Origin of the sequence: Kineosporia babensis, assembly GCF_021129305.1 — a bacterium.
Classification (GTDB): domain Bacteria; phylum Actinomycetota; class Actinomycetes; order Actinomycetales; family Kineosporiaceae; genus Kineosporia; species Kineosporia babensis.
In genome coordinates this window covers 115,344-230,006 of the sequence record NZ_JAJOMB010000005.1, presented here as the reverse complement: position 1 = coordinate 230,006, position 114,663 = coordinate 115,344, and the positions used below count along the sequence as shown (strand labels likewise).

Below are 114,663 nucleotides of genomic sequence, written 5' to 3'. Positions count from 1 at the left end.
GGGGTGGCCGGCGCGGACTCGGTGATGACCGGGGTCAGCCTGGAGGACCTGGTCTCCCAGGCCGACCTGGCGATGTTCCAGTCCAAGTCGCTGGGCCGCAGCCGGGTCACCCACTTCGACGCCGAGGTGCTCGCGGTGCGCGGCTCACAGGCCGAGCTGCGGGCCCGCCACCACATGGAACGGCGGCTGCGCTCGGGCATCGTCAACGGCGACCTGCGGCTGCACTACCAGCCGCTGGCCGAGGTGGCCAGCAACCGGATCGTCGGCGCCGAGGCGCTGGCCCGCTGGGCCGACGACGAGCTCGGGCCGGTGGCCCCGATCGACTTCATCAAGATCGCCGAGGAGACCGGCCTGATCGTCGACCTGGGCCGCTGGGCGCTGCGCAGCGCCTGCCGGGAGGCCGCGACCTGGCCGATGTTCGAGTCCTCGGACGGGATCCGGCGCCGGATGAAGGTCACCGTGAACGTCTCGGCGGTGCAGCTCTCGCAGCCCTCGTTCGTCCAGGACGTCTCCAACGCCCTGGTCGAGTCCGGCCTGCTGCCGCGCTGCCTGTGCCTGGAGATCACCGAGACCGCGGTGATCGGCGACATGGAGGCCACCGCCAAGATCCTGCAGGACATCCGCGACCTGGGGGTGACGATCGCGCTGGACGACTTCGGCACCGGCTACTCGTCGCTGACCATGCTGCGCGACCTGCCGGCCGACGTGGTCAAGATCGACAAGTCGTTCATCGACAAGATCGCCGACGAGACCTCCACCGACAGCGTGCTGGCCCGGCTGGTGATCGAGACCGCGCACTCGCTCGGGATGGGGGTCTGCGCCGAGGGCGTGGAGACCAACGAGCAGGCCGAGCGGCTGGCCGACATGGGCTGCGACACCCTGCAGGGCTGGCTGATCTCCAAGCCGCTGCCCGGATCCGATGCTTTCACCCAATGGCTGCCCACCGCCGTGCTGCCCGAGTGCCTGGGACAGCGCTGATGACGATCGCCCTGCCGCCGGTCACCGGCGCCGTTCTGAGTGACATCGCCGAGCCGGCGGTGGCGATGCCCGCGAGCATGCGGGTGCTGGACCTGGACGAGTGGTTCCGGCGCAACCCGCACGCCGCCGGGGTGGTGGTGCACCGGGCCGGCGGGACGGTGGTGATCGACCGGATCTGGTTCGAGCGCTGGCTCACCGGCCGGCTGGGTTTCGGCCGGGCGGTGAACACCCGGCTGACGCTGGGCCGCCTCGGCGAGGTGCCCACCGTGCTGCTGCCGGCCGGTACCAGCATCGCCGAGGCCGCGGCGGTGGTCACCGACGAGTCCGGGCAGACCATGGTCAGCACGGTCGGGGTGCAGCTGCCCGACGGCGAGGTGATGACGGTCGGGGCGACCACGCTGTTCCGGGCGCTCTCGCGGGACTACGCCTTCCAGGCCCGGCACGACGCGCTGACCGGGCTGCCCAACCGGTCCTCGCTGATGGAGTGGGTGGCCCGGCCGGACACCCTGGCTCCCGAGATCACCGTGCTCTACGTGGACCTCGACCGGTTCAAGGACATCAACGACGGTCTCGGTCACGCGGTCGGCGACCAGGTGCTGAAGCAGTTCGCCGACCGGCTGCGGCGGATCGCCCGGCTGGGTGACCGGGTGGTCCGGCTGGGTGGTGACGAGTTCGCCGTGTTGCTGAACGGCCGGCTCACCCCCGGCCAGGCCCGGTCGGTGGCCGAGCGGATCGTTCAGGAGGCGGCCCGGCCGTTCGCCGTGACCGTCGACGAGGCGCAGACCCTGGTGACGATCGGCGCCAGTGTCGGGGTGTCCGACGCCGCGGACGGCCCGCAGCTGCCGCTGGCCGATCTGGTCACCCGGGCCGACCAGGCGATGTTCCAGTCCAAGACGCACGGCCGGGGGCGGGTCACGCACTTCGACGCCGATCTGCTGGCGGCCCAGGCCCGGCTGGCCGAGCTGCGGGCCCGGCGGCACATGGAACGCCGGCTGCGCGCCGCCCTGCAGCACGACGACGGGCTCAGCGTGGCCTACCAGCCGCTGGCCGGGGTGGCCAGCAACCGGATCATCGGGGCCGAGGCGCTGGCCCGCTGGGAGGACGCGGAGCTGGGCCGGGTCTCACCGGCCGACTTCATCACCGTGGCCGAGGAGACCGGGCTGATCCTGGACCTGGGCCGCTGGGTGCTGCGCACGGCCTGCTTCGAGGCCGCCACCTGGCCCGCGGTGCGGCATCCGGACGGCAGCCTGAAACGGCTGAAGGTGACCGTGAACGTCTCACCCGTGCAGATCGCCCAGCCCTCGTTCTTCCGCGAGGTGCTGGCCGCGCTGGAGGACTCCGGCCTGCCGCCGCGCAGCCTGTGCCTGGAGATCACCGAGACCGCGGTGATCGACGACCTGAGCGCCACCGCCGAGCTGCTGCGGGAGATCCGCGCCCTCGGGGTGAGCATCGCGCTGGACGACTTCGGCACCGGCTACTCGTCGCTGACCATGCTGCGCGACCTTCCGGCCGACGTGGTCAAGATCGACAAGTCGTTCATCGACCGGGTCACCGAGTGCTCCACCGACAGCGTGCTGACCAAGCTGGTGATCAGCACCGCCCATTCGCTCGGCATGCGGGTGTGTGCCGAGGGGGTGGAGACGGCGCCCCAGGCCGAGCAGCTCACCGGGATGGGCTGCGACGTGCTGCAGGGCTGGCTGATCTCCCGGCCCTGCCCGGGCTCGGCCGACCTGGTCGGCTGGCTGCGCTCGCGCAGTTAGGTGCTTCGCTCAGAATGAGTGACATGTACGTGATCAAGGAACGCTTCTTCGACATCGGCGACGACTTCGACATCACCGACGAGGACGGCCGGCTGGTGCTGCACGTGGACGGCAAGGTGTTCAGCCCGCGCGGCCGGCTGGTGATCGAGGACCCGTCCGGCCAGGAACTGGCCTCGGTGCACCGGCAGCTGATCGCGCTGCGCGAGACGTACACGATCAAGGTCGGCGACGCCAAGGCCGCCGAGGTGCGCAAGAAGTTCTTCACCCCGTTCGTGGACCGGTTCACCATCGACGTGCCCGGCCCGGACGACCTGGAGATGAAGGGCGACCTGTTCGACCACGAGTACACCGTCTCCCGCGGCGGCCGTGAGGTGGCGAACGTGTCCAAGCGCTGGCTGTCGTTCCGGGACACCTACGCGGTGCGGATCGACGAGGGCGAGGACCACCTGCTGATCCTCGCCTCGGTGCTGGCGCTGGACCTGGCCGCCGCCCGTAAGGACGACGCCAAGGACTAACGCGGGCGCGGGGCGGCGGAGCTGTCCCGGAACACCAGATGGGTGGGTACCAGCACGTTTTCGGGCGTGCTGGTACTCGCGCGCAGCGGCCCGGCGTTCTGCCCGGTGCGGATGCCGTGGATCAGCATGTCCACGCTGCGCCGCCCCACCCCCTCGAAGTTCTGCCGCACGGTGGTCAGCGGCGGCCAGAAGTTGCGCGACTCCTCCATGTCGTCGAAGCCGACCACGCTCACCTCGCCGGGCACCCGGCGTCCCTGCTCGTGCAGGGCTCGCAGCAGGCCCAGCGCCATCTGGTCGTTCGCGGTGAAGACGGCAGTGACTCCGGGCCGGTGGGCCAGCACCAGGCCGGCCTGGTAACCCGAGTCGGAGGACCAGTTGCCGTCGATCACCGGCGGGACCGGGCAGCCGTGCCGCTGCAGCGTCTCCAGCCAGGACTGGCGGCGGCGGTTGGCGGAGTAGGAGTTCGCCGGCCCGGAGACGTGCCAGACCGTCTCGTGGCCCAGCTCCAGCAGGTGCTCGGTGGCCAGCCGGGCGCCTTCGGCCTGGTCGGTGTCCACGATCGGGTGCGGCAGGTCGGCGCCCGCGTCGATCACCACCACCGGCAGGCCGGTCGGCCAGTGCACCTCGGCGGTGTCGATCAGGCTGGTCTCGATCACGATGATCACCCCGTCCACCGCCTGCTCGTTCAGCCGGGCGAAGGCCTTGGTGACGTCGGTCTGCGAGGGCCGGCGCACCGGGATCAGGGTGATCGAGTAGTTGGCGTCGGAGGCCGCCATCGCGATCTCGTCGAGCGTGCGCATGTTGCCGAACGACGAAAGGGTGAACATGATCACGCCGATGTTCCCGAAGCGTCCCAGTCGCAGAGCGCGCGCAGCATTGTTCGGCCGGTAACCGATGCTGCGCATCGCGGCGAGGACGCGACTGCGCGTGCCCTCGTCCACATTGTTATGTCCGTTCACGACCCGGGAAACCGTCTGTCCGGAAACCCCCGCAATTCGGGCAACGTCGGCCATAGAGGGCCCGCGCCGTCGCGGTTTTGCCTGTACAGCGGGGGTTTCGGAGGCGGTCACCGTGTCGTCCGGGTGATTCACCGTCGGCCGCCCGTGGTCATGTTCACGTAAACATGCTAGCTTCCGAAGACCGAAATGTTGACGTAAACATTGCGGGTCTTTCCAGAGAGGTAAAGAGGATGACGATGGCGTCGGCGACCGCCGCTACGGTCCCGCCCACGAGTCCGCCCGTTCGGCGGAAAACGCGTAGGAACTGGCGTGGTTGGATCTTCGTCGGGCCGTTCATGGCGGTCTTCGCCCTGGTCTTCATCGCCCCGCTGGCCTACGCGATCTACCTGAGCCTGTTCCGGCGGCAGTTGATCGGTGGCAACAGCTTCGTCGGCCTGGACAACTACGTACAGCTCTTCCAGGACGCGGCGTTCTGGACCTCGCTCACCCGGGTGCTGCTGTTCCTGGTCATCCAGGTCCCCATCATGCTGATCATCGCGCTGGTCGCGGCCATGATCATCGACGGTGCCCGGATCTACGGGGCGAACCTGTTCCGGATCGCGCTGTTCCTGCCCTACGCGGTGCCCGCGGTCGTGGCCGTGCTGATGTGGGGCTTCATCTACGGTGACCAGTTCGGTCTGGTCGGCCAGCTGAACGACGCGATCGGCACCGGGTTCAACCCGTTCGACCCCAGCTGGATCCTGGTCTCGATCGGTAACATCGTGACCTGGTCGTTCGTCGGCTACAACATGCTGCTCTTCTACACGACGCTGAAGACCATCCCGGCGGAGCTGTACGAGGCGGCCGAGCTGGACGGCGCCAACCAGCTGTGGATCATGCGGGCGATCAAGCTGCCGGCCCTGCGCGGCACCCTGGTGATCGCCACGATCTTCTCGATCATCGGCAGCTTCCAGCTGTTCAACGAGCCGAACATCCTGCGCCCGCTGGTGAAGAGCATCATCACCACGGACTACACCCCGAACATGTACGCCTACAACCTGGCCTTCAGTGGCCAGCAGCAGAACTACTCGGCGACCGTCGCGATCGTGATGGGTCTCGTCACCGCGATCATCGCGTACGTGGTGCAGCTGCGCGGTTCGCGGACGGAGGACCGCTGAGATGAGTTCGTCCACGCTGTCGCGGCCCGATTCGGAAGGCCGCGCCGCGCGCCGCAAGGCGCGCAAGGACCCGGGTCGTCCCGGGGCCCAGAAGTCCATCGCGCTCACCGTTCTGATGGGTGCGTTCCTGATCTACACCGTCCTGCCGCTGTTCTGGCTGGTGGTCAACGCCTCCAAGACCCAGGAGCAGCTGTTCGACTCGTTCGGCCTCTGGTTCGCCGACGGGTTCTCGTTGTTCAGTAACATCAGTGACACGCTGAGCTACCAGGACGGCATCTTCGGCCGCTGGATCCTGAACACCCTGCTGTACGTGGTGATCGGGGCCGGCGGGGCCACGTTGCTGGCCACCCTGGCCGGTTACGGCATGGCCAAGTACCGGTTCCCGGGCCGGGGTGCGGTTTTCGCGATCGTCCTGGGCGCGGTGGCCGTGCCCGGTACCGCGCTGGCCGTCCCGACCTTCCTGATGTTCAGCAAGATGGACCTGACCAACACCATCTGGGCCGTCATCATCCCCTCGCTGATCAGCCCTTTCGGTCTGTACCTGATGTGGGTGTTCGCGATCGAGGCGGTGCCGACCGAGATCCTCGAGGCGGCCCGGATGGACGGTGCCAGCGAGCTGCGCACCTTCTTCACCATCTCCGTCAAGCTGCTCGCACCGGGTATCGTGACGGTGCTGCTGTTCACCACGGTGGCCACCTGGAACAACTACTTCCTGCCGCTGATCATGCTGAGCGATCCGGATCTCTACCCGCTGACCGTGGGTCTGAACCAGTGGAACGCCCAGGCCCAGAGTGCCGGTTCACAGCCGGTGTTCGACCTCGTCCTGACGGGTTCGCTGCTGTCGATCATCCCGATCGTGGTCGCCTTCCTCGTCCTGCAGCGGCAGTGGCAGTCCGGTCTGTCCGCCGGAAGTGTGAAGTAACTCGCCCCACCCAGTTCCGACCCCGGTGCTTCCCCCAGCGCCGGGCTCCCAAAACACAGTGAAGTGAAGGGAAGCAACGCGATGTCCCGCAAGTTCTTCAAGCCCCGGTCCCGGGCCGTTGCCGGCCTGGCCGCAGCGGTCGCCCTCGGTACGGTTCTGGCCGCCTGCGGTGGCGGTTCCGACTCCGACGGTGGCGACACCGCGGCCGCCGGTACCCAGGCCGACCTGGACGCCGCGCTCGAGGCGGGTGGCGAGCTCACCTACTGGAGCTGGACCCCCTCGGCCAAGGACCAGGTCGCCGCGTTCGAGAAGGCCTACCCGAACGTCAAGGTCAACTACGCGAACGTCGGCACCAACGTCGACGAGTACACCAAGCTGACCAACGCGATCGAGGCCGGCTCCGGCGCCCCGGACGTGGCCCAGGTCGAGTACTACGCGATCCCGCAGTACGCGCTGTCCGAGTCGCTCCTGGACCTGAACAGCTACGGCCTCGGCGAGCTGGAGAGCTCGTACACCGCCTCCACCTGGGGCCAGGTCACGGTCGACGGCAAGCTGTTCGGCCTGCCGCAGGACTCGGGACCGATGGCGATGTTCTACAACGAGAAGTCGTTCGAGGCGGCCGGTGTCACCGAGGTGCCGAAGACCTGGGACGAGTACATCGCCGCGGCGAAGAAGGTCAACGAGTACAACCCGGACTGGCACATCACCTCCGACACCGGTGACGGTGGCCAGACCCTGAGCATGATCTGGCAGGCCGGCGGTCACCCGCTGAACGTCGACGGCGACAAGATCAACATCAACTTCGAGGACGAGGGTTCCAAGAAGTACACCGCGATGTGGAACCAGCTCCACGAGGCGGACCTGCTGTCCGACCAGGTCGGCTGGACCGACGAGTGGTTCCGCGCGATGGGCGACGGCTCGCTGGTCACCCTGCTGTCGGGCGCCTGGATGCCGGGCAACATGATCGCCAACGCCGCGGCCGGCTCGGGTGACTGGAAGGTCGCCCCGATGCCGACCTACGACGGTGGCACCCCGGTCACCGCCGAGAGCGGTGGCTCCTCGATGGCCGTCATCAAGCAGAGCGAGAACCCGGCCCTGGCCGCCGCGTTCGTGCGCTGGCTGAACCACGACCCGGAGAGCATCAAGATCTTCATCGAGTCCGGCGGCTTCCCGTCGACCACGGCCGACCTGAGCGACCCGGCCTTCACCGGCGCCGAGTCGGAGTACTTCGGTGGTCAGAAGATCAACGAGGTGCTCGCCGCCGCGGCCGGCACGGTCCAGCCCAACTGGTCCTACCTGCCGATCCAGGCCTACGCCAACACCATCTTCGGTGACACCGCGGGCAAGACGTCGTACAACAACAACAGCGACCTGAACGCCGGGCTCGCGGCCTGGAAGGCCAAGATCGACGAGTACGCCACGCAGCAGGGCTTCACCGTCGAGTAAGACCGAGTTCCACGCGAGAGCGGGCCGGGCTGTTGCGCAGCCCGGCCCGTTCTTTGTCCGAAGAGAGGTGTGAGAAACGATGATTCCGGCAGACCTGCGGGTCCGGCTCGGCGAGACGGTGGCGGACGTTCCGCCGCGGCTGTTCGGCGGTTTCGTCGAGCACATGGGCCGCTGCGTCTACCAGGGCATCTACGAACCGCAGCACCCGAGCGCCGACTCCGAGGGGTTCCGCGCCGACGTCCTGGAGCTCGTCCGTGAGCTCGGGGTGACCGTGGTGCGTTATCCCGGCGGCAATTTCGTCTCCGGCTACCGCTGGGAGGACGGGGTCGGCCCGCGCTCGGAGCGCCCGGTGCGGCTGGACGCGGCCTGGCACCAGACCGAGACCAACCAGGTCGGGCTGCACGAGTTCGCCTCCTGGGCCGCTCAGGCCGGGGTCGAGGTCATGCAGGCGGTGAACCTGGGCACCCGGGGGATCGAGGCGGCCGGCGACCTGCTGGAGTACTCCAACCACCCGGGCGGCACCGCGCTGAGCGACCGGCGCCGGGCCAACGGCGCCGAGGAACCGTTCGGGATCACCCTGTGGTGCCTGGGCAACGAGATGGACGGCCCCTGGCAGATCGGTCACAAGACGGCCGACGAGTACGGCCGGCTGGCCGCCGAGGCCGCCCGCTACATGCGCTTTCTCGACCACCGGGTCGAGCTGGTGGTGGCCGGCAGCTCGAACATGGAGATGCCGACCTTCGGGGAGTGGGAACGCACCGTCCTGCGGCACACCGCCGACCAGGCCGACCACATCTCGGTGCACGCCTACTACGAGGAGTCCGACGGTGACGTGGCGAGCTTCCTCGCCTCCGCCGCCGGGCTGGACCGGTACCTGGACACCGTGGCCGCGATCATCGACGAGGTCCGCGAGGAACTGGGTCTGCAGAAGCAGATCGGGATCAGCGTCGACGAGTGGAACGTCTGGTACCAGCGCGACTGGAACGAGAACCACAAGGACGCGGTGCTTTCCGGCGGCTGGCCCGAGGCCCCGCGGCTGATCGAGGACGAGTACAACGTCACCGACGCGGTGGTGGTCGGCTCGCTGCTGATCTCGCTGCTGCGGCACAGCGACCGGGTCACGATGGCCAACCTGGCCCAGCTGGTGAACGTGATCGCCCCGATCCGCAGCGAACCCGACGGCGCCGCCTGGCGGCAGACCACGTTCTTCCCGTTCGCGCTGACCGCGGCGCGGGCGCGCGGCCGGGTGGTTCCGCTGTCGCTGGACGTGGCCTCCGGGCCCACCGCGAAGTACGGCGATGTCGAACTGGTGGACGCGGTGAGCACCGTTGCCGAGGACGGCTCGGTGTCGCTGTTCGTGGTGAACCGCTCCGTGGACTCGGTGTCGGCCCTTTCGGTCGAACTGGACGGTGCCGAGCTGGTTCTCGAGGACGCGCTGACCCTGACCGTGCCCGAGGGCGGCGACCGCTTCACCACCAACACCCAGAGCTCGCAGCCGGTTGCCCCGGTGGCCCTCGCCGGCGTGACGGTGAGCGCGGCCGATTCGGCCACCCGGCTCTCCCTGACGCTTCCCCCCATCTCCTGGTCGGTGCTCACGCTGCGCCCGGCTGCTGCCCCGAAAGAGAACCCCAGTGCCTGAACTGAAGATCGGTGAGAAGGACTTCCTTCTCGACGGCGAGCCCTTCCAGATCATTTCCGGTGCGCTGCACTACTTCCGGGTGCACCCGGACCAGTGGGCCGACCGGATCCACAAGGCCCGGCTGATGGGCCTGAACACGATCGAGACGTACGTCCCGTGGAACCTGCACGCACCCACCCGGGGCGAGTTCGACACGTCCGCTGGTCTGGACCTTGAGCGGTTCCTGAAACTGGTTGCCGCCGAGGGGATGCACGCGATCGTCCGGCCCGGCCCGTACATCTGCGCGGAGTGGAGCAACGGCGGTCTGCCGCCGTGGCTGCTGCGTATTGAAGGTGTCGAGCTGCGCCGCGCTGAACCGCAGTACCTGTCGGCGCTGACCGAGTACCTGCAGGCGGTCTACCAGATCGTGGCCCCCCTGCAGGTCGACCGCGGCGGGCCGGTCTTCCTGGTCCAGATCGAGAACGAGTACGGCGCCTACGGTTCCGACAAGGAGTACCTGGCCGAGCTGGTCCGGGTGACCCGCGAGGCCGGGATCACCGTGCCGCTGACCACGATCGACCAGCCGGACCCGCAGATGCTCGAGGACGGCCGGCTGGACGGGCTGCACATGACCGCCTCGTTCGGGTCTCGCAGCACCGAGCGGTTCAAGACGCTGCGCGAGTTCCAGCCCACCGGGCCGCTGATGTGCATGGAGTTCTGGGACGGCTGGTTCGACAGCTGGGGTTTCCACCACCACACCACCACGGTGGAGGACTCCGACACCGCGCTGGACGAGATCCTGCGGGTGGGTGGCTCGGTGAACTTCTACATGTTCCACGGCGGCACCAACTTCGGGATGACCAACGGCGCCAACGACAAGGGCGCCTACGTTCCGCTGGTGACGTCGTACGACTACGACGCGCCGCTGGACGAGGCCGGTAACCCCACCGCGAAGTACCACGCGTTCCGCAAGACGATCGCCAAGTACGCGCCGGTGCTGGACGAGCTTCCGGCCGAGGCAACCCCGGCGCCGGTGTTTGACGCGAGCCTCACCCCGCGGGCCTCGCTGCTCGACCTGCTGGGTGAGATCGGCGAGGCGCGCCCGGGCGATCACCCGGCCACCTACGAAGAGCTCGAGCAGGACACGGGTTTCGTGTTCTACCAGGCTCCGGCCGTCGACATCGCCCCGGGCACGCTGCGGATCGGCGAGGAGGTGCGTGACCGGGCCTACGTGTTCCAGGACGGCATCCCGGTCGGGATCATGGCCCGGGACGCGCACGAGCGGGCGCTGGCACTGCCGCTGCTGGCCTCGCCGGTGCAGATCCTGGTGGAGGACCAGGGCCGGGTGAACTACGGACCGCGCCTCGGTGAGGCCAAGGGCCTGATCGGCGAGGTCACCGTGGACGGGATCCCGCTGACCGACTGGACATCCTGGCGCCTGGACGTGGACCGGCTGCCTGAGCTCGACCTGGAGGGCTGCTCCCTCAACCTGGGGCCGCAGGTGCTGGACGGCGAGTTCGAGCTGGCCGAGGCGGCCGACCTGTTCCTCGAGACCAGCGCCTGGGGCAAGGGCCTGGTCTGGGTCAACGGCTTCAACCTGGGCCGGTACTGGCGCAAGGGCCCGACCCAGACGCTCTACGTGCCCGCCCCGGTCACCCGGGCCGGGCGTAACCGGATCGTCGTGCTCGAGCTCGAGGCCATGGCCCACCCGTCCGCGCAGTTCGTGGACGGGCTGCGGCTGGGGCAGATCGAGTTCTGAATCCTCTGGTGGGGCCGGTCTGCGCCGGCCCCACCAGAACCCCTGAACAGTGTCTTTGGACGCTTGTCGAAGACCACGCCAAGTCATGACACATGAACGCGCTGTGCCCGATAGAGTCTGAGAGTGACCACCGAAGCCGCTTCACCTTCGCTCGCCGACGTCATCGCCGTGCTGGAACGGATGTACGACCCGGCCTGGGCGCGCGACTGGGACGCCGTGGGGCTGGTCTGCGGTGACCCGGACGCGCAGGTCCGCCGGATCCTGCTGGCGATCGACCCGGCGCCGGCGGTCGTCGAAGAGGCGCTCACCTGGCGGGCCGATCTGCTGATCACCCACCACCCCCTGCTGCTGCGCGGTGTCCACGGCGTGCCCATCACCACGCCCAAGGGCAAGGTGATCCACCAGTTGATCCGCGGCGGCTGCGCGCTCTACACCGCTCACACCAACGCCGATGCGGCTGCCCCCGGGGTCTCCGACGCGCTGGCCCGGGTGCTCGGCCTGACCGACCTGGTGCCGCTGTCGGCCGACCCCGCCGATCCGGTGGACAAGCTGGTCACCTTCGTCCCGGAGACCGCGGTGGAGAAGGTGCTGGACGCGCTGTCGGCGGCCGGCGCCGGGGAGATCGGCGAGTACGCGCGCTGCGCCTGGACGGCGGTGGGCACGGGAACGTTCGTGCCGGGTTCTTCGGCCACCCCGGCGATCGGTACGCCGGGCGAGCGTGAGGTGGTCGAGGAGCGGCGGATCGAGATGGTCCTGCCCCGCAAGCGCCGGTCCGAGGCGCTGGCCGCGTTGCGCACCGCGCACCCCTACGAAGAACCCGCGATCGACCTTTACGAGCTGTCCACCTGGTCCGGCCCCCGGGGCATCGGCCGGGTCGGCACCCTGGAGCAGCCCACCAGCCTGCGCGAGTTCGCCATGCTGGTCGCCGAGGCCCTGCCCAGCACGTCTCAGGGGGTGCGGGTGGCCGGTGATCCCACGGCCGAGGTCTCCCGGGTGGCGGTCTGCGGCGGTGCCGGCGATTCGTTGTTCGCAGCGGTGCGGGCCTCCCAGGCCGATGTCTACGTCACTGCCGACCTGCGGCACCATCCCGCCTCCGAGGCCCGCGAAGCGGCCGGCGACGGCGCGCCCTACCTGGTCGACGTGGCTCACTGGGCCAGCGAATGGCCTTGGCTGAACGGGGTTTCCAACCGGCTGGAGGGCGCTCTGGCTGATTCCGGCCGGGCGGTCGAGGTGCTGGTCTCGGCCCGCAGCACCGACCCGTGGGTGTTCCGGGTGCCCAGCCCAGGCGGCATGGTTCGCTGAGACCTGCCCTGCCCGGTGGTGATCGCAGGCCCGCCCCGCCCTCTAAGCTGATGCTCCCGCGGGGGACTTTAGCTAGGAGGATGGTTGCTGTGGTAACGGCGGCGGCTCAGGATCAGTGGCGGCTGCTGGACGTGCAGGCGCACGACATCCGGCTCACTCAGATCGCGCACCGGCAGCGCTCGCTGCCCGAGCTCGCGAAGATCGCCGAGCTGGAGAAGAAGCGCCAGGGCATCGACGACGAGCTGGTGGTGGCCCGCACGGCGCTCACCGACGCGGCTCGCGAGCTCACCAAGGCCGAGGCCGACGTGGAGCAGGTGCGCCAGCGGGCGGCTCGTAACCAGGCCCGGCTCGACGCCGGTCAGGGCAGCGCGAAGGACCTGCAGGCGATCCAGCACGAGCTGGAGAACCTGGCCAACCGGCAGAGCGTGCTGGAGGACGCCGAGCTCGAGGTGATGGAGCGCCAGGAGGCGGCCCAGGCCTCGGTCGAGGAGGCCACCACCCGGCGCGAGGCGGTCAGCGCCGAGATCGCCGAGGCGGCCGCGGCCCGCGACAAGCAGCTCGAGACGCTGAGCGGTGAGGCCGAGGGCGAGAAGCGCGACCGCGAGACCGCGGCCGGGGGCATCCCGAAGGAGCTCCTGGCGCTGTACGAGCGCATCCGCGAGAACAGCAACGGGGTCGGCGCGGCCCGGCTGTACCAGCGGCGCTGCGAGGGCTGCCAGCTCACCCTGCCGCCGAACGACCTGAACCGGATCCGCGCCGCGGCCGAGAACCAGGTGCTCCGCTGCGAGGAGTGCAGCCGGATCCTGGTGCGCACGGCCGAGTCCGGCCTCTAGACGGTGGCGGCGCCGGACCTCGGTCAGCCGTTGACGCTGCACCTGGTCCGGCACGCCAGCACCGCGCACACCGGCTCGGTGCCCAGCGGCGGCGACCGGCACGGCCCGGCGCTGAGCGAGCAGGGCGTGGCCGAGGCCGAGGCTCTGGCTCGGGTGCTGGGCCCGGCGGACGCGCTGCTCACCTCGCCCTTGCTGCGCACCTGGCAGACCGCCTGGGCGCTGCGCGCGGCGGTGGGCTGCGAGCCGGTGGCCGATCCGGAACTGGCCGAGCTCCGGCTGGGGGAGTGGGACGGCCTGTCCTACCGGGAGATCGCCGAGCGCTGGCCGAAGGAGTACGCGCAGTGGCGGCACTCCCCGTCGGCCCGGCCTCCGGGTGGCGAGTCGGTTCAGGATCTCGCAGAACGTACGGACGCCTGCTGGCGGCGGTTGCGCTCGTCGTACCCGGGAAAGTCCGTCGTCGTCGTCACCCATACCGGTCTGATCCGCGCAGCCGTCGCGAGCGCCCTGGACGCCGGTCCCGCCGCGTTCTGGCGCCTGCGGATCGACCCGACCGGGATCACCACGGTACGGATGTGGGCCGACGGTGGGATCGAGGTCGCCGGGGTCAACCGGAGCACCCCGGCGTGATCCAGCGTGATCCAGCGCTGCCCCCGAACGGCTGATCGTGGTGAAAGTTACGGGTGATCAGGCAAGCGGACGGGTCCTGCGCTTAAGACTGTCGGGGCGCTGAGGTAGAACTGGTTCATGGCAGAGACCGAGCCGTTGCGTTACAAGCTGCTCACCGGCCCCGACGACCGCAGTTTCTGCGAGCGGGTCAGCGCCGCCCTCGCCGAGGGCTACGTGCTGCACGGTCCGCCCACCCTGACCTTCGACGGCGAGCGGGTGATCGCCGGGCAGGCCGTAGTGCTGCCCGAACCACCCGGTCGTCCCAGCCCGAACCGCCCGCACATCCAGGAGGCCTGAGCCGTGCCGTACGCCGGAGATCTTTCCCCCGAACAGGCCTGGGAACTGGTGCAGTCCAACCCGGGCGCCGTCCTGGTGGACGTGCGCACCCGGGCCGAGTGGTCCTACGTCGGGGTGCCCGACCTGACCGCGCTGGCCAAGGACGTGGCCCTGATCGAGTGGACCTCGTTCCCCGACGGCGCCCGCAACCCCGCCTTCCTGGACGAGGTCGGTGCCGTCTCGGCCGACAAGTCCGCGCCGGTGGTGTTCCTGTGCCGTTCCGGGGTGCGCTCGGTCGCCGCGGCCGAGGCCGCCACCGCAGCCGGGTACACCGCTGCGTTCAACATTCTGGAGGGCTTCGAGGGCCCGCCCGACGAGCAGAGCCACCGTGGCCGCAAGGCCGGCTGGAAGGTCCGCGGCCTGCCCTGGAAACAGGGCTGAGTCCGGCCGGGGCGGCCGCCTGGTTCTCCGGCCGGCCACCCCGCCGGTTCGCCGTGCCCGAACCGCCCCACCCCCGTCCCACCATTCGAGGAACGAGCAGATGAGCAGCGACACCCCAGACCCCCGCCGACCCGACACCCTGAGCGTGCGGGGCGGCACCGTCCGGTCGAACTTCGCGGAGATGTCCGAGGGGCTGTTCCTCACCCAGGGGTACACCTACGGCTCGGCCGGCGAGGCCGAGTCGGCGTTCAAGGGCGAGCTGGAGCACTTCGTCTACTCGCGCTACGGCAACCCCACCGTGTCCATGTTCGAGGAGCGGTTGCGGCTGATCGAGGGCGCCCCGGCCGCCTTCGCCACCGCCACCGGGATGTCCGCGGTCTTCAACGCCCTGGCCGCGCTGCTCGGCGCCGGTGACCGGATCGTCGCCTCCAAGGCGCTGTTCGGCTCCTGCTTCGTCATCCTCGACGAGATCCTGCCGCGCTGGGGCGTGGAGACGGTGTTCGTCGACGGCCCCGACCTGGCCCAGTGGGAACAGGCGCTCAGCCAGCCCACCCAGGCCGTCTTCTTCGAGTCGCCGTCCAACCCGGCCCAGGAGCTGGTCGACATCCGCGCGGTCAGCGAGCTGGCGCACGCGGCCGGGGCCCAGGTCGTGGTGGACAACGTCTTCGCTACCCCGCTGCTGCAGAAGCCGCTCGAGCTGGGCGCCGACATCGTGGTCTACTCCGCCACCAAGCACATCGACGGCCAGGGCCGGGTGCTCGGTGGGGCCATCCTCGGCCCGGAGGAGTACATCAACGAGAAGGTGCAGAACCTGATGCGCCACACCGGGCCCTCGCTCAGCCCGTTCAACGCCTGGGTGCTGCTGAAGGGCCTGGAGACGCTGCGGCTGCGGGTCGACCACCAGTGCGCCGGCGCGCTGCGGATCGCCGAGTTCCTCGAGGCCGACGCCCGGGTCGGCGCGGTGAAGTACCCGCACCTGCCCAGCCACCCCCAGTACGAGCTGGCCAAGTCGCAGATGAGCGCGGGCGGCACGGTGGTCACCTTCGAGCTGGGTGGCAAGGAGAAGGCGTTCAGCTTCCTGGACCGGCTGCGCGTCGTCGACATCTCGAACAACCTGGGTGACGCCAAGTCGATGGTGACCCACCCGGCCACCACCACCCACCGCCGCCTCACCCCCGAGGCCCGGGCGGCTGCGGGGATCAGCGACGGCACGGTGCGCATCTCGGTCGGTCTGGAAGACGTGCAGGACCTGCTGGAAGACCTGGACAACGCGCTGAGCTGAGCCGGGCCGGCCGCGGGTGAGTGGATCTCGCTCACCCGCGGTCCGGTTGGCGTCTCGCCGGAGTGCGAGGGCCTGCGGTTGCGGGAGGCCCAGCTGCACGGTGAAGTTCCGGCATGGGCGATCCGGACTTCTGGGTACCGGTGCTGGTCGTGGTCCAGATTCTCGGTGTCGTGCTGGCTCTGGTGGCTGGTGGCCGGCTCTACCGCAGCAACATCGAGGAGGCTGAGCGGCGGCGCGCTGCGGGGTTGACCGACTTTGCCCCGGGCGATCACCGGGTCTCGGTGCGTCTGCTGCAGGCCAAGGCCGACGAGGAGTTGCCCGGCCGAGAGCTGGTGGTGCTGCAGACTCTGGCCAAGGCCCTGGTGGCCCGACGTCCCGTTGGGCTGGTGATCGTGGGTCTCGTGCTGGGGCAGGCGGCCTGGATGTTCATGGATGTCTCCATCTGGCTCAAGCTTCTCGTGGCGCTGTGGGCAGTGCTCTACGCGGCGGCGGCCTTCCGGATCGAACGTGATGCGAGGGTGGGCGCCGCTTTTCTGCGGCGCCACCCTCTGAGCGTTCAGGCCTGAGCGGCCAGCTCCTTCGCCGCGGTCCAGACCGCTTCCACGTCAGACCATTCCGTGCTCTCCACGCCGATCGAGATCCGGACCATCCACTGCCCGGCCAGCTTCGCCGGGGTCACCGTGCCCACGCCGCTGCGATTCAGCGCGTCCGCCCAGGCCAGGGTGTGCTGCTCGAGCGCCTCGCCGTCCAGGGTTTCGCCGTTCGGGCCGGAGGGCGTGTGGCGGATGCACACCGTCTGCAGCGAAACCGGGGCTACGACAGTCCAGTCCGGCTCGGCGGTCACCAGGCGGGCCAGGCGCTGGGCGTTGGCGAGGTCTCGGCGTAGGCGCTCGCGGATCGCCTCGACGCCGTCCAGGCGCAGGTGGAACCACAGCTTCAGGGCGCGGAACCGCCGGCCCAGGGGAATGCCCCAGTCGCGGTACTCGGTGGCTACGACCGCCCCGGAGTTACGCAGGAAGCTGGGGTTGGTCGACATCACCCGGATCAGCCGCTCCGGCTCACGCACGTACAGCAGCGACGTGTCCAGGATCGTGCCCATCCACTTGTGCGGGTTCCAGCCCAGCGAGTCCGCGGGCGGCACAGTGAACCCGTCCGGCGTCGTGAACCCCTCGATCCCCTCGACCAGCCAGCGATATTCGGGCAGCAGCAGGGCGGATCCGGCCATCGCGGCGTCGATGTGGACCCAGATTCCGTAGCCCGCGGCGATCTGCATGATCTCGGCCAGCGGGTCCACTGCGGTGGTTGCCGTCGTACCCACGCTTACGACGATCGCCGCGGGCCGACGTCCCTCATTGACGTCCTTCTCGATCGCCGCGCGCAGAGCCGCGGGGTCCAGCGCGTGGGTCGCGGGGTCAGTGGCGATGCTACGGATGTTGTCGCGGCCGAAGCCCGCCAGCAGAGCGGCCTTTGGGGTGGCGGAATGTGCGTGCTCGGAGGAGTAGACCGTCAGGGGAGCTTCGAGTGACTGTAGACCGCCGCGCTCGCTGACGTAGTCGGCCGCGCGCTCCCGGGCGGCGAGCAGGGCCACCAGGCAGCCGGTCGAAGCAGTGTCCTGAATGACGCCGCGCCAGCCCTCGGACAGGCCGGTCAGCTGACGCATCCAGTCGCAGACCACCTCCTCCAGTTCGGTCAGCGCCGGGGCGGACTGCCAGGAGATACCTAGGGCGCCGATGCCGGAGGAGGCGATGTCGCCGAGCACGGAGGCGAGCGATGCGTTGGAGGGGAACCAGCCGGTGTGGCGCGGGTGCTGAACCTGCATCAGGCCCGGCACGATGATCTCGTCCAGGTCGCGCATCACCGCGGCCAGATCCTCGGGCGCGGTCGGGGGAGTGGCGGGGAGGGCGCCAGTCACGTCCCCGGGCTTGACCGTGGATTGCACCGGACGGTCGGGGAGCCCGGTGCGGTAGTCGGCGATCCAGTCGATCAGCTGATGGCCTGCAGTGCGGAACTCTTCTGGGGTCACGCGCTCAGTCTGCCCCGAGTGATGATCGGGAAGACAAAGCGACGATATAGCGTGCTTTGTCTCCCCGATCATGGTTGGCCGTCGTGATAACAGGCCGTGGAAGATGGCGAAGTCGGGCCGGGCGGCAGGCGGATATGGGTGGGCCACGGAAGGTTCAGAGAGCGGTGGATGAGGAGGGGCCGGGCCGGAAGATGGCGTGGTTGGCCGTGGATCAGTCGTGGAGGACGACGTCCAAGGTCCAGGAGGAGCCGGCGCGGGCTGGCTCAGACAACTCCGCGGGCCAGCGCGAGCCGACCAGGTCGCGCAGGGCGGCAGGGGTGAGCGGATCAGTGTCCTGCTCCAGCAGGTAGCGGGTGACCTCGCCGCGGGTGTGCTTGGCCAGGTGACTCACCACCGAGCGCTTGCCGTTGGTCTCCCGCAGCACGCGCACCGCGACCGTCCGAGCAGCCACGTCGGAGGGGAACGAAGTAACCGGGGCAGCAGCGGCGTACGGCCCGGAGCGGCAGTCGACGATCACACCGCGCTTGCCGGCTGCAGCGGCCAGCACGCCAGGGAGTTCGCTACGCCAGTGCCGCGCCAGCGGGCCGAGGGAGGGCAGTTCGCCGTCCATGGACAGCCGGTACGACGGAACCCGATCGCCCGGGCGCAACGCACCCCACAGCGCCGAGATCACCAGCACCCGGTTGTTACCCCGCCGCCGAGCCGCCGGGGAGAGCGAATCCCAGCCCAGGGCGTCGTAAAGAACCCCCGTGTACACCTGATGCGCCGGGCGCGCGGGCGCGGTGTGCAGGGTGAGGTTCCGGGCTACCTCGTCGGCCAGCGAGGCCCCCACGCCCAGCCGCGTGAGAGCGTCGGGCTGGGCGCTGACCTCGATCAGCGCTTCCAGAGCCTGCTTACGCAGATCGGTCAGCTCTGGGAACGACAGCTGCGCAACCTCGACGGGCTTACCCCGCTTGGCCGGGGCAGCTTTGGACTCTGAAGGGGGCAGCAGGACGAGCACTCCGGGAGTGTACGGCCCACTGCCCGCCCCACTTACAGCGAGCGGATCCGCGTACCCCGGGGCAGACCGAGACCGGGGTTCTTCTTTAGGTACTGGGTCAGGGCGTCGCGCTCCAGGACGCCGGTGACCTTGTTCTTGCCGTCCGGGAAGCCGGCCAGGCCGCTGCCCCCTTCGGAGAAGAAGTCGATGGTGGTGACCCGGTACTTCTTGTCCGCGTACATCCGCTCACCGTTCAGCCGCATGTCCCGGATCCGGATCTTGTGGCCGCACTTCTTGTCCATGTCGAAGCTGAAGTAGAAGCTCTTGCTCACCTCGATCGGCATCCGCTGGTCGTTGTCCACCGCCGCGTCGTGGCAGAACGTGCTCTCCAGCGCCGCGTCGATCTGCCGCCCGGTCAGCGTCATGGTGACCAGCCGGTTGCCCATCGGCTGGGCGTCGAACACGTCGCCGTAGGTGACCTTGCCCTTCTCCAGGTTCATCCGGGCCAGGCCGCGGTTGATGACGGCCAGTTGCGCGCCGCCGTTCTTCTTGGACTTGGTGGCGGCCAGCTGGGCGTCGCCGATCACCCGGCCCAGGTACGTCTCCCCGTGGCGGGTCAGGGTCCGGGTGAGGGTCTGCTTCAGCGTGGTGACCTTCTTGGAGGCGATCGGGTCGGTGGCCTTGCGGTAGCGGTCCACCACCGCCGAGACCTTCTTGTCCCGCTTGCCGGTGTGGCTGATCACGACGTTGTTCGCCTTGATCCTGGTGACCTGGTGCTTTCCGGTGTCGACCGTGACGTCGATCTTGGTCAGCAGCCGGCCGTAGGAGGCCGCGCTGGTCAGCAGCGTGCCCTTGACCTTGCAGTTGTAGGCCTGGTGGGTGTGCGCGCTGAGCACGGCATCCACACTTCCGGACACGGCGGCGGTCAGGTCACGGGCCGGCCCGGCCAGCTTCTCGCAGGAGTTGATCGGGGTACGCGGCGTGGGGTCGGCACCGGAGTGGGTCATCGCGATCACCGCGTCCACCCCCTGGCTGCGCAGCTTCTTGGCCAGGTCACGGATGATCGGTGCTTCGTGCTTGAACTTCACGTCGCGGATTCCCTGCAGGGGAACCAGATCGGTGGTGTCGGGGGTGACCGTGCCGATGATGCCGATCTTGGCCCCACCGACGTTCTTGATCACGTACCCCGGCAGCATCGACTTACCTGTCTTCCGGTCGATCACGTTCGCCGCGAGCATGTCGAACTTGGCGCCGGAGTACTTCGGGGACGCGGGGGAGCAGCCGTCGTCTGGGTGGCAGCCACCGTTGACCAGGCGCCGCAGTTCGGCCGTGCCCTCGTCGAATTCGTGGTTACCCACCACCGCCACGTCGACGAACTGGTTCATCGCCTCGATGGTGCCTTCATCGTGGTAGTACCCCGAGATCAGCGGGCTACCCCCGACCTGATCGCCTACGGAGAGCACCAGCGAGTTGGGGTTGTCCTTCTTGGCGGCGGCGATCTTTCCGGCCAGCCAGGGCGTGCCACCCGCGGTGACGTAACCCGAACCCTTGGACGTAGACGTCTTGGCACTGATCGACAGTCCGTCGGACGTCATGTGGCCGTGAAGGTCGTTGAACGCCAGCAGCTGGGCGGTCACCTTCTTCCCGGCGGGGGCCTGAACCGCAGAAATTTGAGACGGGGTGCTCGCCGCCGGGGGAGTGTTCGCCTGGGCGTTGGTCACCAGCCATCCAGGAACGGCGACCAGCCCGGCCACGGCTACAGCGGTGCCCACTCTGGCCCGGGTGCCCCACTTGCTCTTGTTCTTCGCAGCCGTCATGTTCCGCGCACCTCCACGGGCCGTCAGGGAGTAATCCGTCCAAGCTTCCCGACCCCAGTGACGCGGAAGGTGAACGAATGTGTGCGCTGAGCGACCAGGAGACGAAGGGAAAGATGAGGTGATAAACGGGCGAATGGCGCGCCGGAACGCGATGAAGGAAGGCTGTCCCGCTGGTGAACGAGCCTCCGGACGGCCGGGCGGGAAAGCTCGGGGCGGTACCGGCGGACTGCTCGCACCGCCGGGAGGAAGGATGCCGAGCCGGTTCCGGAGGTGGGCTGGTCCGGGTGAACAGCGCAAGGCCCTAGGATGGCTACTGCGGACGAGTTGGACGGGCGACCGCGTCGGACGGTTCGCCGTCCGCCGAGGAAAGTCCGGACTCCACAGGGCAGGGTGGTGGGTAACGCCCACCCGGGGTGACCCGCGGGACAGTGCCACAGAAAACAGACCGCCGATCGGCCCGCAAGGGCGGATCGGTAAGGGTGAAACGGTGGTGTAAGAGACCACCAGCGCTCCGGGTGACCGGAGCGGCTAGGTAAACCCCACCCGGAGCAAGGCCAGACAGGATGCGCTCGAGGGCTGCTCGCCCGAGTATCCGGGTAGGCCGCACGAGGACGCCGGCAACGGCGCCCCGAGATGGATGGTCGTCGCAGGCCGGGTTCGCCCGGCCTGGCACAAGATCCGGCTTACAGTCCAGCTCGTCCGCCTCAGAGATCACTCACCGTGATGAGCTCCATTCACCCCACTGGGGGTTTGGTGCACCACCAGTGAGGTCTGACAGGGACAGATGCGCATACTGAGAGCCCGGGGGAGTCGACCAGAAGGGTTCTCGTGTTCAGCCCAGAGCAACGTGCCGCCGCCCTCGCCAACCAGCGGGCCGCCGCGTTCATCCGTTTCCAGATGCTCGGCGACCATGAGGCCATGGGCTTCATCCTGCGTGATCTGCAGGGCCCGGCCCAGCTGTCGTTCGTCACCGCGCTGGCCTCGTTGTCGGCCACCATCGCCAGCAAGCACATGGGCGAGGCACAGGCGATGGACTACTTCCGGATGGTCGCCGAGACCAGCGCGAGCCTGGCCGAGCCGCTCGACTGAACGGCCCGGCCGCTCGATCAGGCGCCTGGCGGGACGAGGTCCGGGCTCTCGGCGGCCAGCGCGGCCGCGCCGATGATCCCGGCGTCGTTCAGCAGCTCGGCCGGCACGATCGGGGTGCGCAGGTCGAGCAGCGGCAGGAACTTCGCGCTCTTCTTGCTCACCCCGCCGCCGATCACGAACAGGTCCGGCCAGAACAGGTTCTCCACCGTGCGGAAATAGGTCTGCAGCCGGTGGGCCCACTTCTCCCAGGACAGGTCCTCACGCTCGCGGGCGCTGTCGGCCGCCCGGGTCTCCGCGTCGTGGCCCTCGATCTCCAGGTGCCCCAGCTCGGTGTTCGGCACCAGCTTGCCGTCCAGCAGCACCGCCGAGCCGATCCCGGTACCCAGCGTGGCCACGATCACCGTGCCCTTGACCCCGCGGGCGGCGCCGTAGCGGGCCTCGGCCACCCCGGCCGCGTCCGCGTCGTTCACCACGTGCACGCTGCGGTTCAGCCGGGCGGTGAACAGCGTGTCCACGTCGGTGTCGATCCAGGTCTTGTCCACGTTGGCCGCGGTCCGGGCCACCCCGTGCTGGATCACGGCCGGGAAGGTGACCCCGATCGGCCCGGTGCCTGCGTCCGCGCCGAAGCTCTCCACGATCTGCGCCACCACGTCCGCCACCGCACCCGGGGTGGAGGGCTGCGGCGTGGGGATCCGCAGCCGCTCGGCCGCGAACCGCCCCTCGGCCAGGTCGACCGGCGCGCCCTTGATCCCGGAACCACCGATGTCGATCCCGAAACCAGTGGTGAGCAGAGGCTGTTCGGTGCTCATAAACGTCCCTAGTTCTATGCAGTTAAAGGAGGATCAGGGCAGGGTGAGGATCTCGGCGCCGGTCTCGGTGACCAGCAGCGTGTGCTCGAACTGGGCCGTCCGCCGACGGTCCTTGGTCACCACGGTCCAGCCGTCGGCCCACATCTCCCACTCGTGGGTGCCCAGGGTCAGCATCGGCTCGATGGTGAAGGTCATGCCCGCCTCGATCACCATGTCGAAGTTCGGCGCGGCGTCGTAGTGCGGGATCACCAGGCCGGTGTGGAAGCCGGTGCCGATGCCGTGACCGGTGAAGTCACGGATCACGCCGTAGCCGAAACGCTTGGCGTAGGCCTCGATCACCCGGCCGATCACGTTGATCTGGCGGCCCGGCCGGACCGCCTTGATCCCGCGCATCATCGCCTCGTGGGTACGCTCGACCAGTAGCCGCGACTCCTCGTCGACGTCGCCGGCCAGGAAGGTGGCGTCGCAGTCGCCGTGCACGCCCAGCCCGTCGCGGGTCAGGTAGCCGGTGATGTCGATGTTGATGATGTCGCCGTCCTGGACCACCGTGGAGTCCGGGATGCCGTGGCAGACCACCTCGTTCAGGCTGGTGCACAACGACTTCGGGAACCGCTTGTAGCCCAGGGTGGAGGGGTACGCGCCGTGGTCCAGCAGGTACTCGTGCCCGATCCGGTCCAGCTCGTCGGTGGTGATCCCGGGCTGCACGTGCTTGCCCACCTCGGCCAGCGCCGAACCGGCGATCCGGCCGGCCTCGCGCATCAGCTCGATGGTGGCCGCGTCCTTGACCTCCGGGCCGGTGTACTTGGCCGGGGCGGGCTTGTCCACGTACTCCGGGCGCGTGATCGAGGCGGGGACCGCCCGTCGCGGGCTGATCTCTCCGGGAACCAGCGTGCCCAGTGGCGCAGTACTCATGGTGGGTGAGTTTATTGCCTTCTCGCCCGGGGCGAACCACTCACGCCCTACACCCGGTAGTCGACCCAGGTGCCCTCGGCCCGCGACATCGGCACGGTCTGGGCGCCACGCACGTTGCCCGGCGAGAACGGGTTCTCCACCGTGCCGCGCTTGGGCCCCCGGTAGTCGACGTACTGCACGTACATCGCGGTGAGGTAGTCGTCCGAGGCCGAGGGCTGGGCGCCCTTGGGGCCGTCGGCGATCAGGCCGAAACCGACGGTCCGGCCGCCGGTCTGAGTGGTCTCCCCGTTGCCGGAAGACCAGGCACCGGCCTGCGACCCGGCCGGGTTGGCGTCCGGGTCGGGCGAGGTGGTCTGGATCAGGCTGGTGCTGAGCGGTTGCCCGCCGATACGTAGGTCCATGGCTGTGTGCCCCCGAGCACGATGGTCACGGCCGGTCTCATCCGTGAGAGCGGAAGGTGATGGAGATGACATCGGTGAATCCTCAGATCATCTTGAACATCAGTTTCTGCGCAGGCGGAGGGCGGCGGGCCGGATTATCGTCGTGATCATGAGCGAAGGCGCGCAGCAGTACTGGTACAACCTCGCGACCAACCAGGTCGAGGTGACCGACCACAAGGGGCAGGGCAAGGACGTGATGGGTCCTTACCCCACCCGGGAGGCGGCCGAGGCGGCCCTGGCCAGCGCCAAGAGCCGGACCGAGGCGTGGGACGAGGAAGACCGCCGCTGGAACGACGAGGACTGACTACTCCTCGAAGGAGTGCTCCGGCGCGGGGAAGGTGCCGTGCCGGACGTCGCGGGCGTATTCCTGCGCGGCCTGGGTCAGTACGCCGCGCAGGTCCGCGTACTTCTTGACGAAGCGCGGGGTCTTCCCGGCGGTCAGGCCCGCCATGTCGGTCCAGACCAGCACCTGGGCATCGCAGTCCGGTCCGGCACCGATCCCGACCGTGGGTACGTCCAGGGCCTTGGTCACGGCGGCCGCGGCGGGCGCCGGCACCATCTCCATCAGCACGGAGAACGCACCGGCGGCCTGCAGTGCCAGGGCATCTTCCAGCAGCCGCTCGGCCGCCTCGCCCCGCCCCTGCACCCGGTAACCGCCCAGGGCGTGCTCGCTCTGCGGGGTAAAGCCGATGTGCGCCATCACCGGGATGCCCGACTCGGTCAGCAGCTTCACCGTCGGGGCCATCGCCGCCCCGCCCTCCAGCTTCACCGCGTGGGCCAGGCCCTCCTTCATCAGCCGGGCCGCGGTGGCGAAGGCCTGCTGGGGTGACTCCTGATAGGTGCCGAACGCCAGATCGGCCACCACCAGGGCGTGCTCGGCCGCGCCGGCCACCGCCCGCACCAGGGGGATCATCTCGTCGGTGGTGATCGGCAGCGTCGTCTTGTGGCCCAGCACGTTGTTCGCCGCCGAGTCGCCGACCAGGAGCACCGGGATCCCCGCCGCGTCGAAAACGGCCGACGAGAGCTGGTCGTAGGCGGTCAGCATGGCCCAGCGTTCTCCCCGGGCCTTCATCTGCTGCAGGTGATGGATCCGGATCTTCTTGGGTGTGACCGTGGCGCCGCCGTAGGGGGCGGTTTCTTCCGGCTGCTGGCTCATCGATCTACCTCCTCGCAAAGGTGCACCTACCTATCGTCCTCTGCTTGTACTGAACCACTACGGCCAGGTGCGTGCGGGCGATCACAAGGGGACGCCTTGCGCGCCTGCAGCGGTCGGGCGCGGTAGCGGGGGTAGGGGCGTTTAACTGGGGACGGCTCGCGGCACCTGTGCGGGTGGGTTCGGCTGATCGGGGTTCACCGGCCGGCGTCCGGTGCCGATCCAGCGGCGTCGGCGGAGGTGTTAGGTGCGCCACGCTGAGCTGCTGAACAGGGACCGAGCGGTACGGCGGGTGCACCGAGCGCGGCGCGATCTGGCAGGCTCGGCACCACCGGTTATCGGTGAGCCAGTTCGTTGGACAGGGAAGAGGAAAGGACCGGCATGGACAGGCAGCAGGAGTTCATTCTCCGCTCGATCGAGGAGCGGGACATCCGGTTCATCCGGCTCTGGTTCACCGACATCCTCGGATCGCTGAAGAGCGTGGCGATCGCCCCGGCCGAGCTGGAGGGCGCATTCGCCGAGGGCATCGGGTTCGACGGCTCGGCGATCGAGGGCCTGGCCCGGGTGCACGAGGCCGACATGCTGGCCAAACCCGACCCGGCGACCTTCCAGGTGCTGCCCTGGCGCGGGGAGTCCCAGGGCACCGCCCGGATGTTCTGCGACATCCTCACCCCCAGCGGCGAGCCGGCCATGATGGACCCGCGCAACGTGCTCAAGCGCGCGCTGAACGGGGCGGCCGAGCACGGCCTGAGCTTCTACACCCACCCCGAGATCGAGTTCTACCTGTTCAAGGAGCCGACCACGGAGGGCCAGGAGCCCGAGCCGGTCGACCAGGCCGGGTACTTCGACCACGTCGCCCGGGGCACCACCCACGACTTCCGGCGGGCCGCCATCGGGGTGCTGGAGTCGATGGGCATCTCGGTCGAGTTCAGCCACCACGAGGCCGGCCCGGGGCAGAACGAGATCGACCTGCGCTACGCCGACGCGCTCACGATGGCCGACAACATCATGACCTTCCGGACCGTGATCAAGGAGGTCGCGCTCGAGCAGGGGCTGTACGCCTCGTTCATGCCCAAGCCGCTGAGCGCCCACCCGGGTTCGGGCATGCACACCCACTTCTCGCTGTTCGAGGGCGACCAGAACGCCTTCCACGAGGCCGGGGCCGAGTACCAGCTCAGCAAGATCGGCCGGCAGTTCATCGCCGGCCTGCTCAAGCACGCCGCCGAGATCACCGCGGTGACCAACCAGTGGGTGAACTCCTACAAGCGGATCTGGGGCGGCGCCGAGGCCCCGGCCTACGTCTGCTGGGGGCACAACAACCGTTCGGCGCTGATCCGGGTGCCGATGTACAAGCCGGGCAAGGGCCAGTCCACCCGGGTCGAGTACCGCGGCCTGGACACCGCCACGAACCCCTACCTGGCCTTCGCGCTGATGCTGAACGCGGGCCTGAAGGGGATCGAGGAGGGCCTGGAGCTGCCCGACGGGGCCGACGACAACGTCTGGTCGCTGACCGAGGGCGAGCGCCGGGCGATGGGGATCACCCGGCTGCCCTCCAGCCTGGGCCAGGCGATCCAGGTGATGGAGGACTCCGAGCTGGTGGCCCAGACCCTGGGCGAGGGCGTGTTCGACTTCTTCCTGCGCAACAAGCGGGCCGAGTGGGACGAGTACCGCTCCCAGGTCACCCCGTTCGAGCTGAAGCGGTACCTGCCGCTGCTGTAGACCGTCGCCGGGCGGCCGGGCCTTCGCATCGGCCCGGCCGCTCTGCTTTGCCTCAAGTGGTGACCAAGGTCTTGCCCCGCCGGTGGCCCGGCGGACTACGGTTGGTCAGGTGACGACTGCGCGTCAGGCAAGTTTCGCGGCCCGGCTCGCCCGGTTCGGGTTCGCCGACCCGGCCGCTGCCGAGCAGGTGCTCAGTGCTCCGGTGATGGGCGAGCTCCGGGCCGGCCCCACCGACGAGAAGCTGCTGTCCGCGCTGGCCGACAGTCCCGACCCCGACCTGGCCCTGGCCGCACTCGGGCGGCTGGCCGAGTCGATGTCCACCGGTGGCCGCGCGGAGGCCGGTCTGGGCGGGCTCACCACCCAGGCCCTGCAGAGTCTGGGCGAGGGCAGTGCGGTGGCCCAGCTCGGCGACGCCCTGCACCGCGACGACCTGACGGCGCGCCGGCTGTTCGCAGTCCTGGGCGGGTCCGCGGCCCTGGGCGACCACCTGGTCCGCCACCCCCGGCAGTGGCCGGTGATCGACGGCGAGCTGGGCGGCGACGATCTGCCGCCCGGCCCGGCGAACCCCTCGTCCGACTTCGAGGCCGACCACCACGGGCACGCCCGCGAGTTCCTGGAAGGCGTTCCACCCCGGCCCTTCTCGTCGTTCACCGCCGACCAGATGCGCTCGGAGCTGCTTCAGGCCGTGGGCGCCGACCCCACCGCCGCGATGCCGGTCGGCGAGCTCCCGCAGGACGAGGCCACCGACGCACTACGGGTGGCCTACCGCCGGCGCCTGCTCGGCCTGGCCGCTCGTGACCTGGCCGCCGACAACCCGCTGGCCATCCTGCCCACCGTCGCCGCGATCCTGGCAGACCTGGCCGCCGCGGCGCTGGAGGCTGCGCTCGCCGTGGCCCGCGGATCCCTGCCCGGCCACGGCAAGGACTGCCGCCTGGCCGTGATCGGCATGGGCAAGTGCGGCGGCCGCGAGCTCAACTACGTCAGCGACGTGGACGTGATCTACGTGGTCGAGGCGGTCGAGGGCGCCGACGAGCACAAGGCGATCACCGAAGGCACCAGGCTGGCCAGCACTCTCGGCCTGGTCTGCTCGAAAGCCACGCCCGAGGGCACACTCTGGCCGGTCGACCCCAACCTGCGCCCCGAAGGCCGCCAGGGCCCGCTGGTGCGCACCCTGGCCAGCCACCTGACGTACTACGAGCGCTGGGCCAAGACCTGGGAGTTCCAGGCCCTGCTGAAGGCCCGGCTGGTGGCCGGCGACGCGGATCTGGGCGCGCGCTACCTGGCCGGGATCGAGCCGATGGTCTGGAAGGCGGCCGAGCGCGAGAACTTCGTCGCCGACGTGCAGGCCATGCGCCGCCGGGTGGAGGAGACGCTGAAGGGCCCGGACGCCGACCGGGAACTCAAGCTCGGTGCGGGCGGCCTGCGCGACGTGGAGTTCTCGGTCCAGCTGCTGCAACTGGTGCACGGCCGGATCGACGCGCGGCTGCGGACCCCGAACACCCTGCTCGGGCTGGAGGCGCTGAGCACCTTCGGCTACGTCGGCCGGGCTGATGCGGCCGAGCTCGACCGGGCCTACCGGATGCTGCGCGCGCTGGAGCACCGGATCCAGTTGTTCCGGCTGCAGCGCACCCACGTGGTGCCCAGCGGTGAGGCCGATCTGCGCCGGCTGGGCCGGGAATTCGGCTTCCGGGCCAATGCCGGGGAAGGGCTGAGCGCGCTGTGGCGCAAGCAGGCCCGGGAGGTCCGCCGCCTGCACGAGAAGCTTTTCTACCGGCCGCTTCTGGCGGCCGCGGCGGAGCTCACCAGCGACGAGGCCCGGCTCACTCCCGAGGCTGCGCGGGTCCGGCTGGCCGCGCTCGGCTACCGTGACCCGGCCGGGGCCATGCGTCACCTCACCGCGCTCACCCTCGGGGTCTCGCGCCGGGCGGCGATCCAGCGGCAGCTGCTGCCGGTGATGCTGGGCTGGTTCGCCGACGGCGCCGATCCGGATGCCGGCCTGCTGGACTTCCGCCGGCTCTCCGAGGCGCTCGGCTCCACCCACTGGTACCTGAAGATGCTGCGTGACTCGGGGGCCGCGGCCGAGCGCCTGGCCCACGTGCTCTCGTCCAGTCAGCTGGTGGCCGAGCTGCTGCAGCGGGCTCCCGAGGCGGTGGCGCTGCTGGAGACCGACGAAGTGCTGCAGCCGCAACCCCTTTCGTCGATGATCGCGGGGGTGCGCAAGGGCGCCGCCCGGCACGAGGGTGATCCGGTGGCCGCGGTGATGGCGGCCCGGGCCGTGCGCCGGCGCGAGATCATTCGCACCGGGGTGGCCGACGTGGTGGGGCTGAGCGACATCGACTCGGTGGGCCGGGCCCTGAGCGACTGTGCGATCGCGGCGGTCGACGGGGCGCTGGTCGCGGCGGCCGATTCGGTGCGGGCCAAGCGGGGCGATCTGCCGGTGCGGATGGCGGTGATCGCGATGGGCCGGCTCGGCGGGCGGGAACTGAGCTACTCCAGCGACGCCGACGTCATGTTCGTGGCCGACCCGCTGCCCGGTGTTGACCCGCACGAGGCCCAGGCCGCGGCCACCGACCTGTGCTCGGAACTGCGCCGCCTGCTGTCGATGACCGGTCCGGAACCGGCGCTGGCGGTAGACGCGAACCTCCGGCCGGAAGGGCGTAACGGTCCTCTGGTGCGGTCCCTGGCGTCCTACCGCGACTACTACGCCCGCTGGTCGGTGGCCTGGGAGGCGCAGGCCCTGACCCGGGCGCTGCCGATCGCCGGGGAGAAGGACCTGGGCGCCGAGTTCATCGAGCTGATCGATCCGCTGCGCTGGCGGCCGGGTGGTCTGCCCGACGCTTCGCTCAAGGAGATCCGCCGGATCAAGGCCCGGGTGGAGTCCGAGCGCCTGCCCCGCGGCGCCGACCCGCACCGCCACCTCAAGCTCGGCCGCGGCGCGCTGGCCGACGTGGAGTGGACGGTGCAGCTCTACCAGCTGCAGCACGCCCACGAGATTCCGGAGCTTCGGGTCACCGGGACGATGGAGGCGCTGGCGGCGGCGGTCGGGGCCGGGCTGATCTCCGCAGAGGACGGCGAGGTGCTGGCCGAGGCCTGGCGGCTGGCCGCCCGGTTCCGCAACGCGATCATGCTCTGGAAGGGCAACGCCTCGGACGTGCCGCCGACCAACCACACCTCGCTGGACGGGGTGGCCCGGATCATGGGGTACCCGCCCGGGTCGGCGGGGCGGCTCGACGACGACTACCAGCGGGTCACCCGCCGGGCCCGGACCGTGGTCGAGCGGCTCTTCTACGGCTGGGACGTCTAGGGCCTGTCCTGCACCTGTCCTGGAAGGGCAATATTCATAGCCCATTCCCAGCAATACATGGGTGGCCGAAGAGAGCGGTGTGCCCTCACCGGTAGACTGCCGGTGATGACGCCACGTATCAGCCTGCGCCCGGCCGGAGCCGCCGCCGTGCTGATCACGTTTGTCGCCGTCGTCCTGACTCTGCTCAGCGTGAGCAACCTGGCCCTGAAGAACGGCCCGCACCTGGCGGCCGGGCGCTCGGCCGGCGCGCAGGAGCGGCTGGCCTGGGCCGTGCCCGAAGAAGGCCGGCACGCGGCCAACAACCGCCCCGGTTCGATGGCCTCACCGGCATCGCACCGCGCCGCCGTCCAGACCCCCGAGCGCCGGCTCACCGCCGCCACCCCGGGCCACAGCGCCGAGATCCACTTCCCCGGCGGCTCGCCCGACGTCCCCGTCGCCCTGGCCACCCGGGACTGGCAGCTCCTCACCGACCTGGTCGATCTTCCGGTAGACGCCTCCGCCCAGGTCCTGAAGACCCAGGTCAGCGTCTCGCACCGGGGTCGGGCACCACCAGTCGTGCAGTACGGCATCTAAGGGCCCCCTTTTCCGGGGGTAGTCACACCGGTCACTGAATCCCGCGCAAGAACTGCGTTGGGGTGATCGGTGCTACCCCCGCCTCGGGGCCCACCCACCCCTCCTGAGGCTCTTTGCCGTGAGCCACTTCCTTCGGGAGGGGGTGCCTGTCACCCCTGGCCCGGAGGAATCATGAAAGCCGTCCCCGTGGTGCGAGCCCTGGCTGCTGTGGCCGTGGTCGCCCTTTCCCTGTACATAGCGCTGACGATGTCCCCCCGCCTGGGGCTCGACCTGCGTGGCGGTACCCAGATCGTCCTGGAGACCAAGAGCACCGAAACGGTCGAGGCGAACGCCGAGTCGACCGACCGGGCCCTCGGTGTCCTGCGCAACCGGATCGACGCGCTGGGCGTCACCGAGCCCAGCGTGACCCGTTCCGGCGACAACCGGATCATCATCGAGCTGCCCGGGGTCCAGGACCCGCGGGAGGCGGCCGAGGTGGTCGGCCGTACCGCCCAGCTGACCTTCCATCCGGTCGTCAACGCCGACCCGCCGCCGGCCGCCGAGGCCGAGGGCGAGGAGGCTCCGGAGGAGAAGCTCGAGGAAGGCCAGCAGCGCCTGGTCGACGAAGACGGCATGCCGCTGGTCATCGGCCCCCAGGTGATGACCGGTGAAGGAGTCAGCGACGCGGCCGGGGTCACCGACCCCACCCGCGGTGGCGGCTGGTTCGTCACCATCGACTTCAAGAGCGCCGGCGGTGAGACCTGGCGTCAGCTGACCGCCGACGCCGCCTGCGCCCAGCCGGGTGACCCGGCCCGCCGGATCGCGATCGTCCTGGACGACGAGGTGATCTCCTCCCCGCAGGTCGACCCGAGCATCGGCTGCGGCGTCGGGATGTCCGGCAACAGCACCGAGATCACCGGCCAGTTCAGCTCCGAAGAGGCGCAGGACCTGGCCATCCTGATCAAGGGCGGCGCCCTGCCGCTGCCGGTCGAGGTGATCGAGCAGCGCACCGTCGGCCCGACCCTGGGTGCCGACGCGATCGACGCCTCGATCCAGGCCGCGATCATCGGCATGATCCTGACCGGCCTGTTCATCACCGTGGTCTACCGCGTGGTGGGGTTCCTGGCGACCATCGCCCTGGGCTGCTACGCGCTGATCGCCTACGCCTTCATGGTCTTCCTCGGCGCCACCCTGACCCTGCCCGGCCTGGCCGGTTTCGTGCTCGCGATCGGGATGGCGATCGACGCCAACGTGCTGGTGTTCGAGCGCGCCCGGGAGGAGTTCGGCAAGGTCCCGGCGGCCAACCGCAAGCGCAAGGGGGCCCTGCCGAACGCCCTGCAGATCGGGTTCGACAAGGCCTGGACCGCGATCATCGACACCAACGTCACCACCCTGCTCGCCGCGGCCCTGCTGTTCTTCCTGGCCACCGGCCCGGTCCGGGGCTTCGGGGTGACCCTCTCGATCGGTGTCATCGCCTCGATGATCTCCGCGCTGATCGTGGCCCGGGTGTTCGCCGAGTGGGCGGTGCGCCGCAACCTGGTGCGCAAGCGCCCGGCGATCAGCGGTCTGGCCGGCAACGGCCGGCTGCGGCAGTGGCTGGCCACCTCCGGCCCGGACCTGATGAAGCGCGGCAACCTGTGGCTCGGCGTCTCGGCCGCGATCGTCGTCTTCGCCTTCGCCGGGATCGCGATCCGCGGGCTCAACCTGGGCGTCGAGTTCACCGGCGGCCGGCTGCTGACCTTCAGCACCAGCCAGGCAGTCACCGCCGACCAGGCCCGGGAAGCAGTCAGCGAGGCCGGTTTCCCGCGCGCGGTGGTGCAGACCTCCTCGCCCACCGGCGGGGCCGCCGAGAGCATCAGCGTGCGCACCGAGGAGCTGACCAACGAACAGGCCCTCGACATCGAGAACGCCCTGGCCGGGGTGGGTGGCGAGGTCACCAAGGAGACCGACGAGCTGATCGGCCCGAGCCTGGGCGACGAGCTGCGGACCAAGGCGCTGATCGCGCTGGGCGCGGCGATCCTGGCGCAGATGCTCTACCTGGCCGTGAGATTCCGCTGGACGTTCGGAATATCCGCTGCTGTAACGATGTTCCATGATGTGCTGGCGGTGATCGGGATCTTCGTCTGGCTGGGCAAGCCGATCGACGGCGTGTTCCTGGCAGCGGCCCTCACCGTGATCGGCCTGAGCGTGAACGACACCGTCGTCGTCTTCGACCGGGTCCGTGAGATGCGACGTGAGAACCCGCACGAGAAGTTCGGCAAGGTCGTGAACAGCGCGATCCTGCAGACCTTCCCGCGCACGATCAACACCGGGCTGGGCGCCGTCTTCATCCTGGCGGCACTGACCTTGCTGGGTGGTGACTCGCTCACCGACTTCGCCCTGGCCCTGCTGATCGGCCTGGTCGTGGCGTTCCTGTCCAGCGTGTTCACTGCTTCGCCCCTGGCCATCCTGCTCGAACGGTTCTGGCCGGACGAGCCCGACCTCGAAGACGACGAAGACGAGCCGCACCGCCCGACCAACGGTCAGCGCCCCGAGCGCCGGCCGCTGAAGCGTGGCGCCGTCGACCCCTACGCCCACATCCCTTCCGGTCGAGAGACGGAGGACAGCAATGCATCTCGCTGAAACGCTGATGGTTCTCCAGCTGAGTCGCGGTCCGGTCGCAAAGGAGGACACCCGTGCATCTGGCTGAAACACTGATGGCCCTCGGTGGTGCGTTCCTCGCCGCCGGGCTGGCCGCCCGCCTGGGCCGACGAGTCGGTCTGCCCACGATCCCCCTGTTCATGGTGGCCGGCCTGCTGCTCGGCCCGCACACCCCCGGTCTGGCCCTGGTCGAGGACCCGACCGAGTTCGCCCTGCTCTCCTCGCTCGGCCTGATCCTGCTGCTGTTCTACCTGGGCCTGGAGTTCCACCTCGACGACCTGCTCGGCGGCGGCAGGAAGCTGCTCGCCGCGGGCAGCCTGTACCTGCTGATCAACGTCGGTCTCGGCCTGGGCTTCGGCTACCTGCTGGGCTGGGGCAGCCGGGAGGCCTTCGTCCTGGCCGGTGTGATCGGCATCTCCAGCTCGGCGATCGTCACCAAGGTGCTGGTCGAGACCGGGCGGCTGGGCCGGCCGGAGAGCAAGCTGATCCTCGGCATCATCGTGGTCGAGGACGTGTTCCTGGCGCTCTACCTGGCCCTGCTGCAGCCGGTGCTCAGCGACGCCAGCGGATTCTGGGAGGCCGCCCAGAAGTTCGGCGTGGCGCTGGCCTTCCTGCTCATCCTGACCGCCATCGCCCGCTGGGGGGCCACCCTGGTCGGCCGGCTGGTCGAGACCCGCGACGACGAGCTGCTGATCGTCACCTTCGTGGGTCTGGCCGTGCTCAGCGCCGGGGTCGCCGAGTCGATCGGGGTCTCCGACGCGATCGGAGCGTTCATGATCGGCCTGATCCTCGGCTCGGGCAAGGCCGGGGTGCGGATCCAGAAGCTGGTGCACCCGCTGCGCGACGCCTTCGCCGCGCTGTTCTTCTTCACCTTCGGCCTGACCATCGACCCGGGTGACGTGTTCAGTGTCTGGGTGCCGATCGTGATCGCGGTGGTGATCACCATCGTCGGGAACCTGGTGGCCGGCACCCTGTCCTCGCGGATCTACGGATTCGGCACCGAGCGGGCCAGTTTCGTCTCGCTGACCGTGCTCGCCCGCGGTGAGTTCGCGCTGATCCTGGCCTCGATGGCGGCCGCTGCCGGGCTGGATCCCCGGATCTCCGCGTTCGTCGCCGGTTACGTGCTGATCCTGGCCATCCTCGGCCCGCTGGCGGTGAGCCGCTCGGACTACTTCGCCAAGGGGATGGAGAAGGTGCTGGGCCGCTGGCTGCCCGAGCGCCCGGAACTGATGGCCGACGTGCCGGGCAACGACGACGGCGAGGGCGTGGACCGGGGCGACCCGCCGGGCAACGGCCCGATCGGCGCCGACGGCCGGGAGATCGGCGAGCTCGGCCAGAACGGCCAGTTCCGCGGTGTGATCTCCGGCTCCTCCGCCAAGGACGGCAGCTGATCTGAAACATCCCGGAAACCCGGGAAATCAGTTCTTCACGCTCCGGCAACCGTTGCGCAGCATCTTCCGGCGAAGGTCTTAGCAGGAACGGTTGTACGCCGCAGGAGCGGCGATCGACCGGCCCCCGGTTCAACCGGGCGGCCGGTCTTCGTCTTTCGAGGAGCCCGAATGCCCTACCGCGCTGAATACATCTGGATCGACGGCACCGCGCCGACCCCGCTGATGCGCAGCAAGACCCGCATCGTCGCGGACGGGAAGGAGCCGGAGATCTGGGGTTTCGACGGCTCCAGCACCAACCAGGCGCCCGGTGAGAACTCCGACTGCGTGCTGCGCCCGGTGTTCACCTGCCCCGACCCGCTGCGCGGCGAGAACGACGTCCTGGTGCTGTGCGAGGTCGAGCTCACCGACTTCACCCCGCACCCCACCAACACCCGCGCCGCCAACGTCGCCGCGGCCGAGAAGTACGCCGACCAGAGCCCGATGTTCGGGATCGAGCAGGAGTACACGTTCATGCAGGACGGCCGCCCGCTGGGCTGGCCGGCGGTGGGCTACCCGGCTCCGCAGGGCCCGTACTACTGCGGTGTCGGCGGCGGCAAGATGGTCGGCCGCGAGATCGTCGAGAAGCACACCGACGCCTGCCTGAAGGCCGGTCTGGCCATCGAGGGCACCAACGCCGAGGTGATGATGGGCCAGTGGGAGTTCCAGATCGGCGTGCTCCCCGCCCCGCTCATCGGTGACCACATCTGGGTCGCCCGCTGGCTGCTGGCCCGGATCGCCGAGGACTACGACGTCGAGGTGTCGTGGGACGCCAAGCCGGTGAAGGGCGACTGGAACGGGGCCGGCGCGCACACCAACTTCTCCACCGCCGCCACGATGGAGAGCTACGACGCCATCGTCACCGCCTGCGAGGCCCTGGGCAAGAAGGCCGCCGAGCACGTGGCCGCCTACGGCGCGGGCATCGAGGACCGCCTGACCGGCGCCCACGAGACCGCCAGCTACCAGACCTTCAGCTGGGGCGCCTCCGACCGCTCGGCCTCGATCCGGATCCCGTGGGCCGTCGAGAAGGCGAAGAAGGGCTGGCTGGAGGACCGCCGTCCGAACGCCAACGTCGACCCGTACGTGGTCTCCCGGATGCTGATCACCACCTGCTGCGCCGCCCTGGCCGGCGAGGAGAGCTGAGCACTTCCGTCACCGAGAGGGTCCGTGGCCGGTCACCGGTCGCGGGCCCCTCGCGTTTTGCGCCCGATTGAGGACGTTTCTCCGCCCTGAATTTTCGGTTCACCGACGCGTGTGGTCGAGATCATTTCTCCGACGGTCGTCGCATAGCGCAAGCTGAGGGCTCAATTGATGAGGTTCACGGCTCGTGTGACGGTGGAGGAAGACAATGGCTGGCGCGTTCGAGGTCAGGTCTGATGATCTGAAGGAGTCTGCTGCCCAGGCCCAGCGGGCCGCAGATCTTCTCAAGGACCTGAAGCCCGCATTCGCCGTGGCCGGTAACGGGATGCCGGGCTCGACGGCGAGTGCCTTGCTCGATCTGGTCCAAGAGCGGGTCACGTCCGCTCTGGAAGGCTGGGTGCTCGATGAGTCGTCCTACTCCCGGAGCCTCACCCGGGCGGCCGAGACGTACGAAGCCACTGAGCGGGCCGCCGCTCAGGAGTATGCCCGTAGCCATCCGCTGACGCCCCCTCAGACGTACTACCCCGGAGTCAGCCGGGATCGGCAGTACGTGCCGACCAGGCCCTTGCTTGAGACCGAACGGATTCCGGGTTACCGGCTGCCCCAGCTCGTCGAGAGAGACTCACCGGAGAACACACAGCCATGAGTGCCCTCCTGAGCTGGGCCGAAGTGAGCCGCTGGGACACCAACCCGGTCGAGTCGGGGTACACCGATGCGACCAGAATCTCCGGCGCTCTGGACCGGACCGAGGCGAGCCTGCCGCAGACCGAGGTGAAGACCTGGAGCGGTGACGCCGCTGATGCGGCCGCCACCGCGGCCCGTCAGCAGCGCAAGACGATCGAGGAGTACGGCGAGGCCGCCGAAACGCTCAAGAATGGCCTGCGCGACGCGGTCGCCGACGTCCGTGAGGTGGTCGACGAGGTGCGCCGGATCAAGGAGTACGCGGCCGGTCCAGCGGTCTCGCTGACGATCGCCGATGACGGCACCGTCAGCGACGAGCTGGAACCGGCGTTGTGCGCCAGCGAGGAAGAGGCCGCAGAGTACACCGCCGGGCGCCAGGACCTGGTCGATCAGTTGGCCCGACGGATTGCGAAGGTAGTCGAGAAGGCCAAGGACGCCGACAACTACCTGGTCAAGGCGATTGACAAGACGATGACCTTTGACGAGCAGTTCAAGGCTCCGGCGAAGGAGGTCAAGGAGCTCTACTCCGGGGTGACCGGCACTGTCGACTACGCGAAGTGGAAGGCGGCCAGATCCGCGGCTCACGCTCCCAGCGACTACGGCAGCTATCTGCGTGAGCTGTCAAGGTACGCGCGGATGCGACCGGCCGGGCCGGATCTGGGGGTGGGACAACTGACCGATGCCCAGAACCTGCTTCCGCTGAACAGTTCGGTCAAGCGCATCAATCAGGCGGTCGCCGGGCTGGACAGCGCGGCCTCACTGGCCGACGTCGAGCGGATGTACGACACCAACAAGGCCTACCTGCTCTGGGACCAACTACGCGGGGTCCAGGGCGAGAAGCAGGCCATGAAAACGGTACAGACCTTGTACCCGACGGTGGTCGCCGACGACGTCACCCGGATGATGAGCAAGTTCGACAAGAACTTCTTGGTGCGGGGCGCTACCAAGGTGGGGGCGTTCACCGGGGCTGTCATGGGGCCGGTGGAGGTCGGGCTGGGAGCGAAGGACGTCTACGACGCGGTACGGGACGACGATGCCGCGACCGACCAGCGAATTGCGAAGGGAGTCGGTGGAGTGGCGTCCGCTGTCAGCGGCGGCACAACTACTGTTCTCGCTCTCGGACTGATCGCCCCAGCAGCAGCGCCGGTTGCTTTGGGAGTTGTGGTGGGCGGTAGCGTGATCGCCGCTGGCGCTGCTGCTTACGAACACCGAGAGCAGATCGGTCACGCGCTTTCCAGCGGTCTGGATACGGTTGGCGATGTGGCCGGCGCAGCTGGCGACAAGCTCGGAGCAGCCGGTGACAGGGTCGGTGGCTTGGTCTCCGGCGGCGTCAGCAAGTTAGGAAGCATTTTCTGATGGCAGGTTTCCCGCAAGGACCTCTCAACGGCATTCCTGGCGGCGCAGGACAGCTCACCCGCTGGGATTCGGAACTGCTGGTCGAAGCAAGAATTTCCTTGCTGAAGCTGGCGGTGCCAGGGCCGATCGAGGTGGGTACTTACACCGACGAAGAGGTAGCCGTTCTGGAGCAGCCGGGTGGGAACCCACCGGCGCCCGCTCCCTGGCTGGCGCAGCTCGACGCGCAGCAGACAGAAATCACTTTGGCGACCGCCAGGCGTGGGCTCAGCGCGCGGGGCCTGTACCGAGTGACCTCTCGTGGCCAAGATGCAACCGAGTTCGATATCGAAGTCGGCGTCATGGCACTGGCCCTGATGAGTCTGCGGCGTCTGGTGTCGTCCATAGTGATGGTGGAACGACACATCGGCGACCAGGCGGACTGGCAGGTTTTCTATCCGCAGGCCGGGCAACTCTGGCTTCGGGAAAGTATCGACGGCAACGGCATCCACCGGTTCGGTCTGGCCCGGCCGGAACACTGGGTGGACAAGCTGATGCACTGGAGCGAAGTAGGTAACGAGAACCGTTCAGCGCCATACTTTGAAACGCTGGTCCCCCCGGGTGAGGCCCGACTGCCTTATGCAATTGAACAGTGCTCGACGATGATGCTCATCACCCGGTTCGACGCCACGGCGGGGGAGACCAGTGTCGGCGAAAGCTGGAGTTCGCTTCATGTGGGTTCGGAAGGCTGTTTTCTCGGTCGTGCGGGGGCGAGCGGGGTGCAGTACGTGGGTGTTGGTGACTGGGACGTTCGTCGGCACTGGTCGGACATTCTGGTGAACGAGACGGAGGAACGGTGACAGCGGCGCAGGAGGAGTTCTTCGAGCTCAAGAATGCGGAGGATCCTCGGCTGAAGTCCGGGCTGGAGCACTACCTGATGCTTGAGCGCCGGGACATGGGTCTGCAACGGGTGGGCTTTCGTGCGTGGGCGACCTGGCGGCGGCTCGGTTGGGTGATGCTGATCAACACGGTGGTGGCCCTGGCATTCTTCGTCTGCTGGCCCGGGAGCCTTTTCGACCGGGTGACGATCGCCTGGATCACCTACACTCCCTTCGCGCTTCCCTACCTGATCATGGTTCTGCTGAGCGGGGTCTCGTACAAGCAGCGGGTCTGCCAGAACGGTCTGGTCCTAGGGTTCCGAGGGCGAACGGTCATTCCCTGGGAAACCATCGATCCCGGCCGGGTTCATCACATCGACAACTTCTCATCGGCGAGCTGGCACCCGGATCTCAGCCTGCCGGTCACCCATCACGCTGGTATTGCTGACCGGGGGTTGGTGGTTTGTGGCAAGTACCCGGGGAATCCGCCTTTCGCGTACTGGCTGATCGGAACGCGTAGCCCGGAGAAGCTGGCGGCTGAGATTGAGTCGGCGATGTGCGATTTCGGGCTGCCGGCTGAAGGTCTGGCGGAGAACGCGGTGCGGACCAAGGTGCGGGCGAAGAAGCGTCTGGGCAAGGCCGGTCAGCCGCTGTTGCCGCCGCTGCGTGGGCTTTTCGATCCGGTGATCGGGGTGCCCAAGGTTCAGTAGGTGGCGGCGCGTAACGGGTCCGGCTCGTCGATCACGTCGTGCAGCACCGAGAGCACGATGTCGGCGAGGTCCTGCTCCATCACGGCGCCGCCCAGGTCGTCGGTGGCGATGAACGGCCCGGGCATGTTCTTCGCCCGCCAGGCCCGCTCGATCGCCGAGTGGGTGCCGCCCACCGCCTTGGCCGAGCCGATGATCGCGACCAGATCGTCGTACTCGGCCGCGGCGGGGGAGGCCTGGGCCACGTGCCGGATGTACTCGGTGCGCTTTTCGCCGTAACCCCGCAGCAGCGCGATCACCTTCTGCCGGAGCACCTCCGGATCCGGGGCCGGCGCCGGGGGAGCCAGGCGGTCGAGCACGCTGCGGGCCTTCTCCACCTCGGCCGGGTTGTCCGGGTCGAAGGTCAGTGTGATCGTGGTCATAGCCGCGATGATGCGCCCGGTCTACTTAGAGCGCAAGTGCTGTCCGGGTAGATAGTTCTGCGGCTTACCGGACGTGCAGGGTGATCCGGTCGTAACGGGTGAGCGGGTGCCTGCCGTTGTCGGTGGCCTCGACGATGACCGAGACGGTCTGCCCGCGCTTGGCGTCCTTGGGTACGGTCACGGTCACCGCCCGGTCGGACGCCTTGCCGAAGCGGACCGAACCCGGGTAGGTGCCCTCCTCGCCGTACTGCCACCACAGGAGTTTCACCTGGTCCCGGTCCGGATCCTTGACCGCCGCCGAAAGTTTCACCGACTGGCCGGGCCGCACCTTCACGCTCGAGGCCGCCGCCCGCACCGAGGGCGCGTGATTCCCGTTCTGGTACTTCGGCTCCAGCGTCCAGCGCATCCGGGCGGCGAAGTCGTTCTGCGCGGCCCCCGCCCACCGCAAAGTGGTGAGATCAGAGACGTCCTTACCTGATTCGTCCTTCTCGGTGGCAACCAGTTCCCACAACTCGGGGCTGGAACTCACCTTCTCCGAACGTCCGCCCCAGCCGCCGATCGCCGGGTTCGACGGATCCTCCAGACCGGTACGCAGCAGCGGGTTGAACGCCACGTTGTCGCCCTCGGAAAGGAAGTCGTACGGCTGCAGCGGCTTGCACCAGCCGGTCGGGGCCAGTTCCGGCAGGCCGAAGATGTCCAGCTGGTCGCCCGGCATTGCCTGCCCGTCCAGCCACGAGCGGTACAGCGAACCGTACGGGCCGACCTGGATGTTCTTCCGGGTCCAGGCACCCTGGAAGTACTTACGGTCCTCCGGCAGCCCGCGCACATTGCCTTGGCCGCGCTCGCAGTTGTAGCCCCAGGTGGCGTAGCCGGCCGAAAGCTCCTGCACCCGCAGGCCGGGCCAGTTGGTTGCGATGTAGTCGGTGTACGTCTCGTCCTGGAAGCCGCTGGCCAGGATCACCGCCTTGGCCGAGATCTTCTGCTTCAGCGCGGGCCATCTCGGGCTCTTGCCGTACTCCTCCTCCAGCGACTTCAGCGCCCGGCCGATGGTGCTGCTGCCGCCCCAAGCCTGTAGGTAGAGCGGGCGGGGATCGTTGTCCAGCAGCAGTTTACGGATCAGGTCGGAGCCCGGCGTGTCCTTACTGATGTCGCCCTCGAACTCTATGTTGCCGATCTTCACCGTCTTCAGAAGTTCCTGCGGCGAGGGGTAGTCCGGGTCGTGCCGACGCAGGTTCGGGTACACCTTGGCGTAAGCCTTGAGCACCTGGTCCTCGATGGTGCGGGTGCCGGTCCAGCGCCAGGAGGTCTGCGGGGTGTCGTACTCCCGGTCCGGCAGGAAGAACTCGGTGCCCTTCCCGTCCCCGGCCCAGTGGAAACGTCCACTGGCGTAGATGATTCCCTGCGTCTCGACGTCGTTCGTGTAGAGCAGGTAGCGGATCAGGGAGGCCAGGTCGTCCTGCTCCATGTCGGTGGTGACCACCGTACGCGGGCGCTCCTCGGCCGACCGTTCCAATGCCGGGATCTCAGTGGCTGAGGCTCCGGGAGCGGTGATCAGACCGAGTGCGGAAAGGCCGGTGATCGCTGCACAGGCGGCGAGTTTCAGCCGCGCGGACCGTCGGGGCATGCGCATCCTCTTCCTTGAGGCATGAATATGCATTCGTCATCGAATGCATATCTCAAGCATCTTGCGGCGAGGGCGGCCGGGCGTCAAGAAGTGCATAGCGATTCAGCAGTTGACCTTCAGCGTCCAAGCGCCTCGAGCATCGCCACCATCTCGTCCTCGGAAAGATCGGCCGCCCGGGCTTGCGCCCGGACCGAGGGCGCAACCAGCGCCAGTTCGGCGTTCAGCGCTGCCGTGGTGGGCGGATCGGAGTTGTCCAGCCGAACCCCTCGCCGCTCGGCGTGCCGATAGGCGGCCGCGTGCAAGGTGGCTGCTTCCAGCGGCCGGCCCAGCCGGAACAGGGCCAGCGCCGCAGTGATCACGCAGACCAGGACCTGGGCAGCGTCGTCCTCGTCCCGGAACCAGGCCACCGCCTCCCGCAACGGCCCGAACGCGGCCCCGGGATCGTCCCTGATCAGAGCGCGGGCCAACAGGACGCTGGCGAAACCGCCCGCCCAGCCGTAACCGTTCTGCCGGGACTGCGCGATGGCGCCCCGAAGCGTCTGTCGGGCTTCGCTCTGGTGCCCGAGGCCGTCGAGCGCCGCGCCGAGAATGGCCTGCGGCACGGTCCCGAACCACGCCTCGTCGGTGCTCCGCGCCAGAACGATCGATTCCCGCGCACTTTCGGCCGCGCGCTGGTAATCGCCGAAATAGATCCAGAGCATGCCCTCGTAGTAACGCAACTGCCCGAGCAGCAGGCGTCCCTCCGTGTCCTGCGGTTCCCCGAGGATCTCCAGCGCCCGCAGCACCAGGTTCCGCCCCTCGGAAAGGTCACGCCCGAGCCAGAACAGCGTGCCGCAAGCGGCCGTGGCCCGGGCCCGATCGACGGCCGGAGCCTCCGGAGCCCGTTCGAGCGCCTGATTCAGCAGCCGCAGGCCTTCGGCCACGTGCCCGGTCCGCAGCCAGAACCACTCCAGCAGACCGGCGGTGCGCAATGCGGCCGAGGGGCGAACGGCGAGGTCGTGGACCAGACCGGCGCGCAGGTTGGGCAGTTCGCGGTTGAGCACCCGGATCGAGCGGGCCGAGCGCTTGCCCCGCAGGTCGTGCACGATCCGGGCAACCAGGTCGCGGCTCCAGGTGGCGTGCCGGTCGCGGCTGTCGGCAGGGTCGGGATCGTGCTCGCGGCAGTAGGCCCGGATGATCTCCAGCATCCGGTAGCGGGTCGGCGTGGACGTGGTGTCGGCGCTCACCACCGAGCGAGAGACCAGCGACGACAGCACATCCAGATCGCAGCCGACCGCCTCGGCGGCCTCCAGGGTGAAGCCGCCCTCGAACGGCCACAGCCGAAGCAACGTGTAGCGCTCGTTCTCCGGCAGCAGATCCACGCTCCAGGCGACGGTGGCCTCCAGCGTGGCGTGCGGCGTGACCGCATTGCGCGGAACCTGGCCGAGAGATGGGAATCTTGACCCCAGCAACCCGGTGATGTCGCTCAGGCTCAGCAAACGAGCCCGGGCCGCAGCAAGTTCCAGCGCCAGCGGAATGCCGTCCAGCGCCTCGGCCAGCCGGTCGAGTTCCTGCGTCTCGGTGGCACTCGGTTGCCAGCCCGGTCGTACGGCGGCGATCCGGTCGGTCAGCAGGGCAACTGCATCGTTCTGGGGCAGCGGATCGACCGGCAGCAGACGTTCCCCGTCCACCCCGAGCCCTTCGCGACTGGTCGTCAGCAGGCTCAGACTCGGGTTGTCGGCCAGCAGCGCCGTTGCCAGATCGGCCACCGCACCGGTCAGATGCTCGCAGTTGTCCAGCACCAGCAGGCCGTCCAGGCCAGTGAAACGCTCCGGGATCTCGAGCAGCCCCAGAGCCTGCGCGACCACCGAGGGCAGATCGAGCGGCGAGTGCACATCGGCCAGCCGGGCGAACGGGGCCGGTCCCGCCCACTCCAGAGCCAGTCGAGTCTTGCCGGCCCCACCCGGGCCCACCAGCGTCATCAATCGGGATTCGGTCATTGTCGTTCGCAGAAGGGCCTGTTCGCGATCGCGACCGACGAATTTGGTCAACGGACGCCGGGGTGCGGGCGGCCGGGCGGTGGCATCCAGGAGCAGGGTCGGGTCCTGGGCGAGCAGGCGTCGTTCGAGGCTCTGCAGTTCGGGGCCGGGGTCCACGCCGAGGTCGTCGGCCAGCAGCGCGCGCACCTGCCGCAGTGCCGAAAATGCTTCGGCCTGGCGGGCACTGCGGTACAGACCCAGGATGAGTAGTTCCCAGCGGCGCTCCCGATACGGGTCTTCATCGACGGCGGAACGCATTTCGCTGACTGCTACCGGGGCGTCGCCCAACGCGAGCAGGGTGGCGGCGTGGTCTTCGATGGCGGTGGCGTGTTGTTCGGTCAATTGATGACGCTCGGCGTCGCCGAACGCTTCCAGGTCGGGATACGGGCGTCCTCGCCACAGTTTCAGAGCGTTACCGAGTACCTGCATCCGGTCAATCGGGCGCTGGACGGTTCGGGCCTCGGTGAGCAGGGCCTCGAAATGGAGGACGTCCGAGCGCGCCTGGAGCGCGTAGCCGCCGGGAGAGCGGGTGAGGGCTTGGGCGCCGAAAACTTTTCGCAGGCGGGAGACGTAGGCCTGCAACGATGCGGCCGGGTTGGCCGGCGGAGCAGATCCCCAGATCGCCTCGGCCAGAAGGTCTTCCGCCAGCGGTTCGCCGCGCGCGATGATCAGGGCCTGCACCAGGCGCCGCGGCTGCGGCCCGCCGACCTCCACCGGGGTACCGGCGACCGTGACCTCGAGCGGTCCGAGAACCCGGCAGATCAGCACGAGGCGTGATGGTATCGGTTGCAAGAAGACTGCAAGGACGGCTCGGCAGCCTGAGGGCATGACGACGAGTACCGAGACCGTGGACACCTGGGAAATGGTGTTCGCCCACAAGATCTACCGCCGCGAGTTCCGGATCCTGCCCGGCATCATCCGGGCCGTGGCCGACAGCGACCGGCGCCGCGCCGAGCTGGTCGGAGCGCACCTGCAGTTGGTGGTCGGCGCTCTGCACCACCATCACGAGGCCGAGGACGACCTGCTCTGGCCGATCATGCTGCAGCGGGTGATCAGCACCGACTCCGAGATCGTGCTGCGGATGGAGTCGCAGCACGAGCGTCTGGAAAACCTGCTGAACCAGGTGAACACGCTGAACGCGGGCTGGCGGGGGAGTGCCGCGGGGCCGGCCCGGGACGAACTTGCCGACGTGCTGGCCCAGGCCTCGGCGGCGCTGGACGAGCACCTTGCCGACGAGGAGCGCGACTTGCTGCCGCTGGTGCCGGGTAACGTCAGCCCGGCGGAATGGGAAGCGCTGAACGAACGGGCCCGCTCCGGGATGGCGGTGAAGAACCCGAAGCTGGCGCTGGTACTGCTGGGTTTCGCCCTGGAGGACGCCACGGAGCAGGAGAAGCAGAGCATCCTGGCCGAGCTGCCGGCTCCGATCCGGCTGCTGTGGCGCTGGCCTGGGCAGCGCTGGTTCGCCCAGGCCCGGGACGAGCTACGGCACGGCTGATCACCAGCCTGGGTAGCGCTCGTTCCAGCGGGGGTCGTTGGCCGGGCGGTTGGCGCTGCCGCCGGGGTTGGCGGTGAGCTGACGTACGAAGTCCCGGGCCAGCGTGTCCAGCACCCAGGTGAGCTCGTGCCGGAGCAGTACCCCGGCCGGCCACACCTCTACCCCGTGCATCGCTCCGAGCACCGCCCCGGCCATCGCCGAGACTCCCTGCGGTTCCTTGGCCGTGCCCGCGAATCGCATGGCCTGGTAGATGCCTCCGCGCCCGGGGAAGCTCGCGGCCGCGTACACGCCACCCATCAGCACGGAGGGCGCGGTGCTGTCCCCGGCGATGCTGAACAGCACTTCGCGTTCTCCCGGCCGGGTGCTGGCCGCCCACAAAGCTGTGTGCAGCCCGGCCGCCACGTCCTCGTCCAGCTCGGGCAGGGCCTCGGTGACCACCGCGGGCAGGTCCTCCTGCCCGGTGAACGAGGCCAGTAGCCGGTTCAGCAGCCGGACCCCGGCCGCGGCCGACGACCAGGCCCGGGGATGGCCGTGGGTCAGGGCCGCGCACTCCGTTGCCATCTGCACGTCGGACCAGTGCGCCTGCCCGGACAGCGGGGCGAAGGGCAGGCCGCGGACCAGCGCGTGCCAGCCCATGCTGCCGTTGGTCGGCGCCTCCCGGCTGCCCGGCCCGGTGTCCAGCATCGAGCTGACCGTCGCCGGGGCGTCTCCACGCTTCTCCCGCAACACCGGCACGGTGACCAGCCACCCGTCCAGCGCCATCGACGCCTCAGGCAGCAGCTCCTGGAGTCGGCCCCAGCGGCAGTAGGCCGACCACAGCACCGACGGCGGATGACATGCCCCCTTGTGCAGTGAGCGCAGCGCCGCCCGCACCGTGCCCTCCACGGTGAAGGCCGCCAGCTGGGTGCACGGCCCGGCCAGGATCGGGGCGTCAGGCTGGTCGGAGGGCTGGCTGAAGGCCAGGCTCTCGCCGAGGGCCAGGCCGAGCAGGCTCCCACGTACGCGGCTCTCCCAGACCAGCGGATGAGGATCCAGGGCGTTGGTCACCTGCCGATTGTGGCCCAAGATGCCTCGAGAGGTGTGTCGCGACTGGCGGCCGGGCCCCGGCGTGACCGAGACCTCCAGGCCCGCGACCCTAAGATCCCGGCACAACGCAGGCCGCCGCCCCCGCCTGCTCGGGGAGGATCAGGGCTGACCGGCACGTCCGAGGCCCCTCGGGGTGCTGCCCTCGAACTCCCGCAGGCTGATGTCCCCGCACCGTCCGGCTGCCTTCAGCTGAGCTGCGATGGCCGCCGCTTGCTCCGCCCCCAACTCCTCGGCGTCCACGCGCTCCCACAGCAGCCGCGGCGTACTCCAGGGAAAACAGATCCTGACCATGGCGAAAGCTGCCGCCCGGGCCTCGAAGTCTTCGGTGAGGAAGATGTACTGCTTCTGGGAGCCCCCGTCCATCGCCTTCTGCATCAGGGCGATGGCGACGGACTCGGCCAGATGCTCGTCGTCATGCCTTGGCTGCGCAGGATCGGCGATGCGTTGCTGCACCTTGTAGACATCCGCCCGCGCCACTGACCTCAGTCCCGGGACCAGAGGGCCGAAGCGTGTGTTGCTCAACGGGCCAAGATTCTTCAGCGCCAAGGCTGCGAATGGCGCCATGTCGGTGCGGAGTGTGGCGAGGCGGGTCAGCTCATCGATCACCTCCTCCAGGAGGATCACGTCGTCGTTGCCGATGGCCAAGGTGATCTGCTGGTCGAGTTCAGGGCAGACGGCAGCAGAGATCAGTGCCGACGTGTCGAGGACCCATACCCACTCGGCATCCTCGGCCTCGGGAGGCTCGGCCGGTGGTGGTGCAGGGACCGGCCTCACCCGCGGTTCGCCCGACGGCGAGGACGGCTTGGACGGGCAGGATTCGCCGCCTCTCGTGCGCCGGCCTCATCGGCGACGGCCATGACCTCGTTGTGCAAGGCCTCGTCGTCTTCTCGCTCCAGCAGCGCCGCCAGAATTCTCGTACCCGTTCGCCGATCGCGGGCCGCGTCGAGGGCTGCGTTGAGCAGCCGCTCGGGCGGACGGACGACACCGCAGGCGGACTCGGTCAGAGGCGCTCCGACCGGCGGAATGCTTCGGGACAGCCGCCGCCGGGCCATGGAGGGCTCGACCCGTGTGACCTGCAGTTCTCCGCGCAGGCGATTCACATCGTCATGGGTGAGTTCGCGCATCTCCTCCAGCTGAACGAGCAGGGCTGCCAGCGACACGTTGAAGCGCTGCATCAGACGGCCCAGAACCCGCTGGGCCCGGAAACCCCCGGCGGCCAACTCATCAGGAGTCAGGCCGCTGTCAGCGAGTACCTGTTTGACTCCTACGACGGGCATCAGCAGGTGAGCAGCAAACGCGTTGACCCGGCGCTCGATGCTGTCTGACGAGAACATCTGAGCGTTGTCCTCGGCGATGAGGTCACGGGGATCGCCTGCGATGTGGTGGCCCAGTTCGTGGGCCAGAGTGAACCGCACATGCTCTTCCGTGAAGTCGGTGCTCGCGATGATCAAGGCCTGGTCGCCGCTGTGGGCGCAGAGCCCGTCCACAGCGGTGCCCATCGGGGACAAGACGACATCCACCCCGAAGTTCGCCTCGATCAGAGCGGGGAGATCGCCGATCTCGTCGGAGCCCAGTTCCAGCTCGCGGCGCACCTTCAACGCCAGCTCGCGACCTTCCCGTTGGGCATGGGCACGGTCGTGAGGATGCGTGGGCAACTCGGCCTTGGCCTCGGTCATGAGCTTTCGGCCAGCAGTGCTCACGCGGGCCGGGGGAACCGGCACGATCCCAGAGAGAATGCGGTCAGCCTCCAGAACGGTCAGCGCCCGCGTCTGGGTTGCCGGCAATCCGTCCGGAGCGGCTTCCTCGCCGTTCGCACCTCGTGAGAGCCGGTGCGCCAATGCCATGCGCGGTGACTCGTCCTGCCCGAGGAGCCAGCCCAGTGTCACTCCCAGCGCGCGGGCGAAAGCAGGTGCCTCGACACCGTTGAGTCGGCGGCGGCCGTTCTCGATCTTGCTGATCTGGTCCCGGGCCAGGCCGACCTTCTCCCCGAGAGCGGATCCCGACAGGCGGGCACGGCTGCGGGCCTCGCGTACCCGAGCACCTACGACGCTGTCTTCATCCGCCGTAACGGGCGTGGATCGCAGGCCTTCGTCCTCGGGGGTCTGGGGCAGTCCGAGCATGTCCAGCACCTCGGCGTGGCTGCGGTAGGACTTCTGCTCCTCGGTAGGCAGGTCGGTGGGGACGCCGTGCTCGAATCCAGTCATCAGGTCCTCCAGCCTTCGGGCCCGAGCGCGCTCCGCGCACCCATCGGCAGCAGTCTTCAGCTGCGACGGTTCCAAGGTAACACTGCTGCGCAACTTTTTCCCTTGACCTGTTGCGAACGAGGCTTGGCAAAAAGACGGCCGCCGCCCCCACGTGTGTGAGGACGGCGGCCGGATTCGTGCTGGGCGACGATCAGACGTCGTAGTACAGCTCGAACTCGTGCGGGTGCGGGCGCTGCCGGATCGGGTCGATCTCGGCGGTGCGCTTGAACTCGATCCAGGTCTCGATCAGGTCCTCGGTGAAGACGCCGCCCTCGACCAGGTACGCGTGGTCCTTCTCGAGGTTGTCCAGCGCCTCGTCGAGCGAGGCCGGCAGCTGCGCGATGCCCGCGTGCTCCTCCGGCGGCAGCTCGTAGAGGTCCTTGTCGACCGGGGCCGGCGGCTCGATCCGGTTCTTGATGCCGTCGATCCCGGCCATCAGCATCGCCGAGAACGCCAGGTACGGGTTGCTCGAGGGGTCCGGCACGCGGAACTCCACGCGCTTGGCCTTCGGGTTGGAGCCGGTGACCGGGATCCGCACGCAGGCGGAGCGGTTCCGGGCCGAGTAGACCAGGTTGACCGGCGCCTCGAAGCCCGGCACCAGGCGGTGGAACGAGTTCACCGTCGGGTTGGTGAAGGCCAGCAGCGACGGCGCGTGGTGCAGCAGGCCGCCGATGTACCAGCGCGCGATGTCCGAGAGGCCGCCGTAGCCGCTCTCGTCGTAGAACAGCGGCGCGCCGTCCTTCCACAGCGACTGGTGGCAGTGCATGCCCGAGCCGTTGTCACCGAAGATCGGCTTCGGCATGAAGGTGACCGTCTTGCCCGCGGCGTGACCGACGTTCTTGATCACGTACTTGAACAGCATGACCTTGTCCGCGGACTTGGCCAGGCTGTCGAAGCGGTAGTTGATCTCGGCCTGACCGGCGGTGCCGACCTCGTGGTGGCTGCGCTCGACCTCGAGACCGAGGGCGTCCAGCGCGAGGACCATCTGGTCGCGCAGGTCGGAGTAGTGGTCGACCGGCGGGACCGGGAAGTAGCCACCCTTGTACGGGGTCTTGTGCCCCAGGTTGCCGCCGTCCTCGGCGCGCGCGGTGTTCCAGGCGGCCTCGATCGAGTCGATCTCGTAGAACGAGCGGTTCTGCGAGGTGATGAACCGGACGTCGTCGAAGATGTAGAACTCGGCCTCGGGGGCGAAGAACGCCGTGTCCGCGATGCCGGTCGACTTCAGGTACGCCTCGGCCTTCTTGGCGATCTGGCGCGGGTCGCGGCTGTACGGCTCGTTCGTGTACGGGTCGACGATGCTCATGTTGATGTTGAGCGTCTTCTCGACCCGGAACGGGTCGATGTAGGCGGTGTCGAGGTCCGGGATGAGCTTCATGTCGGACTCGTTGATCGCCTGGAAACCGCGGATCGAGGAGCCGTCGAACATCTGGCCGTCGGTGAAGAAGTCCTCGTTGACGGTGGAGGCCGGCACGTTGAAGTGCTGCATCACACCAGGCAGGTCGCAGAACCGGACGTCGACGAACTTGACGTCGTTCTCCGCGATGTACTTGGTGACCTCTTCGGCGTTGCTGAACATCCAACCTCCACGGTCGGGGATCGGTCGCGGTGACAAGGGCGGAAACCAGCGGCGGTGCACCGCTTGATACCGCTGCCAATTGCGCCGGAACGAGTGTTCCGGACAATTCGCGGCGATTACGGCGGTACCCCCGTCGTGTCCAGCTCTGCGATCGGCGCTGATCGCGGGGCTACTGAGGCAGACCCTACCGCTCGGGCAGGGCGTTGTGTTCACCGGTCGGAGCAAGATCGACCAGACGTTTCAGTGCCTCGAAATAGGTGCCTGTCGGTCACTTTCGTGACTCTCCGGGACTTCTTGTCATCGCCAGGAAATGGACTTGTGACAAGCCGGAAACAATTGCGAGTGGATGGCAGGTTTCTCACTTTTACCTGAGCCCGCGAGTCGTGGTAGCGGGCAAATACAAATGGACGATCTGCGCACCCGGGTGCGCCGGCGTGGGTGCGGGGGTGGCCGGGTGGTGGCGGGGCCGTACCCTTTGTGGCGTGGTGAACAGGCGTGATGTCGGGTCGTGGCTCGAAGGTCCCGAGGCGGTGACGGGTGCCTCCGGGTACCCGGGCGAGCGCCTGGGCTTCCCGGAGGAGGGTCAGGGCTCGCTGGCCCGCCCCGGCCGGCGGTTCGCCGCCGTGCTCGTCGACTGGGTGATCTGCCTGGTCATCGCCCGGGGCTTCTTCCCGGAGATCGCGGCGCCGGGCACCGCCGGGTCGATGATCCCGGTGGGCGTGCTGCTGGTGATGAACTTCCTGCTGGTCGGCACCGCCGGTTACACGATCGGCCAGCGGGTGCTGCGGATGCGGGTCGAGCGGGTCAGCGTCGGCGGGCCAATCGGTCTGCTCAAGAGCCTGATCCGGGCCGTCCTGCTGGTCCTGGTGATCCCCCCGGTGACCATGGGCTGGGACGCCGACCGCCGCGGCCTGCACGACCTGCTCTCCGGCTCGGTGGTCGTGCGCACCTGAGGCGCTTTGCGCCGAACGGTCTGTTCGGAAACCTCGCTCGACCCCAAACCAAAGGACGCTCGCGAGCGTGAGGCTCGCGAGCGTCCTTTGTTGATGGCTCTGGTTTCAGCGGCCCTTGGTGGCGCGCCGGTCGGGCCGCATCCGCATCGGGTCGACGCCCTTGGGGATCGGCAGGCGGGCGTTGCCGAGCGCCCGCAGCCGCTTGCTGACCTCGGAGACCTCCTGCTTGGAGATCACCGGGCGCTTGCGCATCAGGTGCCGGACCAGCTTCTGCATCGGGACCTGGCCGTCGCCCTCACCGGCGTGCACCACGATCACCGGAACCTCCGGCAGCAACCGGGCGGTGCGCTTGCGCTCGGTCTCGGCCAGTTTCGCCACTCGCGGCATCGGGCCCTCGGTGACCAGGACGACACCCGGACGGCCGACCGCCCGGAAGAGCAGGTCCTGGCTGCGCGGGTCGACCGCGACCGGCTGCTCCTCGACGTTCCAGCCGCGCCGCAGGCCCTTCAGCGCGTAGCCGACCACGCCCTTACGGTCGCCGATCTGGGTGTAGGCGGCGCGCTCGGCCCGCCGGCCCATGATGATGATCGCCACCAGCAGGCCGACCATGAAGCCGAGGATGCCCACGTAGATGGGGTGTCCCAGGGCCATACCGATGAGGACACCGGCGACCGTCAGGCCGACCAGCGCGACCAGCATCCAGACGACCGCCATCGGGTCGGCCTTGCGCAGCATGCTGAACACCGCGCGGAACTGGGCGAACCGGCCCATCTTCTCCGGGTCGACGGGTTGTGAGGGGTTGTTGCGAGCCATGAGCGAAGAATACTTCCCGGGCGGGTGTCAGTGTGACGGTCGGCTCAGCAGGCTGGTGGCCTCCTGGCGGGCGGTGGTCTCCTGAGCCAGGTGGGCCATGTTCGGCGGGATCTGCTCGCCGCGCTTGCTCATCGCCTGGGCCCAGAGCCGGCCGGCCCGGTAGGACGAGCGCACCAGCGGACCGGACATCACACCGGCGAAGCCGAGCTCCTCGGCCTCCTGCTTCAGCTCGACGAACTCCTCCGGCTTGACCCAGCGCTCGACCGGGTGGTGCAGCGGGGAGGGCCGCAGGTACTGGGTGATGGTGATCAGGTCGCAGCCGTACTCGGCCAGGTCGGCCAGGGCCTGGGAGATCTCCTCGCGGGTCTCGCCCATGCCGAGGATCAGGTTGGACTTGGTGACCTGGCCCTTGCTGCGGGCCAGCCGGAGCACCTCGAGCGAGCGCTCGTACTTGAAGGCGGGCCGGATCCGGCGGAAGATCCGCGGGACGGTCTCCAGGTTGTGGGCGAACACCTGCGGCTGCGCGTCGAAGACCTGCTGCAGCAGCTCGGGGTTGCCGGAGAAGTCGGGGGTGAGGATCTCCACGCCGGTGTCGGGGGACTCCTTGTGGATCGCCCGGATGGTCTCGGCGTAGAGCCAGGCACCCTCGTCGTCCAGGTCGTCGCGGGCCACCCCGGTCACGGTGGCGTAGCGCAGGCCCATGGTGGCCACGCTCTCGGCCACCCGGCGCGGCTCGTCGGTGTCCAGGGGCTGCGGCTTGCCGGAGTGGATCTGGCAGAAGTCGCAGCGCCGGGAGCACTGGTCGCCGCCGATCAGGAAGGTGGCCTCGCGGTCTTCCCAGCACTCGAAGATGTTGGGGCAGCCCGCCTCCTGGCAGACCGTGTGCAGGCCCTCCTTCTTCACCAGGCCGGTGAGGGAGGTGTACTCCGGGCCCATCTTCGCGGTGGTGCGGATCCACGACGGCTTGCGCTCGATCGGGGTCTCGGCGTTACGGGCCTCGACCCGCAGCAGCCGCCGGCCCTCCGGTGCGATCGTCACCTGTGCTCCCTTGGGATCTCCCGGGCCCGGGATCAGGTCCGGGTCGGCGTGCGCGGCGGGTTCCGCCGTTCACGTGCTCGTGGCTCTTGGGCGTGACGGCGGTCGGCCGCCGTTGCCGCTGTCCACTCTAAGCGTCCGAGGGTGGGTGACTCATTCCGGGCAGGCGTGGACGTGGGCGCTATCACGTGGCCGGCTGGGGGTGCTTGCGGCTTGGCCGGGCGCCGGCTGCGTGCTCAGGCGTGGGTGGGGTGCTCGTGGTCGGCGTGAGTGGCGGCCTCGAACTGGAAGGTGGAGTGCTCCACGTCGAAGTGCCCGGCCAGGCAGCGCTGCAGCTCGTCGAGCATCACGGTGAGGTGCCCGTCCAGGAAGCAGCCGTCCTCCACCACCACGTGCGCCGACAGGATCGGCAGGCCGGTGGCCACGGTGGAGGCGTGCAGGTCGTGCAGGCCGCGCACGTGCGGCACGGCCAGGATGTGGGTGCGCACCTCTTCCAGGTCGACCGTGCCGGGGGTGGCCTCGAGCAGCACGGTGACGGCCTGGCGCAGCAGCAGCCAGCAGCGCGGCAGGATCAGCGTGCCGATCAGGATCGAGGCCACGGCGTCGGCCCGGTGCCAGCCGGTGAGCCAGATCGCGGTGGCGGCGACCAGGACGGCGACCGAGCCGAGGGCGTCGTTGATCACCTCGAGGAAGGCGGCCCGGGTGTTCATGTTCTGCTCGTGCACGCCGCCGCGGGTGAGGATCAGGATGGCCACGGCGTTGGCGGCCAGGCCGATCACGCCGAAGACGATCATGCCCGGACCGGCTACTTCGGGCGGGTCGATCAGCCGCTGCACACCCTCCACCAGGATGTAGACGCCGATCGCGAGCAGGGCGGTGGCCTGGAGGGCGGCGGAGAGCACCTCGGCGCGTTTCCAGCCCCAGGTCAGGCGGGCGGTGGGTGGGCGCTCGGCGAGGATGGCGACGACCAGGCTGAGGGTGAGACCGGCGGCGTCGGTCAGCATGTGGCCGGCGTCGGCCAGCAGGGCCAGGCTGCCGGTGATCACGGCCCCGGCCACCTCGACCAGCATCACCGAGAGGGTGATGGCCAGGACGACGGCGAGACGTTTGCGGGCGCCCGGGCCCTGGGGGAGGTCGTGCGAATGGCCGTGCCCGTGGCCGTGGCCCGCTTCGTGGGAGGCGGTGTTCGTGGCCTGACGGGAGAGCGGTGGGGCGCACGGGGCCTGAAGGTTTCTGGGGGTGATGGCCTGGGCTTCGTGCGGGGCGCAGGTCAGGCTCTTGGGGCGGCCGGTGGGGGGTTCTGCAGGCTGGTCGTGGTTTCCGTGGCTGTGTTCGTCGTGCGCGTGGCTGTGTTCGTCGTGCTCGTGGGGTGCTTCGACGTGGTCGGCCGGGCCGGATTCTTCGTTCCGGGCCGGGGTCATGCCTGGGGCTCCGGCTTCTCGTGCCCCAGTTCCATACCGGGGTGCTGGGCTCGGCGGTGGTTCGGCGGGCGGTGAGGTTCGGCCGTCGACGCCTCGCCGATGTCATCAGCGGCGCTGTGCTCGTGCCCTGCGTGATGGTCGTGCCCGGTGCCGTGCTCGTGGCCGGTGCGGGCGCGGACCTCGGTGTGGTGCAGCACCACCCGTTCGCCGGTCGCTTCCAGGAACGATTCGGTGGCGTCGAACAGGTCGAGCAGTTCGGGGCGGGCCAGGGAGTAGAGCGAGGCCCGGCCGCGGGCCCGGGACCGCACCAGACCGCAGTCACGCAGGCAGGCCAGATGCCCGGAGACCGTGGACTGGGCCAGCCCCAGGTGCGACATCAGATCGACCACCCGGTGCTCGCCCCGGGCCAGGTGACGAAGGATCAGCAACCGGGTGGGATCGCCCAGGGTGCGAAAGAGGAAGGCCGCCGCCGTCACGTCCTCGTCGCCCTCGGGCGGGTTGGCGCTGGCCCTACTGCTGCGTTGGGCATCAGCATTGGTCAGCCCGGTTGGTATCGCCATGCGCCGATGATAGCGACGAGGTGTGCTGACATCCAGAGGCGGGCCGACAAGCGTCCGTTGCTCTGGATTCTGGGGTGGACATGACGAAGGGGAGGGCCGCTGATCTGCGGCTCTCCCCTTACGTGCGGGTGAAGCGGTTAGGGCCTGCCCTGCGGATCTCTGCCTACTGCGGGGCGCCCGGGACGTCGGCTGGACGCGTCCGGCTTTGCCCCACGCAAAGCCATTGCGAGGGCCTCACCGGCCACCTCCTCGCTACGGGCCAGGATCCGCAGCAGTCCCTAGTTGCTCCGGCTGAGCTGCCGGGACAGGTCGCTGATCGCGCCGCTGACGGTTTCGATCGGACCCGGCTGGGGCTTGGCCTCGGTTTTGGTCTCTGTTTCGGCTTTGGGCTCGGCCTTGGTGGCAGCCGGGCGGGGAGCGGGGCGCCGGCGCTGGTGGTGGTGCCCGGGCAGGTCGTGGCTGGGCAGCGCGGCCTCGATCAGCGGAACGATCTCCTGCACCGACACGGTGCGCCCGGCCTCGGCGCTCAGCGTGGTCACCCCGGCGTCGGCGATGCCGCACGGGATGATCTGCCCGAACGCCCCCAGGTCGGAGTCGCAGGTCAGCGAGAAGCCGTGCATGGTCACGCCCCGGGCCACCCGGATGCCGATGGCCGCGAGCTTGCGCTCCGGGCGTCCGGCGCCGGCCGGGATCCAGACTCCGCTACGCCCGTCCACCCGGGTGCCGTGCACGCCGACCTCGGCGCACACGTCGATCAGCACCTGCTCCAGGCGGCGTACGTAGGCGACCACGTCCACCGGCTTGGCCAGCAGCACGATCGGATAGCCGACCAACTGCCCCGGACCGTGCCAGGTGATCTTGCCGCCCCGGTCCACGTCGACCACGGGAGTGCCGTCGACCGGCCGTTCCTGCGGTTCGGTGCGCTTGCCGGCGGTGTAGACCGGCTGGTGCTCGAGCAGGAGCACGGTGTCCTCGGCCCCGGCCACGACCTCGGCGTGGACCTGACGCTGGCGTTCCCAGCCGGCCGTGTACTCGACAGCATCGGCACCGAAGCCCAGATGTTCGATCCGCAGCGAACCCATGCGCCGAGGGTACGCCGGATGCCGATGACAGACGCACCGGTGCGCTGTGAGCAGGGGCACCAGCGACGTGGCCCGCTCAGGGGAGCGGCCACAAGTGCCGTGGCCGGTCGCCGTGGCCGGTCGCCGTGGCCGGAGGGTCGTCCGCCAGCCCCTAGGCTTGATGACCATGGACGCGCGCAAGGCGTTGCTCATCGACGCATACCGCCGGTTCAACGGCCGGGATCTCGATGGGCTGCTGTCAATGATGACGGACGACGTGGAATGGCCGGATGTGCCGAACCAGAAGGTACTCACGAGCAAGGACGAGATCCGGGAGTACTGGCGCGGGCAGCTCGCCGTCACGGATCCCCAGGTGGTTCCCACCGACTTCGAGCCCGGTGCCGATGATGACGAGCTCGTGGCCGTGGTGGAGCAGGAGGTGCGCGGCCTGGGCGGAGAGATGATCCTGGAGCGCCAGGAAATTCGGCACCGGTACTCGTTCCGCGACGGGCTCGTGCGTCGCATGGTGGTGGAGTAGCCGGTAGCGTCGATCCCGGCCGTCCGGCCGAGGAACCAGCGACTGCCCTCGCACCGCACCTAATCTGCTGGCCAGCGCCACCTTGTCCTTGCCCCAGCACCACCTTGTCCTTGGCCCGGTGCCGTCCTGCCCCAGGCTTGGTGCGTGGTTCCGCCATTGGGCCTGGTGCTGCGCTGCTTTTGGTCAAGCGTCGGCCGGTCCTCATCGTGCCGGCAGGGGCTCTCGAGGGACGGCTGGTAGCCCCAGTTCTGCCAGGACGGCCTCGGCGGTGCGACGGCCCGAGACCAGGGCGCCCTGGATGGATGCGGTGTCACGGTGGTCCCCGGCCACGAACATCCCCTCGCCGAGAGACACCGGCCGCCGGATCTCCAAGGGCACCGGCATCGCGGTGAGGGCCTGGGGGATGGCGTCCCGCCGGATCAGCTCCCACCAGTGCGTGGGCTGGTCGTAGATCAGCGCGAGCTGAGCCAGCACTGCTCTTTCGGTGGCCAGGTCCGGATCGCCGCCGAGCACGGTGGTGGCGATCAGGGCCCGCTCGTCCGGGCTGTAGCTGCGGGCCCGGTTGCTGATCACCAGGGTGTTGATCACCGGCCCGCGGCGATCACCGTCGACATGCAGCGCGCCCGAGCGGGTAGGCGGCTCGGGGCTTACATGCCAGTAGGTGGTGAGCCCCCGTGACTCCACCGGCGGGAGGTCGAGCAGCCTGGTGGCGGTCTTGGGATCGGTGGCCACCACGACTGCGCGGGCCTGGATCTCCCCGGCGTCGGACCGCACGAGGCCCGGCCCGGTTGACTCCACCCGGACACCACAATGAATACCCGGCACCTGTGCGGCCAGCTGTTCCGGCAGGGCGCGCATCCCGCGCCAGGGCACCGAGGGCGTACCCCGGACGAACGACCGCACCAGGAACTGCACGAATTGGTGCGAAGAAGCGCCGTCCTCCTCGCCGAGCACCCCGGCCAGGAACGGCGTGACCACCCGCTGCCGGAGCTCACCCTCGACCCCCTGCTGGGCCAGTGCCTCGCCCCAGGGCAGATCGGCCTTGGCCAGGATGTTCCGGGGCCGTTCGCGCGCCGCTCGCAGCGCCCACCGTACGAAAGCGGCCTGCTCGCGCCACGATCCGGAGGCCTCGCGCAAGAGGGCGGCGGCGGTGGCCGGCAACAGACCGGGCGATCGACGAGGATCGGCCAGAGTCTGACGACCGTCGGCTCCGGCCACCACGACAGCGGCCGGGAACGACTGCAGCCGCAGCGCACCGACATCGAGTACCCGCCGAACTTCCGGGTAGGCCGGGTTCAGCAGCTGGAAGCCACGGTCGCAGACGAAACCGCCCACCACGTCGCTGCGTACGCGACCACCAGGCTCGTCGGCGGCCTCCAGAACCACGACATCGATACCCCGGCGGGCCAGTTGGCGGGCACAGGCCAGTCCTGCCAGGCCGGCTCCTACCACGACGACGTCGGCCGCCGAAGGCAGTTCGCGGGGCGCGGCACTGCTTGGTCGGCTCTGCTCGGTCACGACTGCCTCCGGTGCGCTCGAACGCTGCTGCGCTTGCAGTTCGAAGCATGTCAGGTTCGGTGGCTCCGGCAAGAGCGACAACGCCGATCTGTGGATAACCCACCCTGTGGATAACCAAAACGGACTGTCGGTGGTTCGCGGCACAGTGTGGGCATGGATCTCACGCAGTTCGACGGGCCGGCCGCGCCGCCACCGGACGTACCCGGTTTCCGGTTGTACGAACTGCTGGGTTTCGGCGCCCATGGCGAGGTCTGGCGGGCCGAGGATCTGATCTCCGGCGACGAGGTAGCCCTGAAGATCGGCCGTCGGCGCGGCCATCCGGAAAGCGAAAGCATGGTGGGGGAGGGGCATTCGGCGGGCTCGCGGACGGGGACTGACTACGAGACATCGCTGCGGAGCCGCATCGAGCATCCGCACATCGTCCGGTTGCGCCGCGTGGTCGCCCTGCCCGACGAGAATCTGGCTCTGGTGCTCGATCTCGCGGTTGGGGGCAGCCTGGCCGCGCTCGTTGCCGCGCGCGGTCGGCTTCTGGCGGAAGAGGTTGTCACGCTCGCCATTCCGATCGTTTCCGCGTTGGACCATCTGCACCAGAGCGGCTTCACTCACGGGGACGTCTCGCCCGGCAACCTCTTGTTCGATGCCGCCGGCTGTCCGCAACTCGGCGATCTGGGTGTTGCCCGCGTCCTCAGTGAACGTAACGAGGATGTCTGGAGCACACCTGGTTTCACCGATCCGCAGCTGACGGCGGCAATCAGGTCCGGCCCGATCCCGGCCGAGGTGCTACGCGCGGCGGACCTGTGGGCACTCGCGGCCTGCTGCTGGTTCGCCCTGACCGGCGCTCCGCCGGAGACGGCACCGGTGCTCAGCGAACAACCGAGCGAACTGCGTCGGCTGCTGGCCCGGAGCCTGTCGCGCGATCCGGACGATCGGCCCGGTCTGTCCGAGTTCGCAGATCTGGCCTGGCGTTCGGCGCATCCGATACCGATCCGGCTGGAGCGCCCGGTGGGCGGGGCAGCGGCGGCCGGCAGATTCCCGGCAATGGAAATGCGCACCACCCGAAGGGTTCCGATGGCTCCAGAGGTGGAGCCGTCGGGGAACCTGCATGGGTTCCTGAGCGCCGATCCGGCTCTGGGAAACGGTGAGACAGGGATGGCGGTCAGGCCGAAGTCGCTCACCCGGCGCACGGTTCCGGTCTGGAGGTTGCTGCTCCTGCTCGGGGCCATCGGGCTGGTGGGGGCGGTGACAGCGGGCGTGGGGTGGTGGTTCTCGCAAGAGTCGAGGACGGGTGGCGGCGGTTCCGTACAGGTCTCACCGAGGGTGGTGGACGGGAAGGCCGATTCGCCTGATCCAGCGAATGAGGCGGACCCTGCGGAGAAGGGGGCTTCGGCGGGTGGTGAAGCATCTGAAGTGGATGGCCCGGTATCTGAACCGTCGCCGGAGAACAAGAAGCTCACGAAACAGAGCCCGGATTCGCAAAGCCGGGCCGACGAAGACCGGGGTGCCGAGTTCGCCCAGACGCTCGCACGGATCGCCCGGGCGCGGGCACAGGCCTTCGAAATGGTCTCACCCGGCCGGCTGGCGCTGGCCGACGAACCGGGCTCGCCCGCCGACCGGGCCGACCAGGGGCTCCTGAAACGTCTGCGCGAGAGCGGCTATCGCCTCGAAGAGCTCGACTACCGGATCACGAAGGTCAAGGTGCTCGAGCTGGACGACGACACGGCGGAAGTATCTGCGGTGGTCAGCACCACAGCGCACCGGCAGGTCCGGGTCAGCGGGGGATACGCCGCCGGCGTCCCCGCCACCGAACCGGCGGTCATGGTGTTCACCCTGCGTGCGTCCGGCCGTCCGGCCGAAGGCGCCGACCGGTGGCGGGTGCACGACATCAGGACCGAGACGTGACCCGCCCGCAGCCAGGACAAGGCGACCGATCAGCGGCCGTAGGCCCAGGCCGCTGCCTTGTCCAAGGTGTCGTGCTCCCAGCGGAATCCGGCGGTGCGCAGCTTGCCCGGATCCACCCGCTGACTGGCCAGCACCTCGGTGGCGAACTCGCCGAGCACGGCCCGCAGCGCGAACGCCGGGGCAGGCACCACTGCGGGCCGGTGTGCCGCCTTGGCCAGGGCCTTCATCACGTCGATGTTGCGGGCCGGCACCGGTCCCACCAGGTTGACCGGTCCGCTGAGGTCGCTGTCCAGCATCAGCTCGAGAATCGCCAGCGTGTCGGGCAGGGTGACCCAGCTCCACCACTGACGTCCGCTGCCGATCGGGCCCGCCAGACCCAGCTTGGCCAGCAGCAGCAACTGCTTGAAGGCGCCGCCGTCCTGGGCGATCACCAGCCCCGTCCTCGGATGCACCACCCGGATCCCGGCATCCGCGGCCGGTGCTGCCTCGGCCTCCCAGACCTCCACCACGTCGGTGAGGAAACCTTCACCCGGGGCCGACTGCTCGGTGAGGATCTCGTCGCCACGATCGCCGTAGAAGCCGATCGCCGAACCGCTCACCAGAACCGAGGGCCGGGCCTCCAACGCGGTCAGGGCTCGTACCAGGGTCCGGGTCCCCAGCGCTCGCGAGTCCCGGATCTCGCGCTTGTACGAGGCCGTCCACCGGTGGTCGCCCACCCCGGCGCCGGCCAGGTGCACCACCCCGTGGACGCCTTCCAGCTCCTCCAGGTCGACGCTCCCGCCGGCCGGGTCCCAGCGGATCTCGTCCGGGGCCTGCGGGCTCCGGCGCACAAGCTTGACCACCTCGTCGCCGCGCGCTCGCAGGCGCTCCACCAGGGCCGAGCCGATCAGCCCGCTCGAACCGGTCACTGCGACCTTCATGAGGTGTCATCTCCGTTCCGCGGACAGGCCGTGACCCGCCCAGAGTGCCGTGTCCAGGATGTTCGGGCGCGCTGAGAACGATGCTGAGAACGATCAGGTGACCATACGGGACCCGAAAGCTTCGGCCGGCAAGAGGCCGACGGCCCGGCGAGCCGTGTCCGGTGCGTGCTCCGAGCACAGGTTCGGGCCAGCACCGGTGCACCCGGCCGGGAAGGCAAAAGCCGTGCGGCCGGCACCCTGCCCCGTAGGGCTGAGCACCGGCCGCACGTCGAGCCTTGCGAGTCGTGCCTTCAGCAGCGACTGGTCACAGACCCAGGTCGCCCTCGAACGCGCCCTCTTCCAGCCGGGCCTTGATCGTGCCCAGGAAGCGGGCGGCGTCGGCCCCGTCGACCAGACGGTGGTCGTAGGACAGCGCCAGGTAGACGATCGAGCGGATGCCGATGCTCTCCACCCCGTCGGTGTCCTTGACCACGACCGGGCGCTTGACCACGACACCGGTGCCGAGGATGCCGGTCTGCGGCGGGAACAGGATCGGCGTGTCGAACAGGGCGCCGCGGCTGCCGGTGTTCGTCAGCGTGAACGTGCCGCCGGACAGGTCGTCCGGGCTGAGCTTGTTGGTGCGGGTGCGCTCGGCCACGTCGACGATCTTGCGGGCCAGACCGGCGATGTTCAGGTCACCGGCATTCGGGATGACCGGCGCGGTCAGACCCCGCTCGGCGTCCACGGCGATGGCCAGGTTCTCCTGACCGTGGTAGATCACGTTCTCGCCGTCGATGCTGGCGTTCAGCTTCGGGTGCTGCTTCAGCGCCTCGATCGCGGCCAGGGCGAAGAACGGCATGAACGAGAGCTTGACGCCCTCGCGGGCCAGGAACGCGCCCTTGGCCCGGTCCCGCAGCCGCGCGATCTTGGTGACGTCCACCTCGACCACGCTGGTCAGCTGCGCCGAGGTCTGCAGCGACTCGACCATGCGCTTGGCCAGGACCTTGCGCAGGCGGGTCATCTTCTCGGTGGTGCCCCGCAGCTCCGAGACCTGGATCTGCTTCGGCGCCGCCGGGGCGGACTGACCGGAAGGAGCAGACGCGGCGACCGCAGCGGCCGGGGCGGCGGCGGGCTGCTGAGCCTGCTTGGCCTTGGCCGCGTCGATGACGTCCTGCTTGCGGATCCGGCCGCCGACCCCGCTACCGGTGATCGTGCTCAGGTCCACACCCTGCTCGGCGGCCATCTTGCGCACCAGCGGGGTGACGTAGCCCGGGCCGTTGTCCGACGAGCCGTTCGACTCGCTGGCGGCGGCCGGGTTGGCAGCGGCCGGGGAACCGGCCGGAGCCGGAGCGGCCTGGGCTACCGGAGCCGCCTGCGGGGCAGGGGCCGGAGCAGGCGCCGGGGCCGCCTGAGGAGCCGGGGCAGCAGCCTGCGGCTCGCTTTTCGGCTGAGGCTCAGGCTTGGGTTCCGGCTTGGTCTCGGCCGGAGCCGGGGTGCCCGAGCCGACGATCGCCAGGGCGGCGCCGACCTCGACCGTCTCGTCCTCGTTGACCAGGATCTTCTGCACGACACCGGCGACCGGCGAGGGGATCTCGGTGTCCACCTTGTCGGTGGAGACCTCGAGCAGCGGCTCGTCCACCTCGACCGACTCGCCCTGCTGCTTCAGCCAGCGGGTGACGGTGCCCTCGGTGACGCTCTCACCCAGGGCAGGCATCGAGACGGTGGTGCCCTCGGCGTCGCCGGCCGGGGCCGGGGAAGAGGCCGGGGCAGCAGGCTCCGGCTGGGGTTCGGGCTGAGCCGGCTGGGCGGGGGCTTCCGTCTGGGCCGGGGCCGCCGCGGCGGGGGCCGAGCCACCGCCGGAGCCGTCGCCGATGATCGCGAGCTGTGCGCCGATGTCCACGGTCTCGTCCTCCGAGACCAGGATCTGCTCGAGCACACCCGCGAAGGGCGAGGGGATCTCGGTGTCGACCTTGTCGGTCGACACCTCCAGCAGGGGTTCGTCGACCTCGATACGGTCGCCGACCTGCTTGAGCCACCGGGTGACGGTCCCCTCGGTGACGCTCTCACCCAGTGCGGGCATCTGCACGGAGTCCGACATCTGCTCTCCGCTCTCCTTTGTGGTTCGTCGGCGTCATAACCGCCGTGGCGCTGTCTCGGTCAACCGCTCAGGGTGCTGGGAGAGCGGGTACATCTGTAGGCCCAATCGGCACGAACTATGCCGGACGGGTCGCTGCGCGGCCCTCCGGCAAGGTCTGCACCGGCTTCTCAGGCATGGGCGTGCAAGGGCTTACCGGCCAGGGCGAGGTGAGCCTCACCGATGGCCTCGTTCTGCGTGGGGTGGGCGTGCACCAGCTGGGCGACCTCTTCCGGGAACGCCTCCCAGTTGACGATCAGCTGACTCTCGCCGATGAGTTCACCCACCCGTGCGCCGACCATGTGTACACCCAGCACCGGCCCGTCCTTACGGCGGACCAGCTTGACGAACCCGGTGGTGGCCAGGATCTGGCTCTTGCCGTTGCCGGCCAGGTTGTACTCGTAGGTCTGCACGTCCTCGCCGTGCTGCTCCCGGGCCTGGGCCTCGGTCAGGCCGACCGAGGCCACCTCCGGGTCGCAGTAGGTGACGCGGGGGATGCCCGACTCGACCAGCGGGGCGGGGTTGTTCCCGGCGATCTCCTCGGCCACGAAGATGCCCTGGGCGAAGCCGCGGTGCGCGAGCTGCAGGCCAGGGACGATGTCGCCGACCGCGAACACCCCGGGCACGTTCGTGCGCAGCCGCTCGTCGGTGGGGACGAAACCCCGGTCCATCGTCACCCCCGCCTCCTGGTAGCCGAAGCCGTCCGCGTTCGGGCCGCGCCCGACCGCGACCAGCAGGAGATCCGCCCGCAGGGTGTCGCCGGACTCCAGCGAGACCGTGACCCCGTCGTCGTCCTGCTGCGCCCCGGCGAACCGGATCCCGGTCCTGAACGCTATGCCACGCTTGCGGAAGGCCCGCTCCAGGGCCTTGGACGCGGCGGGATCCTCGGCCGGGACCAGCCGGGGCAGGGCCTCCACGACGGTGACCTCGGCCCCGAACGAGCGCCAGACGCTGGCGAACTCGACGCCGATCACGCCACCGCCGAGCACGACCACGCTCTTCGGGGTGAAGTCGAGGGTCAGCGCCTGGTCGCTGGTGATGATCCGGCCGCCGATCTCCAGACCGGGCAGCGTGCGGGCGTAGGAGCCGGTCGCCAGGACGACGTTGCGGCCGGTGTAGCGGGTGCCGGCCACCTCGACGGTGTCCTTGGCGACCAGCCGGCCCTCGCCCTCGACGTAGGTGATCCGGGAGCCGGCGATCAGCCCCTGCAGACCCTTGTAGAGGCGGCCGATCACGCCGTCCTTGTACTTGTTCACGCCCGGCATGTCGATCGACTCGAACGACGCCTTGACCCCGAAGCGCTCGCTCTCCCGCGCGGAGTCGGCGACCTCGGCGGCGTGCAGCAGCGCCTTGGTCGGGATGCACCCCCGGTGCAGGCAGGTGCCACCCACCTTGTCCCGCTCGATGAGGACGACGTCGAGGCCAAGCTGGGAAGCGCGCAGCGCCGCGGCGTAACCGCCGCTGCCGCCTCCGAGGATCACGACGTCGTGCGTCTGGCCGGGTCCGGATTCGGACACCTGGGTGCTCCCTCGCGTTCACACGCCACCGGCGCCCTGGTTGCCGGTGAGCCTGTTGCCATCCTGTCATCACTGTGGTGGGGGGTCACGTCGGATCCGGCGTGCCCCGACCGCGTCATTCGTCACGTCAATGAGTCGTGCGACACAAATCCGGCGCCGATGGGCGAAATGCTTGCGGATTTCAAACTAGTACGCCCGTGTTAATTTGAGTACATGGTACGGACGATCGACGCCGGGGAGCGTCGTCGGCTGCTGGCCGACGCGGTGTGGCGGCTGATGCGCTGGGGCGGTCTGGAGGCGGCCTCGGTGCGTTCCGTGGCCGCCGAGGCGGGCCTGGCCACCGGCTCGGTCCGGCACTTCTTCAGCACCCAGGACGAGTTGCACGAGTTCGCGATGCGCGAGCTGTTCCGGATCGTCGCCGAGCGGGTCCAGCGGGTTCTGGCCCAGCCTCCGGAGGCCTTCGGCTCCACGACAACGGCCGATGAAGGACGGGGCTTCTCACCCGGGCAGGCCCGGGCCCGGGTGGTGGCGGTGCTTCTGGAGACCCAGCCGATGTCGCCCGAGCAGTCCGAGCTGTTCCTGGTCAGCCTGCAGTTCGTGAGCAAGGCGATGGTCCACCCGGCGCTGCGGCCGGTGGCCAGGGAAACCGCCGATCTGCTGCACGACACCTACCGGCAGTTGTTGGAGTTCCTGGTCCAGACCGGCGCAGCCCGTGCGGACCTGGACATCGAGCGCACCGCCGGTGACCTCGGCGTCGTCCTGGACGGCCTGGCCATGCGCCGGCTGACCGCGCCCCACCTGCTCGAGGTCGAGGACATCCGCGCCACCGTCACCACGTTCGTCGACCGTCTCCGGGGGGACCAGCCATGATCGTCGCCATCCTGACCGCGGAGATCGGCTTCTGGGTCTTCCTGCTCGGCGGGCTGCTGCTGCGCTACCTGTTGCGCCGCAATCGGCTCAGCACCTTCGTCCTGGCCTGTGTCCCGCTGGTCGACCTGGCCCTGCTGGCCTTCGTCACGATCGACATCGCCCGCGGTGCCGAACCCTCCCGGGCTCATGCCCTGGCCGCCGTGTACCTGGGCTTCACCGTCGCTTTCGGGCACCGCACGATCAGCTGGGCGGACGCCTGGTTCCAGCACCGCTTCGCCGGCGGCCCGCGTCCGGTGAAACCGCCGAAGGGTTCGCGGGCCGCGGTCCGGGCGCTGTGGGTGGAATGGGCCCGGGTCGTGCTCACCGCGGTGATCGCCGCGGTGGGTCTCGGCCTGATGATCCTGGCGGAAGGGCACGGCGTGCCCCAGGGTTTCGACGAAGCTGCTCAGCACCCCTACTGGTCCACACTGCTTCAGCTCGGCATGATCGTGCTCATCTGGTTTCTGGCCGGTCCTGCCTTCGCGGGCCGCGGCCGGGCCGGTGACGACGGGACGGGAGAGGACCCTGCGGCCGATCCGGCCGTGCGGGAACGCCCCGGGACAAGGCATCGTTGATGCTGGGAGAAAAGGTGAAGAGTTGGTCGACCGACTCCGGCCGGTGAGGGAGGTGGCGGATGGGCTGGTTCTCGCGACGTAAGTCCACGCCGCCCGAGGGGCGTGCAGAGCAGCGGGCCGAGGTCAACCGGGTGCGCGAGCACCTGGAGGAGTTCGTCCGGACCAGGCGGGGAGTCGAGGCGTTCGTCGAGCCCGCCACGACGATGAACCCGCCCACGGTGCTGCTGGTGGCCTCGACGGGGGAGTGGACCCGGCGCCGCGTGCCGCACCCCGGGGTGCTGCGCGAACTCTCGGAGCGGCTGATGATCCCGGTCTACGACATCCAGCTGGTGGGCTACCCCCAGCGCAAGCGGGACTGGGACGCCCGGGAGAAGCGGGGCGAACCGCAGCCGGTGGAAGACACCGAACTGCCGCCCTGGCCCACGTAGAGCTAGAAATGGGTGAGGCCCGGCCGTGACGAACGGCCGGGCCTCACCCATGTGTCAGCAGGTCAGTGCAGCGGAGACTCGGCCAGCGACTCGCAGAGCGCCACCATGGTGCGCACCCCGTGCCCGGTGCCTCCGGCCGGCGTGTAGCCGTACGCGGAACCGGTGTTGTAGGAGGGGCCTGCGATGTCCAGGTGCGCCCACGAGACCTGAGCGCCCTCGTCCGTCGAGGGCACGAACTCCTTCAGGAACAGCCCGGCCACCAGCATCCCGCCGAAGCGCTCACCGATGTTGGCGATGTCGGCCACCCGCGAGTCCATGCTCGGGCGCAGCTCGGCCGGCAGCGGCATCGGCCAGAACGCCTCACCGGCCTGCTCGGCAACGTTGTGCACCAGGCCCCGCAGATCGTCGTCGTTCGCCATGATCGCCGAGGTCCGCGAGCCGAGCGCCACCAGCTGGGCCCCGGTCAGGGTGGCGATGTCGACGATCACGTCCGGCTTCGTCTCACCGGCCGCCACGATCGCGTCGGCCAGCACCAGCCGACCCTCGGCGTCGGTGTTCAGCACCTCGACGGTGCGCCCGCCGCGGATCGTGATCACGTCGGAGGGCCGCTGCGCGGTACCCGAGGGCATGTTCTCGGCCAGCGCCAGCCAGCCGCTGACCTGGATCGGCAGCCCGAGCTCGGCGATCGCCGCCACCGCGTGCAGCACGGCCGCGGCGCCCGACATGTCGCTCTTCATGTCGTCCATGTTCGCGGCGGGCTTGATCGACAGGCCGCCGGAGTCGAACGTGATGCCCTTGCCGACCAGCGCGACGTGGGTGGTGGCCCCGGCCGGCTTGTAGTCCAGCCGGACCAGCCGCGGCGGCCGCGAGGAGCCCTGGCCGACCGCGATCAGGCCGCCGTAACCGCCCTTGAGCAGCTTCTTCTCGTCCAGCACGGTGACCGCTACGGGCAGGTCCTTGACCAGCTGCTGGGCGTCCTCGGCGAACTGGGCCGGGTACAGGTCGATCGGCGCGGTGTTGATCAGGTCGCGGGTGCCGTGCACCGCGTCGGCCAGCACCTTGGCGCGGCGGATACCGGCCCGCGCGGCGGTGTTCGCGGCAGCCGGGCCGGCCACGACGATCGCGCCCACCGGGTTCTTGCCGCCGCCGTTGCTGCGGTAACGGTTGTACGTGTAGGCGCCGAACAGCGCGCCTTCGGCCACCGCGGTGACCTCTTCACCGGTGCTGACCGGCAGTCCGAACACGACCTTGCCGAGACCGGCGAGCTCGCGGGTGGCGGCGCCGGCGGCGCGCCGCAGGGTCTCCAGACCCACTTCGCGCACCGGGCCGAGGCCGACCAGGACCACCGACTTGGCGGACACCCCGGCGACGGAAGGAATCCGGTGCAGCGTTTCCTTGGCTCCGGTGGCTCCCACCGCCTTGAGCGCCTGGGTCAGCGACGTGCGGACAGGCGTGGGCAGCGCCTGTGCTCCGGCGACGACCGCGCCGGAGTTGTTGGTACCGATGCCGATGACCAGAGCATCGGCAGACTGACTTACAGCATCCTTGGCTGTGACACTGAGCGAGGGCAAGGGGAGTCCTTTGACGTCAACGGGCTGACCGACGAATCCTAGGCCCGCCCCTGACCGGCTCGCAGAACGTGTCCCCCCAACGCCACGTCGCCCCCTGCCGCACAACTACGTGACTGGCAGCCGGGAAGCGTCCACAATCCTCATCGATACGGTTCGTGCGGTCGCCCGAGAAGGGAAGAACGGATGCCCGAGACGTTCGACGGCATGGGCACGCACCTGCGACGTACCCCGCTGTACGAACGGCACCGGGCTCTGGGCGCCAAGCTCGCCGATTTCGGTGGCTGGGAGATGCCGATCGAGTACGCGGCGAGTGGCGTGCTCAGGGAGCATCAGGCGGTGCGCGAGCGGGTCGGCGTGTTCGACGTCAGCCACCTGGGCAAGATCGAGGTGCGGGGCCCGGGTGCCCGGGACTTCGTGAACAGCTGCCTGACCAACGACCTGAACCGGATCGGCCCTGGTCAGGCGCAGTACACACTGTGCTGCGACGAGAAGACCGGCGGTGTGGTGGACGATCTAATCGCCTACCTGAGGGCGGACGACGACATCCTGCTGGTGCCCAACGCGGCCAACTGTGCCGAGGTGGCGCGCAGGCTGACCGTGGCTGCCCCGCCCGGTCTGGAGATCAGCGATCGGCACGACGGGTACGGCGTGATTGCGGTGCAGGGGCCGAAAGCGGACGAGACGCTCGCCGCCGTGGGTCTGCCCGCCGGATACGAGTACATGAGTTTTGTGGACGTAGTGTGGCAAGGCCTCCCGCTGATCGTCTGCCGTACCGGATACACCGGCGAGCGGGGGTACGAGCTGCTCCCCGCCTGGGAAGTTACTCCCGCGCTCTGGGACCGGCTGATTGAGGCCGCGCAGGAATGGGACGGCCTGCCCTGTGGTCTCGGCGCGCGGGACACACTTCGTACCGAGATGGGTTACTCGCTGCACGGCCACGAACTGACCGAGGAGATCAGCCCGGTACAGGCCCGGCTCGGCTGGGCGGTGGGCTGGAAGAAGCCCACCTTCTGGGGTCGCGATGCGTTGGTCGCCGAGAAAACCGCAGGTCCGCGCCGGATCGCCCGCGCTCTGGTCGCGCTGGGCCGGGGGGTGCCCCGCGCCGAGATGGACGTGCTGGACACCGAGCAGAACGTCATCGGCCGCACTACCTCCGGCACGTTCTCGCCGACCCTCAAACAGGGCATCGCGCTGGCCTTGCTGGACCCGTCGGTGCCAGAGGGCGCGGAAGTCGCGGTCTCGATCAGAGGACGAGCGTTGCCCTGTCGGGTTGTCCATCCCCCTCTCGTCGAGGCAGCGACCCGTCAGATCTAAACCAGAGGACGTCGGCGAGACTCAGGATTCGCCGGTCACCGACGTCCTCTGGTTCAGGAAACCGCGACCAACGCGAGTAATGCGGCCGCGGTGCCGAGTTCTACTCCCGCGCCGATGATGTCGCCGGTTATCCCGCCCAGTCGATTGGTGGCGCGGCGGGCAAGAATCTGGGCGGTCAGCACCGTGGTGGCCACGGCGACTGGCCCCGCCCACCAGGAGAGGCCAGCTGCAAGCCCGGTGAAAGCCGTGACCAGAAGCGTTATCGCCACGCACCCGATGAGCAGCGTCCAGGAGACCGAACCCGCCACCATCGCCCCGAGCCCCTTCGGGCGGGCCGAAGGGACGCCGGAACGACAGAGCACGGGGATGGCCACCCGAGCGACCACGGCCACGGTGACGACGACAAAGGACGCGGCGAGGTCACCGCGCCAGCCCAAGTTGCTTCCCTGCTGAGCGATGGCCAGTACCTGGCTCAAAGTCGTGACCTGAAGCAGCAAGACCACCACGAGCATGACGGCCCCGGCCGGTCCGCTGTCGCCGCGGCGCATGACGTCCAGAGCTTTGCTGCGGTCGTAACTGGCCGTGAATCCATCGGCCGTGTCGGCCAAACCGTCTAGGTGCAGCGCTCGTGTGGACAGGGCGAACACCGCGACGACGAGCACCGCGACAACCAGGAAGCTGAATCCCAGCCGTAGGGCGACGAACGCGACCAGCCAGCCGCCCAATCCGGGGACGAGCCCGGCCAGCGGCGCGAGCACCATAGCCCGCCCTGGCACTGGTGGTGCGATGCTCGTGGGGGCAGGTACCGGGAACGCGGTGAGGGTTCCGAAGGCGAGCCGTAGGGCATTGGAACCAGAGGACGCGGAAGAACCCAGGACCCCTTCGCCCTGGGACGAGGACATCAGCGTTGCTCGTTACTGTCGGAGTCCGGCTCGGCGTTAGGGCTGTCCTCTTGCCTGTCGGCCGGATCGGCCGGGGTAGAGCCGCTCTCGTCCGCGCCAGTGGTGAGGCCATCTAGGAGCGGCGCCGCAAAGTCCGAGCCGGGCATCCCCGCCACCGCAGCATCGACGGCCGCTGCTTCCGCCCCACTTGCCTCGAGCCCGGCCGCGCCAAGCCCGGCCGCGCCAAGCCCGGCCGCGCCAAGCCCGGCCGCGCCAAGCCCGGCCGCGCCAAGCCCGGCGGCACCGAGACCAGCCGCATCGCTCAGCCCACCGGCCGGCCCGCCATCCCCGGAGCCCTCGTCGTCCGCGCCCGCAGATTCCTCGGCCGGGGCGTCTTCGTTCTCAGCTCCGGCTGCTTCGCCACGCTCCTGCGCCCGCAGCACCGCTGTCTCCAGCAGTTGCAAGGTGAAACGAGCCGCGGTGCCGTCGCCCTCGTCCAGCCCCAGGTCGGTCAGCGCCGTCAGCCGCAGCTCTTCCAGCATCCGGCGAGTCAGCACCGCCCGCCCGGAATCCGCTGCCATCCACCAACTCCGCGACGCCGGAGCCAGCCGAGCCGCCAGGAGCCCGCACGTAACCGCCACCGGGCCATCAAGAACCGCCGGGGTACGCCGGGCCGCCGCCTGGAGCAGCAATCCCGTCCCTGCCAGCAGTTCCCGGTTCTCCAGCAGGTGCAGCAGCTTGAACGGGTCCTTCCGGTTACCCCGGACGACCTTGATCCCGTCACGGATCCGCGCCACCCGGGCGATCCACTCGTGATCGGTCTGCCCCGGCACCGGCCAGCCCGCCGCCTCTACCGCGTCCAGCCCGAGCACCTGCGCCGCCGCGACCTGCCAGGTCACATCGTCCTCGGGCATCGGCACGCTGAACAGGATCAGGTCGGTGCCGTCGTCCACCGCGTCGTCGGCGGTGGCGATACCCCAGTCCAGCGCGTCCGGCGCAGACTGCGGCGCGGTGAAGCGGTGCAGCACCACCTCGGAACGCACCGGCCCGGCCACCCCGGTGTGAGGCAGCCAGAAATGCTCGACCCGCTGGGGGAGCTGCTTACCCACCACCTCGGCCCACCACCGGGCCACCTCGTCCAGCCGGTCCCCGCCGGGGCTGGGCACGCTGTTCCGGGGGCGGGCCCGCAAGCCACCCGAGGAACCGTCCGGCGTGGTGATGAGGGCAGCGATCCGGGTGAGTTCATCCTCCTGCACGGCGCCCATCATGACGGCCCGACCTGAACCCTGCCGAACGGGGCCACCGCCCCCGGATCGATCTGCCCCCGCGGCCCACAAAAAACCAGCTCAGGGGTCGGTGCGCAGGAGCCGTCCGGCGACCACGACGAAGACGTCCTCGCTGGCGTCGGCCAGTTTCGCGTTGAGCCGGCCGAGCTGATCCCGGAACAACCGCCCGGACTCGGTGGCCGGCACGATCGACCAACCCACCTCGTCCGAGACCGCGACCAGCGGGGCCGAGCGCCCGGTCCAGGCCTGCAGCAGCTCCTCAACATCTGCGTCCAACTGCTCCCGCCAGCCCGGCCGGTCGTCCCAGGCGCCGCAACGGTCCAGCACGCCACTCAGCCAGGTGCCCACCGAGTCCAGCAGAATCGCCCGCCCGTCCTCGGCCAGGGGCTGGACCACGTCGATCGTCTCGAGTGTGCTCCACCACGCCGGGCGCCGGTCCTGATGCTTGCGCACCCGGGCGTTCCACTCGTCGTCTTCTGGGTGCTCGGTGGGCGACTGCTCGTCGTCCGGGCCCGGCAAGGACGAGACATCTTCGGCAGCAGTCGGTTTGGGGCCGGTGGCCAGATACACCACCTCGGGCGCGGCCGAGAGCATCTGCTCCGCGAAAGCCGACTTGCCCGAGCCCGAACCACCCAGCACCAGCACCCGCCCGGCCGTCGCCCCGACTCTGGCCACCGCAGCGGCTGACGAAGCCGCAGCGCCGTCGGACTCCAGATCCAGCGTCTGCCCGAGCGCACCGAGTTCAGCGCCCCAGACCGGAAGACAAGCAGCCAGTCGCGCCGGATGGGTCTCGCGATGCCCGAAACCGAGCAGAACGCAGCGGGTGCCCGGCCCGATCACCCCGGCAGCGCGCAGCCGGGCCAGAGTGCGGGCGCACCCCACCGAAGGCATCTCCCCGTCGTCCGCCGCAGCGTTGGGCACCGGCCCCAGGTAGATCGCCCGCGGAGCCTGACCGCCCAACTGCCGGTTCAGCGCCTCGACCACCACATCATCGGGTTCGCCTACCTGGGGAGCCCAGACCACCGTCCCCATTACCGGTGTCTGGACTACCACTACACCCGCGCCGACCTCAGCAAAGTCGACCCCGGCGAACCCAGCACCATCGGACAGGTTCCGCGAAGACGTACCCCCGCCCGACGCGTTCCCCGATATTGCTCCATCGACCCCGATCGCCCACCCGTCGGAGGACTCCAGCCGCGCGGGTTCGCGAATCTCGCCGGCGCGCCGAGCCCGGGAGCAGGCGGCGCAGGCGCACACCTTGGCAGGAAAACCCTCCGCCGGGCCGATACCGGTGAGCGTAAGCCGCATCGCTCGGCCTCCAAGGTCGAATCAAGGCGTAACGGGTCAGGAAAAGTGACCGTAGAACAGCTGGCCCGCAGGGCCGTTTCAATTACCGTAGGAGGGGTGAACTCCTGGACCTGGCGGTACGAGGCAGCGGACGGCTCGACCCTGAACGGATCTGAGCTACCCCGCACCGGTTTCCCCAATCAGGCCGATGCGGAGAGCTGGGTCGGCGAGAGCTGGCACGACCTGCTCGCCGCCGGAGTTGAACAGGTCAGCCTGCTCAACTCCGGCGAGAAGGTCTACGGCCCGATGAGCCTGCGCCCGCTGGCCTGAAACCGGCCCGGGGGCGCAAGCCCTCAGCCACCTCAGCCAGGAGTCAGACTCGGGGCTGCACCGGCGGACGGCCCTTGGGCGCCCGGCGGCTGGTCCAGGTGGGGTCGTTGTTCACCGCGTCGCCCAGCACCTCGTCGATCCGGGCCAGCAGCTCGGGCTCGAGCTTCACACCGACCGCGGCGACGTTCTCCTTGACCTGCTCGGGCCGGGAGGCGCCGATGATGGCCGAGGCGACGTTCGGGTTCTGCAGCACCCAGGCCACCCCGAGCTGGGCCATGGTCAGACCGGTCTCGTCGGCCACCGCCTTCAGCCCCTGCACCCGGGTCAGCACGTCGTCCTTCATCCAGCGGGAGATGAAGTCGGCGCCGCCCTTGGTGTCGGTGGCCCGCGAGCCCTCCGGCGGCGCCTGGCCCGGCTGGTACTTGCCGGTGAGCACGCCCTGCGCGAGCGGCGAGAAGACGATCTGCGAGACGCCCAGGTCCTGGCTGGCCGGCACCACCTCGGGCTCGATCACCCGCCAGAGCATGGAGTACTCCGGCTGGTTCGAGATCAGGTGGATGCCCAGGTCGTCGGCCAGCACCCGGCCGGCCCGCAGCTGGTCGGCCGTCCACTCGCTGACCCCGATGTACAGCGCCTTGCCCGAGCGCACCACGTCGGCGAACGCCAGCATGGTCTCTTCCAGCGGCGTCTCCACGTCGAAGCGGTGCGCCTGGTACACGTCCACGTAGTCGGTCCGCAGCCGGCGCAGCGACGCGTTGATCGACTCGGTGATGTGCTTGCGGGAGAGCCCGGCGTCGTTCGCGCCCTTGGGCCCGGTGGCCCAGTAGACCTTGGTGAAGATCTCCAGGCTCTCGCGGCGCTCACCGGCCAGCGCCTCGCCGAGGACCGACTCGGCCGCCCCGTTCGCGTACCCGTCGGCCGTGTCGAACGAGGTGATGCCTACGTCGAGCGCCGCCCGCACGCACTGGGTGGCCACGTCGTTCTCCACCTGGAGCCCGTGGGTGATCCAGTTGCCGTACGTCAGCTCACTGATTTTCAGGCCGCTGCGGCCCAGATACCGATACTCCATGCCGGTGACCCTACGGGGCGCCACCGACAGAACGGCCTCAGGAGGGGTAGTTGCCCCGCTCGACCATCACCTTGGGCATCCGGCCGCGGCGGAACTGCAGCGCGCGCATCATGCCGTAGGTGCCGGCCCCGGCCGTGCCCGGCACGTTGCGGCCCTCGAACTTGGCGTCCACCAGGCGCTGCACGCGCTTGCGCAGCAGGTACGAGTCAACCGCGATGACCAGCACGAAGCCGTACAGCAGGACCAGCGAGAACAGCCGCAGGGCGGGGATGTTCACCACGCCGAACAGCAGCGAGAACAACGCCACCGGCAGGAAGTACTCGCCGAGGTTGCGGCGGGCGTCGATGTAGTCGCGCACGAAGCGGCGGGCCGGGCCCTTGTCCCGGGCCGGCAGGTAGCGCTCGTCGCCCGATGCCATCGCCTGGCGCGCCTTCATCCGCTCCTCGCGGGCGACGGCGTTGCGGGCCTGACGGGCGGCCTTGCGCTCGGCCCGGGTGGCTCCCTTGGGCGCCGGCGGGGCACCGATCAGCGGGCGCTTGTTCCGCATTTCCGACTCGCGCCGGGTGGGTGTGGGGCGGCCCTTGCCCCCTGCCTTGACCGGCTGCGGCGCCTGGGGCTCCTCGGGGGCGGCAGTCGCTGCGGCCTTGCTACGTCCGAACACGCCATCAGGGTAACCGCCCCCGGCCGGTGCTGGGCTCATCCGCAGGTCACCGCCCGATACCGATCGCGGCCGGACCCCCGGCCGAGCGGCCGACCGTGCAGTAGCCCGTGCACCCGATCATGCAGCCAGGCGGAATCGGAGCCGAACCGGCTGTGCGAAGAAGCGGACAAGGATGCCTCCGACGTGGGAGCGTTGTCCTGCGGTCATCGTGCTTCCGCAGCCCGCCGGGCGGGTAGGCAGCTGGGAGCACCACCCGGTCCTGAACCAGGACCTGGCGTGGGATGCACGGTGCCGTCCGCGGGGAGACCGTCCGGGTCGCGAGCGACCAGGACCGGTCGAACGGGGTGGCATCGGCCAAGGCGCGTGGAGGGACCGCGCCGGCACCGGTGCCTGTTCTCCCGCGGGCATCACGCGTCAACCGGCACGGCGTTGCACAACGGGCCAGCACGTCTCGACGTGATCCATGGGACAGCCTCCGGAATCGAACCATTCGGTGATCCGGCTCGTTGGAATTCACTGTGTCGTGCACTGTCCGTATCCGAGCAACAACAGCATTGGGGGGTCGAGATGCCGGTCATCCAGCGGCGTGCCCAGGACACCCGCTCTGCGCTGCTCCACGCGGCCCGGCAGGTGTTCGCCGACGTGGGGTACAGCGACGCGAGCGTTGCCGAGGTGGTGTCGCGGGCCGGGTCCAGCGTGGGCAGCATGTACCACCACTTCGGTGGTAAGGCCGATCTGTACACCGCGCTCTACGACGGTTTCCAGACCAGGCAGGACGCCCGCGCCGACGGTGCGGTCCGGGCGGCCATGGCCGAGGGCGAGTGGGATCCGGTGGCCCTGACGGCCGCGGGTTCCCGGGCGTTCCTCCAGGGTGCCTGGGCCGAGCGGGATCTGGCCCGGTTGTTCCTCACCGGGGACGGCCCGCCCGGGTTCGACCAGGTGCTGCGCGACGGCTTCACCGGCTGGGCGCAGCGCAGCGGGGCCAGCCTGCGCACGGCCGAGGGCCGTCCGCTGAACCAGGCTCATCTGCTGGTCATCGGCTCGGTCATCGCGGCCGGGGCCCGGGAGGTCACCAACCAGCCCGACTCGCTGGCGGCCGCGGCCTTCACCGAGGACGTGGTGGCCATGCTCGACCGGCTCTGCCGGCCGGGCGCGGACATCCGCGAGCGGGACCTGGCCGAACAGCCCGGCTAAGCGGGATCCGGTCATTCGGCCGGACGTACGAAGCAGCGACGGTGTTACGCGCCACACCGTCGCTGCTGGATAGTTTCAGGGGCATGAGCAACAAGCCGTACACCCCTGATACCGAAGTTCTCCGCACGCGCCTGGCCGAACTGATGCCCCAGGTGCGGGCGGACCTGGAACGACTCGTCCGGATCCCGAGCGTCTCCGCCGACGCCTTCGACCAGTCCACGCTGGAGCACAGCGCCGACGCGGTCGCCGAGTTGCTGCGCGGAGCCGGGATCGAAGATGTCGAGATCCTGCGGGCCGAAGGTGGCCGCCCGGCCGTCGTCGGCCGTCGCCCCGCTCCCGCGGGCGCCCCCACCGTCATGCTGTACGCCCACCACGACGTGCAGCCGCCCGGTCCTGAGCAGGACTGGGAGAGCCCGGCTTTCGAGCCGACCGAGCGCAACGGCCGGCTGTACGCCCGCGGCGCGGCCGACGACAAGGCCGGAATCATGGCCCACGTCGCGGCGCTGCGGGTGCTGGGCGACGAACTCGGCGTCGGGCTGGTGCTGTTCATCGAGGGCGAGGAGGAGATCGGCTCCCCGACCTTCACCCCCTTCCTGATGGAGTACCGCGAGCGGCTGGCCGCCGACGTGATCGTGGTGGCCGACTCGGCGAACTGGAAGATCGGGGTGCCCGGCCTGACCACCACGCTGCGCGGTCTGGTCGACGGCACGATCACGGTGCGCACGCTGAAGCACGCGGTGCACTCGGGCCTGTACGGCGGGCCGGTGCCGGACGCGATGCTGGCCACCACCCGGCTGCTCAACTCGTTCTGGACCGAGGACGGCACGCTGGCGGTGGCGGGCCTGAAGACGGGGGAGAGCGATCCGCTGGAGTACCCGGAGGCCGACTTCCGCAGCGACTCGGGCCTGCTCGAAGGGGTGGAGCTGATCGGGACCGGTTCGCTCACCTCGCGGATCTGGACCCGCCCGACGCTGAGCATCATCGGGATCGACGCGCCCTCGGTGGCGCAGGCCTCCAACACCCTGATCCCCGAGGTCACGGTCAAGTTCTCGGTGCGGATCGCGCCCGGCCAGGACCCGGCGGCGGCGTTCGCGGCGATCGAGGAGCACGTCCGGGCGAACACCCCGTTCGGGGCCCAGGTCCAGGTGCGTGCGGGCGAGGCCGGGCACGCGTTCCAGGCCGATGTCAGCGGTCCGGTCTACGACGTGGCGCGCTGGGCGATGGAGCAGGCCTGGGGTACGCCGCCGGTGGGTATCGGGATCGGCGGCTCGATCCCGTTCATCGCCGACCTGCTGGAGGTGTACCCCGAGGCCACCGTGCTGCTGACCGGCGTGGAGGACCCGGACTCGCGGGCGCACGGGGCGAACGAGTCGCTGCACCTGGGCGAGTTCGAGCGGGTCTGCCTGGCGGAGGCTCTGTTGCTGGCGGCCCTGGGTTCAGATCAGAACTAGGGACGTTGTGGTGGGCGATCCGGGCCGAGTCACCTTCGGCCCGGATCACCCGGCGCTCAGAACGACTTCTGCAGCTCAGCGGCAGGTCACAGGCCCGGCAGGGCCAGCATCTGGTCCAGCGCGACGCGGGCCCAGTGCGCCACGTCCGGGTCGACCACGATCCGGTTGACCGGGCGCCCGGCGGCCAGCGACTCCAGGGTCCAGACCAGGTGCGGCAGGTCGATCCGGTTCATCGTGGAGCAGTAGCAGACGGTGCGGTCCAGGTAGCTGATCTTCAGGTCCGGGTGGGCCTTGGCCAGCCGGCGCACCAGGTTCAGCTCGGTGCCGATCGCCCAGGCGCTGCCGGCCGGGGCGGCCTGAATGGTGCGGATGATGTACTCGGTGGAGCCGACCTGATCGGCCTGGGACACCACCTCGTGCGTGCACTCGGGGTGGACCAGCACGTTCACGTCCGGCACCCGGCGGCGCACGGTGGCCACGTTCTCGGCGGTGAAGCGGCCGTGCACCGAGCAGTGCCCGCGCCAGAGAATCATCCGGGCGTTCTTCAGCTGCTCGACGGTGAGCCCGCCCATCGGCTTGTGCGGGTTGTAGACCACGCAGTCGTCCGGGCTGAACCCCAGGTCGCGCACCGCGGTGTTGCGGCCCAGGTGCTGGTCGGGCAGGAAGAACACCTTGGCCTGCGGCCGCTGCGCGAATGCCCAGTTCAGCGCGACCTCGGCGTTGGAGGAGGTGCACACCGTGCCGCCGTGCCGGCCGGTGAAGGCCTTGATCGCGGCCGAGGAGTTCATGTAGGTGATCGGCACGACGTCCTCGGCCACCCCGGCCTCGACCAGGGTGTCCCAGGCCTCCTCGACCTGCCCGATCGCGGCCATGTCGGCCATCGAGCAGCCCGCGGCCAGGTCCGGCAGCACGACCTGCTGGTGGGCGGCGGTGAGGATGTCGGCGCTCTCGGCCATGAAGTGCACACCGCAGAAGACGATGAACTCCGCGTCCGGGCGATTGGCGGCGTCACGGGCGAGCTTGAACGAGTCGCCGGTGACGTCGGCGAACTCGATCACCTCGTCGCGCTGGTAGTGGTGCCCGAGTACGAACGCGTTGGAGCCCAGGGCCTGGCGGGCGGCGTGGGCGCGGGCCACCAGGTCCGGGTCGGAGGCCGCGGGCAGGTCGCCCGGGCACTCGACGCCGCGCTCGCTGCCCAGGTCCTGAGCGCGGCCGAGCAGGAGCAGAGCGGCCGGGGCAGAAGCCGGTTCGGCGAACGAGGACGGGCCCGGAAGCCGGCTCTCGGGGAGGGACTCGACCGATCCTTCGGTCCTCGTAGTCATCCAGACATCATCCCATGACATGATTTTCGCGTGCGTGTGGTAATCGCCCCAGACAGCTTCTCCGGTTCACTCACCGCGCCGGCCGCGGCCGAGGCCCTGGCGGCGGGCTGGAGACGTCATGCACCCGCCGATGACCTGGACCTTTGCCCGCTCTCGGACGGCGGGCAGGGTTTTGTCGACGCGCTCGCGGCGGCGCTGCCGGGCCGGCTGGTCCCGGTCGAGGTCACTCCAGCGGTGGGTCGTCCGGCACTCTGCGTTATCTTCGTCACGTCGGACGAAACCGGGCAGACCACCGCATATGTCGAGTCGGCGCAGGCCTGCGGGCTGGACCAGGTGCCGGTCGCCGAGCGCGACCCGGGCACCGCCACCAGCTTCGGGCTGGGCACCCTGATCGGCGCCGCCGTGCAGACCGGAGCCACCCGCATCGTGGTCGGCATCGGGGGAGTGGCCAGCAACGACGCCGGAGCCGGGCTGCTCGCAGGTCTGGCCGCGGCGCTCGGCCTGGAGCTACCCGAACGGCTCAGCCGGGGCGGGGCTGCGCTGAAGGGCCTCACTGCCGAGGACCTGCCCGGCCTGAACCTCCTGCGTGAGCGCCTGGCCGGGATCGAGTTCGTCGCCGCCACCGACTCCGACGTGGTGCTGCTCGGCTTCAAGGGGGTCAGCGCGCTGCACGCCAAGGAGAAGGGTGCGAGCCCGGAACTGGCCCAGGAGCTGGACCTGGCGCTCGCCGACTTCGCCCGGGCCGCGGTGGATGCCACGGCCCAGCCGCAGAAGCTGGTGGCGCTGGCCGGGTCGGGTGCCGGAGGCGGTCTCGGCTTCGGCCTGTTCCTGCTCGGCGCCACCCGCGAACCCGGGGCCGCGCTGGTCACCGAGGCCGTGGGGCTGGCCGAACGGCTGGCCGGGGCCGACGTGGTGGTTACCGGCGAGGGCCTGCTGGACTGGCAGTCGCTGCGCGGCAAGGTGGTCACCGCCGTGGCCAAGCACGCCCTGGACAGCGCCGTACCCACCGTCGTGGTCGCCGGGCAGGTGCAGGTCGGGCGGCGTGAACTGCTCTCGGTCGGCGTGGAGTCGGCCTACCCGGTGGCCCGGACCCCGGCCGAGATCCAGGCCTCGCTGGCCGATCCGGCCGGGCGCCTGGCCGACCGGGCCGAGCGGGTGGCCCGCACCTGGTCACCCCGGAGGTGACGTACGCTGGAAAACGGCGTCCGGACCGGGCCAGGATTTCCGGGGTAACCGGGAATTACCCGGAGCGGAACACCGCTGATGCGATGTGCAGATGTGGTGCCCGCCCCGACCGGGGACCGGGTGCACGAGTGAACCGGCCGACCTGACCGTTCAACGAGCAGGAGATCTACGCATGACCGTCAACGAGACCGAGCAGAGCGCCACCGAGACCGAGGCGAAGCCGGCCCACGGCGTGCTGCTCACCGACGTCGCCGCCGGCAAGGTGAAGAGCCTGCTGGAGCAGGAGGGCCGCGACGACCTGCGGCTGCGGATCGCGGTGCAGCCGGGCGGCTGCTCCGGCCTGGTGTACCAGCTCTACTTCGACGAGCGCTCGCTCGACGGCGACCTGGTGCGCGACTTCGACGGGGTCGGCGTGGTCGTCGACCGGATGAGCTCCCCGTACCTCGAGGGCGCCACCATCGACTTCGCCGACACCATCGAGAAGCAGGGCTTCACGATCGACAACCCGAACGCCGGCGGCAGTTGCGCCTGTGGTGACAGCTTCCACTGATTCGCCCGATCACGGCAGTCCGCACCCCTCGGGTGCGGACTGTTTCGTTTTGTGGCACTCACGGGCCGTTGGTCACCCGTTCCGGGGCACCTGCACCGGTAGGCTCCACAGTCGTGCGTATCGCGGTTACCGGGTCCATTGCGACCGACCATCTGATGACCTTCGACGGCCGTTTCGCCGACAGCCTGCTCGCGGAGCAGCTGGAGAAGGTTTCCCTCTCCTTCCTCGTCGGGGACCTGCAGATCCGGCGCGGGGGCGTCGGCTGCAACATCTCCTTCGGCCTGGGCAACCTGGGCCTGCGCCCGTTGCTGGTCGGCTCGGCGGGGGAGGACTTCGCCGAGTACCGCTCCTGGCTGGAGCGCCACAACGTGGACTGCTCCGGGGTGCGGATCTCGCAGACCCAGCACACCGCCCGGTTCATCTGCACCACCGACTCCGAGCAGGCGCAGATCGCCTCCTTCTACCCGGGGGCGATGTCCGAGGCCAGCCAGATCGAGCTCGGCCCGCTCGGCGCCGAGGCCCCGATCGAGCTGGTGGTGATCAGCCCGAACGACCCGGAGGCGATGCTGCGGCACACCGAGGAGTGCCGCAGCCGCGGCATCCCGTTCGCGGCCGACCCCTCGCAGCAGCTGGCCTGGGCCGACGGCCCGCTGATCCGGCAGTACATCGACGGCGCCACCTACCTGTTCAGCAACGACTACGAGGCCGGGCTGATCGAGTCCAAGACCGGCTGGAGCGCCGGGGAGATCCTCGAGCGGGTCGGGATGCGGGTCACCACGCACGGCGAGAAGGGCGTGTTCATCGAGGCCAAGGGCGCCGAGACGATCCACGTGCCGATCGTCGAGGCCACCCGGCTGGCCGACCCGACCGGGATCGGCGACGCCTTCCGGGCCGGTTTCCTGGCCGGTACCGCCTGGGAGCTCGGCCCCGAGCGCAGTGCCCAGGTCGGGGCCACGCTGGCCACCCTGGTGCTGGAGACGGTGGGCCCGCAGGAGTACAACCTGTCCCGGGCGAGCTTCCTGGAGCGCTTCACCGCGGTCTACGGTGCGGCCGCGGCGGCGGACCTGGAACCCCACCTCGTCACCTTCCGCCCGTAACTGCCGGAGGGTTGTGCGCGAGCAGGAGCACCGGCAGCAGCTCGAAGGCCGGCAACGACGTGAGGAACGGTTCTTCGGGAGGCCGGCAGAGATGACCGAGCAGCCCGTCGAGCCGGTGGCCAGCCGGTACGCCTTCGACCTGTCGGTGGCGGTGCCGGGCGAGGACCTGATCGGGGTCGGCGCCGACCTGGAACCCGGCACCCTGCTGGCCGGTTACCGCTCGGCGGTGTTCCCGATGGGCCTCGGCCGGCACGGTCGGGGCCCGCTGGGCTGGTGGTCGCCCGACCCGCGCGGGGTCCTGCCGCTGGGCGGGCTCAAGGTCAGCCGGTCGTTGCGCAAGACCCTGAAGACCTTCGAGATCCGGGTCGACACGGCGTTCGAGGAGGTCGTGGCCGGTTGCGCGGACGTGCGCCGGCCCGGCCGCTGGATCACCCCGCGGATCGCCGAGGCCTACCGTCGCCTGCACGACCTGGGGTGGGCGCACTCGGTGGAGTGCTGGCGCGACGGACGGCTCGTGGGCGGGCTTTACGGCGTGGGTATCGGCGGCCTGTTCGCAGGGGAGTCGATGTTCCACCGGGAGACCGACGCCTCCAAGGCCGCGCTGGTCGGACTGGTCGGGATGCTGATGGAAGACGGCGACGAGCGCAGACTGCTCGACGTCCAGTGGCGCACCGACCATCTGGCCAGCCTCGGGGTCGTGGAGCTCGGCCGGTCCGAGTACCAGGCCCGGCTCGAGGAGGCGCTACAGCTGCCGCGCCCGTCGATCTTCAGCCAGCCGCCGCGCTGACCTTCACCTCGCTGCGCAGGAAGCCACCGTTCTCGTCGGCGCTCCACTCCTGACTCACCACCTCCGCGCCGCGCATCCGGCACCAGGCGGCGATATCCGGTTCCGCCGCCGGGTCGGTGCTGAGCACGGTGATCGTGCTTCCCGGCACGGCCAGGCGGGCGGCGGCGGCCAGGCGGATGATCGGCAGGGGGCAACGCAGTCCCCGCGCGTCCACGATTGGGTGACCAAGCTCGTCCATTGTTGGAGAACCTACAGATCGTCGGCGCCCAGCATCGTCCTTACCCGCGCAACCGCGCCCGGCAGGGCGGCGCAGAACCGCTCCACGTCCTCAGGCCGGACGTCTACCGGCAGTCCGACCCGGATGTTGCCGTGGGTGAGTACCCCCATCGCCGCCAGCACATGACTCGGCTCCAAAGTGGATGCGGTGCAGGCCGATCCAGAGCCGACCGCGAACCCCTGACGGTCCAGGTCGTCCACGACGGCTTCCCCGTCGACATAAAGACACGAAAACGTGACCAGGTGCGGGAGTCGGTCGTCCGGGTCGCCCACGACCTCGGTGTCGGCAATTGCGGACGCTGCGGTGCGGATCTGGTGGGTGAGTTCACGACGCCTGTGGCCAAGTTGTTCGCGCTGCGCGGTGACCGTTTTCAGCACCACCGCCGCGGCCAAGGCAGCCGGGATCGCGACCGAGCCGGGAACCTGCTCCGTACCGTCGTCGTCGGGGTAGGGCGAAAGCCAGCGGGTACCGGCCCGGATCGCCAGTACCCCCAGGCCGTCGGGTGCACCCCAGGATCGGGGATCGGCAGTCAGCAGGTCCCAGTGCGGATCAATGGACGTGTGGCCTGCAGCGGCTGCGGCGTCTACCAGTAAGGGGACGCCGGACTTCCGGGTCGCCTCGGACACCGTCCCCACCGGCTGCACCGTACCTACCTCACCATTCGCCGCCTGTAGGCAGGCCAGCGCGACCCCCGGTTCGGAGACGGCGTTAGCGAAGGCCGAAACATCGACACGCCCGAGTCGATCCACGTCTATGAGGGATGTTTCACCCGCAAACCGGGTGCCGTGCAGCACTGCTGAGTGCTCCACCGCCGACATCACCACTGTGTTCCCGACGCGGTGCCGGGCCCGCAACGTGCCCAGGACCGCCGCGTGCACCGCCGCGGTATGCGATCCGGTGAACACCAGTTCCTCGGTGCGCGCCCCCAGATCGGCGGCGATCGACTCCCGCGCGCCTTCCAGCAGAAGCCGGGCCGAGCGCCCTTCGCGATGCAGCCGCCGGGGGTCTGCCCAGCCCTCCGATACAGCTGTAAGCCAGGCCTCCCGCCCGGACGGGTGAAGCGGCGCGACCGTCGATGCGTCCAGATAAGCCCGCTCTGCCCGTACGCCGGACGGATGAGGATGACCGGTCTGAGCAGGGGGGCCGTAAGTCATCCCCGCAGTGTCTCTCGTCTCTGGCGCGCCACGCCGATACCAACCCTGACCCATCGCGGGCGCTGTCACAGGCACCCGCTACTCTGCTCGCGAACGAGAAATCGGGAGCATGAAGATTCAGCAAAAGCACTCGGGGTCACAGGCGATGACCGGGCACCGGGACGAGACCGTGGGAAGGCCGCCGTTGCGTTCGCACGAGGGGTTCAGCAAGGCGCGTCGGCGCGCCCGTGCAGTTGCCGTGGGTTTGGCCGGCGCTGCTCTACTGACTTTGTCCGGCTGCACCGATGCGGTGCAGCGAGGGTGGTTCCCCGCCGACAGCGTGGGCGCCACCAACCACACCGAGCGGATCAGCGATCTGTGGCGTGGTTCCTGGATCGCCGCACTGATCGTCGGTGCGATCGTCTGGGGCCTGGTGATCTGGTGCATGATCGCGTACCGGCGCCGTAAGGGCGAGACCGGTGTGCCGGCCCAGATCCGCTACCACCTCCCGCTGGAGGTGATGTACACCGTGATCCCGGTGATGATGATCGGGGTCCTCTTCGGGTACACCGCCCGCGACCAGCGGGAGATCCTGGACACCAGCCAGACGCCCGACGTCACGATCGGCGTCGTCGGCAAGCAGTGGTCCTGGGACTTCAACTACAAGGACGCGGACGTCTACGAGTCCGGTGTGATGGGCCAGCTCGACGGCCAGGAGGGCGCGGAGGCCGCGCTGCCCACGCTGTACCTGCCGGTCAACCAGCGGGTCCAGTTCGACCTGACCGCCCGTGACGTCATCCACTCGTTCTGGGTGCCCGCCTTCCTGATGAAGATGGACATGATCCCGGGCATCGAGAACAAGTTCCAGGTGATCCCGACCGCCGAGGGCGACTTCAAGGGCAAGTGCGCGGAGCTGTGCGGTGAGTACCACTCCGAGATGCTCTTCAACGTCAAGGTGGTCAGCCAGGCCGAGTTCGACCAGCACATGGCCGATCTCGAGGCCCGCGGCCAGACCGGTCAGCTCGGCGACGACCTGAGCCGCAGCAAGATGGCGCCGTCCGACTCCGAGGCCGAAGAGGCGGGCAACAGCGACGCGCTGAAGACGTCGGCCGAATCGACGACGGCAGAGGTCAAGTGATGACAGCGACCCTCGAAGCCCCGCAGGCGGGCTACGTCGCCCGCCCGGTTCCGCCCAAGAAGGGGCTGAACGCGGTCAAGTGGCTGACCAGTACCGACCACAAGGTGATCGGTAACCTCTACCTGGTCACCTCGTTCCTGTTCTTCCTGCTCGGTGGCCTGATGGCGGTGCTGATCCGCCTGGAGCTGTTCACCCCGGGCATGCAGATCGCCAGCAGCAAGGAGCAGTACAACCAGCTCTTCACCATGCACGGCACGGTGATGCTGCTGATGTTCGCGACTCCGCTGTTCGCCGGCTTCGCCAACGCGATCATGCCGCTGCAGATCGGCGCGCCGGACGTGGCGTTCCCGCGGCTGAACATGCTGTCGTACTGGCTCTACCTGTTCGGCAGCCTGATCGCGGTGGCCGGTTTCCTCACCCCGCAGGGCGCGGCCTCGTTCGGCTGGTTCGCCTACGCGCCGCTGTCGAACTCGGTGTACTCACCCGGCCTGGGTGGTGATCTCTGGGTCTTCGGCCTGGCGATGAGTGGTCTGGGCACCATCCTCGGTGCGGTCAACTTCATCACCACGATCGTCTGCATGCGTGCCCCGGGCATGACCATGTTCCGGATGGGCCTGTTCAGCTGGAACATCCTGATCACCTCGATCCTGGTGATCATGGCCTTCCCGCCGCTGGCCGCCGCGCTGCTGGCGCTGGGCGCCGACCGGCGTTTCGGGGCAACGATCTTCGACCCGGAGAACGGCGGCGCGCTGCTGTGGCAGCACCTGTTCTGGTTCTTCGGCCACCCCGAGGTCTACATCATCGCCCTGCCGTTCTTCGGCATCATCAGCGAGATCCTGCCGGTCTTCAGCCGCAAGCCGATCTTCGGTTACAAGACCCTGGTCTTCGCCACGATCGCGATCGCCGCCCTTTCGGTGTCCGTGTGGGCGCACCACATGTACGTCACCGGCCAGGTGGCCCTGCCGTTCTTCGCGTTCATGACCATGCTGATCGCGGTGCCCACCGGGGTGAAGTTCTTCAACTGGGTCGGCACCATGTGGGGCGGCTCGATCACCTTCGAGGCCCCGATGGTCTGGGCCATCGGCTTCCTGGTGACCTTCCTCTTCGGTGGTCTGACCGGCATCATCCTGAGCTCGCCGCCGCTGGACTTCCAGCTGTCCGACTCCTACTTCGTGGTGGCTCACTTCCACTACGTGGTGTTCGGCACCGTGGTGTTCGCGATGTACGCCGGCTTCTACTACTGGTGGCCCAAGTTCACCGGCAAGATGCTGAACGACAAGATCGGCCACTTCCACTTCTGGCTGACCTTCATCGGCTTCCACGGCACCTTCCTGATCCAGCACTGGCTGGGTGTCGAGGGCATGCCCCGCCGGTACGCGGACTACCTGCCGGAAGACGGCTTCACGCTGGAGAACCAGATCTCCACGGTCTTCTCCGTGGTGCTGGCACTGTCGGTGGTGCCGTTCCTGTGGAACATCTACATCACCGCCAAGAGCGAGCAGAAGCCGCTGGCCGACGACCCCTGGGGCTTCGCCAACACGCTGGAATGGGCCACCTCGAGCCCGCCGCCGCGGCACAACTTCAACTCGCTGCCGCGGATCCGGTCCGAGCGTCCCGCGCTCGACCTGCACCACCCGGAGATCGCCGCGGCCGACCACCCCACCCCCGGTGGCAAGGGTCTGCTGCAGGAGATCTACGGCGAGGGCGATGTCCACGAGCGGGGTCCGGGCCTGAACGCCAAGGACGAGCCCGGCAACGGCTCCGGTAACCAGGGGGTGCAGAAGTGAAGGTAGAAAGCTGGATCTTCATCGGCGGTACGCCGCTGTTCCTGCTCTTCGGCGTCGTCTACGGCGCGGTCACGGGCTGGGACGAGCCGGTCGGCACCTCCTGCCTGTTCCTCACCGGTGGCCTGTCGATCATGATCGGCGCGTACCTGGCCTACACGGCCCGGCACATCGACGCCCGTCCTGAGGACAACCCCTACGGCGAGATCGCCGAAGGGGCCGGCGAGCTCGGCGAGTTCGCGCCGCACTCGTGGTGGCCGCTGGCCGTCTCCGCCTGCGCCGCGGTGGTGTTCGCGGGCATGGCGGTCGGCTTCTGGCTGGTCGGGATCGGCGCGATCTTCCTGTGCGTCGCGATCGTCGGCTGGGTCTTCGAGTTCTACCGGGGCGAGCACGCCCACTGATCACTGATCCACCCAGAACGCCCACGGTCGGTGACCGTGGGCGTTCTTCGTTTGCCCGGAGATGGCGTAGAAGGCGCATATATGGGCAGTGATGCTTGAGGAAAACATGATGTTTCAGGTGGTTCTCATGAGCTGCCGATAGACTCTCTTAAGCGAAACATTGCAACCGATGCCCGCCTACGACGCGTCTTAGGGGTGTCGTTGCGTCAACGGCGAAGTCGGAACTTGTCTGAATCAGGTGGGTAGAAGTGATGAGTCGTGTCGTCGGCCGCAGAGGCCCGCGCGCAGCCGGGATGGTCGCGGCCGCCACAGCCGTGCTGATTGCCCTGGCCGGATGCCAGTCCGGGGGGTCCGACGAGGCTGCTCCGGGTGGCTCGGGCGGGTCCGAGGGCACCGCGCAGACGACGCCGGCGGCCGCTCCGGCCTCGGTCACCGTCACCCCCGGCGACGGCGACAAGAAGGTCAAGCTCGCCAAGAAGATCAAGGTCGCGGTGGCGGACGGCACGATCTCCGAGGTGAACGTCTCCACGGCCACCGGTACGAAGCTCAAGGGCAAGATAAGTGAAGACGGTACGGAGTGGACCAGCAAGACCGCTCTGAAGGCCGCGATGGGCTACACGGTCCAGGTCAAGGCGGCCAACGCCGACGGCGTGGAGACCGAGGAGCGCTCGTCGTTCTCCACCCTGACCCCGGAGGGCACGGTCTCGGCCTACGTGGTACCCGGTGACGGCTGGACCGTCGGCGTGGGCATGCCGGTGGTGGTGGAGATGTCTCAGGCGATCGGCGAGAGCCACCGGGACGACGTGGTCGAGGCGCTGAAGGTCGACACCGGCGAGGACGAGGTCGAGGGCGCCTGGCAGTGGATGAGCGGCACCCAGGTGTGGTGGCGCCCGGCCGAGTACTGGAAGCCCGGCACCGACGTGAAGGTCACGGCGAACCTGGCCGGGGTCGAGGTGGCCAAGGGCGTGTACGGCAAGAAGCAGAAGGCCGAGTCCGACTTCACCATCGGCGACGAGATGATCAGCACCGTCGACGTGGCCGCGCACAAGATGACGGTCCGCAAGAACGGCAAGGTCCTGCGCACCATCCCGGTCACCACCGGCAAGGCCTCGATGGCCACCCGCAACGGGATCAAGGTGATCATGAGCCGGGAGACCTCGCACCGGATGCGCTCTTCGACGATCGGGATCGAGAAGGGCGACGCCGACTACTACGACATCGAGGCGAAGTACGCGATGCGCCTGACCTACAGCGGTGAGTTCATCCACGCCGCTCCCTGGTCGGCCGGGCAGCAGGGCGCCGCGAACGTCAGCCACGGCTGCACCGGGATGACCACCGAGGCGGCCAAGTGGCTGTTCAACCAGTCGAAGGTCGGCGACGTGGTGGTCTACAAGAACAGCGACCGCAAGCTCGAGCACGGCAACGGCTACACGGTCTGGAACGAGTCGTTCGAGAACTGGAAGGCCTGATCCACCAAGCGCGAAGGTCCGGTCCGAGAATACGGACCGGACCTTCTGCGTTCTGCACCGGGACTGCCGCGAAAGGCGACGGCTCGAGCGGATGCCGGGGACGAACGTCCTCAAATTTCAGGCGTTGGTGGCTGCTACCCAGCGTTCCAGCACCCCGGCGGCCGCGCCGCTGTCGATCGACTGGGCCGCCTTCTGCACGCCCTCGCTGATCTGCTTGACCAGGTCGCCCTCACCCGCACCGCCGGCCGCCAGGGCCGCCCCAGCGTTGAGCAGCACGGCATCGCGCACCGGACCGGGCTCCCCGGCCAGCAGCGAGCGCACCACCCCGGCGTTGTGCTGTGGGTCGCCGCCCCGCAGGTCTTCCAGCGTGGCGCGGGACAGACCGAGGTCGGCCGGGTCGAACATCTGCTCGCTCACTGCACCGTCACGCACCTGCCAGACCCGGGAGGGACCGGTGGTGGACAGTTCGTCCAGGCCGTCCTCGCCCCGGAAGACCAGCGCCGCATCGCCACGCTCGGCCAGCACCCCGGCCATGATCGGGGCCATCCGCAGGTTCGCGCAGCCGATCGCCGAGATCCCGGGCTGGGCCGGGTTGGTCAGCGGGCCCAGGAAGTTGAACGCCGTGGGCACCTTCAGCTCCGCCCGGGTGGGACCGGCGAACCGCAGCGCGGGGTGGAACTTCATCGCGAACAGGAAGGTGATGCCCACCTCGGCGGCCACCTCGATCACCCGCTCGGTGGGCAGGTCGAGGCGCAGCCCGAGCGCCTCCAGCACGTCGGCCGCCCCGGAGGAGGAGGACGCGGCGCGGTTGCCGTGCTTGATCACCCGCACGCCGGCGCCCGCCGCCACCAGGGACGACATGGTCGAGATGTTCACCGTCTTGTGCATGTCACCGCCGGTACCGACGATGTCCACCGCCGGCCCGGGGATCTCGATCCGGACCGCGTGCCGCAGCATCACCTCGACCAGCCCGGCCAGCTCCTGCACCGTCTCACCCTTGGCGCGCAGGGCGACCAGGAAGGCGGCCAGCTGGACCGGGTTGGAGCGGTCGGTCATCACCTGCTCCATCGCCCACTCGGTGTCCTGCCGGGACAGGTCCTGCCCGGAGATCAGGGTGGTGATGAGGTGCGGCCAGGAGTTCGTCAAGGTTTCAGCCTCTGCGACGTCGGGCCAGGACGGTGATCGCCTCGGCCAGGGCACGGGGGTCGAGCGGGTGCGCGACCGCGGCGTCGGCCCGGGACCAGGTGGCCAGCCAGGCGTCCTGCGGACGGCCGGTGAGCACCACGATCGGCGGGCACTCGAAGATCTCTTCCTTGAGTTGACGGCACAGGCCCATGCCACCGGCCGGAACCGCCTCGCCGTCCAGCACCAGGACGTCGAACCCGCCGGCGTCCACCGCGCTGATCACGGCCGGGGGAGTGGCGCACTCGGTCCACTCCACCGGGGGCAGATCCACGGCCAGGCGCTTGCCGATCGCCATCCGGACCTTGGCCCGGGTGTCCATGTCGTCGCTGTACAGCAGCACGGAGATCGGCCGGGGGCCGGAGACCGGCTCGGAGCCGGAGAGCCGGGGGTCCTCGTGGTCACCGGGCGCACCGGCCTGAGCGGGCACCAGGTCGTCGCCGGAATGGTGGCCGGCGACGGCCTTCGCGTCCGGGCGGTCCGAGGTCATCGTCATCGATCGTCTCCTACTGGAGTGATTCTTCGCCTCACACGTCCGCCCGGCCCGCTTGCTGCACACGTTCTGATGGGTCCGGCGGATGCCTGCGTGTCGCTGGTGATCGTACCGAAGCGCCGGATCGTCCCCTCACCCGCATGGCGCAGTGCGCCGGTGACCGACAGCGACCCCGCCCCGATCGTCCGGGGGCCGGAAGAGGCGACACGCCGGTTGAGGGAAAAGTCATCGGGATGGCCGGTGAATCCGTCGGCGTGTCGGAGGTAAAAGGGCCCCGAACGTGGGTCGAGGGCAACAGGAAGACGTCAAGGGCGCCGATGAAGCCTGACGTGAAGCAGTGGTCCGAGCAGTTACCTGCCTACCGAGACACCTGTCCGGAAGTAGGCGACGAATTACGTGATAGCGGGCTTGCGAAACCCCGTGCGACCTGCGGGAAGCCCGTTCAGGCAACGGTTAGGACACGGCGCGGGGCACGCAAGGGCCCCCCGCCCTACATCCGGATCGGCGTGAGGCCATAATGACGCCCGTGGCATCCGTAGCGGCAGTAGACGGCCCGGCTGGGCCGAACGTTCATGCGACTCTCAACCGACCCAACATGGTTCAGGTCGGCACGATCGTTTGGCTCAGCAGTGAGCTGATGTTCTTCGCGGGGCTCTTCGCGATGTACTTCACGATCCGTGCTGTCCAGCCCGACCTGTGGACGGTCGAGACCGCCAAGCTCGACATCCCCTTCTCGACGATCAACACGATCAACCTGGTGCTCAGTTCCGTCTGGTGCCAGATGGGCGTGTTCGCCGCCGAGCGGTTCCAGCCCAGCGCCCTGGGTAAGTGGTGGGCGCCCTGGACCCGTGAGCACGGCTTCCGCAACTGGGGCATGCGTGAGTGGTACCTGCTCACGTACGTGGCCGGCGCCATCTTCATCTGTGGCCAGGTCTACGAGTACGCGCACCTGATCTCCGAGGGCGTGACCCTCAGCAGCAACGGGTACGGCTCGGTCTTCTACATGACCACCGGATTCCACGGTCTGCACGTCACCGGCGGTCTGATCGCCTTCCTCCTGATCATCGGCCGCAGCTTTGCGGCCCGGCGGTTCGGCCACCAGGAAGCCACCAGCGCCATCGTCACGTCGTACTACTGGCACTTCGTCGACGTGGTCTGGATCGGGCTCTTCTTCGTCATCTACGTCATCAAGTGAACAACCTGATGGCTGCTGCGGAGCAGGCCGTTTCGCCTTTACCTACCTCGGAACGTAGGAGTTCTACATCGTGAGCGCACTCGCTGCCCGGCGGCGGCACCCGTTGGCCACAGCCCTGATCGTGGTGCTGGGCCTGCTCGTGACGGGCGTGGCCTACGCCGCCGTGATGCCCAGCACGGCGGATGCCTCGACCAGCACAGCCTCGGCCGACGACATCGAAGAAGGCCGCAAGCTTTTCCTCGCCAACTGCTCCACCTGCCACGGCATCGACGCGGAGGGCCGCAACGAGGCCCCCTCGCTGATCGGTGTCGGCGCCGCCTCGGTCGACTTCCAGGTCGGCACCGGCCGGATGCCGCTGGCGATGAGCGGCCCGCAGGCCCCCGAGGCCCCGGTCCGGCTCAGCGACGAGCAGACCAGCCAGCTGTCCGCCTACGTCGCCAGCCTGGGCGCCGGCCCGGCCATCCCGTCGGAGGAGGCGATCGACCCCGCACAGGGTGACGTCTCCAAGGGCGCCATGGTCTTCCGTACGAACTGCGCCATGTGCCACAACGCGGCCGGTTCGCGCGGGGCCCTGACCCGCGGCAAGTTCGCTCCGCCGCTGACCGACGTGGAGCCCAAGTACATCTACGAGGCGATGGTCACCGGCCCGCAGTCGATGCCGGTCTTCCCGGACCAGACCATCACCCCGGATCAGAAGCGTGACGTCATCGCCTTCCTGAGCACGATCAACGAGGCTCCGGACCCGGGCGGCATGTCGCTGGGCCGTCTCGGCCCGGTGACCGAGGGCCTGGTGGCCTGGGTGCTCGGCCTGACCGTCCTGATCGGCTTCGCGGTCTGGCTGGGGGCGAAGTCCTCGTGAGCAAGGAAACGGGTGGGACCATGAGCACCAACGAACCGGACCACGGTGGGTCCGACGTCGCCGTCCACGACGGCGACCTGCCGGCCAGGTTCGAGAACCCCGGCCTGCCGGAGCACAAGCACCGCCTGACCGACACCGACCCGAAGGCCGCCCGGCGCGCCGAGAAGCAGGTCGCCCTGCTGTTCGTGCTGTCGATCGTCGGCACGCTGGTGATGATCGTCGGCTACTTCGCGGTCAAGATGGATCACGGTCTGGGCTTCCTGGACTACCTCGACCGGCTGGCGCTGTCGAACCAGATCCTCGGCATCGGCATGGCGGTCTCGCTGCTCGGCATCGGCGTCGGCGCGGTCCACTGGGCCAAGACGCTGATGCCCGACGAGGAGCGGATCGACTACCGGCACCTGCAGCGCGGCACCGACGAGGAGCGCGCCGACGCCGTCGAGATGCTGAACACGGGTGTCGAGGAGTCCGGCTTCGCCCGGCGCCCGCTGATCCGTAACACGCTGATCGGCGCCATGGCGCTGTTCCCGCTGCCCGGCATCATTCTGTTCCGCGACACCGGCCCGCTGCCCGAGAAGGTGCTCACCGAGACCTTCTGGAAGGCCGGCGACCGGCTCACCCTCGACCCGGAGGGCGGCCCGATCAAGGCCTCCGACATGGTCCTGGGTGCGGTCGCGCACGTCATGCCCGAGGGCATCGAGGAAGCCGAGCACGTGCTCAACGAGAAGGCCAAGGCAGCCGTGCTGCTGATCCGTCTCGAGGAGGACCAGCTGGCCCCCGAGTCGCTCGACGGTGCCTACGGCGGCATCGTCGCGTACTCGAAGATCTGCACCCACATGGGTTGCCCGGTCGCCCTGTACGAGCAGCGCACGCACCACCTGCTGTGCCCCTGCCACCAGTCGACCTTCGACCTGACGCAGAACTGCAAGGTCATCTTCGGTCCGGCCAAGCGGGCGCTGCCCCAGCTTCCGATCACCGTGGACGACGAGGGATACTTGGTGGCCGCAGCCCCGTTCGGCGAGCCCGTCGGCCCGAGCTACTGGGAGCGTTCATGAGCACCACCAGTCCTCTCGAGAAGGCCGGTGCCACCACCGGTAACTGGCTGGACGAGCGCGTCGGCGCGTCGAAGGTCGTCAAGGGCTTCTCGCGCAAGATCTTCCCCGACCACTGGTCGTTCATGCTGGGTGAGGTCGCGCTCTACAGCTTCGTCATCCTGCTGCTCAGCGGTACGTTCCTGACCTTCTGGTTCGTGCCCAGCGCGGGTGAGACCACGTACACCGGCCCCTACGCCCCGCTGGCCGGTCAGCACGTGTCCGAGGCGTTCAACTCCACGCTGCACCTGTCGTTCGAGGTCCGTGGCGGTCTGCTGATGCGGCAGATCCACCACTGGGCGGCGCTGGTCTTCGTCGTCTCGATCATCGTGCACATGTTCCGGATCTTCTTCACCGGCGCGTTCCGCAAGCCGCGTGAGCTGAACTGGGTCATCGGCATGCTGCTGGCCATCCTGGCGCTGATCGAGGGCTTCCTCGGCTACTCCATGATCGACGATCTGCTGTCCGGTAACGGCCTGCGGATCGCCCAGGCGATCGTGCTGGGTATCCCGGTGGTCGGCTCGTACGTGAGCTTCTTCCTGTTCGGCGGGGAGTTCCCGGGCGAGGCGTTCGTGCCGCGCTTCTTCGTGCTGCACGTGCTGCTGATCCCGGCGATCATGCTGATGCTGATCACGATCCACCTGATCCTGGTGGTCGTGCACAAGCACACCCAGTACCCCGGCCCGGGCCGGACCAACAACAACGTGGTCGGCTTCCCGCTGTTCCCGATCTACACGGCCAAGGCGGGCGGCTTCTTCTTCATCGTCTTCGGCGTGATCGCGCTGATGGGTGCGCTGTTCCAGATCAACCCGGTCTGGATCTACGGGCCGTACGACCCCTCACCGATCGGTGCCGGTGCCCAGCCCGACTTCTACATGGGCTTCCTGGACGGCGCGGTCCGAATAATGCCCGGTTTCGTCGAGTTCGAGATCTTCGGCCATACGGTCTCGCCGAACATCTTCATCCCGACGCTGGTCGTCCCGGGCCTGATGGTGACACCGGCCCTGCTGTACCCGTGGATCGAGCAGTGGATCACCGGTGACAAGCGCGAGCACCACCTGCTCGACCGCCCGCGCAACGCCCCGACCCGGACCGCCCTGGGGGTCATGGCGATCACGCTGTACGTGCTGCTGTGGATCAGTGGTGGTAACGACATCGTCGCCACCCACCTGCACCTGTCGATCAACGACATCACGTACTTCATGCGGGTCGGCGTGTTCGTCCTGCCGGCGCTGGCCTACGTGATCACCAAGCGGATCTGCATCGGGTTGCAGCGCAAGGACCGCGAGAAGGTGCTGCACGGCCGGGAGACCGGCCGGGTGTTCCGGACCGAGGAGGGCGAGGTGTTCGAGCTGCACGCCCCGCTGTCGGCCCACGACCGCTGGCTGCTGGTCGGCTTCGACGCCCCCGAGCCCGCTCAGGCGCTGTCCGCCACCGACGCCGCGGGAGTCCGTCGCCCCGGTGGCCGGCTGGAGAAGCTGCGCCAGAAGATCAGCAAGTTCTACTTCGAGGACCGGGTCGCCCCGGTGACGCCGGCCGAACTGGCCTCCGCTCACCACCACGGCGACCACGAAGAGGTCACGGCCGGCGAGGGCAGCAAGCCCGCGGTCGGCTCGGGTCACTGATCCGCTCGTAGTTTCCGAAGGCCGGCGTCGATCCCTCACCGGGATCGGCGCCGGCCTTTGTTTGCTTGAAGACGTCTGTCCGCGCGGCTTGGGTGGCGGCTGGGGTGGTGCAGCCGATTCTGACGCGGGTCGTTGTGCTCCACCGGTTGCCTTGGCGTGGAACTGCGTTGGTGTCACTCGGCCGCTTTCTGCCCCGGGTACTTCAGGCCTCTTGCCAACCACCCGGCGACCGACCTCTGATGTGTACACACGGGACGCCTGGTACCAGGTGCGCAGAACATTCACGCCTGCTGATTCCTCGCTGCGGCCCTGATCCACAGGGCAAGCCCGGTAGCTTCGGTGGCGTGGAGACTCCAGAGATCCTGACCGGCGGGGTGAATCAGGTGACGCGGGTCGGTAACACGGTCCACCGTCCCACCGGAGCGTGGACACCTCTCGTGCATGGCCTTCTCCGGCATCTCCGATCACAAGGTTTCACTGCCGCCCCCGCCGTGCACGGGGTCACCTCGGACGGCCACGAGATCCTCGACTTCCTGCCCGGCGAAGTGAGTAACTATCCGCCTACCCCGGCCGCCGCATCTTCTCGGGCGTTGATCAGCGCTGCTGAACTGCTTCGCGCCTATCACGACAGCACGGTCGGCTACGGATCGGATGTGACGGAGGGCTGGATGCTGCCGGTGCAGACACCGGTGGAGGTGATCTGCCACGGCGACTATGCCCCGCACAACTGCGTACTGTCCGGCGAAGAAGTGGTCGGGATCATCGATTTCGACACCGCCCACCCGGGGCCTCGTCTCTGGGACGTGGCCTACGCCGTGTACCGGTGGGCCCCGTTGACTGCGCCCACGAATGACTCGGGCTTCGGAACCGTGGCGGAGCAGGCGGTTCGGGCCCGGCGCTTCTGCGACGCCTACGGCCTGGCGGCTGCTGACCGGGCTGGTCTGCTGGAGATGGTGGCGATCCGGCTGCAGGCCCTGGTGGACTTCATGCGGGCACAGGCTGCCGCTGGGTCGGCGGCCTTCGCATCGCACGTGGCTGATGGGCACGACCAGCTGTACCTGGCGGACGTGGCCTACCTAAGGACGCATGCACAGGAGTTCGAGCAGCATCTGCGGTGAGGCCTGATCAAGGCAGCTGGATCGTGCGATGGATCTCCTTCGGTAGGCCGAACCGAGCCTGTGCCGCCCCTTTGACCGGCCAGGCCCACGTGCCCTCGATCTCGACCAGACGCGTCCCTGCTTGTTCGAGCCAGTTGAGCACGATCTCGGTCTCTTCTGGGTGAGCCGAGGGGTACGGCACGTCGCGAGGCTGCACCACCTCGCCGGTAAGGCTGAGTGCTTCTACGTACGGCATCGGATCGGCGCCGGGTGGCGAGACGCTGGTGCCCGCCAGACGGCCGTACCGGACCAGGGCGAACTCCCAGCCGCCGCGCTCCTGACGGCGAGCGCCGATCAGGTGGGAGACCGCGGCGATCGGCGCCAGACGCTGGGCCCGGGCGGCGCCGCGAAGGTAGGCGAGCAACCGGTCGCGATGCTGCGCGGCCTCTTCGTAGCGCTGTAGCTCGGACAAAGACGTGGCCCGGCGTAGCGAGGCCTCGACCACCGGTCCGGCATCGCTGAGCATGGCGGCGCGCACCTGCTCCACCACCTCGGAGTAGGCCGGGATGTCGATGCCACCCGTGCAGGGGGCGCCGCAGCGGCCGATCTCGGCCAGGATGCACGCGCTGGCGTTCTTGGCCGGGCGCCTGGGCAGTTTCGGCGTGCAGCGCCGCAACGGGTACGCCTCGTGCAGAGCGGCCACCGCCTGCTCGGCCTGCTCCTGCGAGGTGAACGGCCCGGTGTAGGTGGCGCCGTCGGCCTGGACCTCGCGCACCACGGACAGCCGGGGAAAGGCCTCGGTGGTCAGCTTCAGCCAGGGCTTGCGCTCGGGGGCCTTGGAACGGCGGTTGTAGGGGGGCGCGTGCTCGGCGATCAGCCTGATCTCGCGGACCTTGGCCTCCAGTGTGGTGGCGCAAGGGATGGGAGTGACCTTGGCGGCGCGGGCGACCATCTCGCGCATGCGACTGCGTTGTTCCGCGGCGGTGAAGTAGTTGCGCACCCGGGTGCGGATGTTGACCGAGGTGCCGACGTAGAGCACCTCGCCGCGCTCGTCGCGGAACAGGTAGACACCGGGACCGGTGGGCATGCCGTCGGCGAGATGCCGCTTGCGGCGCGTGCTCTCGGGCACCTTGGCGGAGAATCCGCGGAGCTCGCCCAGGGTGGTGACGCCGAGGGTGCCGATCCGGCCGAGTAGGGCGTGCAGCACGTGAACGGTGGCGCGGGCGTCGTGCAGGGCGCGGTGGTCGGGCTCGATGGGGGAGCCGAAAAGCGTGGCCAGCGTGTGCAGTTTGCGGTTGGGGGCCTCGTCCCGGCTGACGATGTGCCGGGCCAGCTTGACCGTGTCGATCACCGTGGGGGAGGGCCACGGGTGGCCGAACCGCTCGCACGCGGCCTTGACGAAACCCACGTCGTAGGGGGCGTTGTGAGCGACCAGGACACTGCCCGAGCAGAACTCCAGGAACGAGGGCAGGACGGCGCCGAGCGAGGGGGAGTCCGAGACCATCGCATCGGTGATGCCGGTGAGTATCGAGATGAAGGGCGGGATCGGGCTCTCCGGCCGGACCAGGGTCTGGAACTCGCCCAGCACCTCGCCGCCGCGCACCTTGACTGCGCCGAACTCGGTGATACCGGCGTCGGCCGGGGCGCCGCCGGTGGTCTCGAGGTCGAACACCACGAAGGTGACCTCGGACAGGGCCTGGGCATCGTTCTTGCCGGCGCCGGTGACGACGACTTCTTCAGGCCAGAGCGCCTCCTGAGTGGCGACGGACGACTCGGTACTGCTCATGCCAGGACCGTATGCCCACCCACCGACAGTCTTGGCGGCGGGCATCCTTTCTGCAGCTCCGGCCGGCTCCGGTCCCGCTCGGTCCGCCAAGACTGTCGGTGGTCGCCCTTAGCGTTCTCGACATCGGCACCGCGCCGTTCGGGCAGCACGATCCCGTGTGATCGCCAGGCCCGTGAGCACTCTCGGAGGGGCACCATGCTGATCGACTGCGAGTCCTGCGCTGTTCGCGGCCCGGCCTGCCGTGACTGTGTTGTCAACGTACTGCTGGGGGCGCCTGCGTCCCGGCGTACCGGGCCTGCCGCGCACCCTGACCGCTCTGCTCAGGCCGGCCAGCAGTCGCACCCGGTTCACGGATCGCACTCCGCCCACGGCAGGCGTCCGGTGCAACTCGAGCTCGGGCGTAAACCCGCACCCGACCTCGCCGCCGCTGCCGCTGCCGCTGCCGAAGAGATCGACCTCACCGCTGAGGAGCAGCGGGCGATCGCCGTACTGGCCGGCTCCGGTCTGGTGCCCCCGCTGCGGCTGGTGGCTCGTCCGGTCGACCCCGACCAGGCCGGGCCCCTGAACTGGGACCACGAGCCTGCCCAGGGCGAAAGGAGCCCACGTCGGCGTAAGCCCACGCCTCGGCGTAGCGAGGGAGCGGCTTGAGTCTGCGCGCGGCTGCTGGTTCGGCCGCCGCCCGTCTTGGTGCGCCCGCGGTGCGAAGGGCGGGGATGCCTGCACATCCGCTCTGAGCGTGGGTTCCAGGCCGGCGAGATGCCGACCGACGGCGGCCGAACCAGCCCTGCCAACGCGGCGGGCCTATGTCTCGCGACTGGGCCAGGTGCCGAAGGCTTGGGGCGGCGACCCCGGGACTCTGGAAACCCGGGAAACCCTGAGACTCGGGAAATCCTGGGGACTTGGGAACCGTGGGCTCGGGGAAATCCTGGGGACTTGGGAACCGTGGGCTCGGGGAAATCCTGGGGACTTGGGAACCGTGGGCTCGGGGAAATCCTGGGGACTTGGGAACCGTGGGCTCGGGAAACCCTGGGGACTCGGGAACCGTGGGCTCGGGAAACCCTGAGGCTCGGGAAACCTTGGGACTTGGGAAACCCTGGGGACTTGGGAACCATAGGCTCGGGAAACCCCGAGACTCGGGAAGCCCCGGGCCCCGGCGCCCCGACACAGAGAGCTCATCGACGGGCGCGGGACAGCACGGGAGTGGTCGCCGGGACTGCAGCCGCCACCGCGCGATCCCGACCATGGGTCTGCAGTGATGGCCCGGGGGCCGGCGCGGAATCCCTTCGCGCACAATCCGAATGTCGCCGCCCTGAATTACGTTGCCGAGGCAGTAAACGCCACCTCTGTCACGCTGCGTCCCGGTCTCATCACGGCATAGGCGCGCTCACAGAACCGGGTCGCATCGGACCGAAAAGGGCAAAATGCTTCTAAGAAACGCTTGGGTCAACGTTAAGAATTTATGTCCCTAGTTAAGGATGTGGTGATGGTATGCGGGTCTAGCTGCGGAGATGACGCTCCGCACACCTGTTGGGGCAAACTGCTGACTTTGGCAGGGGTGTCCGTGCCCGATATCTTTCCTCCGTTCACAGACCGTCGCCGCTGCGGAGGGCATGAGGCCCTCGTTCGCGGTACGGCTCAGTTTCCGTTGCGGCGATTCTCCCGTCGTGCGGGCACCAGAACGGAGAGCTCGCGCCTTGCGATCGGACGGTCCGAAATCCGGCCAGCCCGCTGAACAGCGGTCTGATGTCCAGCACTCCGAGTCGCGCGATCCTGCGCGCGGGTCCCGGCCCGGTGACGTGAGTGCACCGAGAACCGGCGGCTCCTTCTTCAGAAGAAAACCCCTTGGGGTCTTCCGGCTGACCGGCTGGCGTCGTTTCGCCGGTGTCCTGGTTCCCCTGGCTCTGGCCGGTGGCGCGATCTTCGCCTCGCCGACCGCCAGCGCGGTGCCGAGCCCGAGCGTCAGCGACGTGAAGAAGAAGGTCGAGAAGCTTCAGGACGAAGCCGACCAGGCGGCGGAGGCTCACGCCGAGACTCGCGAGAAGCTGAAGTCCACCCGGGTCAAGCTGAATGCGGCCAAGAAGGAGCTCAAGAAGCAGGAGGGTCGCGTCCAGACCCTCAAGGAGCAGGTCGGCCTGCTCGCTGCCGAGAGCTACCGGCGCGGTGAGCTTTCCGCGCTCGACGTCATGCTGTCCGACGACCCGGAGTCGGCGCTCGCCCAGGCCGGCTACCTGCCGTCGCTGTCGTCCCGGCAGAGCGGCGCGCTGAACAACCTGGCCGACGCGCAGAAGAAGCTCGAGGACACGAAGAAGTCGATGGAGGAGCAGGTCGTCTCCATCGAGAAGTCCAAGAAGAAGATGGAGAAGGACGAGAAGCTCGCCAAGGAGCGTCTGAACGAGGCCAAGCAGGAGCTGAACACGCTCGAGGCCGCTCAGCGCACCACGGTGAACAACGCCCTCGGTAACGGGGGCATGCCTTCCGACAAGGCCGGCGGCACCTGCACCGCAGCTGCTGCCGCGGCACCTTCGGCAGCGGCCAAGGCCGCGATCAACTTCGCCTGCTCCAAGCAGGGCGATTCGTACGTCTGGGCCGCAGCCGGCCCGACCACGTGGGACTGTTCCGGTCTCACGATGAAGGCGTACGCGGCCGGTGGCGTCTCCCTGCCGCACAGCTCGGGGATGCAGGCCGGCTACGGCACCTCGGTGAGCACCGGCTCGCTGCTGCCCGGCGACCTGGTGTTCTTCAACTCACCGATCAGCCACGTGGGTATCTACCTGGGCAACAACACCATGGTTCACGCGCCGTCCAGCGGTGACGTGGTCAAGGTGGCCACGCTCTGGAAGGCACCGGTGGCCGCGGCTCGCCTCGGCTGACACCTTTCCGGAACGGCCCGGTTCCTCGGCACAACGCTGAGGAGCCGGGCCGTTTCAGATTTTGCTGAACACGGCCAAGGCTTCGGCGTCGGACGGGATGCTTAGCAGGTTCTCGTCGATGAACTCAGCCAGCCCGGGGTAGTCCGGGGCCTGCGCCCGGAACAACCTGGCCGCCGCCTCAGCGTCGTACTCGCTTCGCCGCAGAACCACCGAGGGCCCGAGCAGCGCCCAGTACGCACCCGGAACCCCTGCATACGGCATGCCTACGCTGCCGGGATTGACGAATCGGCGGCGGTCGGCGAGGCGATCGAACGGCATGTGGGTATGGCCCAGCACCACGGTCGCTTCGCTGGTACTGGCGAACGCCTCCCGGTACCGGTCGACTGACGAGTCCACCAGCACGATCTCGGTATCGCTGCGAGTGGTGGCGTGGCAGAAACGCACCGGACCCAGGTCGTCGATGTCCAGGCGCACCGATAACGGCAGGTCGTCGATGAGGTTGCGGTGGGCCGGGGACAGTTGCGCCGCCGCGTACTCAGTGGTGGCCCAGACGCTCGACGGCTGAGACCCGTCCGAAATTCCGCCTCCGTAGGCGTGCAAGACCTCGCGCTCGCAGTTTCCGTGCACCCAGATCACACGGTCGCCGAGTGCGGCCAGTCGGTCGAGGGTCTGCGCGGGCATTGGACCGGTGACGAAGTCGCCGTTGAGCACGAACGCATCTACCCCCGCCCGCTCTGCGTCTACCAGCACTGCATCTAGTGCCGGCAGGTTCCCGTGAACGTCAGCCAGTACCGCGACTCGCATCTGTACCTCCCCGTCCCCTTGGCAACGAGACCCCAGCCAGAACCCTGACCGGGGCAAGGAGATCTGCTGACTGCGAAGCGAAAGACCTGCGTGGTTTCACAAACGCGCTGGGTAGTCTGTTTGGATGCGGCGTGTCCTGATCCTCGGCGCTGTGCTGCTTCTGGCCGCCCTGGCCGTCTCCTTGGTGGAAGATCCCGCACCTGCCACCAGTTCGCCCACGGGGAGCCCGCTGGCCCCGGAGACGACTCAACAGCCCACTGAAGTGAACGCGATCTCGGACCGGTGCAAAGCGAATGGCCCGGAGCAGATGCGGGAACTCATCGAGCAGCTCGCCGAGCTGTGCGAACCCGCCGCGGCCACTGTGGACCAGGCTTGGGGAACCAGTTGGGCGCAGGGGAGCAGGCAGCGCACCCAGCTCACTATCGCCGGCGGCGTGGACGAACTGGCGGAGCTGCTGAAGCGGACCGACACGAAGGGCCTGGTCGAAACCGCCGCAGTAACGGTCGGACCTAAGAACGCTCCGGCTGACGCGGTGTTCGTGAACGGTCCCGCGTTTGTAGAACTCAGCGACCTAGGCCGGGAAGTGGTCCTGACCCACGAGCTGGTGCACGTTGCGGCCCGCGCCACCGGGGACTCAGCGGCCCCTACCTGGCTTGAGGAAGGTTTCGCGGACTACGTGGCCTACCGCTACACGGATCTGTTGCCGCGTCAGGTTGCTGAGGAGGCGCTGGCGGCACCCCTCCCGGAGGCATTGCCGGCTACGGACGACTTCGATGCGGCCGGGGCGGAAGTTGCCGTGGCTTACGGACGTTCGTGGGCAGCGGTCATGTTGCTCGCGGAGCGTCTGGGGAGCGATGCGGCGGTGAAGAGCTTTTACGAACGGACGGTGGACGCGGGTATCGGGGACGCGTTGCGTTCGGCGGGGTTCGAGAACGAGAACGATTTCGTGCAGGCCTGGCGCCAGGAGATCGAGGAGCTTGCGGCTGCCTGAGAACGTCCGGCCAGAGCTCCGGCGAACGAGCTGAGCAGGTAGGACGTCGCCCGAACGAACTGCTGGACGGCAGCGATTGGGGTTGCTGACCTGGGGGTGGGACAGTTGAACTGCGCGCACATCCGCGTTCACGACAAATCCCGCGAAAGGATCCGGCCGAAGTGGTAGCCCAATGAGCGGCCGCACGCTCATCATCACCAATGACTTCCCTCCGCGGACCGGCGGTATCGAGTCGTTCGTGCTGGCGATGGCCCGCCGTTTTCCGCCGGGCCAGGTCGTGGTGCATACCAAGCGGCAGAAGGGCGACACCGACTTCGACGCCGGCCTGGACTTCCCGGTGGTGCGGGACAAGTCGCCGATCATGCTGCCCACCCCGGCCATCACCCGGCGCTCGATCGAGATCGCCAAGGCCGAGGGATGCGACCGGGTCTGGTTCGGGGCGGCGGCACCGCTGGGCCTGATGGCGCCGAAGCTGCGGGCGGCCGGGATCGAGCGGATGGTTGCGACCACGCACGGGCACGAGGTGTGGTGGTCAGTGGTGCCGGGCGCGAAGGGCCTGATGCGTAGGATCGGGCGCCACGTCGACGTGCTGACTTACCTGGGGGAGTACACCCGCAGCCGGATCGCCCCCGCGCTGGACCCAGCCGCGCTCACTCGCTTCGTGCAGCTCACACCCGGTGTGGACGATGTGGTGTTCAACCCTGAGGTGGACGGCCGGCAGGTCCGGGCCGAGCTCGGGCTGGGGGACCGGCCGGTGGTGGTGTGCGTCTCGCGGATGGTCGCCCGCAAGGGGCAGGACACGCTGGTCGAGGCACTGCCACTGATCCGGGAACGGGTTCCGGACGCGGTTTTGCTACTGGTCGGCGACGGTCCCTACCGTTCCGAGGTGCAGCGCCGGATCGAGAACGCAGGTCTGGAGGAGCACGTCTTCGTGACCGGGCGGGTCTCGTGGACGCGGATTCCCGAGTACTTCGCCGCCGGTGACGTGTTCTGCATGCCGGCCCGCACCCGGATGGGCGGGTTCGACCTGGAGGGTCTGGGCATCTGCTACCTGGAGGCGGCCGCGACTGGTCTGCCGGTGGTGGCGGGCGACTCCGGCGGTGCCCCCGATGCAGTGCTGGAAGGCGAGAACGGCTTCGTGGTCAGCGGTACCGATGCCAAGGCCGTGGCCGACCGGTGCGCCACGCTGCTGCTGGACAAGGATCTGGCCAGCAAGTTCGGGCAGCGCGGGCGCGAGTGGGTGCTGCAGAAGTGGCGCTGGGACGACCTGGCCCGGCAACTGCAGCGCATGCTCGCCGGAGACCGCCTGGTCGGCTGAGGCCGAACCAAGCAGACAGCCGAACCAAGCAGACAGCAGCCAACGGCAGCAGGTCGAGGCAAGCCGAGCCAGGCCAAGCCGAGCCAGGCCAAGCCGAGCCAGGCCAAGCCAGGCCAAGTAAGGCCAAGCCAAGCCGCCAAGTAAGGCCAAGCCAAGCCGAGCCAGGCCAAGCCGAGCCAGGCCAAGCCGAGCCAGGCCAAGTCAGGCGAAGCAGAGCCAGAGCACGAGCCAGGTCAACCCGACCCGACCCGAGCCAGGCTCAACTCTGGCCAGACCCGAGCCAGGCCAGGCTCAACTCTGGCCGAGCTGCTCTCCCTAGGCTTTCAGCTCCGAACTCTGCGCAGGCTCCGACTCTGCACCGGCCCGGTCGGCGTCTACCGGTTCCGGTGCGTCCCCTTCCGGAGCCGGATACCGCGCCGCCGCCAGCGAGATCACGATCAGCGCCGCCACCAGCCAGTACTGGTTGTAGAACGCCTGCTTGTTCACGAGGTTGGCCACCAGCAGCACCATCGCGGCCCAGCGCAGCACATTGGCCAGGTCCGGCTGCTGGCGGTGCACCCGCAGGATCGCCGTGCCCAGCGTGATCAGCACCGCCGCCCCGGTCAGGTAGAACGGCGGGGTCCAGCTGAGTTCGTTGATCGCCGCGATGAACAGGGTGTTGGCAAAGATCAGCGGCTGGAAGTCGATCAGCATGGTGACGGTGTCGTGCAGCATGTCCGCCGGCGAGGCGATGAACCAGGGCAGCACGAACACCCCGGCCAGCCCGGCGGTACCGATCGCCCGGCGCCAGCCGAAGACCGGCCAGACCGCGAGCACCGGCAGCAGCACCGCCAGGTGCTGCTTGCTGGCCAGCCCGAGGGCCAGGAAGACCATCGCCAGCACCATCTTGCGGCGGCGCACGGCCAGCGCCCACCCGGCCAGGCAGGCCATCAGCATCGGCTCGGTCCAGGCCTGCTCGACCTGGGTGGCAGTACCCGGCATGACCAGCAGCAGACCGGCCGCGCCGGCCGCGACCAGAGCCCGGATCGTCATCGGGGAACCGGACGAGCCGATGAAGCCGGCGAAACCGCGGGAGCCGGCAAAGCCGGAACCGGTGGAGGGAGCGCCCTTGCCGGTACGCCCGAGCAGCAGCACCGCCAGCGCCCCGAGCAGGGTGATCACCATCAGCGCCCAGCGCACGTCCCCGGCCAGCCAGCGGCCCGGGGCCAGCAGCAGCGCGGTGAACGGCAGGTAGGTGAAGGCGTCCTGCACACCGGGCGAGTCGGTCCAGGTCTGCGCGTACATGTTCTTGCCCTCGAGCATGCCGTCGGCAGCCTGCTGCAGGGTGATCCAGACGTCGATCTTGGGCTCGGGATCCCAGTGGATCAGCATCGCGGCGGCGGCCACGTAGCCGACCACCGCCAGGCCCAGAGCCGCGTACGCCGCGGTGATCCGGCGCTGCGCGGTGGAGATCGCCGTGCCGAGGGCCAGGACCAGGGCGGAGACCGCGTAGACCCAGCGAGTCAGCCAGCCCTGATCGGGCGTGAGGTAGGTGTAAGGCCGCATGGTGACGTGGACGACGGCCACCACGACGAAGGTCAGGGCCAGGCCGTACCCGATCCAGGGCAGGGGTGATCCGGGCAGCCGCACCGAGGCGGACCGGGGCTTACGGGCGCTGCCGGAGACCACCCACGCCCCGAGCGCCACCGCCAGCAGCGCGTAGATCACGACGATCCACAGTCTGTAACGGACAACACTGTGCGTAGCCACGGCCATTCCGAAGATCAACAGCAGCGCAACCACGCTGGTGACCACTGGAGAGCTGCGGCGCAGTCCGGGACGGGGCTGGGGATCGGCCTGATCCGGGAGGCTGGGCGGAACCATGCGCTCCACTGTAGGGGCCCGCGCCACCTGGTCCGTGATGCCTGTGGATAACCGCTACGGCCTCGGTACCGAGCTGTTACCCACCGGCCACCAAGACCGCGAAGGATGCCGGTTCTGCGGCGTTTCCGTGCGGCCCGGATGCCGGATTAAGGCGAAATCACTTGCCCGACGGGTCGCAGTCCGGCATCGACTGCCGGTTCTCGATGCAGTCCGAAGTGCTCTGAAAGGTGTTGTCGAGCAACTGCCCGAAACCGAACACCACCGCGAAGATCACCGCGGCGATGGCGGCCACCATCAGGGCGTATTCGACGGCGGAGGCGCCGCGGTCGCCGGCCGAGAGCACGATCCGGCGGATCCGGGATTTCATCCGTTCCTCCTTCGGTTCCGGCGCGGCTGCGTCCCCCGCCGGGTGTTGCCCCCCGTCACTGACTCCACACTGGCACAGGGTGCCCGTGACATTCAGTCATCCCGGGAAGGATCGGCTGAACACCTGATCAGTAGAGGTCGGCGGCGGTACGGACCGGGCCGGAGGGGGCGAATCGCTTTCCTACTGCCCGGTCATTCTGCCTTCGGATCGGCGGTTTCGGAGGCAGAACCGGAAAGTCCGGGCCGAAAACCGTGCAGGTGTAACGTCAGCAACTCCAGCCCCAGAGCAAAGAGACCCGAAAGCCCTTGACGGCTCCCGGGTCTCCCGTCGTCGACGCTAGTCGTCCTCCCCGTCGCCCGCGGCCTCGCAGCCCGCAGGTAGTTCGGCCTGCGTCCCGGCCGAGAACTCGGAGCAAGTCTTGTTGAAGGTCTTGGACACCACGGTCCCCAGGCCGAAGACGACGGCCACGATCACGGCGGCGATCGCGGCGACCATCAGGCCGTACTCGACTGCCGATGCGCCGCGGTCCCTCGCGGATGACAACACCTTGCGGAGTCTGGTGAGCATGCGGATCCCTCTTTCGTGATGCTCGGCGGGGTGTTTCCCGCCGAAACATGCCCAGCGTGCCAGTCCGGTAGCGGTGTGTACGCAAGGTGCATAAGGGATCGAGCAAAGAGAGAGCCCCAGTCCTCCGCCGAACGGCCGAGGACTGGGGCTGGTGTTACGAAAACTTCTGTCTGACAACGAGATACGAAACCTCAGCGACGTTTGGCGTCGTCCACCAGGCCGAGCCGGACGGCCGCCATCACCGCCTGCGCGCGGTTACCGGCGCCGAGTTTCTCGTAGATGTTGGCCACGTGGGTCTTGGCCGTGGACTCGCTGATGTACAGCCGCCGGGCGATCTGCGCGATCGCCAGGCCGTCGACCAGCAGGTCGAGCACTTCCCGTTCTCGCGGAGAGAGTTTCGGCCCGGCCGGGGCGCTCATCCGGCGCTGCATGGCCCCGGCCAGGTCGCGCGCGGTGAAGGCCCGTGGGTTGGCCGCCGCGTGCCGGGCGGCCGCCACCACCTCCTCGGCCGGGGCGTCTTTACCGACGAAACCGGAGGCACCGGCGTCCAGAGCGGCGAAAACCTGCTCGTCCCCGGCATACATGGTCAGGACCACGATGCCCATCGTCGGATTGCCCGCCCGCACCTGGGTGGTCAGCGTGATCCCGTCGCCGTCCGGAAGACGGACATCGGTCACGAGAACGTCCGGCCGGAGCCGTTCCAGGGCATTGAGCGCGTCCGCGACCGAAGCCGCCTCGCCGACCACCTCGATATCACCTGCCCGGTCGAAGGCCCGCCGAAGGCCCTCGCGGATCAGCTGATGGTCGTCGACGAGCACAACCCGGAGGTTCGCCGTTGCGCTGGTCAATTAGTCACCTCCTGGTCGGCCCGGGCCGGTGAGGCCGCCCGGGTCCTGTCTGCGTGCTGATGGGCCTGACTGGATCTCGGAACAATCGTGGGTATGCCGTGCGGATCGGTGAGGGCCACCCGGGTCACCGCCGGGCGGGCCAGGTGCCGCGGCTCGAAGGCCGTGGTCTCGGTACCCAGGCCGACCTCGACCAGGGTGCCGCCCTCGGGGCCCGGGCCGACATGCAGGTTGGCGCCGATCCGCCGGGCCCGCTCACGCATCCCCTGGATGCCGAAACTGTCGGCCCGGCCGGGTTTCAGCCCGCCCCCGTCGTCGATCACGGTGATGTGGGCCCGCGGCGGCTCGACCGTCACGGTAAGCCAGAGGTTGGTGGCCTGGGCGTGCCGGCGCACGTTGGTGATCGCCTCCTGGACGATCCGCAGCAACTCCACCTCGACGGTGATCGGCAGCCGCTTGGGCGACTCGTCCATCGACAGGTGGATCGCCAGGTCGGACTGGGCGGCGATGCGCTGGGCGTGCTCGCTGAGCGCGGCGCCCAGGCCGACCGTGTCGTTCACCCCGTGCCGCAGGTCGAAGATGCTCATCCGCAGGTCGGCCACCATCGCCTGGAGCTGCTCGCGCACGGTCATCACCTGCTGGGCCACCGCCGGGTCGGAGTTCTGCCGGATGTCGTCCAGCGCGTAGCCGACCGAGGCCAGGTCCTGGGCGATGCCGTCGTGGATCTCCCGGGCCAGGCGCATCCGCTCGTCGGTGGTGGCCAGCCGGCGCACGTCGTCGAACAGCATGGCCGAGGCCAGCCGGGGCCCGGACTGCTCGATCACGGTGCGGCAGCTGCGCAGCGAGGCGGCGTCCAGCCCGGTCGTGGTGATCACCAGGACCAGCGCCACCACCCGCTCACCCATCAGCACCGGGATCGCCGCGAAGGAACGCCCCTGCGCCTCGCGCTTGACCGGCTGGGCGCTGACCCAGGCGTCCTCGATGGCCAGTTCGGCGGCCTCCGGAGGCTCCTGCCCGGACAGGGCCACGAACCGGCCGCCGGTGGAGCGCACCAGCACGATCGCGTCGGCCTGGGGCACCACCGAGCGGATGTCCTCGGCGAGCGCGGTGGACAGCGTGCGCGGGTCCAGGCCGAGGCTGAGTTGCCGCGCCACGACGTGCAGTTCGGACAGCAGCCGGTGCGCGTCGGCGTAGGCGGGCTCGCTGTCGGGCGCCACGTCGGCCCGCAGCCGCCGGATCCAGGCGCCCACGGCCGGCACCGAGACCAGGATGAACACCCAGGCGACCAGGGCGTTGCTCTGGTTCAGCTTGGCGATGTCGATCTCCGCCGAGGTGATGATCATGCCGCCGAACGCCACCGCCGCGGTGGCCGCGGTGGCCAGGCCCAGGACCATCCCGGAGGTCAGGCCGGCCATGAACAGCGGAACCGTCAGGTAGGGCAGGAACAGCAGGCCGCTGGTGCCGATGCCGCCGATGATCACCGACGCCGTCAGGGTTTCCGCCAGCAGGGGGATGATCGGCGGCACGGATCTGGGCAGTGGCAGCGAGGCGAGGGCCGCCACGCAGAACAGCATCAGGGCCGGGATCACCGCATCGCGCGGGGTGACACCCCCGTTGCCCGCCACGATCCCGAGGGCGACGGCGGTACTCGCGAAGATCAAGATGATTCCGGCGCGGATCACGAGGGGCACGAAGATGCTCTTCACTCGCAGTTCCAGCACGGCCACGGTGACAATCTGCCACACGAGGGATACTCGTGGCTTGGGATCGTCCAATACGACCGCTAGATCCCCCAAGGTTTTAGGAATGTCACGAACCGATCTGACGGTATAAGTCCGATAAGGAACTTTTGCCGCGGCGATCCACATACTGTCATCGATCGGTGTCACTCTGGGGCCGTGGCTCGTGACCGGTAGGTAGAGGAGCAGAACTGGGGACGCGGTGGGCGCCGATGCGTTCATCTCCACCGAGTTGCGGCGACCGGTGGCCACAAACTGCAGAACTGGCCGGTGCCAACCCTAAAAAGGTTCGTACCGGCCAGTTCTGGCGGGTCTAGGACTTGTTGCCCGGGCGTCCCGTTTCGGATTCCGGCTCCCGCAGGGAACTGAGTGCCCGGGCCAGCCGCCGGGTCTCGATCGCCTGGGCCAGCAGGACTGCGGAGTCCCGGACCGGGGGGTGCACCGCGATCAGGTCGCTGCCGGTGAAGGCCTGGCCCTCTTCCTTACGGGCGAGCACCACGATCACCCGCACGTCGGGCACCGGCACCGCCATCAGGTGCCGCCAGGCGGCCAGGGGCGCCCCGGCCAGCTGCTGCCGGACGATGTCGGTGTCGTCGACCAGGATCGCCCGGCCGGCCCCGCCGACCTCGGTGATCAGCCAGTGGGCGGCGGTCAGCTCGAGCCGACGCTCCATCGGGCGCAGGCCGACTCCGCCGCTGACCCGCCAGATCTCGCCGTCCGGCACCAGCACGGCGGCCGCGTCGGCGGAAGCCCGCTCGAGGACGTCGTCGGCCAGCACCTGGGAGGTGTCGCTGACGCCGTACAGCTCGCCGGAGCGCTCGTGCAGCTGCCGGATCAGGTCCAGCGTGCGCACCGCCGGCTCGCCGTCGGGCCCGGACCGGCCGTTGACCGCCGAGGCCGCCTCGGCGTCGAGCCGGCGTTCGAGGGCGCTGACCGGGAAGCCGTACGGATCGGTGCGCGGGCCCAGCGGGTCGGTGACCAGACCCCGGCCCGGAGTACGAGGGCCGGCATCGGCCGGATTGGCCGGGCTGGGCCGGCGCTGCAGCTTGCGCGGCCGGTCGCCGATCCGGCCCAGCCGGCGGTTGGCCGCGATGTTGCTGCTGTCCATCGAGATGCTGCCGGTCTCGGGCGCGGGGTTGCTGCGCCAGCGGCTCTGCCGGCCGGTCAGCGGCGAGGCCGGAGCAGCGGCCGGCGGCGGGGACGCCGGGGCGGCGGCCTCCCGCTGCGCCAGCGCCCGCTCGAACGGGAACTGCCCGGTCGGCGGCTGCTCGGAGAAGGGCCGGGCGACCGGTGAGGAGTAGGACAGACCGGCCACCGGGGAGGGGGTGACCTGGATGGCCTCCGGAGCGGGGCGGGCTCCGGGCCGGCGGGCGCGATCGTGCTGCGGCCCCAGGCCGGCGTTCTGGCCGAGTCGCCGGGCGGCCATCTGCTGCCCGAGCGTGCCGGTGGACGGGCCGAGCCGGTTCGGCCCGGGGGCACTCCCGCCGGAAGCCGTCGGCCCGGGGGCCTTCTCACCCGGGGCCTTCGCCGGCGCGTCGTCCGCCTGGGCCGGTTTCTCGGCCGGGCCGTCGGCCTTGGGCGCCGCCGCAGCCCCGGAAACCGGCCGGGCGGCCGCAGGCTTCGCCGCCTGCTTGGTCGGCTCAGCGGCCTTGGCCGCTGCTGTTGTGGCGGGCGTGACCTTGACCTGCGAGGCCTTGGTCGGCCCGGTCGTGACCGGGGCCACCTTGGGCGGGACAGTTTTGGGGGCCGAGGCCTTGGCCGGGGTGGCCTTGGAAGGTTCGGCCTGGACCGCGGCGGCCTGGTCGGTCGGCACCGGCTGGGTGGGTGCGGCGATCACGGTGGCGTCGTCGGAGCTGTCCGCCGGGCCGGTCCCGAGCGCCGGGAAGTTGCCGGTGGGCTCCACGGAGATCAGGTCCGGATCCTCGTCCATCAGGATCGCCACCCCGCGCAGCAGCGCCTGCCGGGTGATCGGCAGCGGCACCACGTGCACGCCCTCGACCTGCTGGGCCTCCACCTGCTCCCACTCCGGCTGGTAGCCGGAGATGAGCATGACCGGGACGGCCTGCTCCTCTTCCCGCAGGGAGTTGACCGTGTTGACGGCGAGCACCGGATCGCCCACGTCCAGCACCAGGACGTCGAATCCCTCGACCCCGGGCAGATGTTCCTCGAGCTCGTCGGCGGCCCGCTCGTCGACCTCGTGCAGGTCGGTGAGCCGCATCCCGAGCGCGAGGGAACGCGAGATGATCAGCAGTCGCGCCATCTGCCCCTCACATACCTGAGAACTGTTCGAAGATCCTGATCCCTGCCGGCCCCATGACCACGATAAACAGCGCCGGCAGGATGCAGAAAATCAGTGGGAAGAGAATTTTTACCGGCACCTGCTGTGCCTTCTCCTCCGCCCGCTGACTCCGCTTCACCCGTAGCTGAGCCGACTGCACCCGCAGCACGTTCGCGATGGGAATGCCAAACTTATCTGCCTGGAGCAGCGCAGCGACAAAGATCCTCAGTTCCTCCAGATCGGTGCGATCTGCTAAGGCACGCAGCGCGGGTCCCCGGCCGGTCCCCAGCTGCATCTCCTGCAGCACCCGGAACAGCTCCTTGGCCAGCGGTCCTTCGCTGCTGCGGGCCACCTGGGCGAGCGCCGCGTCGAAGCCCAGACCGGCCTGGACCGAGATGGTGAGCAGGTCGATCGCATCCGGCAGTTCACGGCGGATCAGTTCGTTACGGTCGTATCCGACCTGATAAATCCACGCAGCCGGGCCGAACCAGCCCAAAGCTGAGAGCCCGCTGAATGTGATTACCATCCCACGCGGGCCTGCGCCGAACAGGCTAGGCAGGCTCAGCCCGAGTAACGCCCCGGTCACCAGTCCGAGCGTCTTGGCGCCCACCACCCGGTCGACGTCCCAGCCCGGCGGATTCCCGGCCAGGTCGAGCCGGGCCCGGATCCGCTCGATCCGCTGCCGTCCGGTGAGTCTCCGCCCGGCCGCCGAGAACCGCTCGATCAGCGGATCGAGCACACGCTCGGTGAACGGCTCTTGCAGCTGCACCTCGCGCATCGGCGCCGGGGTGGCCCGGAAAGCGGCCAGCAGCGCCTGCCGCGACCGGGCCTGACGGTGTTGCCGGAAAGCCGGCAGCAGCACCGCGAACGCGCCGCAGAGGCCGAGGAACAGCAGGCTCAGGCCGGACAGCAGCAGCATCAGACGTCCACCCGGATCAGCTTCGCCATCCAGACGCCTCCGGCCCCCAGCGACAGCACCCCCAGGCCCAGCAGCCCGATCCCCAGGGGCGTACTGAACAGCGGGTCGATGTACTCCGGCCGGGCCAACAGCAGGTAGCCGGCGAACACCACCGGCAGCGCGCCCAGAATCATCCCCGACAGCCGCCCCTCGGCCGACAAGGCCGCCACCTGGCGGCGCAGCCGCTCCCGCTCCCGCAGCGTGTCCGCCACCGAGGTGAGCAGTTCGGCCAGGTTCCCGCCGACCTCGCGCTGGATCCGGATCGCCATCACCACCCAGGCGAAGTCCCGGCTCTGCGTCCGCTCGGCGACACCGTCCAGCGCATCCTCGGCGGCCAGACCCAGCCGGGTCTCCACCAGCGCCCGGTTGAACTCACCGCGGATCGGCGGATGCGCCTCCCGCACCACTGTGTCCATCGCCTGCGGCAGCGAGTGCCCCACCGTCAGGCTGCCGGCCAGCAGTTGCAGCGTGTCCGGCAGCTGGGCCAGGAACCGCGCCTCCCGCCGGGCCCGGGCCGCCAGCAGCACCGCCCAGGGCACGGCCAGCCCGAGCAGCAGACCGAGCACCGTGGCCGCCACCTGGCCCTGGGCCAGCACCGCGAGCAGCAGCGAGGCCCCGACCGCGGCCGACACGTGCAGCAACATCCACTCACCGGGCCGTAACGGGAAACCGGCCGCCTCGAGCCGGGAATCGAGTGTCCCCTCGACCCGGCCGGTGCGCGCCACCCGGCTCATCAGCCCGACCGCCGAACGGGTCAGTGGACTGTCGCCCAGCCGGGAGGCGGCCTCCGGCGCCGACGACACCGTTACCGAAGGCCGGGCCGCGGCAGTCGAGTAGTCAGCGATCCGGCGCAGGGCCGACGACTGTGCGCGGCCGGAGCCGGTCAGGGCACCGACGGCCAGGAAACCCAGCCCGGCCAGCGCGACGAAGATCAGGGCCAGCCCGGCGATCAGCACCGCCTCACCGCCCCGGGCGCGGGTAGGAACCGAAGGCCCGCAGATCGATCGGCACCCCGCCGCGGGCCAGTTTCTGCAGAAAGGCCGGCCGCAGCCCGGTCCAGCGCAGCTGCCCACCGGCGTAGTCGAAGGCGAACACGTCCTGCAGGGTGATCACGTCGCCCTCCATCCCCAGCACCTCGGTGACCGCGGTGATCCGGCGCGAGCCGTCCGGGAACCGGGCCTGTTGCACGATCAGGTCCAGAGCGCTGGAGACCTGCTCGCGGATCGCCTTCACCGGCAGGTCCATGCCGGCCATCAGCACCATCGTCTCCACCCGGGACAGCACGTCGCGCGGGCTGTTGGCGTGCACCGTGCAGATCGAGCCGTCGTGGCCGACGTTCATCGCCTGCAGCATGTCCAGCGCGGCCGCGTCCCGGATCTCGCCGACGATGATCCGGTCGGGCCGCATCCGCAGCGCGTTGCGCACCAGCTGGCGGATCGAGATCTCGCCGCGGCCCTCGATGTTCGGCGGGCGCGACTCCAGCCGCAGCACGTGTTCCTGATGCAGCTGCAGCTCGGCCGCGTCCTCGACGGTGACCACCCGCTCGTCGGCCGGGATGAAGCCCGACAACACGTTCAGGGTGGTCGTCTTCCCGGCCCCGGTGCCTCCGCTGACCAGGATGTTCAGCCGCCCACGGACACATCCGGCGAGGACTTCGGCGACCGCCGGGGACAGCGTGCCCAGCTCGATCAGGTCGGCCACCGCGAACGGCTCGGTGGCGAACTTGCGGATGGTGAGCAGCGAACCGTCCACCGCCAGCGGCGGGATGATCGCGTTCACCCGGCTGCCGTCCGGGAGCCGGGCGTCCACCATCGGGCTCGCTTCGTCGACCCGCCGGCCCACGCGTCCCACAATTTTGTCGATCGTGCGCCGCAGGTGCGCCTCGTCGGCGAACCGGCCGTCGGCCGGGTGGATCCGGCCCTGGCGCTCCACGTAGATCTGCCCGGGCCCGTTCACCATGATCTCGGTGATCTCCTCGTCGCGCAGATACGGCTCGAGCGGCCCGTAACCGAGGATGTCGTCGGCGATCTCCTGGGCGATCCGGGCCCGGTCGGCCACGGTCAGCGGGGTCTGCCCGGTCTGCAGCACCTCCTGCAGGGTCTGGTGCACCCGCTGCTCCAGCTCGGTCTGGCTGAGCCGGGAGTCGTACAGCTGTGGGCCCAGTCCTTCCAGCAGCGTCTGGTGCACCGTCCGGCGCAGGTCGGCGAAGGGATCGGCGGCCGGGGCCGGGCGGCGGCGGATCCGGGCCGGGCCCGACGGTGGGTCGGGCAAGGAACCGGACACCCGGGGGCGCTCGCCGAAATCGGTT

100 protein-coding genes, 1 other RNA gene and 1 pseudogene (2 of these 102 running past the window's edge) are annotated in these 114,663 nt (G+C 69.2%); 56 read left to right on the top strand and 46 right to left on the bottom strand.

Going from position 1 to position 114,663, the window contains the following annotated elements:
* The 3 genes in view from LR394_RS12020 to LR394_RS12010 are tightly spaced (at most 14 nt apart) and all read left to right on the top strand, a layout consistent with a single transcriptional unit that may run on beyond the window.
* Positions 1–978, top strand: partial view of a putative bifunctional diguanylate cyclase/phosphodiesterase gene (locus LR394_RS12020; RefSeq protein WP_231441023.1) — the 3' portion only. Its footprint begins 918 nt before the window's first position; 978 of the gene's 1,896 nt are visible here — the last part of the coding sequence; the start codon falls outside the window, past its left edge; the stop codon is at positions 976–978.
* Positions 978–2,738, top strand: coding sequence for a putative bifunctional diguanylate cyclase/phosphodiesterase (locus tag LR394_RS12015; protein ID WP_231441022.1), 1,761 nt, complete (start codon positions 978–980; stop codon positions 2,736–2,738). The genes LR394_RS12020 and LR394_RS12015 overlap by 1 nt, the downstream gene beginning before the upstream one ends.
* 14 nt (positions 2,739–2,752) lie before the next feature.
* Positions 2,753–3,253 (top strand): LURP-one-related/scramblase family protein, encoded by a 501-nt coding sequence (locus LR394_RS12010; RefSeq protein WP_231441020.1) that lies wholly within the window; start codon positions 2,753–2,755, stop codon positions 3,251–3,253.
* On the opposite strand, the gene LR394_RS12005 is transcribed toward LR394_RS12010, so the two are convergent.
* The gene (locus LR394_RS12005) at positions 3,250–4,266 is read right to left on the bottom strand and encodes a LacI family DNA-binding transcriptional regulator (RefSeq protein ID WP_269329003.1); all 1,017 of its coding nucleotides are present in this window, start codon (positions 4,264–4,266) and stop codon (positions 3,250–3,252) included. The genes LR394_RS12010 and LR394_RS12005 overlap by 4 nt on opposite strands.
* A 176-nt stretch (positions 4,267–4,442) precedes the next feature.
* Here LR394_RS12005 and LR394_RS12000 point away from each other — a divergent pair, with 176 nt between their 5' ends.
* The 12 genes from LR394_RS12000 to LR394_RS11945 all read left to right on the top strand — a co-directional run bounded on the left by LR394_RS12000 (position 4,443) and on the right by LR394_RS11945 (position 16,480).
* Complete coding sequence (locus tag LR394_RS12000; protein ID WP_407937024.1) at positions 4,443–5,369, top strand: carbohydrate ABC transporter permease; 927 nt, start codon at positions 4,443–4,445, stop codon at positions 5,367–5,369.
* 1 nt (position 5,370) lies between these two features.
* Positions 5,371–6,291 carry a carbohydrate ABC transporter permease gene (locus tag LR394_RS11995; RefSeq protein ID WP_231441014.1) on the top strand — a complete coding sequence of 307 codons (921 nt, stop codon included), beginning with the start codon at positions 5,371–5,373 and terminating at the stop codon, positions 6,289–6,291.
* Positions 6,292–6,372: 81 nt separating this feature from the next.
* The gene (locus tag LR394_RS11990; protein WP_231441012.1) at positions 6,373–7,737 is read left to right on the top strand and encodes an ABC transporter substrate-binding protein; all 1,365 of its coding nucleotides are present in this window, start codon (positions 6,373–6,375) and stop codon (positions 7,735–7,737) included.
* 79 nt (positions 7,738–7,816) lie between these two features.
* Positions 7,817–9,376, top strand: coding sequence for an arabinosylfuranosidase ArfA (gene arfA / locus LR394_RS11985; RefSeq protein WP_231441009.1), 1,560 nt, complete (start codon positions 7,817–7,819; stop codon positions 9,374–9,376).
* On the top strand, positions 9,369–11,114 hold the full coding sequence (locus LR394_RS11980) for a glycoside hydrolase family 35 protein (RefSeq protein WP_231441007.1): 1,746 nt from the start codon (positions 9,369–9,371) through the stop codon (positions 11,112–11,114). The genes arfA and LR394_RS11980 overlap by 8 nt, the downstream gene beginning before the upstream one ends.
* A gap of 123 nt (positions 11,115–11,237) precedes the next feature.
* Positions 11,238–12,416 carry a Nif3-like dinuclear metal center hexameric protein gene (locus LR394_RS11975; protein WP_231441005.1) on the top strand — a complete coding sequence of 393 codons (1,179 nt, stop codon included), beginning with the start codon at positions 11,238–11,240 and terminating at the stop codon, positions 12,414–12,416.
* Between the two features lie 80 nt (positions 12,417–12,496).
* Positions 12,497–13,249: a zinc ribbon domain-containing protein gene (locus tag LR394_RS11970; protein WP_231440999.1), complete on the top strand. Its 753-nt coding sequence runs from the start codon at positions 12,497–12,499 to the stop codon at positions 13,247–13,249.
* A 3-nt stretch (positions 13,250–13,252) separates the two neighbouring features.
* Positions 13,253–13,876 (top strand): histidine phosphatase family protein, encoded by a 624-nt coding sequence (locus LR394_RS11965; RefSeq protein WP_231440997.1) that lies wholly within the window; start codon positions 13,253–13,255, stop codon positions 13,874–13,876.
* Positions 13,877–13,993: 117 nt separating this feature from the next.
* Positions 13,994–14,212 (top strand): DUF1737 domain-containing protein, encoded by a 219-nt coding sequence (locus LR394_RS11960; RefSeq protein ID WP_231440995.1) that lies wholly within the window; start codon positions 13,994–13,996, stop codon positions 14,210–14,212.
* A 3-nt stretch (positions 14,213–14,215) separates the two neighbouring features.
* The gene (locus LR394_RS11955; protein WP_231440993.1) at positions 14,216–14,632 is read left to right on the top strand and encodes a rhodanese-like domain-containing protein; all 417 of its coding nucleotides are present in this window, start codon (positions 14,216–14,218) and stop codon (positions 14,630–14,632) included.
* 100 nt (positions 14,633–14,732) lie between these two features.
* Positions 14,733–15,914: an O-succinylhomoserine sulfhydrylase gene (locus LR394_RS11950; RefSeq protein WP_231440991.1), complete on the top strand. Its 1,182-nt coding sequence runs from the start codon at positions 14,733–14,735 to the stop codon at positions 15,912–15,914.
* A 113-nt stretch (positions 15,915–16,027) separates the two neighbouring features.
* The gene (locus LR394_RS11945) at positions 16,028–16,480 is read left to right on the top strand and encodes a hypothetical protein (protein WP_231440988.1); all 453 of its coding nucleotides are present in this window, start codon (positions 16,028–16,030) and stop codon (positions 16,478–16,480) included.
* Here the strand turns inward: LR394_RS11945 and LR394_RS11940 are convergent.
* The 3 genes from LR394_RS11940 to LR394_RS11930 form a co-directional block, all read right to left on the bottom strand.
* Positions 16,471–17,937 carry a pyridoxal phosphate-dependent decarboxylase family protein gene (locus LR394_RS11940; protein WP_231440987.1) on the bottom strand — a complete coding sequence of 489 codons (1,467 nt, stop codon included), beginning with the start codon at positions 17,935–17,937 and terminating at the stop codon, positions 16,471–16,473. The two genes, LR394_RS11945 and LR394_RS11940, sit on opposite strands and share 10 nt — an antisense overlap.
* Positions 17,938–18,148: 211 nt before the next feature.
* Complete coding sequence (locus LR394_RS11935) at positions 18,149–18,937, bottom strand: YaaA family protein (RefSeq protein WP_231440985.1); 789 nt, start codon at positions 18,935–18,937, stop codon at positions 18,149–18,151.
* 32 nt (positions 18,938–18,969) lie between these two features.
* Entirely contained in the window at positions 18,970–20,733 is a 1,764-nt protein-coding gene (locus LR394_RS11930; protein WP_231440983.1) for a bifunctional metallophosphatase/5'-nucleotidase, read from the bottom strand.
* A 320-nt stretch (positions 20,734–21,053) separates the two neighbouring features.
* On the opposite strand from LR394_RS11930, the gene rnpB reads away from it, so the two are divergent.
* Together rnpB and LR394_RS11920 are read left to right on the top strand one after the other, a co-directional pair.
* An RNA gene (gene rnpB / locus LR394_RS11925) (RNase P RNA component class A) lies at positions 21,054–21,435 on the top strand.
* Positions 21,436–21,561: 126 nt separating this feature from the next.
* Positions 21,562–21,822, top strand: coding sequence for a hypothetical protein (locus tag LR394_RS11920; RefSeq protein ID WP_231440981.1), 261 nt, complete (start codon positions 21,562–21,564; stop codon positions 21,820–21,822).
* Between the two features lie 17 nt (positions 21,823–21,839).
* Here LR394_RS11920 and ppgK read toward each other — a convergent pair whose 3' ends face one another.
* Genes ppgK through LR394_RS11905 form a run of 3 tightly spaced genes read right to left on the bottom strand, consistent with a single transcriptional unit; the run spans position 21,840 to position 23,944 of the window.
* Positions 21,840–22,631 carry a polyphosphate--glucose phosphotransferase gene (gene ppgK, locus LR394_RS11915; protein ID WP_269329001.1) on the bottom strand — a complete coding sequence of 264 codons (792 nt, stop codon included), beginning with the start codon at positions 22,629–22,631 and terminating at the stop codon, positions 21,840–21,842.
* A gap of 33 nt (positions 22,632–22,664) precedes the next feature.
* On the bottom strand, positions 22,665–23,543 hold the full coding sequence (map, locus tag LR394_RS11910; protein WP_231440979.1) for a type I methionyl aminopeptidase: 879 nt from the start codon (positions 23,541–23,543) through the stop codon (positions 22,665–22,667).
* Positions 23,544–23,590: 47 nt separating this feature from the next.
* Positions 23,591–23,944, bottom strand: a complete 354-nt coding sequence (locus LR394_RS11905; protein ID WP_231440977.1) for a hypothetical protein — start codon at positions 23,942–23,944, stop codon at positions 23,591–23,593.
* A 148-nt stretch (positions 23,945–24,092) separates the two neighbouring features.
* Here LR394_RS11905 and LR394_RS11900 point away from each other — a divergent pair, with 148 nt between their 5' ends.
* Positions 24,093–24,287, top strand: coding sequence for a hypothetical protein (locus LR394_RS11900; RefSeq protein ID WP_231440975.1), 195 nt, complete (start codon positions 24,093–24,095; stop codon positions 24,285–24,287).
* Here the strand turns inward: LR394_RS11900 and panB are convergent, their stop codons facing one another.
* Positions 24,288–25,139 carry a 3-methyl-2-oxobutanoate hydroxymethyltransferase gene (gene panB / locus LR394_RS11895; RefSeq protein WP_231440973.1) on the bottom strand — a complete coding sequence of 284 codons (852 nt, stop codon included), beginning with the start codon at positions 25,137–25,139 and terminating at the stop codon, positions 24,288–24,290.
* Between the two features lie 378 nt (positions 25,140–25,517).
* Between panB and glnA (LR394_RS11890) the strand changes: the two genes are divergently transcribed.
* The 10 genes from glnA (LR394_RS11890) (at position 25,518) to LR394_RS11845 (ending at position 39,519) form a co-directional block, all read left to right on the top strand.
* Positions 25,518–26,855, top strand: coding sequence for a type I glutamate--ammonia ligase (gene glnA / locus LR394_RS11890; protein WP_231440971.1), 1,338 nt, complete (start codon positions 25,518–25,520; stop codon positions 26,853–26,855).
* 109 nt (positions 26,856–26,964) lie between these two features.
* Entirely contained in the window at positions 26,965–30,159 is a 3,195-nt protein-coding gene (locus LR394_RS11885; RefSeq protein ID WP_231440969.1) for a bifunctional [glutamine synthetase] adenylyltransferase/[glutamine synthetase]-adenylyl-L-tyrosine phosphorylase, read from the top strand.
* A gap of 105 nt (positions 30,160–30,264) precedes the next feature.
* On the top strand, positions 30,265–30,732 hold the full coding sequence (locus tag LR394_RS11880) for a hypothetical protein (RefSeq protein ID WP_231440967.1): 468 nt from the start codon (positions 30,265–30,267) through the stop codon (positions 30,730–30,732).
* A 171-nt stretch (positions 30,733–30,903) separates the two neighbouring features.
* On the top strand, positions 30,904–33,333 hold the full coding sequence (secD, locus tag LR394_RS11875; protein WP_231440965.1) for a protein translocase subunit SecD: 2,430 nt from the start codon (positions 30,904–30,906) through the stop codon (positions 33,331–33,333).
* 74 nt (positions 33,334–33,407) lie between these two features.
* Positions 33,408–34,742, top strand: a complete 1,335-nt coding sequence (locus LR394_RS11870; protein WP_407937035.1) for a cation:proton antiporter — start codon at positions 33,408–33,410, stop codon at positions 34,740–34,742.
* Positions 34,743–34,910: 168 nt separating this feature from the next.
* Complete coding sequence (gene glnII, locus LR394_RS11865; RefSeq protein ID WP_231440961.1) at positions 34,911–35,921, top strand: glutamine synthetase GlnII; 1,011 nt, start codon at positions 34,911–34,913, stop codon at positions 35,919–35,921.
* 205 nt (positions 35,922–36,126) lie between these two features.
* The gene (locus LR394_RS11860; RefSeq protein WP_231440960.1) at positions 36,127–36,564 is read left to right on the top strand and encodes a hypothetical protein; all 438 of its coding nucleotides are present in this window, start codon (positions 36,127–36,129) and stop codon (positions 36,562–36,564) included.
* On the top strand, positions 36,561–37,955 hold the full coding sequence (locus LR394_RS11855; protein ID WP_231440958.1) for a hypothetical protein: 1,395 nt from the start codon (positions 36,561–36,563) through the stop codon (positions 37,953–37,955). Before LR394_RS11860 ends, LR394_RS11855 begins: the two co-directional genes overlap by 4 nt.
* Positions 37,955–38,791 carry a hypothetical protein gene (locus tag LR394_RS11850; protein WP_231440956.1) on the top strand — a complete coding sequence of 279 codons (837 nt, stop codon included), beginning with the start codon at positions 37,955–37,957 and terminating at the stop codon, positions 38,789–38,791. Before LR394_RS11855 ends, LR394_RS11850 begins: the two co-directional genes overlap by 1 nt.
* Positions 38,788–39,519, top strand: a complete 732-nt coding sequence (locus LR394_RS11845) for a hypothetical protein (RefSeq protein WP_231440954.1) — start codon at positions 38,788–38,790, stop codon at positions 39,517–39,519. The genes LR394_RS11850 and LR394_RS11845 overlap by 4 nt, the downstream gene beginning before the upstream one ends.
* Here the strand turns inward: LR394_RS11845 and LR394_RS11840 are convergent.
* The 3 genes from LR394_RS11840 to LR394_RS11830 form a co-directional block, all read right to left on the bottom strand.
* Complete coding sequence (locus LR394_RS11840; RefSeq protein WP_231440952.1) at positions 39,513–39,938, bottom strand: hypothetical protein; 426 nt, start codon at positions 39,936–39,938, stop codon at positions 39,513–39,515. The genes LR394_RS11845 and LR394_RS11840 overlap by 7 nt on opposite strands.
* A 64-nt stretch (positions 39,939–40,002) precedes the next feature.
* Complete coding sequence (locus LR394_RS11835) at positions 40,003–41,562, bottom strand: nucleoside hydrolase-like domain-containing protein (protein WP_231440950.1); 1,560 nt, start codon at positions 41,560–41,562, stop codon at positions 40,003–40,005.
* A 116-nt stretch (positions 41,563–41,678) separates the two neighbouring features.
* Entirely contained in the window at positions 41,679–44,348 is a 2,670-nt protein-coding gene (locus tag LR394_RS11830; RefSeq protein ID WP_231440948.1) for a BTAD domain-containing putative transcriptional regulator, read from the bottom strand.
* Positions 44,349–44,406: 58 nt separating this feature from the next.
* Between LR394_RS11830 and LR394_RS11825 the strand changes: the two genes are divergently transcribed.
* The gene (locus LR394_RS11825; RefSeq protein WP_231440946.1) at positions 44,407–45,075 is read left to right on the top strand and encodes a hemerythrin domain-containing protein; all 669 of its coding nucleotides are present in this window, start codon (positions 44,407–44,409) and stop codon (positions 45,073–45,075) included.
* Here LR394_RS11825 and LR394_RS11820 read toward each other — a convergent pair whose 3' ends face one another.
* The 4 genes from LR394_RS11820 to glnA (LR394_RS11805) all read right to left on the bottom strand — a co-directional run bounded on the left by LR394_RS11820 (position 45,076) and on the right by glnA (LR394_RS11805) (position 49,980).
* Complete coding sequence (locus tag LR394_RS11820; RefSeq protein WP_231440943.1) at positions 45,076–46,122, bottom strand: ADP-ribosylglycohydrolase family protein; 1,047 nt, start codon at positions 46,120–46,122, stop codon at positions 45,076–45,078. It lies immediately after the preceding gene.
* Positions 46,123–46,260: 138 nt separating this feature from the next.
* Entirely contained in the window at positions 46,261–46,806 is a 546-nt protein-coding gene (locus LR394_RS11815; protein ID WP_231440941.1) for a hypothetical protein, read from the bottom strand.
* Between the two features lie 125 nt (positions 46,807–46,931).
* Positions 46,932–48,365, bottom strand: a complete 1,434-nt coding sequence (locus LR394_RS11810) for a helix-turn-helix domain-containing protein (RefSeq protein ID WP_231440939.1) — start codon at positions 48,363–48,365, stop codon at positions 46,932–46,934.
* A 190-nt stretch (positions 48,366–48,555) separates the two neighbouring features.
* The gene (glnA, locus tag LR394_RS11805; protein WP_231440936.1) at positions 48,556–49,980 is read right to left on the bottom strand and encodes a type I glutamate--ammonia ligase; all 1,425 of its coding nucleotides are present in this window, start codon (positions 49,978–49,980) and stop codon (positions 48,556–48,558) included.
* Between the two features lie 482 nt (positions 49,981–50,462).
* On the opposite strand from glnA (LR394_RS11805), the gene LR394_RS11800 reads away from it, so the two are divergent.
* Positions 50,463–50,933: an RDD family protein gene (locus LR394_RS11800; protein WP_231440934.1), complete on the top strand. Its 471-nt coding sequence runs from the start codon at positions 50,463–50,465 to the stop codon at positions 50,931–50,933.
* Positions 50,934–51,038: 105 nt separating this feature from the next.
* Here LR394_RS11800 and LR394_RS11795 read toward each other — a convergent pair whose 3' ends face one another.
* The 5 genes and pseudogenes from LR394_RS11795 to lipB form a co-directional block, all read right to left on the bottom strand.
* Positions 51,039–51,746 (bottom strand): DUF4191 domain-containing protein, encoded by a 708-nt coding sequence (locus LR394_RS11795; protein WP_231440932.1) that lies wholly within the window; start codon positions 51,744–51,746, stop codon positions 51,039–51,041.
* A 27-nt stretch (positions 51,747–51,773) separates the two neighbouring features.
* Positions 51,774–52,784 carry a lipoyl synthase gene (lipA, locus tag LR394_RS11790; protein ID WP_231440930.1) on the bottom strand — a complete coding sequence of 337 codons (1,011 nt, stop codon included), beginning with the start codon at positions 52,782–52,784 and terminating at the stop codon, positions 51,774–51,776.
* Positions 52,785–53,017: 233 nt separating this feature from the next.
* The gene (locus LR394_RS11785; RefSeq protein WP_231440928.1) at positions 53,018–54,202 is read right to left on the bottom strand and encodes a cation diffusion facilitator family transporter; all 1,185 of its coding nucleotides are present in this window, start codon (positions 54,200–54,202) and stop codon (positions 53,018–53,020) included.
* Positions 54,199–54,762, bottom strand: a complete 564-nt coding sequence (locus tag LR394_RS11780) for an ArsR/SmtB family transcription factor (protein WP_231440921.1) — start codon at positions 54,760–54,762, stop codon at positions 54,199–54,201. The genes LR394_RS11785 and LR394_RS11780 overlap by 4 nt, the downstream gene beginning before the upstream one ends.
* Before the next feature lie 359 nt (positions 54,763–55,121).
* A pseudogene (gene lipB, locus LR394_RS11775) lies at positions 55,122–55,844 on the bottom strand (lipoyl(octanoyl) transferase LipB); the annotation flags it as partial.
* A 166-nt stretch (positions 55,845–56,010) separates the two neighbouring features.
* On the opposite strand from lipB, the gene LR394_RS11770 reads away from it, so the two are divergent.
* A complete protein-coding gene (locus LR394_RS11770) occupies positions 56,011–56,361 on the top strand; it encodes a nuclear transport factor 2 family protein (protein ID WP_231440918.1) in 351 nt (116 codons plus the stop codon).
* Between the two features lie 201 nt (positions 56,362–56,562).
* Here LR394_RS11770 and LR394_RS11765 read toward each other — a convergent pair whose 3' ends face one another.
* A complete protein-coding gene (locus LR394_RS11765) occupies positions 56,563–57,879 on the bottom strand; it encodes an NAD(P)/FAD-dependent oxidoreductase (protein ID WP_331283059.1) in 1,317 nt (438 codons plus the stop codon).
* Between the two features lie 153 nt (positions 57,880–58,032).
* Here LR394_RS11765 and LR394_RS11760 point away from each other — a divergent pair, with 153 nt between their 5' ends.
* A complete protein-coding gene (locus tag LR394_RS11760) occupies positions 58,033–59,778 on the top strand; it encodes a protein kinase domain-containing protein (RefSeq protein WP_231440913.1) in 1,746 nt (581 codons plus the stop codon).
* A 29-nt stretch (positions 59,779–59,807) separates the two neighbouring features.
* Here the strand turns inward: LR394_RS11760 and LR394_RS11755 are convergent, their stop codons facing one another.
* The 3 genes from LR394_RS11755 to lpdA all read right to left on the bottom strand — a co-directional run bounded on the left by LR394_RS11755 (position 59,808) and on the right by lpdA (position 64,328).
* Positions 59,808–60,698: a TIGR01777 family oxidoreductase gene (locus LR394_RS11755; protein WP_231440911.1), complete on the bottom strand. Its 891-nt coding sequence runs from the start codon at positions 60,696–60,698 to the stop codon at positions 59,808–59,810.
* A gap of 304 nt (positions 60,699–61,002) precedes the next feature.
* Positions 61,003–62,775, bottom strand: coding sequence for a 2-oxoglutarate dehydrogenase, E2 component, dihydrolipoamide succinyltransferase (gene sucB / locus LR394_RS11750; protein ID WP_231440909.1), 1,773 nt, complete (start codon positions 62,773–62,775; stop codon positions 61,003–61,005).
* A gap of 167 nt (positions 62,776–62,942) precedes the next feature.
* Positions 62,943–64,328, bottom strand: a complete 1,386-nt coding sequence (gene lpdA, locus LR394_RS11745) for a dihydrolipoyl dehydrogenase (protein ID WP_231440907.1) — start codon at positions 64,326–64,328, stop codon at positions 62,943–62,945.
* A 213-nt stretch (positions 64,329–64,541) separates the two neighbouring features.
* Here lpdA and LR394_RS11740 point away from each other — a divergent pair, with 213 nt between their 5' ends.
* The 3 genes from LR394_RS11740 to LR394_RS11730 are packed head-to-tail and all read left to right on the top strand — an operon-like array spanning position 64,542 to position 66,240.
* Positions 64,542–65,198 carry a TetR/AcrR family transcriptional regulator gene (locus LR394_RS11740; RefSeq protein WP_231440905.1) on the top strand — a complete coding sequence of 219 codons (657 nt, stop codon included), beginning with the start codon at positions 64,542–64,544 and terminating at the stop codon, positions 65,196–65,198.
* Positions 65,195–65,812, top strand: coding sequence for a hypothetical protein (locus tag LR394_RS11735; protein WP_231440902.1), 618 nt, complete (start codon positions 65,195–65,197; stop codon positions 65,810–65,812). The genes LR394_RS11740 and LR394_RS11735 overlap by 4 nt, the downstream gene beginning before the upstream one ends.
* Before the next feature lie 59 nt (positions 65,813–65,871).
* A complete protein-coding gene (locus LR394_RS11730; protein ID WP_231440900.1) occupies positions 65,872–66,240 on the top strand; it encodes an oxidoreductase in 369 nt (122 codons plus the stop codon).
* A gap of 62 nt (positions 66,241–66,302) precedes the next feature.
* Here the strand turns inward: LR394_RS11730 and LR394_RS11725 are convergent, their stop codons facing one another.
* Entirely contained in the window at positions 66,303–67,811 is a 1,509-nt protein-coding gene (locus LR394_RS11725) for a leucyl aminopeptidase (protein WP_231440898.1), read from the bottom strand.
* Between the two features lie 183 nt (positions 67,812–67,994).
* On the opposite strand from LR394_RS11725, the gene gcvT reads away from it, so the two are divergent.
* Positions 67,995–69,125 carry a glycine cleavage system aminomethyltransferase GcvT gene (gene gcvT / locus LR394_RS11720; protein WP_231440896.1) on the top strand — a complete coding sequence of 377 codons (1,131 nt, stop codon included), beginning with the start codon at positions 67,995–67,997 and terminating at the stop codon, positions 69,123–69,125.
* A gap of 53 nt (positions 69,126–69,178) precedes the next feature.
* Here gcvT and LR394_RS11715 read toward each other — a convergent pair whose 3' ends face one another.
* The 3 genes from LR394_RS11715 to LR394_RS11705 form a co-directional block, all read right to left on the bottom strand.
* A complete protein-coding gene (locus LR394_RS11715; RefSeq protein WP_231440894.1) occupies positions 69,179–70,027 on the bottom strand; it encodes an adenosylcobinamide-GDP ribazoletransferase in 849 nt (282 codons plus the stop codon).
* Positions 70,027–71,262 carry a nicotinate-nucleotide--dimethylbenzimidazole phosphoribosyltransferase gene (locus LR394_RS11710; protein ID WP_231440892.1) on the bottom strand — a complete coding sequence of 412 codons (1,236 nt, stop codon included), beginning with the start codon at positions 71,260–71,262 and terminating at the stop codon, positions 70,027–70,029. The genes LR394_RS11715 and LR394_RS11710 overlap by 1 nt, the downstream gene beginning before the upstream one ends.
* 90 nt (positions 71,263–71,352) lie before the next feature.
* Complete coding sequence (locus LR394_RS11705; RefSeq protein WP_231440890.1) at positions 71,353–72,324, bottom strand: bifunctional adenosylcobinamide kinase/adenosylcobinamide-phosphate guanylyltransferase; 972 nt, start codon at positions 72,322–72,324, stop codon at positions 71,353–71,355.
* Between the two features lie 372 nt (positions 72,325–72,696).
* On the opposite strand from LR394_RS11705, the gene LR394_RS11700 reads away from it, so the two are divergent.
* A complete protein-coding gene (locus LR394_RS11700) occupies positions 72,697–72,909 on the top strand; it encodes a hypothetical protein (RefSeq protein WP_231440888.1) in 213 nt (70 codons plus the stop codon).
* 43 nt (positions 72,910–72,952) lie between these two features.
* Here LR394_RS11700 and LR394_RS11695 read toward each other — a convergent pair whose 3' ends face one another.
* Both LR394_RS11695 and LR394_RS11690 read right to left on the bottom strand, forming a co-directional pair.
* Positions 72,953–73,978, bottom strand: coding sequence for an aldo/keto reductase family protein (locus LR394_RS11695; protein WP_231440886.1), 1,026 nt, complete (start codon positions 73,976–73,978; stop codon positions 72,953–72,955).
* Between the two features lie 37 nt (positions 73,979–74,015).
* The gene (locus tag LR394_RS11690) at positions 74,016–74,639 is read right to left on the bottom strand and encodes a DUF3043 domain-containing protein (protein ID WP_231440884.1); all 624 of its coding nucleotides are present in this window, start codon (positions 74,637–74,639) and stop codon (positions 74,016–74,018) included.
* Between the two features lie 567 nt (positions 74,640–75,206).
* Between LR394_RS11690 and LR394_RS11685 the strand changes: the two genes are divergently transcribed.
* Positions 75,207–75,833 (top strand): TetR/AcrR family transcriptional regulator, encoded by a 627-nt coding sequence (locus tag LR394_RS11685; protein WP_231440882.1) that lies wholly within the window; start codon positions 75,207–75,209, stop codon positions 75,831–75,833.
* Between the two features lie 83 nt (positions 75,834–75,916).
* Positions 75,917–77,284 (top strand): dipeptidase, encoded by a 1,368-nt coding sequence (locus LR394_RS11680; RefSeq protein WP_231440880.1) that lies wholly within the window; start codon positions 75,917–75,919, stop codon positions 77,282–77,284.
* An 86-nt stretch (positions 77,285–77,370) separates the two neighbouring features.
* Here LR394_RS11680 and nadA read toward each other — a convergent pair whose 3' ends face one another.
* The gene (nadA, locus tag LR394_RS11675; protein WP_231440879.1) at positions 77,371–78,606 is read right to left on the bottom strand and encodes a quinolinate synthase NadA; all 1,236 of its coding nucleotides are present in this window, start codon (positions 78,604–78,606) and stop codon (positions 77,371–77,373) included.
* Positions 78,607–78,636: 30 nt separating this feature from the next.
* Between nadA and LR394_RS11670 the strand changes: the two genes are divergently transcribed.
* The 4 genes from LR394_RS11670 (at position 78,637) to aat (ending at position 82,225) form a co-directional block, all read left to right on the top strand.
* Positions 78,637–79,791, top strand: coding sequence for a glycerate kinase family protein (locus tag LR394_RS11670; protein ID WP_231440876.1), 1,155 nt, complete (start codon positions 78,637–78,639; stop codon positions 79,789–79,791).
* A gap of 172 nt (positions 79,792–79,963) precedes the next feature.
* Entirely contained in the window at positions 79,964–80,341 is a 378-nt protein-coding gene (locus LR394_RS11665) for a HesB/IscA family protein (RefSeq protein WP_231440873.1), read from the top strand.
* A gap of 113 nt (positions 80,342–80,454) precedes the next feature.
* Positions 80,455–81,438 (top strand): carbohydrate kinase family protein, encoded by a 984-nt coding sequence (locus tag LR394_RS11660; protein ID WP_231440871.1) that lies wholly within the window; start codon positions 80,455–80,457, stop codon positions 81,436–81,438.
* A 91-nt stretch (positions 81,439–81,529) separates the two neighbouring features.
* Entirely contained in the window at positions 81,530–82,225 is a 696-nt protein-coding gene (gene aat, locus LR394_RS11655) for a leucyl/phenylalanyl-tRNA--protein transferase (RefSeq protein ID WP_231440870.1), read from the top strand.
* Here the strand turns inward: aat and LR394_RS11650 are convergent.
* Entirely contained in the window at positions 82,206–82,463 is a 258-nt protein-coding gene (locus tag LR394_RS11650; RefSeq protein ID WP_231440867.1) for a sulfurtransferase TusA family protein, read from the bottom strand. The genes aat and LR394_RS11650 overlap by 20 nt on opposite strands.
* Positions 82,464–82,474: 11 nt before the next feature.
* Positions 82,475–83,656 (bottom strand): cysteine desulfurase family protein, encoded by a 1,182-nt coding sequence (locus tag LR394_RS11645; protein ID WP_231440865.1) that lies wholly within the window; start codon positions 83,654–83,656, stop codon positions 82,475–82,477.
* A gap of 109 nt (positions 83,657–83,765) precedes the next feature.
* Between LR394_RS11645 and ctaC the strand changes: the two genes are divergently transcribed.
* The 4 genes from ctaC to LR394_RS11625 all read left to right on the top strand — a co-directional run bounded on the left by ctaC (position 83,766) and on the right by LR394_RS11625 (position 88,427).
* Complete coding sequence (ctaC, locus tag LR394_RS11640; RefSeq protein ID WP_231440864.1) at positions 83,766–84,773, top strand: aa3-type cytochrome oxidase subunit II; 1,008 nt, start codon at positions 83,766–83,768, stop codon at positions 84,771–84,773.
* Positions 84,773–86,560, top strand: coding sequence for an aa3-type cytochrome oxidase subunit I (gene ctaD, locus LR394_RS11635; RefSeq protein ID WP_231440862.1), 1,788 nt, complete (start codon positions 84,773–84,775; stop codon positions 86,558–86,560). The genes ctaC and ctaD overlap by 1 nt, the downstream gene beginning before the upstream one ends.
* Entirely contained in the window at positions 86,557–86,958 is a 402-nt protein-coding gene (locus tag LR394_RS11630) for a cytochrome c oxidase subunit 4 (protein ID WP_231440860.1), read from the top strand. Before ctaD ends, LR394_RS11630 begins: the two co-directional genes overlap by 4 nt.
* A 251-nt stretch (positions 86,959–87,209) precedes the next feature.
* Complete coding sequence (locus LR394_RS11625; protein ID WP_231440858.1) at positions 87,210–88,427, top strand: L,D-transpeptidase; 1,218 nt, start codon at positions 87,210–87,212, stop codon at positions 88,425–88,427.
* Positions 88,428–88,544: 117 nt separating this feature from the next.
* Here LR394_RS11625 and trpD read toward each other — a convergent pair whose 3' ends face one another.
* Positions 88,545–89,573 carry an anthranilate phosphoribosyltransferase gene (gene trpD, locus LR394_RS11620; RefSeq protein WP_231440857.1) on the bottom strand — a complete coding sequence of 343 codons (1,029 nt, stop codon included), beginning with the start codon at positions 89,571–89,573 and terminating at the stop codon, positions 88,545–88,547.
* Between the two features lie 4 nt (positions 89,574–89,577).
* On the bottom strand, positions 89,578–89,931 hold the full coding sequence (locus LR394_RS11615) for a response regulator transcription factor (RefSeq protein WP_407937034.1): 354 nt from the start codon (positions 89,929–89,931) through the stop codon (positions 89,578–89,580).
* A gap of 688 nt (positions 89,932–90,619) precedes the next feature.
* Here LR394_RS11615 and ctaE point away from each other — a divergent pair.
* From ctaE to LR394_RS42890, 5 genes are all read left to right on the top strand, one after another.
* Positions 90,620–91,297 (top strand): aa3-type cytochrome oxidase subunit III, encoded by a 678-nt coding sequence (ctaE, locus tag LR394_RS11610; protein WP_407937023.1) that lies wholly within the window; start codon positions 90,620–90,622, stop codon positions 91,295–91,297.
* 70 nt (positions 91,298–91,367) lie between these two features.
* Positions 91,368–92,156: a cytochrome bc1 complex diheme cytochrome c subunit gene (gene qcrC / locus LR394_RS11605; protein ID WP_231440853.1), complete on the top strand. Its 789-nt coding sequence runs from the start codon at positions 91,368–91,370 to the stop codon at positions 92,154–92,156.
* A 20-nt stretch (positions 92,157–92,176) separates the two neighbouring features.
* Positions 92,177–93,211, top strand: a complete 1,035-nt coding sequence (gene qcrA / locus LR394_RS11600; protein WP_231440851.1) for a cytochrome bc1 complex Rieske iron-sulfur subunit — start codon at positions 92,177–92,179, stop codon at positions 93,209–93,211.
* Positions 93,208–94,872, top strand: a complete 1,665-nt coding sequence (gene qcrB / locus LR394_RS11595) for a cytochrome bc1 complex cytochrome b subunit (protein ID WP_231440849.1) — start codon at positions 93,208–93,210, stop codon at positions 94,870–94,872. The genes qcrA and qcrB overlap by 4 nt, the downstream gene beginning before the upstream one ends.
* A 344-nt stretch (positions 94,873–95,216) precedes the next feature.
* A complete protein-coding gene (locus LR394_RS42890; RefSeq protein WP_231440847.1) occupies positions 95,217–95,990 on the top strand; it encodes an aminoglycoside phosphotransferase family protein in 774 nt (257 codons plus the stop codon).
* A gap of 7 nt (positions 95,991–95,997) precedes the next feature.
* Here LR394_RS42890 and LR394_RS11585 read toward each other — a convergent pair whose 3' ends face one another.
* Positions 95,998–97,755, bottom strand: a complete 1,758-nt coding sequence (locus LR394_RS11585) for a DEDD exonuclease domain-containing protein (protein ID WP_231440845.1) — start codon at positions 97,753–97,755, stop codon at positions 95,998–96,000.
* Between the two features lie 381 nt (positions 97,756–98,136).
* Here LR394_RS11585 and LR394_RS11580 point away from each other — a divergent pair, with 381 nt between their 5' ends.
* Both LR394_RS11580 and LR394_RS42885 read left to right on the top strand, forming a co-directional pair.
* Entirely contained in the window at positions 98,137–98,403 is a 267-nt protein-coding gene (locus tag LR394_RS11580; RefSeq protein WP_231440840.1) for a hypothetical protein, read from the top strand.
* Between the two features lie 1,148 nt (positions 98,404–99,551).
* Positions 99,552–100,625 carry a C40 family peptidase gene (locus LR394_RS42885; protein WP_231440838.1) on the top strand — a complete coding sequence of 358 codons (1,074 nt, stop codon included), beginning with the start codon at positions 99,552–99,554 and terminating at the stop codon, positions 100,623–100,625.
* Positions 100,626–100,679: 54 nt separating this feature from the next.
* Here the strand turns inward: LR394_RS42885 and LR394_RS11570 are convergent, their stop codons facing one another.
* Positions 100,680–101,429, bottom strand: coding sequence for a metallophosphoesterase family protein (locus LR394_RS11570; RefSeq protein ID WP_231440837.1), 750 nt, complete (start codon positions 101,427–101,429; stop codon positions 100,680–100,682).
* A gap of 124 nt (positions 101,430–101,553) precedes the next feature.
* Here LR394_RS11570 and LR394_RS11565 point away from each other — a divergent pair, with 124 nt between their 5' ends.
* Positions 101,554–102,420, top strand: a complete 867-nt coding sequence (locus LR394_RS11565) for a gluzincin family metallopeptidase (protein ID WP_231440835.1) — start codon at positions 101,554–101,556, stop codon at positions 102,418–102,420.
* A 172-nt stretch (positions 102,421–102,592) separates the two neighbouring features.
* Positions 102,593–103,738: a glycosyltransferase family 4 protein gene (locus LR394_RS11560; RefSeq protein WP_231440832.1), complete on the top strand. Its 1,146-nt coding sequence runs from the start codon at positions 102,593–102,595 to the stop codon at positions 103,736–103,738.
* A gap of 315 nt (positions 103,739–104,053) precedes the next feature.
* Here LR394_RS11560 and LR394_RS11555 read toward each other — a convergent pair whose 3' ends face one another.
* The 9 genes from LR394_RS11555 to LR394_RS11515 form a co-directional block, all read right to left on the bottom strand.
* A complete protein-coding gene (locus tag LR394_RS11555; RefSeq protein WP_231440830.1) occupies positions 104,054–105,601 on the bottom strand; it encodes a hypothetical protein in 1,548 nt (515 codons plus the stop codon).
* 157 nt (positions 105,602–105,758) lie between these two features.
* Positions 105,759–105,968 carry a Flp family type IVb pilin gene (locus LR394_RS11550; RefSeq protein WP_231440828.1) on the bottom strand — a complete coding sequence of 70 codons (210 nt, stop codon included), beginning with the start codon at positions 105,966–105,968 and terminating at the stop codon, positions 105,759–105,761.
* 336 nt (positions 105,969–106,304) lie between these two features.
* Positions 106,305–106,535, bottom strand: coding sequence for a Flp family type IVb pilin (locus LR394_RS11545; RefSeq protein ID WP_231440826.1), 231 nt, complete (start codon positions 106,533–106,535; stop codon positions 106,305–106,307).
* Between the two features lie 191 nt (positions 106,536–106,726).
* Positions 106,727–107,383, bottom strand: coding sequence for a response regulator transcription factor (locus LR394_RS11540; RefSeq protein WP_231440824.1), 657 nt, complete (start codon positions 107,381–107,383; stop codon positions 106,727–106,729).
* On the bottom strand, positions 107,380–109,125 hold the full coding sequence (locus LR394_RS42880) for a sensor histidine kinase (protein ID WP_231440821.1): 1,746 nt from the start codon (positions 109,123–109,125) through the stop codon (positions 107,380–107,382). The genes LR394_RS11540 and LR394_RS42880 overlap by 4 nt, the downstream gene beginning before the upstream one ends.
* Positions 109,126–109,432: 307 nt before the next feature.
* A complete protein-coding gene (locus LR394_RS11530; protein WP_231440819.1) occupies positions 109,433–111,379 on the bottom strand; it encodes a hypothetical protein in 1,947 nt (648 codons plus the stop codon).
* A 7-nt stretch (positions 111,380–111,386) separates the two neighbouring features.
* Entirely contained in the window at positions 111,387–112,316 is a 930-nt protein-coding gene (locus tag LR394_RS11525) for a type II secretion system F family protein (RefSeq protein ID WP_231440818.1), read from the bottom strand.
* Entirely contained in the window at positions 112,316–113,311 is a 996-nt protein-coding gene (locus tag LR394_RS11520) for a type II secretion system F family protein (RefSeq protein ID WP_231440816.1), read from the bottom strand. The genes LR394_RS11525 and LR394_RS11520 overlap by 1 nt, the downstream gene beginning before the upstream one ends.
* Before the next feature lie 4 nt (positions 113,312–113,315).
* Positions 113,316–114,663 carry the 3' portion of a CpaF family protein gene (locus LR394_RS11515; RefSeq protein ID WP_231440814.1) on the bottom strand. It continues 41 nt past the right edge of the window, so the window shows 1,348 of its 1,389 coding nt (coding positions 42–1,389); the start codon falls outside the window, past its right edge; the stop codon is at positions 113,316–113,318.

What these genes read in the sequence shown, in the direction of transcription:
- LR394_RS12015 (WP_231441022.1), top strand. Translation starts at nt 978, where the DNA reads ATGACGATCGCCCTGCCGCCGGTCACCGGCGCCGTTCTGAGTGACATC.
- LR394_RS12010 (WP_231441020.1), top strand. Translation starts at nt 2,753, where the DNA reads ATGAGTGACATGTACGTGATCAAGGAACGCTTCTTCGACATCGGCGAC.
- LR394_RS12005 (WP_269329003.1), bottom strand. Translation starts at nt 4,266, where the DNA reads ATGGCCGACGTTGCCCGAATTGCGGGGGTTTCCGGACAGACGGTTTCC.
- LR394_RS12000 (WP_407937024.1), top strand. Translation starts at nt 4,443, where the DNA reads ATGACGATGGCGTCGGCGACCGCCGCTACGGTCCCGCCCACGAGTCCG.
- LR394_RS11995 (WP_231441014.1), top strand. Translation starts at nt 5,371, where the DNA reads ATGAGTTCGTCCACGCTGTCGCGGCCCGATTCGGAAGGCCGCGCCGCG.
- LR394_RS11990 (WP_231441012.1), top strand. Translation starts at nt 6,373, where the DNA reads ATGTCCCGCAAGTTCTTCAAGCCCCGGTCCCGGGCCGTTGCCGGCCTG.
- arfA (WP_231441009.1), top strand. Translation starts at nt 7,817, where the DNA reads ATGATTCCGGCAGACCTGCGGGTCCGGCTCGGCGAGACGGTGGCGGAC.
- LR394_RS11970 (WP_231440999.1), top strand. Translation starts at nt 12,497, where the DNA reads ATGGTTGCTGTGGTAACGGCGGCGGCTCAGGATCAGTGGCGGCTGCTG.
- LR394_RS11960 (WP_231440995.1), top strand. Translation starts at nt 13,994, where the DNA reads ATGGCAGAGACCGAGCCGTTGCGTTACAAGCTGCTCACCGGCCCCGAC.
- LR394_RS11950 (WP_231440991.1), top strand. Translation starts at nt 14,733, where the DNA reads ATGAGCAGCGACACCCCAGACCCCCGCCGACCCGACACCCTGAGCGTG.
- LR394_RS11945 (WP_231440988.1), top strand. Translation starts at nt 16,028, where the DNA reads ATGGGCGATCCGGACTTCTGGGTACCGGTGCTGGTCGTGGTCCAGATT.
- LR394_RS11930 (WP_231440983.1), bottom strand. Translation starts at nt 20,733, where the DNA reads ATGACGGCTGCGAAGAACAAGAGCAAGTGGGGCACCCGGGCCAGAGTG.
- ppgK (WP_269329001.1), bottom strand. Translation starts at nt 22,631, where the DNA reads ATGAGCACCGAACAGCCTCTGCTCACCACTGGTTTCGGGATCGACATC.
- map (WP_231440979.1), bottom strand. Translation starts at nt 23,543, where the DNA reads ATGAGTACTGCGCCACTGGGCACGCTGGTTCCCGGAGAGATCAGCCCG.
- LR394_RS11905 (WP_231440977.1), bottom strand. Translation starts at nt 23,944, where the DNA reads ATGGACCTACGTATCGGCGGGCAACCGCTCAGCACCAGCCTGATCCAG.
- LR394_RS11900 (WP_231440975.1), top strand. Translation starts at nt 24,093, where the DNA reads ATGAGCGAAGGCGCGCAGCAGTACTGGTACAACCTCGCGACCAACCAG.
- panB (WP_231440973.1), bottom strand. Translation starts at nt 25,139, where the DNA reads ATGAGCCAGCAGCCGGAAGAAACCGCCCCCTACGGCGGCGCCACGGTC.
- glnA (WP_231440971.1), top strand. Translation starts at nt 25,518, where the DNA reads ATGGACAGGCAGCAGGAGTTCATTCTCCGCTCGATCGAGGAGCGGGAC.
- LR394_RS11880 (WP_231440967.1), top strand. Translation starts at nt 30,265, where the DNA reads ATGACGCCACGTATCAGCCTGCGCCCGGCCGGAGCCGCCGCCGTGCTG.
- secD (WP_231440965.1), top strand. Translation starts at nt 30,904, where the DNA reads ATGAAAGCCGTCCCCGTGGTGCGAGCCCTGGCTGCTGTGGCCGTGGTC.
- LR394_RS11870 (WP_407937035.1), top strand. Translation starts at nt 33,408, where the DNA reads ATGGCCCTCGGTGGTGCGTTCCTCGCCGCCGGGCTGGCCGCCCGCCTG.
- glnII (WP_231440961.1), top strand. Translation starts at nt 34,911, where the DNA reads ATGCCCTACCGCGCTGAATACATCTGGATCGACGGCACCGCGCCGACC.
- LR394_RS11860 (WP_231440960.1), top strand. Translation starts at nt 36,127, where the DNA reads ATGGCTGGCGCGTTCGAGGTCAGGTCTGATGATCTGAAGGAGTCTGCT.
- LR394_RS11855 (WP_231440958.1), top strand. Translation starts at nt 36,561, where the DNA reads ATGAGTGCCCTCCTGAGCTGGGCCGAAGTGAGCCGCTGGGACACCAAC.
- LR394_RS11850 (WP_231440956.1), top strand. Translation starts at nt 37,955, where the DNA reads ATGGCAGGTTTCCCGCAAGGACCTCTCAACGGCATTCCTGGCGGCGCA.
- LR394_RS11840 (WP_231440952.1), bottom strand. Translation starts at nt 39,938, where the DNA reads ATGACCACGATCACACTGACCTTCGACCCGGACAACCCGGCCGAGGTG.
- LR394_RS11835 (WP_231440950.1), bottom strand. Translation starts at nt 41,562, where the DNA reads ATGCCCCGACGGTCCGCGCGGCTGAAACTCGCCGCCTGTGCAGCGATC.
- LR394_RS11825 (WP_231440946.1), top strand. Translation starts at nt 44,407, where the DNA reads ATGACGACGAGTACCGAGACCGTGGACACCTGGGAAATGGTGTTCGCC.
- LR394_RS11810 (WP_231440939.1), bottom strand. Translation starts at nt 48,365, where the DNA reads ATGACTGGATTCGAGCACGGCGTCCCCACCGACCTGCCTACCGAGGAG.
- glnA (WP_231440936.1), bottom strand. Translation starts at nt 49,980, where the DNA reads ATGTTCAGCAACGCCGAAGAGGTCACCAAGTACATCGCGGAGAACGAC.
- LR394_RS11795 (WP_231440932.1), bottom strand. Translation starts at nt 51,746, where the DNA reads ATGGCTCGCAACAACCCCTCACAACCCGTCGACCCGGAGAAGATGGGC.
- LR394_RS11785 (WP_231440928.1), bottom strand. Translation starts at nt 54,202, where the DNA reads ATGACCCCGGCCCGGAACGAAGAATCCGGCCCGGCCGACCACGTCGAA.
- LR394_RS11780 (WP_231440921.1), bottom strand. Translation starts at nt 54,762, where the DNA reads ATGGCGATACCAACCGGGCTGACCAATGCTGATGCCCAACGCAGCAGT.
- LR394_RS11770 (WP_231440918.1), top strand. Translation starts at nt 56,011, where the DNA reads ATGGACGCGCGCAAGGCGTTGCTCATCGACGCATACCGCCGGTTCAAC.
- LR394_RS11760 (WP_231440913.1), top strand. Translation starts at nt 58,033, where the DNA reads ATGGATCTCACGCAGTTCGACGGGCCGGCCGCGCCGCCACCGGACGTA.
- LR394_RS11755 (WP_231440911.1), bottom strand. Translation starts at nt 60,698, where the DNA reads ATGAAGGTCGCAGTGACCGGTTCGAGCGGGCTGATCGGCTCGGCCCTG.
- sucB (WP_231440909.1), bottom strand. Translation starts at nt 62,775, where the DNA reads ATGTCGGACTCCGTGCAGATGCCCGCACTGGGTGAGAGCGTCACCGAG.
- LR394_RS11740 (WP_231440905.1), top strand. Translation starts at nt 64,542, where the DNA reads ATGGTACGGACGATCGACGCCGGGGAGCGTCGTCGGCTGCTGGCCGAC.
- LR394_RS11735 (WP_231440902.1), top strand. Translation starts at nt 65,195, where the DNA reads ATGATCGTCGCCATCCTGACCGCGGAGATCGGCTTCTGGGTCTTCCTG.
- LR394_RS11730 (WP_231440900.1), top strand. Translation starts at nt 65,872, where the DNA reads ATGGGCTGGTTCTCGCGACGTAAGTCCACGCCGCCCGAGGGGCGTGCA.
- gcvT (WP_231440896.1), top strand. Translation starts at nt 67,995, where the DNA reads ATGCCCGAGACGTTCGACGGCATGGGCACGCACCTGCGACGTACCCCG.
- LR394_RS11715 (WP_231440894.1), bottom strand. Translation starts at nt 70,027, where the DNA reads ATGTCCTCGTCCCAGGGCGAAGGGGTCCTGGGTTCTTCCGCGTCCTCT.
- LR394_RS11705 (WP_231440890.1), bottom strand. Translation starts at nt 72,324, where the DNA reads ATGGGGACGGTGGTCTGGGCTCCCCAGGTAGGCGAACCCGATGATGTG.
- LR394_RS11695 (WP_231440886.1), bottom strand. Translation starts at nt 73,978, where the DNA reads ATGGAGTATCGGTATCTGGGCCGCAGCGGCCTGAAAATCAGTGAGCTG.
- LR394_RS11685 (WP_231440882.1), top strand. Translation starts at nt 75,207, where the DNA reads ATGCCGGTCATCCAGCGGCGTGCCCAGGACACCCGCTCTGCGCTGCTC.
- LR394_RS11680 (WP_231440880.1), top strand. Translation starts at nt 75,917, where the DNA reads ATGAGCAACAAGCCGTACACCCCTGATACCGAAGTTCTCCGCACGCGC.
- nadA (WP_231440879.1), bottom strand. Translation starts at nt 78,606, where the DNA reads ATGACTACGAGGACCGAAGGATCGGTCGAGTCCCTCCCCGAGAGCCGG.
- LR394_RS11665 (WP_231440873.1), top strand. Translation starts at nt 79,964, where the DNA reads ATGACCGTCAACGAGACCGAGCAGAGCGCCACCGAGACCGAGGCGAAG.
- aat (WP_231440870.1), top strand. Translation starts at nt 81,530, where the DNA reads ATGACCGAGCAGCCCGTCGAGCCGGTGGCCAGCCGGTACGCCTTCGAC.
- LR394_RS11650 (WP_231440867.1), bottom strand. Translation starts at nt 82,463, where the DNA reads ATGGACGAGCTTGGTCACCCAATCGTGGACGCGCGGGGACTGCGTTGC.
- LR394_RS11645 (WP_231440865.1), bottom strand. Translation starts at nt 83,656, where the DNA reads ATGACTTACGGCCCCCCTGCTCAGACCGGTCATCCTCATCCGTCCGGC.
- ctaC (WP_231440864.1), top strand. Translation starts at nt 83,766, where the DNA reads ATGAAGATTCAGCAAAAGCACTCGGGGTCACAGGCGATGACCGGGCAC.
- ctaD (WP_231440862.1), top strand. Translation starts at nt 84,773, where the DNA reads ATGACAGCGACCCTCGAAGCCCCGCAGGCGGGCTACGTCGCCCGCCCG.
- LR394_RS11625 (WP_231440858.1), top strand. Translation starts at nt 87,210, where the DNA reads ATGAGTCGTGTCGTCGGCCGCAGAGGCCCGCGCGCAGCCGGGATGGTC.
- LR394_RS11615 (WP_407937034.1), bottom strand. Translation starts at nt 89,931, where the DNA reads ATGGACACCCGGGCCAAGGTCCGGATGGCGATCGGCAAGCGCCTGGCC.
- ctaE (WP_407937023.1), top strand. Translation starts at nt 90,620, where the DNA reads ATGACGCCCGTGGCATCCGTAGCGGCAGTAGACGGCCCGGCTGGGCCG.
- qcrA (WP_231440851.1), top strand. Translation starts at nt 92,177, where the DNA reads ATGAGCACCAACGAACCGGACCACGGTGGGTCCGACGTCGCCGTCCAC.
- qcrB (WP_231440849.1), top strand. Translation starts at nt 93,208, where the DNA reads ATGAGCACCACCAGTCCTCTCGAGAAGGCCGGTGCCACCACCGGTAAC.
- LR394_RS11585 (WP_231440845.1), bottom strand. Translation starts at nt 97,755, where the DNA reads ATGAGCAGTACCGAGTCGTCCGTCGCCACTCAGGAGGCGCTCTGGCCT.
- LR394_RS11570 (WP_231440837.1), bottom strand. Translation starts at nt 101,429, where the DNA reads ATGCGAGTCGCGGTACTGGCTGACGTTCACGGGAACCTGCCGGCACTA.
- LR394_RS11565 (WP_231440835.1), top strand. Translation starts at nt 101,554, where the DNA reads ATGCGGCGTGTCCTGATCCTCGGCGCTGTGCTGCTTCTGGCCGCCCTG.
- LR394_RS11560 (WP_231440832.1), top strand. Translation starts at nt 102,593, where the DNA reads ATGAGCGGCCGCACGCTCATCATCACCAATGACTTCCCTCCGCGGACC.
- LR394_RS11555 (WP_231440830.1), bottom strand. Translation starts at nt 105,601, where the DNA reads ATGGTTCCGCCCAGCCTCCCGGATCAGGCCGATCCCCAGCCCCGTCCC.
- LR394_RS11550 (WP_231440828.1), bottom strand. Translation starts at nt 105,968, where the DNA reads ATGAAATCCCGGATCCGCCGGATCGTGCTCTCGGCCGGCGACCGCGGC.
- LR394_RS11545 (WP_231440826.1), bottom strand. Translation starts at nt 106,535, where the DNA reads ATGCTCACCAGACTCCGCAAGGTGTTGTCATCCGCGAGGGACCGCGGC.
- LR394_RS11530 (WP_231440819.1), bottom strand. Translation starts at nt 111,379, where the DNA reads ATGGCGCGACTGCTGATCATCTCGCGTTCCCTCGCGCTCGGGATGCGG.
- LR394_RS11525 (WP_231440818.1), bottom strand. Translation starts at nt 112,316, where the DNA reads ATGCTGCTGCTGTCCGGCCTGAGCCTGCTGTTCCTCGGCCTCTGCGGC.